The following is a 115343-nucleotide window of genomic DNA, read 5'->3' as shown; positions in this document are numbered from 1 at the left end:
CAATGTTTTAGGAAGTGATAACCAAATTAGCGCACAAAATTTTGCAACCGATAACACCCTTGCTGAAATAGGTTTAAAATTTTCACCCACTGACAGCCCTTGGTATGTCGATGCGGCTTTATTTAATCAACGTCGTAGCCTCAGAAATCGTGATGGAAGTAACACTGGTATTCGTACAAAAGGCTTTGAAACGCAGGTGTTTTATGATGCTGGGCAATACTGGTTTAATGCCGGTTACAGCTATATAGATGCCCGCTACGATAATTCAGCAAGTAGCCAAGACTCAAACCAAGTCGCTGATGCATTTGATAATTCTCGTCCTGATATTATTAATGGTACAGGTATAGGCGCACCAAACTTTGCATCTTTCCCGCCATCGACTAGGCGAGTGCAAGGTATTCCCGAACAATCATTTAGCTTTAACAGTGGTTTTTCTATCACTCCTCAATGGGATATTGGCTTAGGCGGTATTTACACCAAAAGCTATCCGCTTGATTTTTTAGCAACCGTGCATATTCGCGATCAATACACTTTGAATGTGAATACACGATATGCCTTCAGCGAGCAAACGTCTTTACGTTTAGATATCACAAATGTGACTAATCAAGATAACTGGCGTCCTGTTTTTGAAGGCGGTTACTTTGGCTCAACGTTAGTTTTTCCTGAGCTTCCTATTCATGCCAAATTGACCTTTCAACATACCTTTTAAGTAGGGCTACTCATGTTAAAGAAAATAATCTTACTCGTCGGCGTCTTGGTTGCCGTTACTGCATTTTTCTATTTCGATTTACATCAGTTATTAACACTGAATGGCTTAAAAGGTTCGATGGATCAATTTAGTCAGTGGCGTGAACAATCACCACTATTAGTGATAGGCGCGTTTTTTTTACTTTATGTTGTCGTTACTGCACTGTCACTGCCAGGTGCAACAATTTTAACGCTGGCAGCGGGCGCGTTATTCGGCCTCATTGAAGGTCTACTTATCGCTTCATTTGCTTCAACTGTGGGTGCAACAATCGCATTTTTGGTTTCTCGTTATTTACTGCGTGACGCAATAAAATTGCGTTTCCCAGAGCGCCTTACAGCCATAGATGCAGGTGTTAAAAAAGAAGGTAGCTTTTATTTATTTACGCTACGTCTTGTACCTATTTTCCCTTTCTTTCTCATTAACCTTTTAATGGGTGTAACGGCGATTAAAGCTTGGACTTTCTTTTGGGTAAGTCAGCTAGGCATGTTGGCAGGCACGTTTGTCTTTGTAAACGCGGGTACACAACTCGCGCAGATAGAAAGCTTATCTGGAATCTTATCGTTTAACTTAATTTTGTCTTTTACTCTATTAGGTGTTTTTCCTTTTATAGCCAAAGCGTTATTAAATACCATCAAAAAGCGCAGAATCTATAAGAACTTTTCAAAACCAAAGCAATTTGATCGCAACATGATTGTCATAGGTGCCGGTGCCGGCGGATTAGTAACCAGTTATATTGCAGCTGCCGTAAAAGCAAAGGTGACATTGATTGAAGCAGGTGAAATGGGTGGTGACTGCTTAAACTACGGATGTGTGCCCAGTAAAGCGATTATAAAAAGCGCTAAAATTGTTGAACAATTTCAACAAGCTGACAAGTATGGCTTAGAAAAAAGCAGTGCCACCTTTTCATTCAAAAAGGTGATGGCTCGAGTACACCAAGTTATTGCCGATATTGCTCCTCACGACAGTGTTGAAAGATACACTAAACTGGGCGTTAAAGTTATTAAAGGTTATGGCAAATTAATCGATCCATGGACGGTTGAAATTGCTTTAAGCACAGGTGGTACACAAACTCTTAGTGCACGAACAATTGTGATTGCTACGGGTGCTCGTCCGTTTGTTCCACCTTTACCAGGCTTGGAAGAGGCAGGTTATGTCACCAGTGATACGCTTTGGAGTAAATTTGCTCAGTTAGATGAGCCGCCCAAAAAGCTCGTTGTTTTAGGCGGTGGGCCAATTGGTTCAGAGCTTGCGCAGAGCTTCGCTCGACTTGGTTCGCAGGTCACACAAGTAGAAATGGCTGAGCGGATCATGATAAAAGAAGATTTAGAAGTCTCTGAATTTGCTACTCAAGCACTGAAAAGCAGTGGCGTTAATGTATTAACCAACCACCAAGCACTTCGTTGCGAAGTTCGTAACAACAAAAAATACTTGGTTGTTCAGCATCAAGAGAAAGAGTTCGACATTGAGTACGATGAGTTACTATGCGCTGTGGGTCGAAGTGCTCGCTTAACAGGTTACGGCCTTGAAGAGTTAGGCATTGAAACCAACCGCACTATTCAAACCAATGACTATCTCGAGACCCTTTACCCTAATATTTTTGCCGCGGGTGATATTGTTGGTCCATATCAGTTTACCCATGTTGCTGCGCATCAAGGTTGGTATGCCGCGGTTAATGGTTTATTTGGCCACTTTAAAAAGTTCAAGGTCGATTATCGTGTTATCCCTTGGACGACATTTATCGACCCTGAAGTCGCCCGTGTTGGGCTCAATGAACAAGATGCAATTTCACAAAATCTAGACTACGAAGTAACTCGTTTTGAGTTTGCAGAGTTAGACCGTGCCATCACAGAAAGCGCAACGAATGGTTTCATCAAAGTACTTACACCTAAAGGTAAAGATAAAATTCTAGGCGTCACTATTGTTTCTGCGCATGCGGGTGACTTAATTGCTGAATTTGTCCTCGCTATGAAACATGGTCTAGGTCTGAATAAGATACTTGGCACTATTCACAGCTACCCAACGTGGGCTGAAGGAAATAAATATATCGCAGGCGAATGGAAACGTGCCCACGCACCCGAAAAAGTACTCAACTTACTTGAAAAGTATCACACTTGGCGAAGAGGTTAATATGCTGAAATTTATACGCTTTATTGGTTTTTTAATTTTACTTACTATGATTAATAGTGCCACAGCGAAGGATAGCCCTGCCCAACAAGAAGCATCATTACACTCTCCTTGGCAAGCGCTCCTTATCAAGCATGTCGTTGCAATTAATGACGCAACGAGTACGCAAGTTGATTATGCGGGATTTAAGGCTGATCAATCTCAATTGCGCAGCTACTTAAGTGCGCTTTCTCAAGTAAGCCAAGCAGAATTTAATGCATGGCCAAAGTCCAAACAGCTGGCCTTTTTAATCAATGCTTATAATGCCTGGACCATTGAGCTTATTTTAACTCGGTATCCAAAAATTGATTCCATAAAAGAGCTTGGCAGCTTTTTTAGCTCTCCTTGGAGTAAAGAGTTTATCCCTTTGTTAGGTGAAACACGCAGCTTAGATAACATAGAGCATACTTTAATCAGGGGGAGTGATACGTTTAAAGAACCACGCATACACTTTGCTGTAAATTGTGCCAGCATCGGCTGCCCTGCTCTGCGTGGTGAAGCCTATATCGCTACTCACTTAGATGCACAACTAGAAGAGCAAACAACACGTTTTTTAGCAGACACAACGCGCAACTATATAAAAGAAGATAAACTTCACTTATCGTCTATTTTTAAATGGTACAAAGAAGACTTTGAGCAAGGGTTTAGGGGTGCCCACTCGCTGAGTGAATTTATATTGCTTTACTCAGACGCATTAAATTTAACAAATAATCAGATAGCTAAAATAAAAGCAAACAAGGTGGCTATTAATTTTTTAGATTACGATTGGGCACTTAATGATACTCAGTGATTTCCCTACATTAATTCGTTTTTTATTGTTTTTGGCAAGCATGGCTTATTCGGTTTTAAGCCATGCTCAAAGCTGGCAAAAAACAGTAAATGAAGGGGTAAATAACCCTGTTTACTTTCATGCTTGGGGTGGTGATGCACAGATTAATAGCTACATTCAGTGGCTTGGTGAGCAGGTTAAACAGCAGTACAACATTGACTTAGTTCACATTAAACTTGCAGACACCAGTGAAGCGGTAAGCCGAGTGCTTGCAGAAAAGTCAGCCGGTAACCACACACAAGGTAAAGTAGATCTTATATGGATTAATGGTGCTAATTTTGCTGCTATGAGTAAACACGGGTTATTAAAAGCAGATTGGGCAACTAAACTTCCCAATTTCTACTTAACAAATCCGGCAAAAAATCCTGCTGTGACTCACGATTTTGGATTACCTACGCAAGGTATGGAATCACCTTGGGGGCAAGCCTCACTAACGTTTTATTATGATAGTAAAACCGTTATTCACCCCCCTAAAAACCTAAAACAGCTTTTAGACTGGAGTACAAAAAATAAAGGTCGCTTTACGTATTCGAAACCACCGGACTTTATCGGGATGAGTTTTTTAAAATATGCGCTTATTAACTTAACAGCGACAGAGCAACGCAGCTTACTTTATCAACCTGCCACTGAAAAAAGTGCAGCACAGTTATTGCCCGCTTTATGGCAATACTTAGACGAATTACACCCAACCTTATGGCGAAAAGGTACTTTTTTTGTACAAAACAGCGCAGTATTAAAGCGTTTGGTAAGCGATATGGAGCTTAGCTTATCACTCACATTTTCAGCCGCAGAAATACCAGCCGCTGTTGAACGATATGATTTACCCCTCGCTACTAGAAGTTACGCAATGCATGACGGCAGCTTAAGTAACACACACTTTGTTGCTATTGCGTATAACGCAAGCCACAGCGAAAGCGCAAAATTAGTCGCCAATTTTATGTTAAGTGTGAAAGCACAAGCCCAAAAACAACAACCCGCTAACTGGGGAGACAACACGGTGCTTGATTTATCTTTGCTCTCGCAAGATCAAGTAGCACTTTTCAGTCAACAAGCCCTCCACCCAAGTAGCTTAGCTACAAACAATCAAAGTCCAGCATTAGCTGAGCCACATCCAAGTTGGAGCACATTAATAAACCAACAATGGCAATTGCGCTATGGCTCTTATAAACGCGGTACAGTAAGTAATGATTAAAACTCATGACACATTCACGCGCTTAATTAAGCTTAGCCCAACACTCTTGGTCGCCTTATTAGTTATACCTGTTATAGGGGGATTAATCGGTGTGTTATTACCTGCTTTTGGTTACCTTCCAGCTTTGGGCATGAAAGAATTCTCTTTGCAGGGTTTTAATGCCTTGATACAAACTGATGGTTTTAGTCATATGGTATTCCTCAGTGCCAGCAGCGCACTGATTAGTACGTTATTGGCACTTACAATGACCATACTGATTCTCGCTTGCTTTTTTAACAGCCCATGGTTGAAGCGCATTCAACGCTTATTAGGCCCTATTTTAGTTATACCTCATGCCGCAGCGGCTATTGCGATTAGCTTTTTAATCACCCCTTCGGGTTTTATTTCACGGCTATTTTCTCCTTGGTTAACTGGTTGGGAATTACCGCCAGACTGGCTACTCCCTCATGATATATTGGGGGTAAGCATGATTTTGGGGCTTACGCTAAAAGAGCTCCCCTTTTTATTGTTGATGGCCTTAGCTGCATTTGCTCAAGCTGATTTAGGTGCAAAGTTGCGCGCTCAACATAAAGTTGCCATGAGCTTTGGCTACTGCCCTATGACTGCATTTTTTAAAGTAGTACTGCCTAATTTATACACTTATATTCGCCTTCCTGTTTTGGCTGTGTTGGCCTATGCCAGTGCCAGTGTTGAGATCCCATTAATTTTAGGCCCTAATGCACCGCCAACTCTCTCTGTTGCTATCATTAACTGGTTTAACGACATTGATTTAACGCTACGTATTAAAGCCTCGGCTGGCGCAATTGCGCAACTTATGCTCACCGCCACTTTACTAATAACTTGGTGGCTGTTAGAAATAATAGTGAAGCGCGTGTTTTATTTTTATGTGGCTAACAGAAAGCGTGACTATGCAGGTAATGCGATTATGCACTTAACTCGCATAGTAACGGTTATGTTAGTCGCGAGTATTTTATTATCTTTACTTGGCTTAGTGCTTTGGTCATTTGCTGGGTTTTGGCGCTTCCCTGCATTTTTGCCTGATCAACTTGTATTAATCCACTGGCAAAATGCGCTAACAAATATACAGCCTGCACTGTTAAATTCGTTATACATTGGCTTTGCTGCCAGTGCGATTGCGATCATTCTTGTACTCGTAACATTAGAAGCTGAGCAACAACGTGCCTACGCACTATCTCACCTCAGCAGCTTTATAATTTATCTCCCTTTACTTGTTCCTAGCGTTGCATTTTTATTTGGTTTAGTTTGGTTGCAGGAGCAAATAAGCAGTCATCATGCCTATATAAACGTTATCTTTAGCCATCTACTATTTGTACTTCCTTATGTTTTTTTGTCACTGGCAAGTAGCTACAGATGCTTTGACTCCCGCTTTTCAATTTTGGCAGCAAGTCTGGGAAAACCTCCGGCTAAGGTATTCTGGCAAGTAAAATTACCCATGCTAGTTACCCCAATATGCATCGCCTTTGCATTAGGCTTAGCAATTAGTTTTAGTCAGTATTTACCAACGCTACTCAATGGCGCTGGGCAAATAAATACAATTACTACAGAAGCTGTGGTGCTTGCCAGTGGCGCAAGTCGGCGTACCAGCTCAGTGTACGCACTCATACAAATGTTACTACCAGCTCTAGCATTTGTTCTTGCTTGGCTTACTCCTAAGCTGGTCTATAAATATCAAAACAAGGCTTAATATGTATTCCTCATTAGATATTAAAGAACTCACAATTTGGCGTAATAAAACAGCACTGCTGTCACTTAATGAATCTATTCAAGGTGGTGAGATCCTAAGCATTATGGGGCCATCAGGGAGTGGAAAGTCCACCTTGCTTAATTGGCTAACAGGTATGCTACCACCAACGTTTACTGCCCACGGTAATCTCTACTTAAACCAACAAAATATTACCCATACTCCCTGTCATTTGCGTCACATTGGCTTACTCTATCAAGACCCATTACTCTTTCCTCATTTGTCTGTTGAGGGCAATATTGCATTTGCTATGCCTAAGTTAAGCAAAAAGAAAGACCTTGAAAACGTGAGTCTTGCCTTAGAAAAAGTTGGCTTAGGCGGGTTAGAAAAACGCTCTCCAGCAAGCTTATCTGGCGGACAACAAGCTCGTGTGGCACTCCTGCGTGTTTTATTAAGTAAACCAAAAGCCATCCTTCTTGATGAACCCTTCAGTAAACTAGATAGTGAGCTTCGCCAAGAAGTTCGTGACATTGTTTTTAAACAAATCAGAGCACATCAATTACCCGCTATCATGGTCACGCATGATCACAGTGATGCCATAGCTGCCAGAGGAAATATTATTAACTTAGCAACTTTGGAAAAACGCTATGCTTGATAGATACATTACACCCGTCATAAAACCGCTACTAATGCCGATTGTTACGCAATTGGATAAACGAGGCGTAACGGCTGATCAACTCACTTTAACTGGATTCATTCTAGGCCTACTTGCCGTTCCTTTTATTGCCTTTAAATTATGGAATTTGGCACTCGCTGCTATCATTTTAAACCGTATATTTGATGGTTTGGATGGCGCACTGGCCCGATATAGCAATACCAGCTCAAGTTCTGGTGGTTTTTTAGATATTACTCTCGACTTTTTATTTTACGCCGCGATCCCTTTCGGTTTTATCTTGGCTGACCCACAACAAAATGCGATTGCTGGCGCAATTTTACTAGTGAGTTTTATTGGCACAGGATCAAGCTTTCTTGCCTTTGCAGTTGCTGCTGAGAAGTTTCAGCTAGAGAAGCCTCAATTCAAAAATAAAAGCTTTTACTATCTGAATGGGTTAACCGAAGGGAGTGAAACCATCGCTTTGTTTATAGCATTGTGTTTATGGCCTAGCAGCTTTCCTGTGTTAGCGAGCCTATTTGCTGTTGCATGCACTATCACTATCATCACGCGCATCTATGGTGGTTACTTCACCCTAAAGCAACAAGAGCTAAACAATGACGAATGAACTATATTGGCGAGTCGGCTGCTTTCTCAGCATATTAATCATCATGATGTTACTTGAATGGAAAAAACCTGCAAGATTATCGCCTATTACAGCAAGGTATCGCTGGTTTGGTAATTTTTCATTGGTCATTGTATCTTCTATCATTGCACGTTTAGCGGTGCCGGTGAGTCTTACTACCCTCGCTGATTTTAATCACCAGCAAGCACTAGGGTTATTTAACTATTTAGAGCTGTCACTGTGGGTAAGTATTCCACTAAGTTTATTAATACTAGATATGCTGATTTACTGGCAGCATCGTTTATTTCATCGAGTCCCATTACTTTGGCGGCTCCATAAAGTGCATCATGCTGATTGCCACGTTGATGCCAGTACGGGATTACGCTTTCATCCAATAGAAATTGCCCTAAGTATTCTTGTTAAACTCATCGCTATAACAGTGCTTGGTGTTCCAGCGGTTGCCGTACTTATCTTTGAAGTTGCGCTCAATGGTTTTGCGCTATTCAATCATGCAAATATCTGTTTATCTGAAAAGCTAGAAAAAGCCCTGCGCCTATTTATTATTACCCAGAAACTGCATCGCATTCACCATAGTACACACATCCATGAAACCAACAGTAATTACGGATTTAGCCTAGTTTGGTGGGATAAGTTATTTTTAAGTTATCGAAACGTGGCAATAAAAGGCGATGATTTACAAGACATTGGCCTGAGCCAATATAAAGCCACTAAGCAGAATACATCTTTAGCCACACTCCTAAGCATGCCGTTCAAATAACTCATTAAAAACGCCACTACTGAGTGGCGTTTGGTTAGCTTCGACAACAATAAGCAAGGGATTTAAAAGAAGCCTAACGGGTTTTCGCTGTAACTAACTAATAGATTTTTCGTTTGTTGGTAATGATCAAGGGCAAGTTTATGTGTTTCGCGACCAATACCTGACTTTTTATAACCACCGAATGCAGCATGAGCTGGATACATGTGGTAGCAGTTTGTCCAAACACGACCGGCTTCAATCTTACGACCAAAATGATAAGCACGGTTCATGTTCCGGCTCCATACACCGGCGCCTAAACCAAACTCTGAGCTATTAGCCAGCGCTAAGGCTTCATCTTCATCTTTAAACGTCGACATTGAAATGACAGGACCAAAAATTTCTTCTTGGAATACACGCATATCGTTAGTGCCTTTTAATAGCGTTGGTTGAATGTAATAGCCACCATTAAACTCATCCGACAGTTGTTCTACTTCACCACCAGCTAGCACTTCGGCCCCTTCTTTTTTACCGATTTCAATGTAACTTAAAATTTTATCAAATTGAGCTTGCGATGCTTGTGCGCCCACCATGGTTTCGGTATCAAGTGGGTTACCACGCTTAATTTGTAAAGTACGGGCAAGTACGCGCTCTATAAACTGCTCATAAATATCCTCTTGAATAAATAAACGCGATGGACACGTACACACTTCACCTTGGTTAAAGTACGCAAGTACCGCTCCTTCAACCGCTTTACTTAAGAACTCATCATCTTTTTCCATCACATCGTTAAAGAAAATATTTGGCGATTTACCACCTAATTCTACAGTTGATGGAATAATATTATCAGCAGCACACTTTAAGATATGCGACCCCACAGGCGTTGAACCTGTAAAGGCAATTTTTGCAATACGTGGACTTGTTGCAAGTGCTTCACCTGCCTCTTTTCCATACCCGTTTACTATATTTAGTACACCCGCAGGTAATAAATCGCCGATCACTTCGAGCAACACTAAAATTGACGCGGGCGTTTGCTCAGCTGGTTTTAAAACCACACAATTCCCCGCTGCAAGGGCTGGAGCAAGCTTCCACGCAGCCATTAACAATGGAAAGTTCCAAGGAATAATTTGCCCCACTACACCCAGTGGTTCGTGAAAATGATACGCCACTGTGGTTTCATCTATTTCACCAATTGATCCCTCTTGTGCACGGATACAGCCTGCAAAATAACGAAAGTGATCAGCCGCTAATGGCACATCTGCGGCGAGTGTTTCACGTATTGCTTTACCGTTGTCCCAGGTTTCTGCCACTGCAAGCATCTCTAAATTTTGTTCAATTCGGTCGGCTATTTTTAATAAGATATTGCTACGTTCTGTGACGGATGTTGTTCCCCATGCGACTTTTGCATCATGGGCTTTATCAAGCGCCAAATCGATATCTTCTTTTGATGAACGAGGTATTTTACAAAATACCTTGCCGTTCACTGGGCTAATATTTTCAAAGTATTGACCCTTTACTGGAGCGACCCATTGGCCACCAATATAATTTTCGTACTGGGCTTTAAAATTGACTTTAGCGCCTTCGCTACCGGGATTTGTATAAATCATAATGTGTTCTCTCTTCAAATTGTTGTATTTTATTTAAGCGGTGAGTTATTGTTTGTATAACCGCTAACTATTTACGTTAGCCCAGTTACACAAAAGGCACTTGATTCTCAGTCCAGACTTTTTGACTATCTGTCCATAAATAAGGAATAGTGAGGCAACAATGAATACATCAATCACCCATAGTCACTTAGACAAAAAACGCCAACGTATTGATGTACTTATTGAAAATAAAATAAGCTTTGCTGGTAAGCATGCTGAATTAAGTATTTACGATACCTATTTAGATGCGCAGAAAGTGGCACTGCATTCCACTGAGTTATTATTCTGTGGCATGATCAGTGGTAAAAAAATCATGCATGTTGCCGACAGTGATTATCACAAAGAATTTCTACCTAACCAGTCGTTTGTACTTGCCCCAGAGCAAGGGGTATTAATTGATTTCCCCAATGCTTCACTCAATCAACCAACAACCTGTTTAGCAATTGAAATTAGTACAGATAAAATAAGCCAAGTCGTTGATAATCTAAATTTTAATCAGCAAATTACACAGGATGATTTTTTTCAGTACCAAGCTAAACTGGTGCATGCACAGCATAACCAACAAACCCAACAACTGCTTGAGCGAATGATCACCCTGTTTAGTGAAAATGAGCAGCACAGAGATTACTTAATTGATTTATCGCTTAATGAGCTAATAACCCGCCTTCTACAGCAACAAAGCCGAGATTTAATGATAGCAAGCTGCAAACAGGGTAAGCTTGCAACCCCTCTGAGCCATGTAATTAGCTACTTAGAACAGCACCTTGCTGAGAATATCGATATCGACGTGTTATGTAAGATTGCCTGCATGAGTCGCAGTAAGTTTTATCAGCAATTTAAATTGGCATTTGGTGTAACGCCAGCACTTTGGCAACAACAACTGCGCTTAAAAAAAGCCTATAAACTGCTGGAAAAAGGTGAGGCGATAAGCCAAGTATGTTATCAACTAGGCTTTAATAACCCCAGCCATTTTAGTCGTATTTTTAAACAAGCTTTTGGCGCAACACCAAAGAGTATCGCTAATCATTAAGTTGCGCTTCGATGGCTATAAACGCGATAGGTCAAGGCGAGTAAAATACAAATAGCACTTGGTACATAAAGTGCCGCAAAGCTCAATTTTGCAAATAACCATGCCCCTGCTAAGCCACCCAAAATAAAGCCTAATATAATAAGGCCGAAAAGTTTAGCCTTACGTTTATCAAGGGTTTCACCACGTAAAACCCGACCAAACATGATACCTAAATCAGTAAAGATACCTGTCACATGGGTGGTACGAACAATTGCGCCACTGTAAGTTGTTGCCAAGGCGTTTTGTAACCCACATGCCGCAGAGGCTAAAAAGTGCCCGTAGCCAGAGCCATTAAACAGTAACCAAAGTGCCCCCAATAAAAGCCCTGCCTCAATCAATAATGCCGTGTCGTAATGACGACCCAGTTTAAGTGCTGAGCTATGCAGTAAAAACCCAGCAATACCTGATCCGACTAAAAATGACAGTAATACGCCGAATAAATGAAAAGCATCAAGGCTGTTGCCTTGCATAAGATCTGCACCAAGCAAGGTGGCAGTCCCCGATAAATGCGATACAGCTTGATGCTCAAAACTAAGTAAACCAACTGCATTTACGCAACCTGCCACCAATGCCAAAATAAATGCGCCAATCTCAACCCATTTTGGTAACTTAGAAATCACTCGCTATTCGCCTTTTTCTCACACTCGAACTCATTCTCTTATGGTACGCCTAATTTAATGACTAAAAACACTTTTTTTCGACTCTTTATATGGTAATTTACCATTAAGTGAATCGATTAAGAACCGACAATGACAAAGCCAAAAAGTTGGACGCTGAAAAGTATTGCCAAAGAGTTAGGCGTTTCAAATGCCACCGTATCAAATGCGTTTAACCGCCCTGATCAATTATCGAAAGCACGCCGCGAAGAGATTTTGGCGGCCTGTAAAAAGCTCGGCTATTTTGGTCCTAACAAGGCGGCGCAATCATTACGCCGAGGCACCTTTAATATTGTTGCTTTAGTATTGCCAGACAGTGTTGAATATATGGTGTCAGATCCGGTTGCAAGCAGCTTTATGCGCGGTGTGTCGGCGGTACTCGAAAAAAATGGCATTAATCTTTTATTATTTTCAGGTAACAACGATAACCTCAATAGCGTGGTTGATTTTGTTGATGGCTTTATTTGCTATGGTCGACCACGTAATAAGCAACTTGTTGAACAATTAAAACAGGTTGCTAAACATGTGGTGACGGTTGATTTTAATATCGGTCGCGATGCCTCAGTAAACGTAAACAACCAACAAGCCAGTTTCGATATTGCCAAGCATGCACTACAAAAAAATGATGATCGGGTGGCTATTTTAGGCCTGCGTTTACTCGATAACGACGTATTATGCCGTGTATACGAGCATCATGAATTTGAAGCGGGTCAGTCTATTGCTCACCAGAGGCTGCGTGGTTATCTCCAAGCGATTAACGATGCAGGCATCACCCTTGGCGATGATAGAACATGGAACATTCCAGAAAGTAGCGAGCGCTTTGCCAGTATTGCCGCCAAAGAAGCGCTAAGCAGTACACCAAGACCAAACGTGTTGCTATGTATGAGTGATTTAATCGCCCTTGCCGCGATGCGCGAAGCATTAAAAATGGGCTTATCAATTCCTGAAGACATCAGAATTGTTGGCTTTGACGGTATAGATGAAGGACAACGATTTGTGCCAAAGCTCACGACAGTCCACCAAAACAGTGAAGAAAAAGGCCGCATTGCAGCGACCTTGTTTTTATCGAAAGAGCAGCAAACAGCCGAAATCGACTATCAACTGCAATTGGGTCAGAGCAGTTAAACTAAATAGTCAGCCAAATCGTTGATGCTTTGCTCGCCCTCTCGGTGATCGACAATGAGCACTTCACGGCTAGCAAAGTCAACTTTTAACTCGATTGAGCTGGTATCATCATGCCAGCTTAAACGACACACACTGCCTTCACCTTTCGCAATGAACTCACCGTTAAACGCTGGGTGCTCATTACGTAATTGAATCAACTTTATCAAACCTTTCACCACAGGTTTAGCAAGTGCAGCATCAATGTCTTGTGCATTTAAGTAAGGACGATTGATATCACGACCTACATTGGTGCGAGCCAGTAATTCCATATCGTTCTCACATGCAAACAGACCGCCATAATAAACTTGTGGGATACCTGGCGCGAAAAACTGAATCGCACGCGCTAATAGGTAATCAAAGTCATCTGCGCCCAAGGCATTGTAATATGTACAGTTTACTTGGTATAAATCAACATTACTTGCTGCTGCGCCGGTTGCTAGGCGGCTTTGCCCTTCACTCTTTTCATGAATAGTTTCGACCAAATTATCAATTTGCGCTGCATTTAATAAACCCGGTTTATCACCCATCGGGCCTGCGTCAATGATGCCAATACCATCATGAGTATCAAGTACCGTTAAACAGTTACGCGGCGAAATTGTTAGCCAGTTCAATAAAGCTTGCGCATCATTACTGAACAAACTATGCAAAACAAGTGGCGGTAAGGCAAAGTCATATACCATATTTACACGCTTTGCTACTTCAACCTGAGTTTGAAAATGGCTATGAATCTCCGCAATGGTTTCCATACCCGCTTCATTCGCTTGCGCGGAAAGCGTGTTCAAGTATTCAAAGGTTTCATCCAGCATAAAGCAGTTCGTGCCTGCTTCTTTAATCGCATAGCCCGCCGCATCTAAACGAATAATGTTGACATTATTATCAGCAAATTTTCCAAGCACCGTATTTAGATACTCGATACCCGCCGTTGATTTCACATTAATATCAATTTGGTTATCGGTAAATGTGGTCCAAAAATCATAGGTTTGGCCATCACCACACGCAATAGGTGTAAAACAACTACCTGGACGCGGACGATAAATTGCTTGTTGCTCAGCCTCAGACATGCCATTTGGGAATACATCGTCTTTGGTTAAAAATAAATCCCAAAATTCAGATTGCTTACCTTTTGCGAGTACATCTTTAAATTGGAAAGACTGTGCTGAAACATGGTTAACAATCAAGTCAGCCATTAAGTCATAGTTGGCACCAAGCACGTTAATATCGTTCCAGCTACCAAGGCGCGAGTCTACTTCACTATGATCAATAGGATCAAAGCCAGCATCACTGCCATCAATCGGATTATAAAATGGCAACAAATGTACACCTGCAAACACATTGTTAAGTGGGCCATTTAATAAATTACTTAATTCATCAATACCTTGACCAGTAATACGGTCTGCATAGGTGATTAATTGCACTTTATTGTTGATCATAATTGTTAATACCAAGTTGAAACTTAATCGATTAAGATATATCTTTAACCACGACAGCAAATTATTCAAGCAGTTTTTATCGTTTTTATACACTAATATACATAGTAAAGGTGCAGACCTTTCGGTGGGGATACAACAATGAATAGAACACACGATCCTTTGCAAACCATTAGATGGCTGACATACATGATGTTTTTTATGTTTGCTATGACCTCTGATGCGGTTGGTATGATCATTCCTGAGCTTATCAATGAATTTAACTTAAGCATGACCCAAGCTAGCGCTTTTCATTATGCACCTATGGCACTCATTGCGTTTAGCGGCCTATTTTTAGGCTTTTTGGCCGATAGTCTTGGCCGCAAACAAACCATAATGCTAGGACTAGGCTTATTTACGATTAGTTGTTTTCTGTTTGCCATTAGCAGCAGCTTTAGCATATTTGTGGTACTACTTAGCTGTATTGGTCTTGCTATCGGTTTGTTTAAAACAGGCGCCTTGGCATTACTAGGTGATATTTCTAAAAACAATTTAGAACATACAAAAACCATGAACTTGGTAGAAGGTTTCTTTGGTATTGGTGCCATTGTTGGCCCTGCACTGGTAAGCTTTTTAATCACCCAGCAAGTAAGCTGGACTTACCTCTACGTTATCGCCGGCGTTTTGTGCTTAATTTTGACCCTAATCGCTTGGCGTGCAGATTACCCGACACCTAAAAAACTTGAAGAACACGCTAAACCTGCGTCATTTGCAACCACAATGAGCATGATGAAAAACCCTTATGCACTAGGTTTTTCTTTAGCGATTGCCCTTTATGTTGCAACTGAAGTGGCTATTTATGTGTGGATGCCGACTTTACTTGGCGATTACAACGGTCCATGGCAATTACTAGCGACATATGCGCTAACACTGTTTTTTATTTTACGCGCGGCAGGGCGTTTCTTAGCGGTATGGCTTCTAAATCATTTAAGCTGGCAAGCGGCAATGCTGTATTTAAGCTTGGGAATTGCGCTATGTTATTTAGGGTTAATTTTTGGTGGTGTTGACTGGGCAGTATTCTTATTACCTCTATCTGGGCTATTCATGTCGATGATCTATCCAACTTTAAATTCAAAAGGTATTTCTTGCTTTGCAGTGCAGCAGCACGGTGCAGTAGCTGGGGTTATTTTGTTTTTTACCGCCCTCTCGGCCGCAGCAGGCCCCTTATTAATGGGTGTGATCAGTGATTACTTTGGCCATATTCGTTACGGTTTTTACCTCGCAACTGGCTTCGCATGTTTACTGTTTTTAGCCATGCTCTATAACTACTTACGTAACCCTGCTGAGCAAGCGTTAGCGCAGCACAGTGCGCTAAGCCACTAAATAAAAATCGTTAGAAATCAATTATCGGACATAAATCGTACAAGTTTTTTACTAAAAAAACTTGCACTATGTAAAATCATTGTTATCTTTACTTAATCGATTAAGATACAAATTTAGACAACAAACCATCTGGGATTGAAACGAGGCACATTATGACAACACACAAACATGCCCTTTACACTTTAAGCGCGCTTGCACTAGCAGTAAGTCAAAATTTACACGCCGAAGAGCAAGCACAACCGGAGGCCAAAAAAAGCGGCCTTGAAACGATTGTTGTAACAGGTGTACCGCGTCGTACAACTATTATGGCATCAAGTTCGTCGGTTAGTAGTGTTACGTTAGCTGAAATTGAAGTATCAACACCACGCTCTACCGCAGAAGCATTCAGAACTATTCCAGGTGTTCGTTCAGAATCAACAGGTGGTGAAGGTAACGCCAATATCGCAGTACGCGGTTTACCGGTCGCATCCGGTGGTGCTAAATTCCTGCAACTACAAGAAGACGGCCTACCAGTGATGCAGTTTGGCGATATTGCCTTTGGTAACGCTGATATCTTTATGCGGTTAGACTCAACTGTACAAAGTGTTGAATCAATCCGTGGTGGCTCAGCATCGACAGCAGCAAGCGATGCCCCTGGCGGTATCATCAACTTTATTTCGAAAACCGGTGAGAACGAATCAGGCAGTGTCTCAACCACTGTGGGTCTTGACTATGACTCGATTCGTACTGACTTTGAGTATGGTACTTATTTGAGTGACAGCGTGCGTTATCACATTGGTGGCTTTGTACGCCAAGGTGAAGGCCCGCGTGAAACCGGTTATACATCTAATAAAGGCGGCCAAATTAAGGCAAACCTGACGAAAGAATTTGATACAGGTTATGTGCGTGTTTACTTTAAACACCTCGATGATAAAAGTGTAGGTTATCTACCTATGCCTATGTATTCAAATGGTGACTCAATCCCAGGTTTTGATGCGCAATCAGATACGCCGCATTCAGCACTTTTCACACAAACTCTGCGTTTAAATGGTGATAACCAAATCAGCACGGGTGATATGACAGACGGTATGAACCCAGTGGTTACCTCAGTAGGTTTTGAAGCGGCCTTTGATTTAGACAACGACTGGCGCATCGAAAACCGCTTTAGAACATCATCAGTGAGCGGTAACTTTATTTCTCTTATTCCAGCTGAAGTTGCATCTGCAAGCTCTATTGCATCTAGTATTGCTGGAGATGGTGCATCACTTGTTTATGCAAATGGCGGCTCAGCAGGTCAAACTTATGGCAATGACGATTTAGCAATGCGCATTCACACATTCGATGTAACACTAAACGACATGGGTTCAATTGTTAATGACCTTAAGTTAACTAAGTCGTTTTCTGATGATACCAGTGTTACTTTTGGTTACTTTGCATCTAGCCAATCAATCGATATGTCGTGGCTTTGGAACTCGTATGTGATGGAGCTAAAAGGCGACAACGCAGCATTACTTGATGTTTTTGCAGCTAATGGTGATAGTTATTCTGATAATGGCTTGTATGCTTATGGTACTCCATACTGGGGTAATTGCTGTCAACGTAACTACGATACAGAGTACGAAACACGTGCACCTTACATTAACTTAGCCACTAAGTTTGGCGATTTAAGCATTGATGCAAGTGCTCGCTATGATTCAGGTGAAGCGCGTGGTACCTACGCAGGTGCCGTAACATCGACTATTGATATGAACGGCGACGGTACAATCTCAATTCCTGAGCAAAGTGTTGTTGGTATTGATAACGCAAATCCAAGCATTGTTAACTATGACTGGCACTACAGCTCGTACTCAATTGGTGCGAACTACCAAATTGACCCAAGTTTTGCGACATTCGCCCGCTTGAGTAAAGGTGGCCGTGCAAATGCAGACCGCTTACTATTCGGTAAAGTAGAAGCTGACGGTTCGGTTGCCAAAGCGGATGCAATTGATGAAGTAAATCAATACGAAATCGGTGTGAAAAAACGTTTTGATTCGCTATCAGTATTTGCTACAGCATTCTACGCAGAAACGGAAGAACAAAACTTCGAAGCCACATCGCAAAAGTTCTTTGACCGCGAGTATGAAGCAAAAGGTATCGAGGTTGAATCAACTTACTATGTAGGCGACTGGGATTTCCGTGGTAACTTTACTTGGACAGATGCTGAGATCGCCAAAGATGTGTTATCGCCAGAATTAGTCGGTAATACACCACGTCGTCAAGCTGACCTTATTTACTCTCTAATGGCCACTTACAACTTTGATAAAGGTGCAGCAGGCCTAAGCTTGATTGGTACAACAGATGCCTACGCACAAGATAATAACGACCTTAAGTTCGATGGCTATACACAAGTGAATGGCTTTATAAGTTACAACCTGTCTGAGAACTTAAGCCTATCGCTTAACGTGAACAACCTGTTTGACACTGTAGGTATCACAGAAGCGGAAGAAGGCTCGGTACCCAATAACGACATTATCCGTGCCCGTACTATTAACGGCCGTACAACGTCGCTTACTTTAAAATATTCTTTCTTTTAACTCTCCTCCCTCGTTTTAGCCCAGTATTTACTGGGCTTTTTCGCTTTAATAACCAGCTTTTTCACTTCTCTTAATCAAATACTCTTAATTACTCTCTTTCTAACAAAAACATTGATAATAAGTTAATACTTTGATCTATAATCAACTTGTGTAAGAAGTATCAACCATATGAATTAGGAACATACATGTTTGTCTCTAGCAAAAGCCACTCTTTACTCCAAGATCAATACAACGCGCTATTAGCTGAAGTTGAGGCACTTAAAGCCGACAATCACGTATTACGTGACGAAAACGAACGCTTAGAAGCAAAATTACATCATCAAGCTGATGATGCAGACCAATTGTTCCTAGCCAATTTATTAAATAGTTCGATTGAATGTATCACGCAAATTGAGGGTGTACGCCAAACTGTACTCGACTCATACCTTGTTATCGAAGAAGAAAGCCAAGTAACTTTACAAATAAGCCAACTCTTGAATGACTCAAATAATGCCCTGCAACATATTGTGAGTGAAATGGCGAATATGGCGAGCAAAATGGGTAGTATGACCAGTAACATTACCGGCCTATCTGATATGGCGGATAGCATCAATACCTTTGTATCAACCATTTCTAAGATTTCTGATCAAACCAACTTACTCGCGCTTAACGCTGCGATTGAAGCTGCCCGTGCGGGTGAGGCTGGTCGTGGGTTTAGCGTTGTTGCCGACGAAGTGCGTACGCTTGCAACCAACACCAATAAATCAGCACAAGAAGTGTCTGATCTAGTAAAGGAGATCATCAACAAAACCAGCGAAACAGTGACCTCGGTTGAAGATATCCAGCAAAACAACACTCAACTTTCAACAAGTTTTGATACGCTAAACAATGACTATGGTTCAATCATGAGCCACTGTGATTTAATGAAAGAAACGATTATTAATGCAGCCATACGCTCATTTGTGCAAACCGTAAAACTAGATCACATTGTTTGGAAAGGTGAAGTCTATGCGGTTGCTAATGGCACAAGTAACAAGTCGATTGATGACTTTTCAGACCATACTATGTGCCGATTAGGCAAATGGTATAATTCAGAGCAATCAAATGGCTTCAAACAACATAACGCATTTCGTCAATTAGAAGAGCCACATCGTGAAGTTCATCGCAATGGTGTTGAGGCATTAGTCATGCTGCAAACTGGCAATAAAGACGCAGCGATTAATCACATTAATAAGATGGAAGCAGCCAGTGAACATGTGATGAATTTACTTGATCAACTCGCTAATGGCTAATGGGTCGTTACTCATAATTAAACCCCCCAGTAATTGGAATGTCCAACTATTTGGGGTCACTTCACAGATACTCGGTCTTTTATCTATTTAAGCTAATTACTCAACTAGGCCTTCTTGTCGCACTGGGATAACAGCTCCGTGTTGTTCTTGTCGTTTTACATAGCTAAACAACAGCAAACACCCTAATGCCAAGCTTGCAGCAACCATAGAACCAAGGGTTGCAAATCTAAAACTATAAAACTGTGCAATAACCCCTGTTGCCCCTGTCCCACACATAACGCCGAGTTTAATTGCGTTCGTGTAAAACGCCGAAGTAAAACCTATTCGCTCTGGAAGCTGATCTTGTAATACGGTTAAGCCAATGCCCGCAAAAACACCGTAAAACAGCCCGTTTAAACTTTGCAGCGCGATTAAATGCCACACTTGAGTGGCAAAAAACACTCCTAAATAAAATACAATGGCACAACAAAATGCCACCGAAAGCATCGAAACCTTGCTGTATTTTTTAGCAAGCCTTGCCCCATACAGCATGATAGGAATTTCTAACAGTGCCACCACACCCATAAATAGCCCTGGCGTATGCTGTGCAAACCCTAGTTCAGTGATGCTATAAAGTGGCAAGGCAGATGAATACATAATATTGCCCGTTGAACCAAGCATAATGGCTAAGCCTAACAACCAAAATGATAAACTTGTTGCTTCTGCTGGCTCTAAAGCGTGTTGTGTTTTTTTAGTGCTGTAGTCAGGAATAAACTTAAATGCAAAGATAAGTGCAACCAAGGCACACACCGCAGCAAAATAAAACGAGCGGCTAAATTCGCCTCCCGCAGCTAACAAATAACCAAGCGGCGGGCCGCCCACCCAAGCAAAGGAAATAGCAGCACGTAAACGCGAATTAAAGCTGGTAATATCGATGTTCTGTTGACGCCCCGCCCATTGTCTTGCCACGGTCATCATTTGCGGAATTGCCGCATTGCCCATAGCGAGAAATAACACGCCTGCGAGCAGGACTTGCCAAAATGCACCGGCATTAGCAAAGATCACTAACGCACACACCATACCTGATACAGCCACCATAAATAACTTACGCGCACTGGTGCCTTTATCAGCCATGCCACCCAGCCACTGACTAATTACTAACCCCGTAATGGTGACCGCAACCATATAAACACCCAAATATACAGGCGGTGTTTGCAGCCCTTCGACAATGAATAAGCTCATCAACGGGTTAACGAATGCTCCCATTAGCCCAGTTAGCATACTTAGCAGAATAAAAATTACACCATGCTGTTTCAGCAATGCTTTCACTCACAACCCCACATTAATACGACACGTGAACAGATAATTTAAAGGGCGCAAATTATACACCGTTTTAGCGAAAACTTCATTTTGTAATACAAATTAAAAAGCCCAGCGTATAAGCTGGGCTTTTTCAAAGTAGAACTCTATTAGTCGAACGATACCGTTACTGGGTTAGAGCAAACGGTTTCAGTCACACATACCTTGTACTCATAACTTGGTAACTCAGCATTACGCTCTACATCACGGTAGAAGCCGCGATCAGCTACTGTTTCAAGTAGTTCTCCGTTACGGTAGATGCTTACTTGATCAGCGACTGTTTGCCAGCTTAAATCAACACGCATAGTGCCTAAACGCGTTTTACTTGAGCGTTTAAGCGATAACTCGATTTCAACATCAGATACGACGACTGTTTGCGTAAACGTATCTGTTTGGCCTTCGCTATCTGTTGCTGTTAGCGTCACTTCATAGCTACCCGCTTCGGCATAAGTATGTAGTGGATTTGCATCTGTCGATGATGCGCCGTCACCAAAGTCCCATGCCCAAGAGACAATATCATTATTGCTATCTGTGCTTGTATTGGTGAACGTTACATTTAAACCGGATGCTTCAAATGCAAAACCTGCTTGTGGTGGCTGCGGGCTTACCTCACCAATGGCGCTGAAAGTAAGTGACCAGCTGTTTAATGTACCTGTATCAGCAGCCAGTACATCTTTGACATTAAGTACCCAATCACCGGTTGCAACTTCGCCATTAAAGTTAGCCAGCGAATAGCTTTGTACTAAGTCATCTGCGCCACCTCCTGATTGGCTGTGAAGCGTGGCAGTTGTTCCTTGCGGCGAAGTTAACGTAACGATTAAATCACCAATGTAAGTATGAGCAATATCAATACTTGCATCCGTTGAGAATACTGTCAGCTCGTCAGCAACAGTTATTATTGAATCAATACCTGTGTCATCGTTATCTGGAATAGTCAAAGGTGTTTCATTTGAGTAAGTAAAATCATTTAAGCCAACAGGATTAACAAATAGTGACACAGTGCTTTGTTTTGCTAGTTCACCTGACGTTGCATCAACAACAAAACTATAGCTACCCCAAGCCGTTTCCTCTTGTGTGGGAACTGTTAATGTAACTACATCACCCGGCACAGCTTCAGTTTGCGATAGCGTTGCACCGTCTAAATCAGCTTGAAGCGCAAGGTTAACAATGCCTTCCCACTCGGCAATTGAGCCAATTTCAAAGGTATAGGTTGCAGTTTCACCTGCGGTGATTTGTTGCGAACCTGGCGAAACCGAAATTCTGAAGCTTGGTGTCGGATCAGCTTGTTCAAGCGCTTGATGCACATTTAAACGATTACCCGATACCGTTTTACCTTGCAATGCTTCATTTTGATCACCACTATTCATTAACAGTTGTTTTAGCTCGAGCGCTGTTAAATCGGGGTTGATTGATAACACCAGTGCCGCAGCACCTGCAACATGCGGTGTGGCCATTGAAGTACCAGAATAGCTTGCATAACCATTACCAGGTACCGTTGATAAAATTGCACTACCTGGTGCACCTAAATCAACACTGGTTAAACCCCATTGTGAAAAGCTCGACATATTGTCTCTGCTATCAGTACTGGCAACGGATAACACACTCTCGTGCTCGTAGTTTGACGGGTAATGCGGGTTTTGATCGTTATCTACTGCATCATTACCTGCGGCTGCAACAAATAAAATATCTGCTTGCTCACTTGCAGTGATCGCATCTGCCAATGCTTGGCTAAAGCCACCACCGCCCCAACTGTTATTTAAAACACGTACATTGACGCCTTGGTTTTTAAGATCAACCATATAGTCGATACATTTTATCGCATCAGACGTTGAGCCTGTACCATCTGCACTTAAAAATTTACAACCTACAATTGATGCTTCTTGGTTTACACCGACGACACCTGTACTATTATTACCCGATGCACCAATAGTACCTGATACATGCGTACCATGACCCTGATCATCCATAGGATCACCTGCATCAGTGATTGCATTAATACCATGTACGTCATCGATGTAACCATTACCATCGTTATCAATACCATCACCTGGAATTTCACCTGGGTTGATCCACATATTGTCCGCTAAATCTTCATGGCTGTAATCAACACCAGTATCGATTACACCAACAACAACATCACGGCTCCCTGTTGAAATATTCCACGCTTCAACAGCATCAATATCAGCATCTTCTATACCACCGGTTTGACCTTCATTATGCAAACCCCATAATTGAGAGAAATCAGGATCATTCGGCACATTAGCTATCGACACACGATAGTCAGGTTCGGCATATTCAATTGCAGCATGGCTTTGTAGACGCTTGATAGCTTCTTTGCTGCTCATACCAACAATTTTAAATTTAGCTAAACGACCAGATAAAATTGCAGAGTAATTATCATCAACACCATCTTTGTTAACATCACTAATCGTCGCTTTCACTAGGTTGCGAGCATTTTCTCGCACCGCGACAGACGTACCAGCTTTATACATGACCAAAACTGAGTCTTCACTTGCACCGACTACGGTCGCTTTTGCTGGAGTGCTAATTTGCGCAGCACCTAAACATGGTAATAAAGCTAGGCTGAGTACAGATAATTTAGTTTTCATATTTTCTATCCATAATTAGTTAGGCTGGCCGAGAGGTAGGCTCGACCAACAAAGCTCATTACTTCTGAATGAATATCACATGGCATATTTTATAAATGGCAAATCACAATCAACTGGCAAGAAAAATACCTATCGAAATAAAAGATCCATACTTTTAAATGGGAAAAATGATAGAAAAAAGTGAAATGCAGCACTTTTTAACCGGTTCCAAATTCAGGAACCTCAAACGCAATAACTAGCACTTTTTAACCAACCGATAAGCATAAATTAAACAATAAATTAACAAATCAGACTTAAGCCATTGAAAATAAATAATATTAAAAACAGCAAAAAATGATGATTTTTTATTCCTAAAAATCGGCCTAGAGTAATTACTTGTTAATCTAAAATTCAGATTATCAACGAGTAGTAAATACGTTTCATACACTTCTGAACGTCACAAACGGAATATCACGCACTTAATCCGGCAAGGCATGCCGGTACATAGTTCTAAGTCAAAAATTGATTAGAACTTTGATTAATAATAACTGAAAGGAAATAATCATGAAGTTAAAAAAATCTCTACTCACATGCGCAATCACCTTCGCTTTGGGCTCAAGCTTTACTGCATCCGCGAATATTGATGATAAAGCTCAATCCAGCTCAGAGCTTGCTACGCAAGTAGCTGTACAAAGCACGACCAGCTCAGTTTCGATTGATCAAACATCGACATCTGGAATAGGTAACTCACATGTTGTTATACAGCAAGGTACTGGTCAAACTACTGAAACAGTGAGTGTTGGTGATGGTAATTTACTTGAGGTTACTCAAACACAAACGAGTAACTTATCACTCGTAAGTGCAACGGGTAATTTTAATACTATAACCCACAATCAAAATGGCACACTCAATGGTGCGTTATCCGAAGTTACTGGTACAGACAATACAATTGATGTGGCACAGCAAGGTGCTGGCTTCTTTGGCATTAATAATGAAGCAATTAATATCATCGAAGGTGACGCAAATACTATTGAAGTCAATCAAGGTGATGGTGGTCATTGGTTATATAACTTCAATATGCAAGGTAACGACAACACAATTAGTGCATCGCAGGTAGGTTTATTAAATGAAGCGACATTCAATGTAGTGCAAGGTGATGATAATACACTTGAGGTAGCACAAGACGGTGTATTCAATGCATTTACTTCGGATGAAATCGTTGGAAACAGTAATGAAATTATTATTGATCAAACCGGTTCTTTCAACAGCGCTATACTCACCTCATTGCGTGGAGATGCCAATGAAGTAGAGTTTGAACAAGATGGCGATTCAAATAGTGTTGTTATTGCTGAAATCACTGGCAATGATAATGAAATTAACGCTGATCAAGAAGGCAATAGTAATAGCTTTGAGTCTGCTGTAATGATGGGTGATGGAAACGCTCTTTTAGTTAATCAAGCACAGGATAATAATACCGTCACACTTGATGCCATTGGCAATGATAATGAACTAACAGCATTTCAAAATGGTAACGGCAATGACGCTTACCTAGGTGCCGTTGGTGACGAAAATGAATTCACCAGCAATCAAATTGGTGATGCTAACAGCGCACATATCGCAAACTTTAATGGTAGTGATAATGACGTTGATATTAGCCAGGCTGGTAATGAAAACACTGTACTTGTGCAGTCGTCATACCCTGACACTTCTCTCACTTCAAATAACAACGAAATTACCGTTAACCAAGAAGGTAGCTTAAATGAAGCCGCTCTTACATTTGCAAGCGTTCTTGATAGTAACAGTAACCAAGTTTCATTTGCGCAAAGTGGTGAGTTGAATGCCATAGATCTCATTATGGAAGGTAGCGGCCATTCTGTTGATATTAGTCAGACTGGCTCTGAAAACTTTGTAGTAGGTGTTGATCAAGGTGCTTTTTTAATTGGTGGCGAGAATAACTCATTTGTTGTTGTGCAAGAAGGTAATGCGAACCTTGTCGAGGGCTCAATTATTGGTTCTAACAACGCAGTTATGATCACCCAAATTGGTGATGGCAATATCGCAACTGTCACTCAAGAATAAACTTTTAGGAGGGAGCTCTGCTCCCTCATTCAATTATGAAAACACAACTTTTAACCCGTATTTATTGCATTTTTTTAGCTTTCACTTGTTTTACAAGCCAAGCTAAAGAGCTAGAGATTGATGGCCTTGTGCTCGACAGGAGCATAAGCCGTTTTGGGCACCAATTTTATTTTGAATTTGCGAACCTCTGGCGCGATCTTCCTTCTACGGCTGGCTTTAATATCGAAATAAAAGAAACGGTATTACCACGAGCAGGCACACGACTCGTACTAAGAATGAATAATCAAATCGTGTATGTCACTTATCTAGGCCGTCGCCTTGAACCTTTGGATGAGCGTGTAAAACAAGCAATGTACAGTGTTATGGACGCGATGGCGCGCAGTCAGATGCAACAATCATCACCGGATATGGCAAAAAATGGATGGTAAAATGAAATATATCATTACCCTAATAATAATTTTCAACTTACAAACTAGCTGGGCGACCGAACTCGTTTATACCCCAATTAACCCCAGTTTTGGCGGAAGCCCGCTCAATGGCAATATGTTATTAAGTAAAGCACAATCACAGAATAAGCATAAAGCCCCCATTATTGAGCAAAATTATGCAGATAAATTTCAAGATTCACTTGAGCGTACTTATCTAAACCGTATGGTGAGAGAAATCACCGATATGGCATTTGGTGAAGAAGTAGATGACAGCATTTTCAATGGCGACTCGTCATTTATCACCGGAGACTATGAAATACAAATTATCACCAGTACCACCGATACCATCACTGTTAGAATAACAAGCATACTAGATGGCACTGTGACGGTTATTGAAGTACCGAGGTTTGAATGATGATTAAGGTAATTTTAAGTGCGATACTATTGATACTTACTGGCTGTTCATCAATTGGTAACCTTGTTCCACCAAGCAAGGAGTTAGCCGAGACATTAGAACCAACTGAAACATTTCAAGCCCTTCAAGCACTGCCTAATCCTATGGGCAGTATTCCTGTTTCTGTTTATTCATTTAGAGATCAAACGGGTCAATATAAACCGCAAGCCAATGTGAGTTCATTCTCAACCGCCGTCACGCAAGGTGCTAACTCAATTCTGGTACAAGCTTTACATGAATCTGATTGGTTTATTCCTGTGGAGCGTGAAGGTTTACAAAATATCTTAACTGAACGGAAGATAATCCGTGCTGCACAAGCAGAAAATAAGGATTTACCAGATCTCCCCCCTCTTACAACTGCAAAAATAATTCTTGAAGGAGGAATTATTAGCTACGATACCAATATTAAAACGGGCGGTATCGGTATGGAATATTTTGGTATTGGTGCATCAGAGCTATACAGAGAGGATGCGATTTCAATCTATTTGCGCGCTGTTGATGTACGAACAGGACAGGTATTACTCTCAGTCGCCACCAGCAAAAAAGTACTTAGCCAAGAAATGCGCGCAGGCTTTTTCCGCTATGTGAGTTATAAACGACTTGCCGAAGCAGAAGCAGGCTATACAGACAATGAACCCATGAGTATTTGTGTTACCCAGGCTATCGAGAAAGCCCTTAGTGACTTAATTCTAAAAGGCATCAATAAAGGTATTTGGTCAGCTAAAACGGTGTAAGCTAAATAATGGTGCTGATTATCAGCACCATTATTTATACAACGGCTTATAAAACCCAAGCGATGTCTTACTATCTTTGCAAAGATAAACTCACAGCCATATAGTTTTGTGCCCAATTAGCAAGTTCAACTCGATTACGCGACGCTGTTTTTTTGAATGCACTATAGAGATGGGTTTTTACAGTATGGTCACTAATATTCAAACTTTCAGCAATATCACGATTACTTGCTCCTTGTGCTAGCAAATGAATAACAGATTTTTCGCGTTTAGTAAGTGAGTTTAGCTCTATTGCTGTTCCAGCGGTCTCATTATTTGTATTAAATTGGTTTCGAGAAATAGCTGACCACATATAGTTAAACACAGTGGAAATGCTCTTTGAACTAAAAAGTAGCTCGCCATTAAGCACTTTCATCAGCCCAGCAAAAATATCTTCTGGCGATTGCTCAGCAAAAAAGACACCTTTAATACCATTAAGCAGTAAATTCTTTTCACACACAGAGTTAACTTCAGCATTGAAAATAACCACAGTGTGTTTTTTGGCAAGTTGAACTAACTCAGCTGGAAGCAAGTCGAGCCAATAAGACCCTGCACTATCAATAAGATAAAGATCAAACTCCTCTCGCATTGACTCTAATGGCAGCCGCGAATCAATTTTAACGCGCACGAAGAACGCATCTAACATTTTAATTAAATATTGATAATTATGACTGCGATTTTGTGACGTTGCTTGGGCTTTTAGGAATACAGAAGTTGGCTGAATCATTTTATTTCTTCCTTGAAATATTTTCTACACAATACCTAAATAAGACACAAGCATCAACATAAAAATAAACATCTGGCAACATAATTATTAAAAAAACTCATCCTTTAGGGTTTGTTAAAACCAACCAAATAAACGATGATTCATTAACCAGCAAAGACTCTCCCTTAGTAACATTAAAAGTTTCTTGTGCTAATTTGTTTAAATTTCTAAAAACAACTCTTTAATTAATACTCTATCGCTATTTTTAGCATGGGTTTGCAAAGCACGTATGAAATCCATAGAAGTTGCTGGCCGGTTAGGGTATGCATATTCTCTCCAAACAGACTTAAGTGCTTTAATAATGACTTCATCGCCCACTTTTTCTCTGAGTCTTGCAAAAACAATCGTTGCTTTAGAATATTGATCATAATTTTTTGTTGAGTTTACAAGTGCTTGTTTAGCTAAAGTGTCAACCCTTAAAGCTTGCTTATATCGCCTAGTTTCGTAGTCAACAAGTGCATTCATCGCCGCTTTTCCATAGCGTTTTTCTATCATGACTAACTCAATATACTTCGCCATTGACTCGACTAAAAAGGCGCTGTCATCAGGAACGCTGTTACCTATATCGTGACCAAACCACTGATGAGCCGTTTCATGAACAGCGCGCCGATAGCGCTGATCAAAACCAGCATCAAAACTAGGGAATGCCCTAAACCCCACATTATTTTCAATAAGTATAATCTCAGGTAAAGCATAACCCGCTCCACCAAACTTGGGCGCGGCAACCATGCTCAATGTCTTTGCTTTATAAGCAACAATATTATCTTTAAACCAAGTCAGTGTATCTTTCATCGCCTGTAAATTAACGGCTATTGAATCGGCTGGTTCCGTAAGCGTTTTTCGATTTGCATATATTTGTAGTTTTACCTCACCCAGTTGCTCGCTTATCGGTGAGCCTGGAAGCGTAAGCCATGCAGGTAGATTATTAAATGCCGAATCGGTTTTAAACTTAAAAACTTCGCGATTATCTTTGCGTTGATGGGCTATTCGAGTGCCCTGCGTCACAACATAGTAGCCTGATGCGGTTGATACCGTACTCGACATAGTTATGCGATCATACCTTGATGGTCGATTTTCCTTAACAGCAAGCAGCTCTGAAGGTAAGGAACTTGTCCTAGCGAACAAACCATGCTTTTCCCTAAGGTGCTTGTCTATTAGTTCGTAATTAACCTGATACCCAATCGTTGGCAACACAGGAACAGCACGAATATAACTAAACTCAGGAGTAAGAATTTGATGCCCCACTGCGGGCCAAAGCTTTGCTTGGTGAATTTCAAACTGCGTGGTGAGTATTTTTATTTCACCGGGTTTTATAGCATCCTCAAACTCATACACCGCTTGATTTAATGATGGGTAAAAAACAGCTTTCCTTGCACCTGCAATTTTTATGTCTGCCCATTTATAAAAGCCTGCGCGACCAACTAGGATACGCTTTATAGCAGTAGAATGAGGGTTGGTTAGAGTATATTTAAGTTCAAATTGTGCAAGCTGTTTGTCAGGATAAAAGTCTATATTAGCATCAATATGACTAATGATTGGTTGCTCTTTATATTTCCAATTCACAAATGTGCTTTCATAGTTGGCTTTAAATGCTTCACGTTTATGTGAGTTAGTTAACGGCTTTTCTGCCACTAAATTAAAATGCAACTGCGCAAATAAATAAACAGATAAAAAGACTGGCAGCGCTAACCATGTGTCTTTCACTTTTACGGCCCGTCTTCCAAGCCCAGCCCCACGATGATTATAAAGCTGGCTTATGACAACAAAACTCAGTACCGCGACAATCCACACGCTCATATATGGCCAATAACTGTTTAAACTAGCTCTGTATCCCCAAAACTCGCTAGGTGCTTGTAATGGTGTCCAAGCTAAGCTCCAAAAAGTATGTGTGAGACCAAAGGAAGTCATTACTGGCGTAAACTTGAGTATTAAGATAACAATAACAACTAAGCCAGCGACTAAAGGCGAACGGCAAATATTGAAAATGCACACGCTCACCCAAGCAACTAATGTAAGTGGTAACAGCATTAGAGCGAGTATATAAATATGCTGACTAGCATGGTACTCACTGCCAGCAAACCACTCAGCAAAAGAAGCTCCCAAAAAGCTCATCACAGAAAAAACAATTGCTAAAGTCGCCACCGTGAATAATTGGCTGTGTAAAAGCGTTGCCGTTTTTACTGGCGATGCAGCAATCAGTTCAGCCATATGAAACCGTTTTGCCGCACAACTAACCTGCCAACTCCAAAGCACAAGTAATAAACAGCCAATGAGCAAATGCATATCAAACGCATAATGATTAATTGCATCGATACTCGTAGGGCTAACCACACTCATTGCTTCTGCATATTCAAAAGAAGACGCAACGCTGTTAAATACAATGACTGACCACAATACTAAAGTCAGTTGTGTTATAGGGAGCTTGAGTACATTTAAAATTGAAACTTTATAAAGTGTTAAAAATATGAAGCAATTATGCCCTTTTGGGGCAATACCCTTGTATAGCACTTTTAAATTTAAGACTGGCTCTGAGGCCTTTGTACCTTGTTTAATATTTTTCTTAGTGGTGCGAACTGCCACAATATAGATAACAATTGTAAGTGTTACTACCATCAACCGATTTATTACAAGCGCCCAATATCGAGGCTCTACGAAGCCCGCAATAATCGTGGAGTAAGCAAAAGGATCAAGCCAAATAGATGCCTGATATAAAGACTCACTTATAATACCACTACCTGCCAAAATGGGATTGCCGGTAATACTTGCGAAAAACAAATAACCAACCCATATGGCACCCAGAATAGTGTAAGTTACCAATGCACTTTGAAACCGCTTACAAACCCAAAAAGCCAAAACCACCAAAAAGCTGCAATTTGGAATAAGTAGCAAAAAACTATTTAACAATAGAGAGTTAACAGCTTCCCAATCCAAGCCTTGCACTCTTAACTGCCAATGCCAAACTATCAAAGATCCAATAAAAGAAATCATGATAAGACATAGTAGTAAACTCACTACACGAAACAGCTCTCTGTATTTTGACGTAATCGGGGTGACACCTATAAGCTCATCCATGTTGTGTAGTTGATCCCGTAAAAAAATAGCGGGGGCAAGTATTCCCACTAGCACGGCAAGCTGCATCATGTGTATTGATATTAAGTGTAAAGAAAATTGCTTAAGGGTATCTCCCTCTGCAATAGCCAAACCGGAAGATAACGTAAATGCAAAAAGTGGCGCAAACACACAACATAACCAAACAATAGGTTGAGTAAAAAGGTACTTTAATTCATTACGAAGTCGCATTTTTAGCCCCTTGCGATTTCAACTCATAAAAATATTTATCTTGTAGCGTCGCCGTTGCAGCGACGGCCTCAGGTTCTGGGCATTGAGGGGCGTAAACACGAAATATTGGCTTACCATAACGATAACTTTTGCTCAACACTAGGGAGCCTGCGGGTAGCTCTGATGGTAAGCGTTTCAATAACCAAACATTACCTGCCAGTTGATGCACTAGTTCATCAACATTGCCACTTTGAATGAGTTTGCCTTGATTGATCATTGCGACAAAGCGGCACTGATTTTCTATATCTTCAACAATATGGGTAGATAATAAAACTAAACGCTCTTTGCTAATTGAAACTAATAAGTTATTAAGGCTCTCACGCTCAGCAGGATCAAGGCCTGCGGTTGGCTCATCTAAAATAATGAGTTTAGGATTACCTAGTAAGGCTTGTGCGATTCCGAAACGCTGCTTCATACCACCAGAAAATTTACTTACTTTTTTGTTTGCAAACCCTGTTAAATTTAAAAGTGACAGTAATTCATTAATTTGTCGCTTTCGTTGCTCTGAATTAAGGCCTTTCAATATGGCAATATGCTCTAACAAAGCATGACAACTCATTGCAGGATAAACACCAAACTGCTGTGGTAAATAGCCTAGCTGCTTACGCAATTCATCTGGGGACTCTAAAATATTTAAACCATCAAAATTAATATGACCTGTGTCTACATTTTGTAAGCAGGCTAATGTTCGCATTAAGCTTGATTTTCCTGCTCCATTTGGCCCAAGTAAACCCACCATTCCTTTGGGCAAATGGATTGTTATGTCATTTAATGCATGTGTGCCATCTGCATATTTCTTATTAATATTTGTGAGTGTAAGCATAGGTACATTCCTTAATTAACGAATCGTTACATTAAGTGACTGTAACCAAGTCGGTAAGGGAATTATGATCAAACTATAAAAGCACAGGATGAAAGTAAGTATTTAGCGTTCATCAGTAAAAATAGTACGTTCATCATTACATTCGTGCATCAACAACGAAAATCATTAATCTTACTTAGGTATATAAGGGCATGAAATAGAATGACTTTAACTATGCTCATAGGTCATCATGTATTAAGCTGGTGTGTTAGGTTGTAAAAATAAAATGGAGTGGCGTTTGCGGGCTATTTTTTCTCTTCTATCAGGCAATTCAAATAACAAATATTTGGTTGCTTTGCTGCCAGTATTTGCAGCCATTTTGCTTGAAGGTCATACACGCTACCTGTCGTTAAGGCTTGACTCCCCTGCTTTATATTTAAAAATAAATCTGCAACTGTTATTGGAATGCCTGCCCTTTTTAATTGCCCATCTTTTAACATTCAAGGGAACATATAAAAGCCCAACCTTGGTGTGGCTTACAGGCTTCACTCTGTATCCGCTCAGCATATATACACATGCTCTAGTTTCTTCAACTTACGCTCAATGGCAATACTTAAGCGTACAATGTTGGATTTTGTGCTCGTTAGCCAGCTTACTTTGGCTGGTTTCACAGCGTAATAAGACCAATAAAAACAGCTTAATTGCTAGGTGGTTTATCTCTTTTATATCATTAGATAACGTGGTGCTGATGATACTGATTTGCTGGGCTTTTTTGTTCGCAGGTATACTTAATAGTCATCAAGACCCTTTATTAAATCAACCATTCGAACTAATTTTTGATGTTGGCAAATTCTTTTCAGAGCTTAATCAGTTTTTATTTTACTTTCTTCAACTTGGCGTTTATGCCGTTATCATATACAGCTTATATTTAATAAATCGCTACGTGCTTATTCGTCATTTATTAGCAAACTACGGTGTCTTCACTTTTGTGGCCTCATGTCTCATTTTTATGGCTACACTAACCCCGTTACTTATCGCACTGGTGCTAACATTACCTATTAATGATTTACCACAAGATATTGCGAATCTAACACCCAGTGGTAACCAAAATATTTTTGCTAAATATAATTATCAGTTTATGTTTTTCTTTCTGATCATTACTACACCTATCATCCTTGCTTTTGAAAGACAGCAACAGCAAAGTAAATTAAATGAAATAGCAAAACAGCAAACCAAAACCGAATTAAAACTTCTTCAACAACAAGTTAACCCACATTTTTTATTTAACACCCTAAATAATTTATATGCACTCACGCTCACAAAATCAGAGCATGCGCCACAGTTGGTTATGCATTTAGCAGATTTATTAAGATACACTGTCTATGAAGGACAAAAGCCAGTGGTTTTATTAGAAAAAGAATTAGCATACCTAAAAAGCTTTATAGAGCTACAAAAAATTAGAAGCGCAAACAAATACTTATTTAACCTAACCTGGCCTGATAGAGTCGACGATCTTCATATAGCGCCTTTATTACTGATTATAATCGTCGAAAATGCCATTAAACACGGTGTAGAACCTGCATCGGACTCAACAAAAGTAACTCTCGCAATTACTATAAATGACACTGTGCTAACACTCTTTTGTGAAAACTCTATAAGTACCCAAACTGAAAAAAGCCACCCAGGCATGGGGCTCTGTAACCTGCAAAAAAGACTAGAATTGTTATACCCAAATAAACATACCTTAACGGCTAAAAAACACGCGACACATTGGCAGACAACCCTAACTTTGGAGTTATCAAAATGATAAGAGCAATCATCGTTGACGATGAACCCCTAGCCCATCAAGTGATTGAACATCACCTACAGGCACATTCTGATATTAAGATTATAGCTCAATATGTTAGCGCAAAAGATGCCCTTTATGGGTTAGCTAAATCCACTGTTGACTTAGTGTTTTTAGATATAAATATGCCAGAGCTAACAGGAATCGAATTATTAAGAACTTTGGCACACCCTCCCCAAGTCATCATTGTAAGCGCGTACCAAGAATACGCTATAACAGGGTTTGAATTGAATGTGACAGATTACTTACTCAAACCCGTGTCTGCGCCAAGGCTTGAACAGGCTCTCAATAAGGTGCGTGAGCATTTAGTTAAACCAAATATAATTGAGCCTAATAACATTACGCTTAAAGTAGATAGAGAAAAACGAAAGTTTAACTTAGATTCTATTGAGTATATTGAGGCATATGGCAACTATGTGAAGGTGCATCAAGCTGAGCAAGTAACACTTGCGAGCACAACACTAAAACAGCTTAGTGAACAGCTACTCCCTTCATTTACCCAAATTCATAAATCGTTTTTAGTAAACAAACAAAAGGTGATAGCTGTAAACAGTGAATTTGTTGAACTAAATACAGGTAAAACCCTGAAAATAGGTAAATCTTTTAAAGATCTTTCACAAACTCTACTTTAAAGATATTCAAATAAATAGTCGGCAAGTAACTTATGCTCTTGGGCCTGCCAATGTACGCCCTCTGTTTGGCAAGGAGCAAGAAGAGCATAACCGTTTATAAAGTGACACTCATGGCGTTCTGTGACTAATTTATACTCAACTGTTAATTGCTTCGCTTTTTTGGCAGCGCCAGCATAGATAGACTGATAAGCCCCAACCTCATAAACCGCAGATGGACTCAGCACCACTATTTTAGGCATTTCTCGATGCAGATAGTGAATCTCGATGTCGACTATTAACGTATCCAGTGCTTTGGCAATATCATCGGCTGCTAATCCAAAACGACGCTTTAAATCGTTCGTACCTAGCTGAATAATGATGACATCAATATGATACGCTCGAAGATATGGCTCTAAGTACTTAACCCCTAATTTATCACCACTAAATGGTGGTTCATCAGCTATCGTACGATTTGGTAGCCCTGCTTCAATAACCAAATGCCCAGCACCGAGCTTGTCTGCAAGCAAACATGGCCAACGTGTATGTTCGTCAAAGCGCTTACCATCTAGTGGTGAAATTCCATAGGTATTAGAATCACCAAAACAAAGAATATTCATTAAAATGGATTCAGGGTATAGCCCTGCTGCTGTAGTTGTGCGTGTGCTGTCATGGCAGATAATGCCATTTGCACACCTGGTATCAGTTGCTCTTGCTTAACTTGCATATGTGTTGCCGACTGACCACATACATAAACAACGGTGTTGTGCGCGAGTAATTGTGAAATCAATTGTTGGTTTTTATTATCGCTATTAAAACGTTGCTTATAAGCGCCCGTTTTGAGTACATCCACGCTTGCACTGCCATGCACAACCAAAGCAAGTTCAATGTTTTCTGGTTTCACCCCATGGGCAATGTGCATATTAATAAAACGTGCTAGCGAGTTAATACTGTTATTTTGCTTACCTTTTTCTGCAGCATCGGCCACATCAAAGGCAATTTTAAACCTTGTTTGCTCATCAATAGCCGTATGATTTGGCACAGTATAATAAAAACCAAATCCTTTAATCGCGGGCTCTTTTTGCTCTGCATGACTTAAACTTGCTACCAATGCGAGAGATAAACCCAACAATGTTAATTTCATAAATAACCCTGCTGTTTTTTATCTCTAGCCTAACCTTTTTTTCTGATTTTAACTAGCCTCAATATGCTGATGCGCTTTAAAGGTCATGCCTAAATAATTAAAGGTATTTTTAAACATATCTATAAACGCACTTGGCGCGTTAACCGAACCTGCATTTGATAGCAGTGAGAACTGTTTTTCACGAAGCGTTCTAAGCTTAGGTCTGAGAATTTCATCGTCCATATAATCAGTAATACGGTCTAAAAAAGCTTTAAATTGTGGTGTTGTGTTATACCAATAAACAGGAGAGGCTATCACCCAATGTTGATAGCTTAATAGAGCTTCAAAAACGGCATAAAAGTCATCATTTTTATACTGTTTATCGTATCGATAAGCTGAAATAATGTAATCATCAAGGCAGACGATATCTCCTCCATATTGCTTTTTATAATCATTAACTTGTAAGCTCGTATTTCCTTGTTTTCTTGCACTTGAATAAATGATTACTGTATTTTCAATCGGTTTTTGTTGCATTATTATTGCTCCTTTTTTTATGATGTGCGCAGCGTAAAACCTCAAGCTAACTTTAGGTCAACACTTTGGAGCAAATTATGTCAGGATCAGAAAAAAAACTCGTTGATGCAAACCTATCGGTTGGCTTTGTGGCAAAACGCAGTGGTGTAAAAGTCTCAACGCTGCATTTTTATGAAACAAAAGGCTTAATCCGTAGTTGGCGTAATAATGGCAATCAGCGTCGTTATAAGCCTGACGTACTGCGCCGTATCGCCGTGATAAAGGCAGCACAGGCCATGGGCATTACCCTAGAAGCTATAAAGCACACGCTAAGTACTCTACCTGAGCAACGCACACCAACGAAACAAGACTGGGCAGAACTTTCAAAACGCTGGCAAACTCAATTAGATGAAAAAATTCACTATATGCAACGACTCAGAGATCGAGTCAACGGCTGTATTGGCTGTGGCTGTTTATCTATGGCTAAGTGCCCTATTTATAATAAAGAAGATCATTTAGGTGAAGAACACTCGGGTGCCGTACTTTTAGAAAGAGATTAGCTTTGTTATCTAGTGACTAAACTTTCTTTATATATTACAATGTTTTAATAGCATAAATGAAAGGAATCTAATCATGGATAACAGTAATAAAAACCCACCGAAGATCAGCAATGCCCTTAAAACAGTGGATAACAAAGAGCTAAAAAGTACCGGCTTTTGGCTCAATCAAGTTTTTTTAGTGCTATCAACTGTTTTTGGTGTTTATCTCGCAGCGCAAAGTGGTTTAGAGCAAGCGCTAAAGTTTGATACTTTTAGCAAGATGGAAGATAACTATTATCTTCGTACTTCTTTGTACGACGAAGTGAAGGATAATGCAGATAATCTTAGTAAGTTTGCGGCCTTATTGGCTAAAAGCCCCCCCAAGTCTGAGCTTGAATATAATAAGCCAACAATCGAAAAGTATATTTGGCAAACAATGCAATATTCGCCCACAACATTAGAAACACCGAGCGAGTTTCTAACTCAAGTGCGTCGCTTTTACAGTAAGAGTCAATTTATTATAGATGCCGCAATAAACCGAAAAATGTCAGCCAAATATGCATCTGAAGAGCTGAAAAAAGCAGTAGCGATAATTGAAAATCAAACCTTGCCGAACCTACAAAGCAGTGCAGCATTACTTAAAACTGAGCTAAGTAAAAACGGGATCGATATCGGCACGTTAAAAGGGAATAACAACTAATAAAAAAGGGCATGCACTGCATGCCCTCAAATATTTTAGTCTAGGCCGTTTAAACCATCTCTTGCAGCTTGATATAAAGCGCCCAGCGTCGAGTCGAATGCCCATTTAATCACACTGTATGTTAGCTCCACTGCCTTACCAATCACTTTCCCAGCAAAAACCAGCATATGACCAATTAAGCCCAAAGTCTGAGATGCAAATGAAGCAGACGCTTTAGCAATCTTATCTAATGTGCGAGCCAACATATCGTAAAAAGTTAAACCCGTACCAATTGCCGCTTGTGCCGCCACAGCACTGTAATAACCCGCATCTTTTAATAAAGTGACTAACGCAGCTCCTAATTTATCGGCCCAATGGGCATTAAATGATGCTTGGTTTCTATCTTCAAAGTTGAGTCTTACCGGCGTGTTAAGGTAATGGTTTGCTTTAACGGTTAAGTTATTCCAATCACTACTATTGGCAGTATTTACGTAACCTGGGTTTCCGCTAAGCTTATGTGCCGCACCTTTAAGGCCTTGGCCGCTGTCTAGGCGTATTTCTTGACCGTTATAAGGCGCATGAGAAAATGGCCATAACGGTACTTTAGTTACCGGATCAGCACCATGCGTACATCGGTAAATGTGATCTATTCTTGAAGTAGCCGATCTTGAGAAGTCTTCTAAACCTACCCTTGGCGAACCAAATGTATAAAGTTTTACTGGTAACGAATATTCGGCTTTAATCCAATCGGCAGCCAGCGTTGCTAAAGCGCCCCCTAAGCTGTGGCCAACTAAATGAACACCCGCTGTAATTTTATCTCTTACATTCGCTGCCATAAACTCTTGAAGAGCTGGCTTCATTGTATAAAACGTTTTATTAAAACCAGCATGAACCATGCTGCCGTTAGCGCCACCACTTAAACCGAAATGTGCATCAGTTAGGCCGTCTCTCAGTGAAGCAGTTCCGCGAATGGTAATAACTGAATGCCCTTGGAATGCATTTTTACCATGTGCAACCAGACCAAAGCCTGTGCTTAAGCCAAATAGGTGAGAGAAAAAGCCGCCTGAAACGCCTTGTATAGACTTACTATTGATAGAGAAATCAAACTGGTCTCGCAAAGACGCATGCAACAGCCCATTTAAAAGTTTTGTATTTTTTAATTCTTTAGCATCATAGGCAAGTGACGCTAATTGAACTGCTTGAGTAGGTGTTAACGTATTCATTTTAAATCCCTTTATTGGTTTTAAACGTTAGAGCTTACAAGTGGTAAAAACAGCAAATGTATGCTGCTTATCTTCTTTAGCCGCTATATCATATGTTTGTGGTTCATGTGCGATATCACACACCAAATCATTCAAGTACTCGGTGAGTGTATCTTTGTGCTCATAAGGAAATACTCTAACAGCCCAAATAGTTACTTCCTCTGCATTTTCATCTAATGTGTAAATATGTTGAATAACAGATTCATTGTCGAACATGTTTGATGGCTTTGATGTTTTGATCACTTTTTCAGGAAAAGAAAAACGGCCATCAGTACCCGTTGTTACTTCATCAATATAATCATCGCCATAATTTAGTTTACGAAATACCTTTTTACCAGCAACAGGCTGCTCTTCGTATAGCAAACGACCTTCAACCGGCGCTGATAGTTCAAACTCTTCCTTACTAAAAAAACCAAACATATTTGCAAAAACCTGTGTTGTAGTAAATAAAATTAGCAAAGCCACTGCTGCAATAAGCATTGGCAATTTAAATCGCTCTATTAACAATATAATCTCCTTAAAATCACAACTCACAAGCGCCATAGATTGTAAAATAATGATCTAATGCTTCTTTAATAGGCACATCATAGGTGTGTGGTTTCTTAGCAACATCACACCGTAACCCATTAAGAAGCTCCCTTAGCGTTTCACTATTTTCATAAATTGAAATACCCGCATACCACAGTACAATGCCTTCGGGTGTGCCATTTTCAAGGTACACATGCTGAATTAGTGCATCATTATCAAACATATTTGATTTCTTCGAGGTGTGAATTCGCTTTTCATCAAAGGCGAAAAAGCCGTCATCATTTGTTATTGTTTCATCTATGTACTCGTCGCCATAGGTGAGTGAACGAATAACTTTTGTATTTACAACGGGCACCCCGTTATCTAATAAAACACCCTTAATAGGAGCCGATAACAAAAAATCATCTTTATTAAACAAACCAAAAATATTTGCAAAAGCGTGTGAGCCAGTGAATAAAGCCATAATAGCCACGATTATTCCCAACAATGAACACTTTAACCGCGGCAACAGCAAAACTCCTTTTTAGCACTCAGATAAAAATAGGCTCTGTAATTAAGCTACTTTAAACGTCAAATAAGAATCTATAATGACTTAAGTACGCTTTAAACGCTAAACACACTAATACAGCTAAAAAATATAATTATTTATTCTAATAAGGTACAAGTCGGATAACAAGCAAATTGCGCAAAAAAGATACTGAAAATTCACTTAAGCTTAATTAAAAAACAGCTCATAAATAACTTTGCATATCACACTAAAGCCTATTCCCATCATGAGTATATACCCAAAAAAAAGCCCAATAGCCCCTGCTGATGGATCCTTTTTTACATCAATTTTTAAACACAAGGAGCAAAAAACAATAAAGATAATAAAGTTAGCAATAATCCCAACAATATAAGCTTCTCCAAATAACGGGGCGACCCCCGCCAGCGCTGCACCCAGCGTAATAAGCAGGCCAGAAGGTGCTTTTTTAAATGAACTATGATGTTCAATAACCTTTATCACAAGCGTTATAATCATGAGGACTAAAAAGTACAATGTAGGCCACAATGCGTTATATAAATAATCTACACTGAATAGCTGACTCACTGAAAAAACGCTTTCATCGTTTGCGGGGTCATCCATAAAAAAGTACGCAATTGCCATAGCAATTAATTTTATAATCCCGAAAAAGATAAAGCCTGCAATCGTAAAGCTGATCGCATCATCCTTTGTGACAGGTTTTTTGGCTTTACTTGCCAAAATTACAGCGAGTAATAACCCCAATACCCAGACCCCACCTAGGTAAAGTAGCGCCTCAAAAAACTGGCTAAAATAGAAAACAGATACCCCAGGGGTGACAAACAAAAATAGAGCATCATCATTTTTGACCGGTGTATCTGTCATAGGGTGAAATTCTGGCTGTTTAAACAGAGCCAAATAAACAAACAACGGCTGTAAAACCAGCATTAACATACATGTATTAATTAATGTCACACATCATCCTTGAAACTAAGTTTTTGCTAGCAAAGGCCTGTCTAAATTCCTGTTAAAGATTAATCTTTTGAAAGTAGGTTTTTAATTTTAACAACCCAGATTCAAGCTCAAACTGTTGTATTTTAGGGTTTTTAAACTTAAACCCATTGGAAATATGCGTATTAATCATAGCAGCCATGCCTTCAAAGCCTAAAGGCGCACTCGCGACTAAATCAGTCAGCAAAGGCTCAATAAGCGGCTGATGCTCTTCAATTAAATCAGGCTTGTTGTAAACATCGTTTACAAGCTGTGTGAGAGTTTGTTGGTGTTGTTGTTCCATAATATTTCTATAACGCTTTGGAGTTCGCGTTTATAGCTCCTTTTTCAGTGACGAGGGTTACGGCACTTTGTTTATTTTTTAAGATTATCTTTTTATAGCGAGGAAGAGAATACCCCAGTTTAATTAAAAGTAACTGAGCTAGAATCACAAAAATCCTCTGTAGTTGTTCCTAAATACACCTGTAAAAGCTGATTTTTTAGTATCAAATACAAAATGTTGACTAGTGGCTCTGTTTACAGGGACCATCACTGAATATACCAGCCCAGTTACTAAACTATCATGTGCAAAATTCAAGTCACAACTAATTACCCACTTCCCTTTTAATAGCCATTCCTAAAAGTTCTCAATAGAAGGTAATTTGCTAACACTTGAATCATCACAAAGCCAATAGTCTTTTTTGTCATCATGTTCAATAGTGACTGATTTCTCTTTAGTAATCATACCCAACTCTTCACTATGGTAGTCACTCAGGGTTATTTTATTACCATTGTGTGTAAACGTCATACTGTGTTCATTAACTAAAGAACGATGATAACTAGATTTACTCGCATCACTGATAGAGGTCATTTCAGTAAGCTTGACCTGTGCGGTGTTAAATTGCATAAGCTTATAACTGCCATCATGTTCACTGACAACCACATCAATCGGTGTGGGTTTATCCGCATGGCATTTAAAAATAATCGCTGACTCATTTTGCGATGCGCTGCACGAAGCAATAAAGCATATTGGTAATGCAATAAAAATCGAAGAAAATTTACTTTTTATCATATTTATCAAAAGCCTTTTTTAATTTCACGTCATACTTATTTTGTGCGTATTGAGAACCATTGTAACCTTCAGCAAATGCAGCCCAATTCAGCGTTATTAAGTGTTTTTCTAATCCTTTACTTTTCACAAAGTTGACAAATGCATCTAACTGTTTTCTTTGTGATGTAAACATTGTCTGAACAAACGCCTCTACACTAGCAAATCCTGCTGCACTATAGTTAAACCCCATAATTTGAAAACGCCCCCAAGAAGTCGATTTTAAAGCTTCTGTTACATCTAATTCCATAGCCTTTTCAAGCCTTGCGTATTCCTGCGGACCTCCTACGTATAAACTACGATTCCAACTCCTGCTCGAAATAGACGGATGACTTGAATCATATTTATGATTCGTTAGACGAGAGAAAATATGTGCTTCATATAGAATCTTAGGTTTGCCGTTTGAGAAAAAAGCATCACCTGCGGATTCAACCTCAGCAACAGCTTTAATAGCGGCAACCTTACACCCAAGTTGATTCGCAACATCTTGAAAATCAGATTCTGACAATGCTTGTACATTCGAAGAGGCCACTGGTAATTTAAAATGAACCTGACCTATCGTTGTCAGCTTTTCATTTATTTTTCGGTGAGAACGACCATTTGGATCTATCCTGCCATCGGGACGTACCATACCTACAACTTTGCTTTGAAACTGTTTTATTGCGGCAACAGTTTTAGAGTTTTCTGGGCGAGAACCTAAACGTCCGTCTACTGCTAATGCTTTTGTTGGTGAGATAAGTTTTAGTAATTTATTTAAAGCGGTTTGTACTGTTTTTACATCGGCTGGGGTATTAACACCACCTAGCCCAACAGATTGGGGGATTCTTATTGCTGACATGTGAAAGTCCTTTTCATGTATTTATTTTCAAAGCCATTTCATATTAACGTTCAACGAAATGGCTTATTTAATTCACCGAAGTATACTCATTTTATTATTAATTAAAGTAGTTAACCGCCTGAAGCATTAATTCTTATGTAGTTCATTAGACATAGAGACAATATCTGCCATTATGCGTTTCTCGCCCAATTCAGCCAGAAAGTTCAAATGCTCAATCGCCTTTACTTTCTGCAAATTTTCAAGCTTATTTACACCACCAAGAGCCAACGCGGGAACAAACGCATACATTTCATCAGCTTCTAAGGGGCCAAGCTTCTTAAGTGCTTGTTCAAACAAAGGCTTCTCGTTAATGTCTTGTTGCTCTAATGCATCCTTTCTCATAATCGCAAAAAATAAATCTACAGTTAAATCTTCTCCATCCTCATTTAAATCCGAAGTGCCATCAGTAGGGAAAATCATACCAAAACTTGGATTAATGGTAATACTTTGACCAGATGTCTTTCCCCAAACAATGAGTTTTCCAAAAGAACTTCGACCTATTACATAGTAACTGTCTACTCCATCTTTTTCACGTTCAGCAAACTCTGTGCCTTCAAGCCAAGTTTGTAAAATATCATGGTAATCTTGTGGATTTACTAGCCAGAAAATGCCATCACCCCAGCCACAAAAACCGTATTCTTGCCAGTATTCCAACAAACGGTCAGGCAGTTTGCCTTTAAAGAAGTTAAGCGTCTCTTTGGTTGGCATTGTCGCTTTTATAGCAGGGCCAAATCCCTTGAAGTTGTAAAAGTTATCAAAAAATTTATTCATTTATTTACACCTATGTAAATCTACATTCATCTTAGCATCTGGCCCTATCTCTTCGAGTGCTTTTTGAGCCTGTGCATCCATCACCTCAACACGGCTTGCTGCTAACTTATTGCCTACATCATCTTTACCATTATTCTTCCACTGTGAACCTATTGATTTATTCACACTCGCATCGCCTAAATCTACAACGTTATCATAACCACCCGCTATCATATCAGGATTATGAAGAGCATTAAGAGTGTTCATTTCATTACTCGCAAGCTCTTGGGCTTTTTGAAGCGCTTCTTCACCAAAGTACTCTCCACGTCTTGTTAGCTCTTTTTCATATTTATCGATCAATTTACTTCTAAATTGCTCTCTCGCTTCTTGTTGCGCAGCCCCTGTTCCTTTACGGCCAATTTTTTTATAGGCCTCACGGTTATCTAAGTACTCTTTAACCGTCATATCATTAATGCCATCTTGCTGGCCTTTCAATTGACGATCATACTCAGCATCTGTGCCTTTTTTATTCTTTTTGAAACAAGCAACTTTATGTAAGTCCATTTCTCTAGCTGCTTTTTTAGCTGCCTGAGTCACCGTTGTTTGTGCCGCATCTGCAATGTCGTCTAACTTTTTAACAGCAGGCTCGAGCGCTCTGTCAGCTACTCTCCCAGGTATAAGTGCAATACCCGCTGTCGCAACCCCTGCGGCTGTTACGCCTGTTTCTACCATTTGGGTTATTGCCTCAGCAGCATCTGCAAGCCCTTCTACGAACCACTCTACGGGCACAATTGCAACTGGGGTTATTGAATCAGCCATAGGGTCGTTATGATCATACGCAGGCACTTCAATTGTTTTAGTTTCCTTACAACTCAACCCAAACGGATCCACCCAATTAACCGGATTAGGCGCATACTGATAATGATTAATACCACCTACTAAGCCAATTGGGTCTTGGTTTATAAAACGTTGTTGTTTGGGGCTGTAATAGCGATAGCGGTTGTAATGTAGGCCGCTTTCTTCATCAAAATATTGCCCTTGAAAACGTATTGGCTGAGTGAATGTGTTTTCTTTATTAAAGTCAGCATTGGCCTCAGGTTCTTCATAGCCATACACATCCGCGTGGTTTTGCCATACAACTTCTGCGTTTTTATTTGTTACAAAACGTGGGGTGTTGAGCTGGTCTAGGTGGTAGTAATACACCTCTCCCTGTTTAATCAGTGCGACTGGGTGAAATTGATTTGGTAGGTTGATGTACCAGGTATATTCGCCGTGTTGGTATTCGCCAATTAGCTGGTCGTTATCCCAAATGTAATCAATCTTGCCATGCTCGGTATGCTTGGCAATGCGTCGACCCAATGGGTCGTAGTCGTAATGAGTGAGCGTACCACTGTTATTAAAGCTGCTTAATTGGTTGAACGCATTGTATTCACGGTGTGTTTTAATACCTTTACCGGTTTCACGTATTTGGTTACCACATTCATCGTAATGAAAATCGCTGTCGCCAAAGTGTGTTAGGCGGTCAGCCTCGGTTGCGGTTTGGATAACAGTATCATCAGTTAAGTTACTATCTGATGCTGAAATCGAATCGCTGTATTCGCTGTGAATAACATTAGTTGTATAGGCTGAATCGTTATTTTCAACGTGATTCATTGCATCGCTGGTATCAGCTTGCTGCTCGGTTAATTCGCCATTTTTTAGTTTTGACTGGCTAACAGGGTTACCAAAGCTGTCCCACTGGTATTGGGTAGTAGTATCAACCTCAGAGCTTGCTAGGTTTTGCTTAATTAACTGGCCAAGGTTGTTGTATTCAAAATTAATGTTATGACTACTAACCCCTTCTTCTTTACGCGCAATCAACTGGTTAACACTGTCGTAATTGTATGTACAGGTATCGAATAGTGCTTGCGCAGAATGGGTTAACTGCTGCTGTGTTAAGCGGTTGAATACATCAAACTGTTGAGTAAGGGTGACCTCATTACCAAAGTGCTGTGTTTGAATGTTATTTTGGCTGTCGTAACCAAGTTCAACCAGTTTTGTTAAATCGCCATTCGCCTGCTTTACTTGAATTGCACTAAGCTGACCAAATTCATTGTAGTGATAATCAAGCGTTGTTGAGTCAGGCAGAGTGAGAGACTGCCTTCTACCATAGTCATCATAGGTGTATGCAAGTTTATGTGTTTGATGTTGATTATGAATTTGCTCAACACTAATTAATCGCCCACCTTTATCAAACGCTTGTTTTATCGTCGACTGCGCATTATGAGCTCGCGCTATTTTGCCTTCTGCCGTGTAGGTATAATGGTTAGCGTTATTAATGATTTGTTTGCCTGTGGCAAGGCTTGCGTGCTGCGAAATTATGCGGCCTAGTTTGTCACGCTTAATTTTTACATGGCGTTTATCGCTTTGTGTAACTGACACTAAGCGATTACAAGCATCATACTTGTATTGTTGTATCGTGCCATCAAACCCCGTTACCTGAGTCGGGTTTTCATTTGCATCGTAGTTTATACGGTATACATGGCCGTCACTGCGCTCAATTGCCGTTAAGTTGCGCTCTTTATCATAAGTTAAATGCAGTGCGCTGCCGTCGGGTTGAATAACACAATGCGGCTGGCTTAGCCCTTCAAAATGTTGTTCTGTGGTATCGCCGTTGCTGTTTTGTGAGCTAACTAACCTACCCGCTTCATCGTATGTGAAGTATTGCTGTTGTTTATTTTCTGGATCATTTTGAGCAAACGCGGTGGTTTGCACAAGTTGCCCCTGCTCATTGTATTTATACTGAGTAAGCAGCCCTGCTTGGTTTATTGTTGCATTAATGCGGCCTAAGTTATCGTAGCTATAACGAATAAGCTCATTATTATGCTGCTTAGCAAGTAGCTCACCATGCTCGTTCCACGTATATTTTAAAACATGGCCGTTAGGCGTGATATATTGCGTTAAATTACCGTGTTGATCGTAGCTATAAAGCGCAATTCGACCATCTGCTAGGGTTTCGCTTTGCAGTAATCCAGAGGCACTGTACTTACGTTGGATCTTGTCGCCATTTGGCAAGATAGTTAACACTTGTTGGCCGAGTTGGTTATAGCCAAACTGAGTACGAGTACCATCAGGTTGAGTGACAGAGGCAAGCTGACCATACTCTGTATAGGCATACTGAGTTTGATTGCCCAAGGGGTCTGTTTGTGTCAGCTTTTGTCCAAGCGCATTGTATCCGTAGGTTGTGGTGTGACCGTTGGCATCCGTATGCTCAATCAATTTACCTTGTTCGTTATGAACAAAATGCTCTTGATTACCGCGAGAGTCGATACTGGTTGTCTTATTCCCTTGATACTCAAACTCATAGCAATAGGTATTGTCATCACCCCATTGTTTTATACATTTGGCATCATAACCGTATGAATCCCATTCAAAATGATGACTAAAACCGCTTGCTCTGGTCCGCTTTATTAATAAATGCGCAGCATTGTACTCATAGCGCTCTTGCTCACCATGTTGGTTTGTTGCAGCAACTAAATTTTGCTGTTCATCGTATTCATAACGTGCCAGAGGCTGATCAATCAGAACAAGCTTATTTTGTTCATTTGTTCTATAAGCGTGAACTGTTTTTAGCAGTCCTTGTTTATTATATTTTAAAACGCAACCACGTGCTTTATTCACCTCTATGCGCTCTAAGCGCTCTTGAGAGTCATAATAAAAACGTGTGCTCTGGCCTTTTTCGTTAATGATTTTTTCAAGTAACCACGCAGATTCACTAGGCATAAACGTTAAGTGATGGTCATTCGGTGTTACCAACACTTGTTTGCCATTTGTTTTGTAATGCAAGGCAAGGTTACTGCTCAGCTGGTAGCTAGACTGGCCTGGTTTTACTTTTTCAAATCGATGAGTCGCACCATGTTCATCATGGTACTCTAACCAATAAGTGCCTTTTTTCTTCGGGCCTACTTTTGGGGGTGGTAAGTAATGCTCAGTTAATTTCACCATGTAATCATGGCGCCAACCATTACCAAGCAATGAGCGTTGATTACACTTTGATGAGCGATACAAACGTCGCCAATTAAGTGGCTTATTCGCAGCGAGCGTAAAATCCACTAACGGCAGTATTTCCTCGCCCGTCAACATTGAAACAGGGTCTGAACGACACTCTTGCTCTGTAATTGGAGTTTCACTGGCAGTGGCATTGCTTGCCCCTCCGCTATTACTTGCAGGTGCTTGCGTTGCTTTTTTACCGCTACTTGAGCTGCTTTGTGATTGTGATTTTTTGGCTTGCGATGAGCGAGTATTATCGCTCACTTGAATAACTGTTTTAGCTTTTTGTCGGTAACAGCTCACTGCGCCAGAGGTAAGCGCACTCACTAAGGCTGTGGCGGTTTCACGCGCCGATGCTTGCCTTGGACAATGAATACCCGCAGCTTGTAGTAGTTGAATGAGATCTAAACGTTTCGATGCATCACCACTTAATGCCGTGCCTAACTCAGCAACGTACTTGTACGCACTATCCGGCGTGCTCGTCGAAACAGGCTCAAAGCCACTGGGGGCTTTTTGCTTAGCTAACACCACACAAATTGGGTAGCTTATTCCTTGTAAAACAACTGCTCTGCTATCCATTAGTTGCACACTTCCTTACTTGTCCATAAGTATGACGCGACGGCTTGGTACTTGTTACTTTCTTGAGTTATCACTAACGCCTGAGACAAACTGTCATTGTAAAATGGGCTATTTGTCAGCGTTGCAAGGTTGATAATCCCTTCTAATGCACCTAGTTTTCCTAATTTATAATTAGGTAATTGAAAAATCGTCTGTTCATTAATTTTGTTACTTAACACTGGTAAATAATTTAACCAGTCATCACTTTCTACGCCATTTCCTGGGGCGAAAATTATATCTATTGGCTGCTCATTAAGCGATAAAACACGCTTTAGCTCCCCTTGAATAGGGTTATGCTTAGCAAGGTCTATCGAAGCAACCATCTCTGCTGATTGTAACATCCAACCAGTATTTATAAACTCGATATTAGCCGTGCTTGCAGCAACACCTAAATAATCAAACTGTTCGCGCTTATTTGCCTTAAAAACACCATCAATGGCAATCACTGTTACATTTTCAAGGCTGTTGGCTTGAGCCAACATTAGTGCTGAATGTATGCCATGGCAACCTTCAAAAAACAGATGCTCTAAGGGCGTGCCAAAGCATTGCTGTAAGCTCGTTGCAAAAAGTGTTTTTAGTTCACCTTGAAACGGCAACGCAGGTAAAAGCCACATTACAGTACCATTTTGCGCGAAATCCGTTTTATAAACAGACTTAGCTTTCATGATGCAGTCATACACAAACGCATCAGTTGAATGCCAAGGAACTACACAGCCTTCACTAGAGCCACCCTCTAATAGTAATTCTTCAGGACTGAGCTTATACGGCGTTTCAAACTGGTCGATGTTAATTTTAAATGCACTCAATGAACACTCTCTTGATAGTTTTTACTATCCAACTTAAGTGCATTTAAAATTGCTAATACTTGCCAGCTTTGTTGATCAACACCTTGCTGTTTTACTTTATCAATCGGTTGATTTAATGCATAGCCATATACTAAAGTTTTGCCAGCATAATATGACTCGTGCTCAGGCCAATGCTGGTTAAACTGCTGTTGAAAATCAACGATTGCTTGTGCATCTGTTAGTGCTTGCACCTGAGTTTCATAGGCCACTAAATTATCTAATTCAGCCCCCAAACAACGCTTTATACCATTAATAAGTGGCTCTGCATCTTCAATATCCGACAATAACGACACAACTAACGGAACATATTTAGGCATGCCTGTATGCAGCATCACTTGTAGCGCCTCTTCTCGAGACAGTGCTTGGCTTGCAAAGTTGCACACATGATTCACGCGTTGTTGATCCAGCAATAATAAATAAGCAGACATTAACGGTGAATTAATTAAATTTAGCTCAGCAAAATCGTTCGTGGTTTTAAACAACGCCTTTGTTGTTGGTAATTCTATAGCGGCTTGTTTAAATGCTTTAAATAACTCAGCATGCTGAGCAGACTGACTAAAGTAAATCGGCTTAAGTGCATCAAATGTCTGCGCATAAGCCGTTTGTGTACGACCACGATAAATTGCTAACTTTTCAACGAGTAGCTGTTTAACTGGCAACTCTTTTTCGTCATTTTCATTTAACTGCGCTACGCACTCATGAGTTAACTTTTTAGGCGACGTTAATAACGTGACCAAGCATGCTTCAGCCAATGTGCTTGTTAATACTTCGCCAGTATTCAAGTCTCGAAGAGCTTGCAGTAACTGGGTGGCTGACAATGTAACTTGCAGAATCTCAGAATCGTAAGCATGGAGTTTTAATATGAGTTGCTGACGAGCTTGCATCAAATAGTCAACAGAATAGAAAGGATTCTGTTGTGCACTGTGTAGTTGATTTAAAGTATTTGAATGCGCTTTTAGCAACATAGCAAGCATGATTAACCACCGATCAACACGGTGGGATTACCAACGATAATTTTGCCGCCATGAGACGTTCCGTCTCCCATTCTAGCTGCTGGCTTTCCGTTTATTTTAACGGTAGATGATCCACTATTAATGCTATCAGGAGGGCCAACACAAATCAGCATATCGCCTTTTCTTGCTGCTGGCATACTACCAATTAATACATTTGATGAACCCGCCACAATTGGGCCACCAACGTGAGGAACTTGTGCAGTTACTTTAGGACAAAGGTGCATATGACCAATTGTTGAAGCGGGTTTACCCATAACCTATTCCTTGTTTTCACATCCATTAATCGTACAGAGGGATAACTTGTAACTTATTAACACTCACAAGCTTCGCTAGCTCTTCTACGATATCATCATAAGATAAGTCGTTTATGATTGAGCTGGTCTGTGTCGCATATTGATATACATAAGAAAGCACATTACTACTGTTCAAATTAGGATGAAGGTTATAAAAAAATTGCTCAGCAAAATAACCATCATGGCCTTTAAAGTAATCAATTGGCAGACTCAAAAAAGGATCATCCGGACGGTTTACCGATAAACACACTAAATGCGGTAAACCATAGCGACAATACACGGTAAAGCCGCTGCTAGCAGCTCCATGAACAGCACCTGTTTGAAAAGTTGTAATCAGTTCCATAGCTTAATTCAGCTTAATCATGCCGGCAGAGAGTGTAATTGCACTGCCATCTACTTTTACATTACTGCCTTTGATATCAATATTTGTGCCTTCAATGGCAATATTACCACTGCTGCTCATCGTTATTTTTGCTGAGCCCGTTTTAATAACAATTTCTTTTCCAGCTTCAATGTTAAGTGTTTTACCCACTTTTAAAGTGTCATTATCGCCAATATCAACCGTACGATTTACTTTTATTTTAGCGTCATCGTTGTTGCCAACTTCTAGAAAACGATCGTTATCAATTTTTTCTTTTTGATCGTTCTTTACATACAATTGTTTGTCTTTTTCTGCTTGCATGTAAACTAATTCGCTGCCTTTTTTATCTTCAAAACGCAGCTCATTAAAGTTATCGGCCCCACCTTCTTTTGTAGAGCGAGTTTTTATACCACTTTGTGTTTTTTCAGCAGGTAAAGCATACGGAGGCATTAGATCGGCGTTATAAACCGCGCCGCTAATAATCGGTTGGTCAGGGTCACCATTTATAAAGTCGACCAACACCTCTTGTCCAACGCGAGGGAAAAAGAATGCGCCCCATTTTTTACCGGCCCAATTTTGAGCAACCCTAATCCAACACGAGCTTTGAGAATCTTTTTTACCTTCACGGTCCCAATCAAATTGCACTTTTACACGACCATACTGGTCGATCATAATTTCATCGGCACTGTCACCCGTCACGATGGCCGTTTGTACACCGTTTATAACAGGTTTATTTTTAATATGGGCTGCACGGTAAGGCACATCTTTTGGAACACACTCAAAGTGATTAGAAAAAACCTCTTCAGTTTGAGATTGTTGTCCGCCAGATTGGTTTGGCACCGTGATCGCGGTTAGCAATGAGGTAATTGCAAATGTTTTGCCCTCTAGGCGCGGATCTTCGTGCTTTTTAAAACTGAACAGTTTACCAACAGAAAAAGATCGGCAGTCACTTCGACCACTACTTAATTTCATATTTCGCTGGAGTGACTCTAGCTGCAGTGCCGCTAAATTTGCAGCACGAGGATGCGTTTCTGCTTCGCCTGTGTATTCAAATACTTCGGCAACCGACTGAGTGGGTAAATCAGCTTTAGCGTGATCACCATCTGGGTATCTTGGCGGTTGCTTAAAATCATAACCAATTCGTTTGTAGCTGCCTGGTGCTAAACTTAAGCCACCTTGCCATTTATTGACATGAGACTCGCTTAAATGGCCAGAGCTAAACACAACTTTAGCCTCTGCGCACTCTTCATAGGCAGTGATATCATCCGCAAGAACCAAAGTATGATTACTTTTACTGTGTTCGAAGAAGTAAAAAATCCCTTCTTGTTGTAGTAATCGCTGAATAAAGTCAAAGTCAGATTCTTGATATTGAACACAATATTCATACTTAGGGTACGTTTTAGTGGTGTTATCTTTGAATGCAACATTATGCTGACCAAATAAATCAGCAAAAATATCTTGAATGGTTTTCTTTTGAAAAATACGACTGTTCTTTCTGTTACGCATTGACGCTGCGTAAGGAACAATCGTTGCGTGATAATCAATATAATTCTTTTGTTCGTCAACATCAGCCGTGCGGCTTCCGTTAGATACCAACTGGCTAACAATACCATGAAAGTATCGCTCACCTGCACCGTCGGCATTTCGAACTTTTATGGAAACAGGCTTACCAACAAGATCTTCATGTGCGATTTGCGTCCCAATAGTGAACATATTCACTGACATCACAAACAAATCTGACATCGATTCTTGTGCGACAAGTCGAGTCAAATACAGTGCGTCTTTGCCTGCTGGGGTGTTTATCTGAATTACATTTTTATCTTGTGTTGCTTTTTGCATTCCTTGCTTCCTATTCCTACAGATCAAAAAAGCTCTGAGTAAAACTCAGAGCTAGTCGGTTTTGCAAAAAATTACATTTGCTGACCTTTAACGCCACTGTAACCATAAACAAGTGGTGCAGTGATGTTGTTTTTATCATCAGTAGGCGTCACTGTCATCATCATTTCAGTGTAGCTGATAGTGATAGTTTCAATTGGGCGATCGTTTTGAACTGATACAGAGTAGCTAGAAATCATTGCATCTGTTAATTCGATTTTCATGATTTCTTCAACTTTATCACCTTGTTTAGTGATATGGAAAACAGCCGGTAAGCCTTTACCAATAGTTGCTTCTTTGAATAAGTCCGGAGACGCTTTATCTTGAAGTTTAGTGATAGTTACATCGCCTAAACGAGTTGAGCTAGACTCACGGTCCATTGCTGTACCAGTGTGAGCTGAAATTTCACGACTTACATTCCAATCTAGTGATAAAACCGTGATTAAGTCTTTGAAAGACTCAGCTGTAGTTTCACCTTTAATTGAACCGTATTTTAAATATGTATTTGCTTGCATATGATAATGCTCCTTTTTAATTTATAAATTTTATCCATTAAACTGGATTATTTACTTTTGGTTACCCAAAATTCCTTTGAAATCACTATCTTTAACTGCGCAACGAAAGGGTCTTCTCAATCCTTTCCCTAGACGAAGACAATGTCTCAATGTTCCATCAATTAATGAAGACGGAGAAATTATAATCCGACTCAAAAAAAGAAACAAGAAAACTTATGATTAATAATTAACTTACTTTAAAATCAAAGTGACCATCATTAATAAATAATGATATCTCATTTAACTGCTCACCTGAAACTATGTTATCAAGTAGTCTCTTCGATAAAAGTGGCAATACATTATTTTGCAACAATGTATGTATATTCCTAGCACCCGAACCAGAGTCATTGCAATTACTAACTATATAATCAATAACGCAATCAGAGTATACAAGCTCAGAATTATAATTATTCTTAACTCGCTTACATATTTTATTCAACTGTAGTCTTGCTATATCTGCAAGAGTACTCTTACTTAATGGAATGTAAGGAATAACATTTATGCGGCCAAGAAACGCTGCTTTAAACACATCTAACAAATCATTTTGTAATGCTTTTTGCAGACCGGCAATGCTTGGTGCAGTCTCCTCATCCTCAAATAAGCTCATTGTGGTGTCGGTACCCACGTTAGAAGTCATGATGATGATGGTATTTTTGAAGTCGATATCTCTACCTTCACCATCCTTTATCGTACCTTTATCAAATACTTGATAGAAAATATCGTGAACACCTGGGTGTGCTTTTTCTATTTCATCTAACAAAATTACGCTATAAGGTTTACGACGAATAGCTTCTGTTAGTACACCGCCCTCACCGTAACCAACATAACCAGGAGGAGAGCCAAGTAACAGCGACACTTTATGCTCTTCTTTATACTCAGACATATTAATGATGGTGATATTTTCTTCACTACCATACACTTCGTTCGCTAAAGAAAGCGCAGTTTCTGTTTTACCTACCCCGCTTGGGCCTGCCAACATAAAGATACCATTAGGACGGCTTTCATCGGCTAAATGTGCTTTCGATGTTTGCACAACTTTCGCAATCAGATCGAGTGCATGGTCTTGGCCTACAACACGTTGTTTCATAGTATCAGCAAGTTTTAAAACACTGATAACTTCATCTTCATGCATTTTACCTACAGGAATACCAGTCCAATCAGAAATAACTTGGGCAATTAATTCATCATCGACTTGCCAATGCACCATATTCGAATCAAATTGTGCAAGGTTCTCTTTATACTGCTGCAGTTTCTGAATTTCCTCAGCGTTGTCATTGTCATCATCGTTAAGCGCAGTAAGTACTTCTTTTACGTCTTTAATTAATGACATTTCACTCTCAAATTGCGCTTTTAGAGGTTCAAGCTGCTGAGAGATTTGTTCACTTTTTTCGTTAAGTGTTGCAAGTATCTCGCTGTGATCAAGGCCTGTACGCTGTTCACGGCTTAACATAGCAATTTGAGATTTAATTTCTGACTGCTCGTTTTCTAGCTTTTCAATCGAGTTAGGTTTAGATGCTTGGCTCATAGCAACGCGCGCGCATGCAGTATCAAGTAATCCAACCGCTTTATCTGGCAGTTGTCTGCCAATGATATAGCGATGAGATAAGTTAACAGCGCTTTCTAATGCTTGCTCAGAAATAAATACATTATGGTGTTTTTCCATCACTGGCACTAAGCCGCGTAACATAGCAATGGCTTTTTCTGGTGTTGGTTCTTCCACTTTAACGACTTGGAAACGTCTTGCTAATGCAGCATCTTTTTCGAAAAACTTCTTATACTCAGCCCATGTTGTTGCAGCAATCGTTCTTAACTCACCACGCGCTAATGCAGGCTTTAATAAATTTGCCGCATCATTTTGACCCGCTTGGCCACCGCTGCCGATCATGGTGTGTGCTTCATCGATGAAAAGGATGACTGGGTAAGGGGCATTTTTAATTTCTGAAATAAGTGACTTTAAGCGATTTTCAAACTCACCTTTCATACCTGCGCCAGCTTGTAATAGTGCAAGATCTAAAGTATGGATTTTTACATTTTTTAATACTTCAGGAACACTTCCTTGCGCTATACGCAGTGCTAAACCTTCAACTACCGCAGTTTTACCTACCCCTGCTTCGCCCGTTAAAATTGGGTTGTTTTGTCTGCGGCGGGTAAGAATATCGACCATTTGGCGGATTTCAAAATCGCGGCCTAAGATAGGATCAATTTTGCCAGCTTTAGCTTGCGCCGTTAAATCAACTGTAAACTGATCGAGATTAGGTGTTTTCGATGACACATTTACCGGCGCATCTTGTTGTGTCTGTGAAGCAGGGTTTACCTCATTCGACTTAGTAACAAGTTCTGGCCAAGCATGTAAAAGTTGCCCTGCATCAATTTTATTGAACTCTTTACTACAACGGCTGACAACGCTTGCTAACGTATCGTCTTTCACTAGCGTATAAATAATGTAGGCACTGCGTATTTGTGTGTCTGTAAACTCAATGCTTGTACTTAGCCAAGTTTGTTTCAATAAGCTTGTTACATGAATTGATAAACTAGGTGATGAGTTACACCCTGTTTTATGCGATTCAAGTGACTTATTTAAGTCGTGCTTAAGTTTGTCTTCATCAATATCGTAAGCACTTAAAATGAGTCTAAGGTCATCAACTTGCTGTTCAAGCAATGCTAAAATCCAATGCTCTAGTTCAACAGTAAAATGGCTGCGGCTATTACAAATAGCAACAGCTAGCTCAAGACTTTTTTTACATTCAGGACTTAGCTTTTCAACTAGTTTATTTAGTGTCATGGTAGACATAATATTTCCTTGTATTTATTTATCCTTTAAACGACAACTCAGTGACGTTTCCCTTACGAACACCACTTTGCGGTAAAAGAAAGCTATTACAGCCTAATTGAAAACGCTCTTCTTTTAGTTGTGTTGCATCTAATTCATAAAAATTCGACTTAATAACCAGCTCATGTTGAACTTGATTACCGAGAAAATCTTTCGTTATTTTGTGTGCCAGATCGTATAAATCTCTGCGCGGCAAAAGACGCGTTGTTTGCTTTGCATCTTTTGGTTTAACAATCACTTTTACTTTTGTAGAAATATCCCATACTTGCTTTCCTGCCATCGCATCAACACCTAAACGCGCATGCTTTGCATTAAAACCCGTACTGGTTATTTGTGTTTGTTCGCTTTGTTTTAATGGTTGCCACTGGCCAACAAACTGCGCAATCTCAACATCACAATCGAGATAGAAAGCGAGAATATTTCGCAAATCAGCAGCATTACGTGCTCTTCGGCTAAATAAGCCACCAAAATACAACTGGTGCGGGGCACGACCGCCGCTTAGCAAAGATAAGATCTTTGTATGTTGATCATGCTCTTTATTGGCAAAGTTAAGTGTGGGCTTATACTTCTTCCAAGCACGATAATATAAAGAGACTAAGCGATGATTAAACATGTCATAGAAATCACGCATGGTTGTATCTTTAAAGCGCAACCTTTGCATCACCAGCTCACTATAAAAATGAGGCAACGCACCAGAGCATCCCGTCATTCCCATAAATGAGACTTCCATATTAAATTTTGTGGCGCCTTCGTATGTTCCTGATGATTTTAGGTTTGTGATCGCATTGCCGGCAAAACCAAATTTTTGAGTGGCCGAAAAACGAATAAGTTCTAGTTTGGGGTGACTGTCATAGCCAACCTTACGATACTGCTGCGCAGATTCTTGTAACTGTGATTCAATAATGAATACGGCTTTATAAAAATCAGTTTGAGTTGCACTGTGCAGTAACTTATCAATCATAGTAAAACCCCAGAACCAACCCGAGCAGGCCATTGATGGTAAACTCGATCTTGCTCTTTGAGTTTTAAACTCAAACGGGTGAAGCTATTAATTGAAGCAAATTGTGAGAAAAAACAATCTAAAACAGATGCAAAAAAGAATACACCACTGCCCGAAAAGTCATCATTTGCAAAGGTAATTTCGATATCTGTGCCAGATGCAAACGCCACTCGACCATTTTGCACTACACGCGCCGTTGCTGGCTCAATCTTTACATTGTAGATATTATCGATCATGCCTTTTGATTGTGGCGTTGCTTTGAAATCATATAATCGAAGTGTTTCTTTCAACTTATCGACTGCGTTTTCACCGCTAAATGAATCAATGGTAAGGTGATTAATTAACTGCCAACGCGTGCTACTTCCTAATACCGGTCTGACTGCGTGAGTAGGTGCCACTAAACACCTAATTTTTTTAATTACATCGCCCCGTTTTGGCATAGACAAACCAAGTTCATCATCACCAAACGGTAAGCTTGCTGGCAGATTTCGGTTACTGCATTGAGCGCGCACGGTTAACACGCTATTGCCTTCACTCAGCTCTTGGGCGCTATTTTCAAAGCCACCATTAACTAAAGATAAATAGGTTTCTGTCCCCGCCTCTGCATAGCCGCCAGCCCATAAAGCGGTTTCACGGCGTGTATGCCAAAATAGATCTTTATGTTCTTGATATTTAGGGTGTGTTTGCCCATAAAAAGGCGTAACGATTTGTTTATTACCTTTATGGTCAAATGCCACGACTTCTTCAATGCTTATGATTTCAGATATTTCAGAATCGATATAACGTGGTGCAAGCTTGTACTCGTACTCACTTAGCTCAGGTCTGATCGGCTCAATTTCCTGCTCAAACATATTAATAATGGGTGTGCATCCCAATAAGAACATGTCTTTATCAACTTGTTTTTCTAACTCTGTAGATTCTGTATCTAAATAGAAATACAAGGTCGTTGTGTTTGAATCACGCGGCAACACATGGCGAATATTTTGTAATTCGAAAAATTTAAACTTTTCAGGAAAGATAAAGTGTTCAACCAATAACCTAAAGCCAGATGAAGAGCGTAATGAATAAGGTACTACAGCCTCATCGTGCTCGAAACCAACAGGCTTTAAATGCTCATTTGACAGATAGTGAACACCTTCATCGCCATTATCAACGGCAATACCAATACAGTGTTTAAATAATAATTCGTACACTTTTAACGAAAAATGCCACTGCCCGTGTATAAATACTTTTAGATTATTAAGCTCAGTCTCATGCAGCGGTACTCCTTCGTACTCACCTGTGAGCTGTACTTTGAAAATGGCTTTTGCAGGCTCATTCCAAGTTGGTTTTGGTGCAATAAACGGACTATTATCAAATTGAGCCGCCGTGATTTCAACTGGCCAAAGGTTGGTGTCAAAACAGCTTTTAAACTTACACTGCTTCATGTTTTCAACATTAGTCTCGACTTCACTTCCTCTCGGTATGACGATACCGGTTGTCGATAAGTTTTCTGACTCAAGCTTAATAACAGACAATGAAGGGATAGGTGCTTGGTAATCGGGATAGAGCTGACCTAATAGTGCATCTGTAAGTTCAGGAAAACTATCATCAAGCTTTTGTCTGATGTTGGCTGTCAAAAACGCAAATGATTCAATCAACCTTGAAACATGAGGATCTTCAATCGTTTCATCACTGAGCTTTAGTCTTCCAGCAACCTTTGGGTACTTCTCAGCAAAGTCTTTACCTAAGTGGCGAACATACGCCAACTCACGGTTGTAATATTTTAATAATTCATCATTCATAGTGAAGACTCGAAAATTTTCATGCCAAGGCTAACCGGCTCAACCTCAGAGTTAAAACTAATAAACTCAGGCTCAGGATCGGCATATAACAATGCATTTATTCTTAGGTTTAAAACACGATTAATTGGCAACTCTTCGTCAACTAACACTTCAACTTCAATGAAACGCGGCTCAAATCGTAAAATGGCATCGCGTACTTTTTCGCACAACACGAGTCGCCCTTCATGAGAGCTCACAGACATACTCGAAAAGTCGGGGAGCCCATAAGATAAGCAAGATGTCGCAAGCTCAGTATACTGACTAGGCCATGTATGCCATTGAATACGAGCATTAAGCAAAGCTTCCATATCTCGTCGCACTGAATTTTTTAACTGAGATAAACTAATTCCATCCGTTCTTTGTGGCGACTCCTGAATTTCAGGTTCATCGTCAATTAAACGGTCTAGAATCGAAGCTTTAAGTGACTGTTTGCTTTCAATCATGATTATGCGAACACTGCTTAAGCGATGAAACGACCAAGGTCAGAAATAAGAATGGCTTCATCATTTGCATAAAACATTTTCATTCCTTTACCTTGAATCAAGTTTTCGCTTAATTCTTGCCATTCAGTGACTTGCCCTAGCTTCTCAAGCTCCGTTTCAGAATACGGATAAACGAGAGGGATATGAGCTGTACCACTTGGGCCATTTTTGATGATAACTTCAGCGCGCAACCAAATTTGTTCAACAATTGAATCAACAGGTTCGAACTCAAGCTTTTCTATTTCATCAAAGCGAGCTAAATAAAACTCACCGTTCGTTCCAAGTATCTCTAAGTACGGATTAATCGAATCATCTAGGTCACGGATGGCAGCTTGTTGATCTTCAACTGTGTTAGTACGAAGCTGCTCAACTTGCGCTGCAATTTCAGTTGCTTTATCAATATCGTTAGCTAGTAAGTTGATATGCATTTCAAGAAAAGCTTCATCTAGCTCATTCGCATCATGAAATAACTTGGGTGCAGCTTTACCCGCGTAAAAGTCTTGTCTTGCTTGCTCTGCTCTAATTAAATGTCTTAAATTAACAGCGCCTACAGCAAATTCTGGTGACTTGGTGACCATAAAATCAAGCTGTTTATCTGCCTTTTCTAATTCACCATTGACACATAACAATTCCGTGTAGGCACTTCTGATGTCAAAATTAAGCGGATCATCTTTTAATTTTTCAGCACAATACTCAAGTGCTTCTGTTAATTTTCCGTTTCTGATGAGTGCATGGATCTCTCTCATTTTTATTCCTTTATTTGGTGGTGAGGACTGAGCTCAGTCACTAATTTGATACTCGATATCATTTGATCAAGTTGAAAATGCGGCTGTAGTTGCAAAACTGAAAAATAATGCCCCGGCCTCGATTTATTTTCGGTCACTCTCACTTTTGCATTCGCAAGTGGGTATTTACTACGAATATGCTCCGACGCGGAGTCAGACGCCGTAGTGTAATTATTCACCCACGATTGCAACCCTTGCTCACATGCTTGTGCTGTGCTGTACGAGCCAACACGGTCACGGGCAAGTAATTTTAAATAATGAGCAAACCGTGACACACATAAAATATATTGCAGCATGGATGACAGGCGCGCATTGACAGTTGAAACTTCACTGTCGTAGTACTTAGCCTGTTGTACCGAAGCATTACTATAAAAAACTAAGTGTTCAGTATTTGTCACAGATGATGCAGGGATAAAACCTAACTCAGAGAATTGTTTTTCTAATTTACTCGTTACAATTAAATCCAGCGGTGGTTTCGCTTCTTTTCTGTAAACATCTGTCGAATAATAGTTTTTCGTAAGGCCGGTGACGATGCCTTTGGAAACCTTACCAGGCTCAATACCACGAATTTGACCAAACCAACCACTTTCAGAGTAAGCACGCACAAGCGTTAATACAAACTGATAAGCTGCATTGCCCCAAAGCATTTCGGTTTCTGGGCTGGTTATTCGTTCTTGATAAGCAAAATCTTGGTTGCGAGTGCCATCATTTTTATAAGGGGCACGCGCCAGCACATGGGGTAAAACAAGCCCTACAAAGCGTGAATCTTCCATCTGCCGAAAGCTTCGCCATTTAACATATTCAACTTGCTCGAATTGATTATACAAATCGAAGTAATAGCCAAGATCAGCAAAACTATCGGCACCGAATAAGTTTGCCGAAGCTGAACTTATAAACGGTGAAAAAGAGGCAGCGGCTACTTTAGATATTTCTTTTAACGTATCTATGTCGTTATAAATCGTCCCTTTTGTATACCCATTGGTAATTTCATAATCACCAATAAGCACACCAAATGGCTCTCCACCTGGACGGTCAAATTCATTTTGATAAATAAGTTGAAAGAAACTACTTTGATCAAAGTCGATTGCTTTATTTACATCACGAGATAGCGTAATCCAATCGCAATTAAGTACACGCAACTTCACTTTTTTTTCTTTGTCGTGAAGTTCGGTTTGTCCTACTAACCACCACAAATTACGCCAACTTGCTTCTAAGCGTTGTAATTGTGGGTGATGTAAAATGTGATCTAATTGCTTAGATATAAGTGCGTCTATTTTGACAATGGTATGTTGTAAATACGAACCAACTGATTCTTTGTTCCATATTAATGGTGCATCCGATGAGCCTTCAAGCCATAGCAACAGTGCCTTATAGGTGTCTTTCTCGTTGAGAAAACGTTCCAATAAAGCACTGTTATCACATATATTAGATGCTGTATTGTGATTCAATACAGCATCTGATTCTATGAATGAAAACTCTTCAGAGTTCATTTTGCATCATCCTTAATGCACATAGGTATTAGCCAATCTCAGGGATCTTCGCTACTAATCTTAGTGACGACGTTAGCTCTTCCATTTGCAACCATGGACGTAACCACGCAACAGCGTTGTACGCACCAGGTTGACCTGGTATTTCTTTTACAGACACTTTTGCATCCGCTAATGGGTAACGTGCACGGATATCTTGACCACCACCCTCAGTCGCATTCACGTATGACAGGATCCAACGGTTTAACCAAGACTCAACGTCTTCTGCTTCCATGAAGCTACCAATTTTATCGCGTGCCATTACTTTTAAGTAATGAGCAAAACGAGATGTTGCCATCAAGTATGGTAGACGTGCTGAAATTGCAGCATTTGCTGTTGCATCTGGCGTTGAGTAAACTTGTGGCTTCTGACAAGACTGGCCACCAAAGAATACCGCATAATCAGTATTCTTATAATGACAAAGCGGTAAGAAACCAAGTTTGCTTAGCTCTGCTTCACGACGGTCAGTAATACCGATTTCAGTTGGACATTTAAGATCCGGATCACCATCATCGCTTGTGAAAATATGGGTTGGTAAGCCTTCAACTTTACCACCACCTTCCGCTCCGCGGATAGCTGTACAGAAGCCATACTGAGAGAAAGCTTTTGTCATGTTAGTCGCCATTGCGTATGCCGCATTACTCCAACAGTAATCACCATTATCAGTATTCACAGAACGGCCATCAATCGGATCAACAGTGAACTCTTCAAAGTTAAACTCTTCTACTGGCTTAGACGCCGCACCGTAAGGTAAACGAGATAAGAAGCGTGGCATAGTAAGCGATACAAAGCGAGAATCATCGCTGTCTCTGAACGAGCGCCATTTAGTGTATTCAAGTGACTCAAATACCTTTTCTAGATCTCTAGGTTTTGTTAGCTCTTCCCAGCTGTCAAAACCGAATAAAGAAGGTGATGACGCAGAAATAAACGGACAGAAACCTGCTGCTGCAACATTAGACATTAAGCTTAATGTTTCTACATCCTCTGGGTGATTTGTGAATTCAAAGTCACCAACAATCGTGCCGTAAGGTTCACCACCTGGTGTACCAAACTCTGATTCATAAATCTTTTTAAATGTCTGGCTTTGGTCAAACTCAACCGCTTTACTTAAATCTTTATGAAGTTCTTTTTTCTTCATGTTAAGCACGCGTATTTTAAGCGTTGAGCTGGTCTCTGAGTTCATCACTAAGTGACTTAGACCACGCCATGAACCTTCAAGCTTTTGGAAGTCTTCGTGGTGCATAATGACGCTGAGCTGTTTTGATATTTTTTGATCAATCAGCTGAATGGCTTCATTAAACGTCACTGTCATGTTTTTATTCCATTGCACAGTGCCCTTCAATGCTTCTTCAGTTAGCGTACGTAATAACTCTTCAGCTCTGCTTGCATCAGTTTGTTTTGTTGCGCCAATCGCTTGCGTTAATAACGACGCCGACTCAGTTGTTGCTGTATTTTCTACATCTTGTGCTAACGTTTCGGTGCTCATTTTTCAGACTCCTCAACTTTTAATTCCTTCGCAATAGAGTCAAGACTCGCCGTGTTGCTCAGTACTTCTTCTAACACATTCTCTAACTCTTCAGAGCGGTCAATCTTTGTCATTAAGTCACGTAACTTGTTGCGTGTTTCCATTAGGTTACGTAATGGTTCAACTTGGTTAACAACAGCCGCAGGCTCAAAGTCATCAATCGTTTTAAAGTTCAGATCAACACTGAATTGTGAGCCATCATCCGTTAAAGTGTTGTCTACATTTAACTGCAGCGAAGGGCTCATTTTCTTTAAAACATCATTGAAATTGTCACGGTCAATTTGAATAAATCGTCTGTCTTTTAATGGCTTTAATACTTCTTTATTGTGGCCAGAAAAATCACCCATTACACCAACAACAAAAGGGAGTTCTTTTTTTACAACTGCGCCTTCAGTTTCTACATCATAGGTAATGTGGACTCGTGGTTTACGAACACGTTTTAATTTGTCGTGGATACTCATTCAAAACTCCTTTTACTCGGTTTCTGTTTCGCTAACTTTGATGCCAGACAGCTTAAAGTATCCAGTCCTAGCATCACTATCGGTTATTAATTCATTTAATAGCTCTGGTAACGACAATTCGCTCCATCGAATAACTTGCTCAATGGTATAAGACATAGGTGAATGTGGTTCTGTCTTTCTAAAATAGAGAGCTATTTCTTGTAATTTTTTAATTGCGCCTTCGCGGCTGGTGATTGCACCATTATCACTTTTGCTAGTGCTCACTGAAGACGACTCTTGAGACTCATCTTCCTCAGCAATATCTTGTTGTTCTTCTAAAACTTGCTGTTCAAGCGCAGACAGTTTATCTGCACCAAGATGAAGTACAGCATTTAAACATTGTTCAAGCGCTTGTTTAATATAAGAAGTTGGCTGTGATTGGTTTGTTGCTTTATCAAGTGATGCACTCAGTTGTAAAAACTCTGTCAGCGCATTTTCAATGCCATTCTTTAAATCAACAAAATACTCAACGGGCGTTTCTTGGGCGCCTTTTTCGATGACATCAAAATCAATAGCACCTTGCGCTATTTTCTTTTCACGTTTTTCATCACTTAACCTAGAGGTGTCATAAGCTTGTTGATATTCCCAGAAAGTAAAAGGTTCATAGTTATGGCTTTCTGTCAGAGGAATACTTTTAATAGGGATAATTAGCGCACCTTCACTGGCAACACCATTTAAACCTATTAATGCAGAGACTTTATCTGATATCTCGTCGTCTTCATCCAGTAATGGGTATAATTCGTCGAAATGATTTTCGATAAGCTCATGCGCGGCACGAAAAGCAAAGGCTAAGCCTTTGAAACCGTGCACTCTACACATTGCTTCAATAAACCAAGCTAAGTATTCAATATCTTTACTTTCGGTTTTTAACGCATTGCTACATTGGTCAAGTAATGGCAACCAATCACGTGCTATAGATGCAATTCCTTCATCATCAACAAGCGCTAAGCGCTCAGCCGCACGCAACTGATTTCTTAAATCTTTCAGAGAATAATACGTTGATGTTGGAGACACATCTGAGCGAGGTTCAATACCCGCAAAATGATCTTCTGAGATGGGGGCTATATATTCTTCAAGTGTGAACATTCCATTGCCTTTATTACCTTCCATTTTACACCTAAAAAAGAAACGATATGGTATATTACATTTCTTATTTAAGATTACAAGAGAACATCGCTCTTATAAATACACAATTTCAATTATAACAACCAAAATAAATAATAAAACCATATTTATGATGGAGTTAATAAAAATAACAAAACTTACTTTCTTGACAACATCGGGATAGTCAAATCATCAAGCGTTAACTTTTGATTAGCACAAGAGTTAACCCCTTCATTCTTCACTAAAATAAATGTCACATTATCTTTTGCGCCACGCACAAGCGAAGAGTGAATTAGTGCCATGCCAGAATCAATAATATTTTTTGGTTCTAACGCCAGACTTATCTCTGAGTCGTTCAGTTCTCCAGTTAAGCCATCCGAACAGAGCAAAAAGATGTCTTCGCTGCGCAAATCACCTTCTTTAAAATCAACATCAACTTCGTCTTGCACACCTACAGCACGCGTTATCACATTCGCTAGAGGGTGATGCCTTGCTTCTGCTTCAGATAAAACACCTTCATCGATAAGGTCATTGACTTGACTGTGGTCCCGAGAGACTTGTGATAAGCCACCGTTACGGTATAGATAAATGCGACTATCCCCCACCCACAGTACATAGTATTTGTCATCCTTCAACAGCAAAACGGTGACCGTGCTCCCTGCGGTTTTATTCGATAGGTAGTCAGTGCTGTACTCAAACAACTTTTGGTTTGCTTTTTTTATCGCGTTAATAAGGATGACTGTTGATATGGAAGAAGCAGGTAATGACTCTACTTCATTTTTAATCACATCAACAACCATTTGGCTTGCAAAATCACCAGCCTCATGGCCGCCCATACCATCAGCGACAACCCAAATATTAAACTTATTTAGCTCAACATAAGCATCTTCGTTTAACTGCCTTACTGCACCTCGATGAGACACCGCATAACTTGTATAATTTTTATTCACGCTCTCTTACCTGAGTATAATTCCACTCCCAATGCTGCCATCGGCCATCTAGCATTGCTGCAACCTGATTAACAGGCGGTAATCCAGCAGTAATAAATACCACTGGTTTGATGTTTATCGAACCATGTGTCCACCAAACACTGTAATCGCCATACTTACTTGAGAGTAAGCTATGTAAAACGTCCTCTAATGATTCGTCGCCAAGCTCAACCCCTTGAAACTCAAAAGCTATCGCTGATTTGTTTTCATCTGGTGAAGTATGCTTACTAAAACGTTTTTTAGTCACAGGCGTATTTTGCAATGTACCCAGCACTTTTTTACGCCACACGCTTAAGTCAACGCTCTCTTCAAGAACAGATAGCACTGCATCCTCGTACTCCAATGAAAGCAAGTTTGAATGTAAAGCCTTCATTGGTAACTGCTGCGTGTCTATCACGACGGTAAACGGGTAATGCCTGCCAACGGCATCAACACTTGGCAGTAATGTGCCTACTTTTCTATCCTCAGTGACGACATTTTCACATAATGCAAAATGCCACACAGGGCTGGTCAAGTATCGCTCCTGCCACTGTGAACCGAGCTGCTCTTTGCTTACAGCAATAGCAGCTTGTAACCAATGTTCCCAATGCTCACTAAATTGCTGACAAATGCCATCTTGGACAAAATCACCTAGAAAAGGGACCTTACCCAAGTAGCCTAACTTTAAAGCCTGGTCGGACATGAAAAACTCTCTATACTTGCGTTCCAGAATGGATGTCTAATCGATTTTGGCAGTAACTCAACTGTCGCATTATTTCCTTGCAATGAAAATTGCAGCTGTAAATCCTTTTCTGTCTGTGCTCTTTTCGCCTGTAAGTCATCTAACATGCGATACAAAGACCATTCACCCTCGTAGCTGGCATTGATAGTGCGTCCTCCATATGGTGGAGTAAACACAATACGCGTTTTATTTTGAGCGACATCACCAGGCCAAACGATGCTTTTAACTTTAGGTGGACCATGACGATAAATCATTGATTGACCATCTATCTCAAGCATGAAACTGGAAACTGTTTGATCTAACTTTAATGGTTTTAAACCAAACTCAATGCGCGGTGTTTTGCTGTTACCATCAAAAAATACTTCGCGAATTTTGGCGGCTTTTTCAAACATTTCTAATGCTGACTTGCTTACACCGATATTCTTTTCGAATCGCCAAGGGCTCTTACTGGTGTCGACACTTGGTGCGATATAAGTATTAAAAAAGCTATCGATTGTGCCATCTGGACCAAAAAAGTCTGAGAAATCTTTAAGATTTACCTCTTTAGATGAAGTCGAAACAAACGGATAACGACCCACAATTGCATCGTTGTACTCACGTAAAACAGTACTTTTCCATATTTCATTCAAATGACGATTTGCACTGCTTCTGGTGATATTTGATGTATCTTGACTGATATTCAATAACCAATTGTTCGCAGGATAAGGTAACCCTTTACTCTGGAACTCTAATTGACTAAGGAACTCAGGCTTACTCTTACCACTTAATTGATTTTTTACAGATGATTTTAGTAACCCGCCTCTATCAAGTTGATTTAAGTAAATATTTAACTCTCTTAAACTTGCTTGAATTTGCTCAAGTTGCTGCTCATCAATTTCTAAAATATCACTAAAGGCTTCTTCAACCTGATAACCCGGAAGCTTTATATCAAACTGTGGTGCTTCATTTGGCAAATAACGCTTAAGTCTATTAGCCTTAGTATGCATTGCAACTTCAGCGGCATTCGCCGCAACCTTACCGGCTGCCTTTTGATTTTCTGAAATAGGTAGCTTAGTTAAACGCACATTCTTTTGTACGGTGGTAATAATATTTTTTATTGGAGTTTCTGGACCCGCCAACACATCAGTAACTCTGACGCCTTCATTAGGTGAGTTAAACTCATTTAGCGAAAGTTCATTAATAAACGAGCGCCAATAATAGATGTAATCTTGGAAATATTTCTGTTCAAGCTTTTTCTCTATATCTGCTTTCGAAATATCATAGGTCCCTGACGCTTCTTCACCATACACCCAGCTACTTGCCATCAAGTTACCCAACATCTTACTTTTCTCAACATTGAAGATGCCATGATAGCCATTATAAGTATAAAGACCTGGGATACTTTTCATGATTGAGTCTGAGTTTTGGAAGCTAAACTGTTTCGCACTTTCATAGCTGATAATGTCAGTTAATTTGAAAGGCGGAATGCTGCTGTCGATAAAGTCAGCTTGCAACCTTTGATAAGCACGCTCTGCAATAGGTAACTTAGTTAGCTCCGCTCGTGCTAATCGCACAGCTTGATGATCAATTTCTGATTCAGAGAAACCATGCTCTAACAATGCTTTTGTATGCTCAAATAATTCAGCACGTGTTTGGAAATTAACATCGCCTGGTAAGTTTCTCTCGTAATATGCACTAAACCAAGCAAGCACATCTTCATTATTGTAATGCTCAGGTTCAAAGAACATTAAATAACAACGTAAGGTTTCGTAGAGATAACTTAAATAATCAGCCTGCTCTGTCATCTCAGAGGTCAGCGCATTTAATAAGTAAGGCTCTAAGTATGTTTTTAATGAACGTATATATGCTTTTTGCGAAGCCTCCGTGAGAGGTTCTACTTTGCTAAAGCCATAAGCTTCAAAATCATCGGCTTCTAACTGATTAACCGGGAAATTTTTAAGCATATTAAAGCGCTGATTTAGCACAATTAAGTTCGCTTTATCGACCGTATTTTGATCAAGAGCTTGATACTCACTGAGCGCATTATCGGTTTTGCTGATAAGCTCATTGTTCCACGAAAAGCTCACATACCAAGAAATACTCAAGCCTAATAAAACAACACTCGTTACGGCTAAGCAAGATATACGTAGCCACTTGTTCTGCTTTTCATGGTGTTTGTTAGTGCTTGCTAAGTTTTGCTCAGGAAAAATGACTTTTTCTAATAAGCGTTTAATAAAGAAGCTTCTTGTCTGATTAATATAATCTTTCTTTACCGTACTTTGCTCGTTTAACAGGTTTGAAGGCACGCCTTCTTGAGTCGAACTTGTTAAATAAACACCGCGGAATATTGGCAGGCTCTCGTATGCATTAGGTGTGAAAATTTCTTTTAAGAATGAATAACCGACATTTTGTAAAACACGAAGCTGTTTAGGAAACTCAAAGATCTTCGATCTATTCGTTAGATCATGTTCATTGATCAAACGTCGATTAAGTAATGTTGTTAAATTAGAGATAAGCGCGTGAAACTCTTTATTAAATGCATCCATTTGATTGTCAGAGTTAGCATCAAGCTCGAAAGTAACACCCCAAACTTGCTCACACTCTTCATCGCTGAGTTCACAAAAGAACTCTCTAAACCCTTCAATTAAGTCAACTTTTGATAAAATAACATACACGGGGAATGTCATTCCAAGTTGACTTTGTAGCTCTTGTAAGCGCTGTTTAATGGCGCGTGCGTGTAAGTTTCTCTCTGTTTTTGTTTGGTTCATTAATTCAGAGATGCCCATACTAATCACCACACCATTAATAGGTCTTTTCGGGCGGTACTTTCTTAATAAGCCTAAAAATCCTTGCCATGCTTTCGCATCATGTAGAGCATGACTATTTTGTGTTGTATAGCGCCCTGCAGTGTCAATAATCACGGCTTTATTGGTGAACCACCAGTCACAGTTTCGCGTTCCGCCCACACCATGCACTAAATCAGTGCCAAGCTTATCTTTTAACGGAAAATCAAGACCTGAGTTATTGATGATATTTGTTTTACCAGCACCAGGAGGGCCAATCATGATATACCAAGGCAATTGGTAGATGTTTCGCCCGTTGAATAACTTAGCATTCTTAAGTAATTCAATTGCCTCAACCATACGTGCTTTTAATGTTTTGATCTCCTCTTGGATTTCATCGCCAGCACCTTCATCAACCTCAATTAGTTCTTCGGCCATGCTTTCGTTGCGTTTATTTTGCTTTCTTAGATGCAATAGCTTGGTTAAGGTATAAATTAATAAAATAGCAAGTATCAGAATCGCGCGTGCCGCAACACTTGCCAAAGGAGTGTAATCAGCAATAGAGATCAATGGACCGCCAAACCAGATCAACAAGAAGAGCGCTATAAAGCCAATTACAATCATAACTTTACGAGAGGTAAGCGCGTACATAGCACGCTTGCACTTTTGAATAAAACTCATTGCAACTCCATTAAAAAAGTAAGTCGATTTCAATTCTGCGATTCAATGCTTTCTGATTTGAATCGGCATTACTCACCAAGGGCTCCGCAGAACCTCTTCCTTCTGGCCATAACCTACCCATTAAGCCTGTATTTTTGGCCATAGAGTTTGCAACTTGCGTTGCTCTTGCTAATGACAGGTGCCAATTTGAGGGGTACTGGTTGGTACTTATTGGACTGTCATCAGTGTGACCTGTTATTAAAATTTTACCTTTTGTGCCCTCAAGGCTCAGCGCAAGCTTTTCTAATATTGGTTGGAATGAAGGACGTAACGACGCTTCACCAACATTAAAGAGGCTTTCGTTATTAATGGTAATTCTAATTCGATCCGATTGACGCTCAATACTAACTACACCACGTTGTATTTCGGTGTGCATTAACTGTGTTAGTAGATCAAGCTGTGTATTTTTAGTGTCTTCGGTTTGTGAAGATGAAATAGGGTGTACTAAATTTAAATTATCCGTAGTCGTTGCCACTTTTTCATTTAAACGCATATTAAAAAATAAATACACGGCCAATGTGAGTAGGGTTAAAACAGATACAACGACCCAAAGTGGGATCTGGTTTCTTAACTCCATACCGGCTGCAACACGGCTCTTCCAAGACGGTGTTAGGTATTTACTTTGAGGTCCATCTAGTTGATTTAAAATGTGATATACGCGATTTCGATAATCATCTATCTTACTATCGCCGCCAGTATCAACCCGATACTTACCTTTAAAGCCTAAATTTAGACAGTGGTACTGTAATTCTAAAAATTCTTTGTTTGCTTCAGGGTGTAGCAAGGCATCATCTAGCAGAGTGAAAAAGTATTCTCCGCCAAACGTCTCTTTATGGAATGTTGATAGTAAGCTTTCTTCCGCCCACTCCAGTGAGCTCCACTTAGCATTTAACGCAGCTTCATCCAATGCAGCACACAAACAATAGCGGGCATTATTTATCACTGACAAATCGATAGATTTGGCACGCAAAGTACTTTCAAAACGTTTAATCGACTCAATGGCTCGGTGCTTCAAGGCCGCTAAATTTTCAACTTCCGAAGATTGGTTGATGAAAATCACTAAAGAAAAGCAGTCATTAGCGGCTTCAAGTAAACCATTTTTGAATATTGAAATATTATTTAAAGGCGCACTTCCACTTTCAGATTGACTCAGTGATACGACTGTTTTATCTGAATGCGATTTTGAAGTATTTGCATCCTCCATGCCTCGACTCAAACGGCCTGGACGTGGTTTAATTATTGTTTCATCCATTGAAACTTCCCTCTGTTAGCTTCTAATAGCCCATAAAACCAAGTTAAGATCCGGATAGTTACCGGACAAGTGAATTGCAATCCCACCGCTTGATTTTAGCTTATTCCAGTGTTCACTTTGTTTGTTAAGCTCAAAGTAATGATAACCCGCATGATATGGAACCTGACGCGGTGCTGTTGGCAGACTGTTAATCGATATCCCTGGTATTTGGTTATTAACCAAGTCACGAATTGTCTCCACACTACCTATCTTAATTTGTGAAGGTAGTAATTTACGTAATTCTTCATGCGGCACGCTGGCTTTAACTGCAAGCACAAACTGAGACGAATCAAGAATACTTTTATCTTTTAAGGCACCAAAAGAAATACCAAACTTGCTTTGTTCAAGCTTAATTTCGGTTGCAGTTTGTTCAATAACTTGACTCAGAGATTGATACAAGAAGCTTACAACCTCTGAAAAGACGAACTGTAAATTTGCATGATCATACTTAGGTAAGACGGGCACACGCTTATTGGCTGCACTGAATGTTGCAAGTTCGCCAGCCATCTCAATTAAGCGCGTGTAAAATGCTCTTGGATGAACGTGAGAATGATTTAATAAGCTTTCAAAAACAGCGTCGTATTTGTTAAGTGTTTGAAGCATGATGAAGTCAGCCACAGACGCACTGCCAGCATACCCTTGACATAATCTTCCAGAGATACTTTCAGCGCGCTGTTTTATCAAACTGCCAATCTCTCTTACAAGACCAATTAACGGTTTACAATGAGTAATTTGCAAGCAGGGTGGAACGTATTTAGGGTCAAGCTTAATCGCCCCCTCGTTCGTTACTTCACTAATACGCGCAACGGGCAATGTTACGTAACCTGCTGTATCATCAGACATTAACATTAGTTTGCTATGAAGCTGTGCCACCTGAATAACTTCTTGCGCTTGAGAACCTAAGTTATCATCACTAATCGATAAATCGGCAATTCGATATCGCGTAACTAGCTCATCTTCTTCAGTCGCTAAATTTATACCACTGCTTTTCAACGCTGGAACAGCTAAACATACAATTTCATTGTAGGTATTTTTTGGTACAACAAGCGGAGCAGGCAACTGCTCATTACTTGGCATGTTAATTGGACACAAATCAGAGGTAACAGCCGTTAGACTGTCAATAGCAAACTGCCCTGTTACCAATAAACCGGTATCAATATCGATATCAACAACGCCCCACGAGTCAGCAACATTCGCTTCTATAATTTTCCTAATCGTGCTGAAGGTATGCTTGTCTGCTTGCTGGAAATGTTGGGGCCTTAAAAACATGCCCTCAGTCCATGCGACCCGCGTGTAATCACTCATTTTAATTCCTTTTAATCATCTCATGTAAGTCGCTAGCGACTCTACATTCACATCGATATCGTCGTAACCTGTTGGATCTACTTCAATAACTGAACGCCAGCGTGCTTTTTCAATATCTCTATACGCCAACACAACGCCAATGAATCGCGTGTTCCTATTTAAGCTCATTTTATACTCAAGCTTAGATCCTGGCTGTAACTCTAACTCATCTTTCTTTAGGAGATCTGGTCCTAAAATTTCTTCTGGTGTATCGTAAAGACTGAAAAAGTCTTGCGTATCAAAAATAGTTCGCGAACTAAGTTCAAACACTTTTAAAACTACAGGAGAAGGACGTCCTGAAATATCAGGGTTAACGTCAGCGGCAACATTAATATTTAGATCAGTTGACGGTGGCACAAATTTATTAACCGTTGAGCAGCCAACTAAAAAAACTAATAGAGCTCCAGCAAAAGTAAGTTTGGACTTTAACATGCTTTTATTCCCTTATATCACGCTTTACTGTGATTATTGTACGCTCGCAAAAATTCTTCAGATAATGCTAATACACCTTTTGTTTCAACATCTTCAATAATTTCAGCGTGTAATTTTTGATATATATCCCAACTCGATGAGTCAGAATAAGTTGGTAAGTAATTTAAAATACTCTCTTTGTTACGCACTTGCTGCTTGATGCCATCAGGAGATAATTGCTCTAATGCACCAGAAAGCGCGCCGGTGGCACCTGCTAACAGCCCTTTTTCATGGGCTTTGGTGTCGATAAAACTCTCTTGAACCGCTTTATTTGCCTGTAAGTAGCTTGAACTTTTACGAATAAATAAGTTTTGAATAGCATCATCAAGCGTGGCAGAGAACTTCAAAGGGTTATTTTGTTCAACCTGAAATGTCGTGTGGTTCAACTTGAGTTGATTTTTTAGTAAAGAACGTTGGCGAATTAAATCCATAGAGCCGACTAAAAAATGTCTCAAGCTCTCGCCCATTTGTGCCCAAACACGTTCATCGTTTAATTCATTCGCAAGTTCATCATTCACTCCCAAGCCTTCTAAAAAAGCAGCAACTAAAGGCGAATCACCATTGCCCGTAACCGGTTTAGGTGCTTTAGCAGGTTGAGTAGCGCTATGCTGAGCTGGCTTTTGTTGAACTTGCACAGGCGGTTCAGCAACAGGTGGACTAGCCAAATGTTGGCTACTTTCACTTACTACTTCGTTACTTGAACCCATAAACGCTATTTCATCCCAGTCTTCAGGGATTGGTTGGCTTAATGAGCTACTGTTAACTGGCTCTGAAATAGGTGCTTGCGGTTGCTGGAAAGAAGGCGCTATCATCGCTTCGTCCATGCCACCAGCAAATTCATTGCTTAGCGAAGAATTCGCCATGTCATTATTCTGGTTATAGTTCTCTACTGACGGACTGGGCTGACTAAAAGCAGCAGCAGATTGATGTGAGCTTTGCTTTTGAAGCTGATTAGACAACTTAGCTTCAATTTGAAAATCACCAATGGATAGTACATCACCATCCGATAGCAAATGTTTATTTTCCTTACCCAGCGGTGAAACAGAATAGTTAATAAATAAACCATTCGTAGAGTAATCATAAACGTAGAAGCCATCTGCTTCTTTGACAACTTTACCGTGTTGACCAGAGATGACCTTTTCAGGGTCAGGTAAATGCCAATCACATTGATCAGAGCGGCCAAAAGTTAATTCCTGTTCTACTGTTTTTGTAGCCTCAATCTCAGGTGAAAGTCTATGATAGCTGGTAACATTTAAAACCACTTCCATTTGATTGTTAGTCCCATAAATCTAAACATTCTAATAGAATAAAATACTTCGTTAACCAAAGTCAACGCTGTCTAATATACAAAAAACCAATTTAATTATTTCATAAAACTAAACAATAGGCGTTCTATCTAATAAAAATAACTCAAAAATAGTTAAACAACATAGTTCCTTGTTTATTTATACTAGCTGAATGATTGCTTATTATTTTGTTTTTTGTAAAATACACACCAATCAAACAGGAATGTTGATTTCAAAAAAGGAATTTAAATGACGACCGATAACGATAAAACACGCATTGCTTCAATTGAAACTAAAGGCAAAAGCCACAATTCAAATAAACTTCATCTTATTGGTAAGAAGTTAGCCCAGCGATACCTAATTGAAGAGTTAATAGGCGAAGGCGGTATGGGCCACATATATCGTGCCCGCGACATTCACCTAGAAACAAGCACCCATCAAGATAACTTTGTAGCAATTAAAGTTTTACATGAGGAGCTGTGTGATTCTGAGGAAGCCATTTCGCTTCTAAAAGATGAAACAGTCAAAACTCGTTCTTTATCTCATCCAAATATTGTAAAAGTATTCTCTGCATCTTCAGATGAATCGCATCACTTTGTTGTTATGGAGTGGGTTGAAGGTGAAACATTAGAACAGCTTATAAAAAGAAATAAACCTAATGGCCTCACTCAAAAGCGTGCCAAACCTATTCTAAAACAGCTTATTGATGCATTGTCATACGCACATGCAAAAGGGATCATTCACAATGATCTTAAACCGTCTAACGTCATGTTTGATTCTCAAGGCAATCTAAAAATTTTAGATTTTGGTATTGCAAAAACACATAGCCATGAAGATCTATATGCAGCACCTAGCCTAAATGATGACAAACCAACCAGTACTGGTTATACCCCGACCTATGCAAGTCCTGCACAGCTAAATGGTAAAGAAGCTACCAAGAAAGACGATATTTTCTCTTTGGGCTGTATTGCGTACGAACTTTTAACCAGCAAACATCCTTATAACAGAAAAGCCGCTAACACGGTTAGCAAAGACACCACGGTTAAAAAACCAAGCAACTGCTCAGTCTTTCTCTGGTCAAAATTAAAAAGATGCTTACAGCTTGATGAAGCTAAAAGAGCTGAAGCTTTAACTGAACTTAATAATGAGCTAACTAACAGCAGAGTTCCTTTACTTGCGCATGTTGCATGTTATTTCATTATTATTGCGGGTAGCTTTTTCTACATCAACTCGGTTCAAGAGCAGCAAACAACATTGGATGCTAATTTCAAGAACTCAGTTGCTAAAGTTGAACAGCTAGAAGCATGGATGACTTGGGGCGGCGATGAGTTGCCTCAACGATTAGATGAAATACCTCCACAATATAATGTTTTAAAAGAAGGTCTTTTAAAAGTTCATCAACACAAAATAGTTGGTAGGTTTGAGCAACGAGTCGACAACTTAGCTCGCACGTCACTTAATACAAAAGACTATGACAAAGCGATAGACATTTATAATGAGGCACGGGTGTATTACCCAGATTCACAATTATTAGCTAGCAAGCTTGATAGCCTACTAACAGAAAGACAGTCTATTATCTCAGATTTAAGCTACCGCTTAGATGTGCTGCTTGCCCAAGCTAGATATGATGAAGGTGGCGAAAACAGTATTGAAAACTTGATGAAGCAGCTTTCAATTATTGACCAAAGTTACCAGTATAAGCCAAGCGAAGAGTACGAGAATGTTTATAAATTAGCGGTAATGGATGCGATTGAAAACGATGACTTCGCAATGCAAAAAACACTGTTAAATGTTGGTGAGCTCGCATTTAAAAATGCTGACAATCTTCAACCTCTGCTGATTGCACTTAGGAAGAAAGAGTCAGCAATGACTGCACTTATTAGCTACAACAATAAAGTAAGCAACGGTCAATCAGCAAGTTACCCTTCTGAAGATGCGCTTATTTTTTATCATGAAAAACTAGAAGGCTTCAAAACTCGTTTAGCTGAAATAGAAGACTATAAAGAGCTAATGGAGTTCGATGAAGCATTTTCTAAACAAGCTGAGATTTTCCCAGACACATTTGAGCCTATTTTATTAATTAAAGATGAAATTGCGAGCAAGTATATTTCTATGGCAAGTCAACTAATGAAGCGCAAAATGTATAGAACCGCGGAAAAATTAGTCGAACGAAGTGAAGTAATAAGAAAAAGTTTAGAAAATACAATTTAGTGCTATTTATAAATTAGCCAAACGTCAAGGAAGACTCAATTTGCACATCTCACGTGCTGGTTTTCCTTGTTGTTACATTTAATTTTAGTCTATGCAGTCAACGTCAATACAACAGAATATGGAGTAGTTATGAAAAAGTTAAGTACGTTATGTGTCATGTTATTTTTAACAGGTTGTTCGACAACCTCTACCGAAGTTGCTCCTAAACCCGAGCCTGTAGTAGAGCCAGCGGCGACAGCCATTGTAGCAGAAGAGACAGCAACCTCTTTAACTGTTATCACAACACCTGACGATGCGCGTGTGCGTATTATGAATATTAAGCCTGTTTACCAAGACGGTATTGAGCTTGATGAAGGTAAATATGATATTGAGGTAAGCAAACCTGGCTTCTTAACTTATCGTAAATGGGTCGAAGTAAATAAAAAGACTGTATTAACTGTTGAGCTTGATAGCGTCCCAGCAACTGAATCAGCACAATAACGTATCGTTACTTTTTAACAACCACAAAGGAAAGCTTAGCTTTCCTTTTTTATGCTCCACTACATATATTGCAAATAACACAACAATGATAAAGCACATCCATTTGCAATAATTGTAAGCCAAAGCACAAAGATAAAACGGCGCTTTTTAGATTTATGCCTTAACCATTGCTGAGCAACTAATGAGCCTGGCCAACCGCCGAAAACACCTAAAATATGTAAGGTACGTTCAGGGACTCTAATCACATTCTCACCATGTTCAGCTGCTAAACGTTTATCCCAGCCATACACCAAAAAGGTTATCAGACTTACTACCGAGTAAATACCAGCAATCAAGTAAGATAGATTTAGCTGCCAAGATGCAACCCATAAAAATAGTAAAAAACAAACAGCAAAAAATGTTAGAGCTTTCTTAATCAAAGAATTATCACCTATACTAGACAAAATTATAACTAAACGAGGCATTATTATGGCACATCTAAAATCGCTTTTACTATCAATGTGCTTGTGTACTTTTTCGGTATTGTCGGCAGAGCCGCAGCTATCAGAACATTTGCAAGTTTTTAAACCTTATTTAGGCACATGGCAAGCTGACTTTGATGTTGCACAAGGTAAGCCAGCTGTTCAGGATGTAAGTACTTGGCAACGCGCACTCAACGGCATGGCAATAAAAACCATTCATTCAATAAATGAAGGTGAATATGGCGGCGAGTCGATGATTTTTTGGGATAATAACAAGCAGTCTCTGGTATTTTATTATTTCACGACCGCAGGGTTTTACACAAAAGGAACGATGAACGTCCTCAGTCCTACTCAATTTGTTGCTTACGAGAATGTGACTGGCAGTCAAGAAGGTATCACGAAAGTAAAATCGACCAGTGAGTATAAAGATAACAGCTTTATTGTTTCAACGTCATACTTAAAGAAAGGGCAATGGACAAAACCTGAAAAGCGTATCTATACCCGAAGTAATAAAGAGGTGAAGTTTAAATAATCACTCAGTTTGAGCACGGTCTAAGCGAGTAAACCTAAACCGTGCTCAGTAAACGCTATTTTGCAAACTTTTTAAAAGGTTCATCAATCTCAGTGTTAGCAAGATGATTAGTATAGTTACTCATCACTTTTTGCGATAAGCCTAATACAATTTCTAATAACTGCTGATTCGAATAACCTGCATCAAAAAAAGCGTCTAGTTGCTGTTTATCAATAACCCCTCGATTCCGCGTCATCGCTAATGTAGTACCACGAAGGATCTCGAGCTTAGCACTCGCTAAAGGGGTTTTATTAACAAGCGCATCCACAATTGCTTGATCAACTTTCATACTTGCCGCTATTGCACTATGTGCTGGCACACAATAGTGACAATCATGTTCTACATTAATCGTCTGCCATACAACCGTTAGTTCCTCAGCCGTGAATGATGTTTTTTGGAATAGCTCATGCAACACTTGATATCCCTCAAGTAATGTTGGTGCTTCAGCCATTACAGCATGCAAGTTAGGGATCATCCCAAACGCAGACACTGAATTATCTAGAAGTGATTTTGCCGCTTCTGGAGCCGTATCTTTAGTATGTAACGTAAAGTTTGACATGTGTTCTCCTAAGTCTTTTTTAAGTGATGGATGCATAGCCTAGTTGTTTTTGAGCACTCGCTCAAGTTAAAATTGAACAAGTGCTCAAATTGGTGTTAAAAATGGTAAATAAAGTTAAGTTCGACCGAGAAAAGGTAATAAAAAAGGCGGGGATTCTATTTTGGCAAAAAGGCTTTTCGGCCACCTCAACGCGGGATTTACAAACGACCGTTGATATGCGCCCTGGGAGTATTTATGCCGCCTTTGGCTCAAAAGAAGGTCTATATAGTGAAGCGCTTAAAAACTACGCTGAACAACTTAAGACATTACTCGCCACACACTTATCAAGTAGTGCTAGCATACTTGAAGGGTTGCACTCTTTTGTTCAAGCTGTATTGGAAGATTCAGAACCCGGTTGTGAAATATGTATGTTAATTAAAGCGAATGCTGAATTTGACTACTCACAGCCACTACTGAAAAACTTAACGAATGATCTACTGCAACAGTTTGAATGTTACCTAACAGATATTTTTGACACTGCACAAAAACAAAATGAACTAGCAACTAACCATGCACCGCTAGAATATGCGCGTTTGTTTCAAATCCAATTTACAGGTCTAAGAAGCTACATGCATAGGTCCCAATCAAACACTATAAGCAATGAGCTAGTAGAGATGATGTTTAAACTAATTAAAGATTTTTAACTAAGCAAGTTAGGGCAAGACACTCAGCTTGCCCTTAAAAATTAATGTCTAAAGTCAGCCATTAACGCTGGAATACCAGGTAGCATACCCACAATAGCCATCACACCAGTTAAAATAACGAACATCACCAGTGGAATAATCCAACGGCTCATTGGGGTTAACTCAGAGCTACGTTCTTTACAGCCAATCAAACCCAAGTTATCTAATAACATAGTCAGTGACCAACCAAACGCAGGATTCACTAAGGCAGAAGAAAACACCACAATTGCTGCTGACTGGGTAGTTTTGCCTTCTCGCGTCATTTCCATACCTGCTTCAAGTAATGGAATAAACACCCCGACAATCAGTGCCACACATAATACCGGTTGCCAAATGGCTAAATCCATTGGGTAGCCCCAAATACCTGCAATGATACAAAATAAAGCCGTCAACACCGCACCGGCTGGTATCGGTCGCTTCGCGATGGCTGCTGGCACAATGTAAGTTCCCCATGACGAGGTAAAGTTTGAACCACCTAACAACGAACCAAAGGTCTGACGAATTGAGGCGCTAAACATTGTATCATCTATGTTCATTTGAACCTTTTCAGTGCGCTCAGGGTAACTAATTTTTTGAAACACTTGATGCCCCAAAAAGTCAGGAGACCACATCGCAACCGCAAGCACCGCGAATGGCAATACCACTACAAAGCTCTCAAGTGTTGGTAAGCCAAGCATCCAGCCGGTGTTTTCACCCCACCAATACATCGGGTTCATATTAGGCAATCCAGGAGCTGTTTTAAACTCAAACGGCGCGCCCAGTAAAAAGGCGATTAAACCACCCAACAAACAACTTAACGGTACGGCTAACCAACGCTTTTTGTAATGCTCAAGCAGTGCATACAAAACAATAGTCGATAAGATCACAATAAAGGCAATGTGAGTCATATCGATGCCCTCAGCCCATGCAAACAGCTTTTTAACCTGTGAAATTGTACCGATAAAGCCAAGGTAAAGCAGTAATCCCCCACACACACCACGGCTTGTTAAGCCCGCCAGTAAACTGCCTCCTTTACTGAGTGCGAGCAATAAACCAAATGCCCCGATCAGTAATCCAAACGCCATAGGATGACCACCCGCAGCAACCACTATAGGTATTAAAGGGATCAGCGGCCCATGCGTACCAGCCAAGTTTGCTGTAGGTAAAAAGAATCCTGAAAACAATAAGATAAATATAGAAACAATTAATAGCTCATAACGAACATTTTCTAAAATAAATGCTTCGCCAAGGCCAAGCGGGGCTGCAAATGTGGCAGCAATTGCACCCACCATCACCACTTTACCAATCGTGCCTGCCATCGCGGGGATTGAATCTTCTAACTCAAAACGATAATCCCGAAAGGGTAAGTTTGGTCGCCAACGCTTAGGTTGCATGATTTGCAGTTCATTCTCGAGGTATTCATCGCGGCTTGAAAATTCGCTGCTAGGTTTGTGGAGTGCTTTATAGCTTTGCTGGTCTAGCTCAGCAGGCGCAGTTGATGCTTGATGCTGCGTCTTATTCATGACTTCTCCTACTACTTAATCTTGAAAATTGTGTGAGTCTTTATTCTGCATTTAGGGTAAAGCAGCGAGGTACAAAACACGATTAAGCAAAAGGTAGGGTATGAATTTGTAAAAAAGGCAGTTTTAAAATATAGAACATCAAGAAAGAAAAGTTAAACTCATGAAATCAAAAAACTTTTTAATATCTAGTTTATAAAAAGGCAGGCAAACAATAAGTAACTGCTTACTTTTTAAGCATATTAACTATTAGTCTAATAAATTGTATGAATAGCAAACAAGATAGATAACAGTCGAGAAATGGGGTGCAAGATACGAACATCTAGCAGCGATTTCACATCGCGTTTGTCCCATATTTCACTCATTGCATCTTGTTGTTGTTCACTTATGACGCGGTATAAAACCGCTGCTACATGCAGGCGTAAGACAAGTTTCACGCCTGCATTTAATACCTAATTTAACACCTATTTGGTTTTCAACTTATTCAATTCATCATCTTGCTGTGCAACGAGTGCATTAAGCGTTTGACTACCATCTCCAGCTTGTGTTGATAGCTCGGCTAATTGCGATGCGGCATCTGAAATTAAGGTAAGATTACGATTTATCTCTTCCGTAACTGAGCTTTGCTCTTCTGCTGCCGTTGCTATATGGGTAATTTGTTGTGTAATTTCATCAACTTTTACCACAACTTCATGCAGCGCATCAAAAGCGACCGAGGTTTCATCCACCGCAGTTTGAGCTCTCACAACCCCTTGCTCAATAACTTTAGAGGCATTGCCCACTTCAAGCTGCAAGCTGTCGATAAGACCACTGATATCATCCGTTGAAGCGCGTGTTTTAGACGCAAGCGCCCTCACTTCATCGGCAACCACAGCAAAACCACGGCCTTGCTCCCCTGCCCTTGCCGCTTCAATTGCTGCATTAAGCGCAAGCAAGTTAGTTTGCTCTGCAATTGTTCTGATCACGTCTAGAATTTGTGTAATATCGTTACTTCGCGCCGCTACTTTCTCAACGGCTTGATTAGCTTCTTTTATCTCGCTCGACATTGTTTTAACTTGTGTCACCGCAGACGATAAGCTTGACTCACTGCTGACCACTAACCCGTTAATTTCATCAGCTTGTTGAGCTGACTGCTCTGAAGCTCTCGCTACTTCCAGTGCAGTCGCACTCATCTCATTCATTGCAGTTACTACGCTCTCAATTTCTTGGAACTGAGCTTGAACATTGTGTTTGGTATCAACGGCAACACTGGTGGCAAGCTCTGCCTGTTGCTTTGTTTGAGTTGATACGTTTTTTAGCTCGCTAATCAGTGTTCGTAGTTTGGCAAGAAACGCATTAAAACCTGTAGCCAAAGCAATAAGCTCTTCGTGGGTCTCAACATGCAAAGTCTGCGTTAAGTCACCTTCAGCACTGGCAAGATTATCGACCCGTTGCTGAATTTGTTGCAATGGTGCAACAATCGTTCGTATTACTAGCAGCATAATCAAAAATGCGGCACCAGCAATGATTAGTCCTGTAACCAGTATTAAACCGCCTAACGTATTTGCATTTTCACTCATCGTATTAGCAAGAGCTTGCGGACCTTCAAGAGCAAGCTCTGCCGGCACCTCTATTAATAAATTCCACTGTGTGTTTGCAAGCTTAATGGTGATTGGATAATTAACTAAATACTCTGCGCCCACCTTAAAAATACCACTTTGCTTTTTTAACTTATTGTAGTTTTCAAGCATATTTTTTGGCACCGCTTCTTTAAGAGGTCTGCCAAGTTTATCTTTGTAATGACTACTGCCAACGACTAAATCAAGCGAGCTTAATAAAGTAACCCGGGCTTTGCCGCTATAAAGCTCTTTTGACAACTTTTCTGTCATTTTTTGGAAAACAGGAAGGGTTAAATCAACACCTGCAACGCCTATAAACTTTTCACCTCTAAGAATTGGAACTGTCAGAGAGGTCATCATTTCTGAATACCCAGGCGAAATTTCATAAAGATACGGCTCCATAATGCAAGGGACTTTCGTGTCTTTCACACACAGGTACCATTCAGCTTCTCGTTGACCAAATTCATTGAGTGTGTCTACGTATTTTTCTTTAACATCTTCAACAACTTGCTGTTCAATAGTACCATCACGATTACGGGTAAAATAAATTTCAAGCGTCCCCGCCCCTGCAACTGAGTGATCATAACCGCTGATAAAATTTGCATCGCGGTTATCAAACCCATTGCGCTCAAATTGAGTATAAATAGACGACAGTAAGGTGTTTTTTTCAAGCAATGAGCGGTTTAACTCCACAACAGCTTCACGCGTTAGCGTACTCGCGGCTTTTTCATCACCCAACATCGCAGCATAAGAGTATGGCACACGATACGCTTCATTAATAAACCCAGCAACTTGCTCACCATAGGCTGCTGCATTAGAGGCAAGTTTATCTTCAACCTCAGCAACAATCAGCTTTTCAGATTGCGCAGATAGCTGTTGGTTACTGCTTGATAACTGCCACCATAAAACACTCGATAGAACAAACACAGTAATAAAAATACTGCCAACGGTAAGCCATAATAATTTCTTTGCTAATGCTAACTGCCGCATTGATTTTTCCCATTTTTATTGTTGGTTTGCTAATAGTTTAGACCATTTGCATGACAACAGAGAGACGAATAGAAAAAAAGTGTGAATTTAAGGCTCATAACCCCATCTAAACGAATTAACTGTAACTGCTTTGCTATGTTGGCTGCCAACACTCCTTATAACAATTAATCAGCTGTATTTAGATGGTTATTTAACTTTTTCAAATTACGTTCTATCTTTATCCAGAAATCTTTTTAAATAAGCTCATAATAATAAACACCTACAGGTGACAATAATGCAGCAACACACATTTGATTTTGATCAAATTATCATAGGCTCTGGATTTGGCGGTTCTGTCAGTGCGCTACGTCTAAACGAGAAAGGTAACCGAGTTTTAGTACTCGAAAAAGGCCTGCGCCGCGAAGATAAAGCGTTTCCAAAGACCAACCTAGATATAAAAAACTATATGTGGCAGCCTGAAATTGGTCTAAGAGGCTGCATTCAACTTTCACTTACCAGCAAAGTGACTGTGCTGCATGGCGTAGGTGTCGGCGGTGGCTCACAAATTTATGCTAATGTGCACCTTATTCCTGATGATGAGGTCTTTCAATCTCCAGCGTGGACGCGGATAAAGCCAGACTGGAAAGAAAGCCTAATGCCCTACTATGGTCTTGCACAGCGAATGTTAGGCAGCGCCAAAAATACCTACACTAATGTTGCGGATGACACGCTTAAAGATATTGCTGAGCAGATGGGTCAAGGTGACTCATTCAAAACCGTGAACACTGGGGTGCTTTTTGCAAAACCTGGCGAAGCCTATAACAAAGAGCTACCAGACCCTTACTTTAATGGCGATGGTCCAAGGCGAAATACCTGTCATTACTGTGGTAGCTGTATGACAGGTTGTCGCCATAATGCCAAAAATACCCTCATGAAAAACTATCTTTACTTTGCCGAGCGCAATGGCGTAGAGATAAGAGCTAGCTCTGAAGTAATAAAAATCACCCCGCTCAATGCAGATGGCAGCGCCGGATACAAAATTAAGATTAAAGATACCAGCCATCGCAATAGCCATATTTATACGCTAACAACACGAGGCGTTGTGCTAAGTGCTGGGGTGATGGGCACTGTTCCTTTGCTTTTAAAAATGCGCGATAAAGATAAAACACTACCCAACATTTCGCCATGGCTTGGTCAGCAAATTCGCACTAATTCTGAAACACTTACCACAGTGAACAACACCACTAAAAAAGTTGATGACGGTGTTGCGATCAGCTCATTTATTTCGGCCGATAAAGACACCAACATCGAAATTTGTCGGTTTCGAGAAGGTGCTGATGGCACGTGGCTTTATTTACCTTACGTTCCCATGGTCACGGGAAAAGGCCTCAAGCGTATTACTAAGTTTTTAGTTAATACACTTCGCCATCCAATAAAAACGGCCAAAGTATTACGCTCAAAAGGCAAAGCCCGCAGCTCAATTGTATTTTTAGTGATGCAAAAATCAGAGGCGTTTATTCACCTTGAATGGCGACGTAAATGGTATCGCTTATTTAAAAATGGCATTACTGCCGTGCAAAAAGAAAATGACACGCCGCTTAGCGTTAGCTTTCCAAAAGCAGAAGAAGCAACCAAACTTTACGCCGAAAAACTCGGTGGTGTACCAGGTTCAGCCTTAACTGAAGTGCTCTTTGGTGTCCCGATGACGGCGCATATAATGAGTGGAGTTGCCATGGGTACTGATGCTTCTAACGGCGTCGTTGATAGCTCTGGTGAAGTCTTTGGGTATCAAAACCTACGTGTTATCGACGGCTCAATCATACCAGGTAATTTAGGGGTAAACCCATCATTAACCATTACCGCATTGTCTGAGTACGCGATGAGCCAAATACCCGTATTCGATGAAACAAGAGCAAGTAAGATTAAGCCAATAGAATTTAGTAAACCACGTGAAGGCCTAGTATCAGCGCTTACTGGTTCAGGTGATTTAGCAAAATCGATTGCTGAAAAACAAAAAAGCCGTGCATAAAGCACGGCCTATTTTGATAAATAGCAATTAGATCACTGATAATTCTACAGCAATGTTACCACGCGTTGCGTTTGAGTATGGGCATACTTCGTGCGCTTTATTAACAAGTGTAAGAGCGGTGTCTTTATCAAGATCACCCACTGATACCGCAAGCTTAACAGCAATACCAAAACCACCTTCGATAGGACCAATTGATACTTCAGAGTTAATGTGAGTATCTGCTGGTAATTTAATTTTTGCTTGGCCAGCCACTAATTTTAATGCGCCGATAAAACACGCTGCGTAACCTGCTGCAAATAACTGCTCAGGGTTAGTACCTTGACCATCATCACCACCTAGCCCTTTTGGTGTTGATAGTGCCACATCTAAACGACCATCATCTGATTTTGCTATGCCTTCACGGCCACCTGTTGCTGTTGCTTTAGCTGTGTATGCGATGCTTTGTAGTTCTTTCATGATTACTCTCCTAATTGAGTGAAAATATATTTTGTATGCAAAATATATTAGATCAGCTTTTCCGGGATTGCAAATACTTTGCATGCAAATTAAAATACTCGTATTGAATTTTGAGGATCGAGTATGAAATACCCACAACTAAAATTAGATAACCAGCTATGCCACCGCTTATATATGGCATCGAATGGGATTGCCCGTGCGTATCGAGATTCTCTCAATCAATTAGATTTGACCTACCCGCAGTACGTAGTAATGATGGCGCTGTGGGAAAAAGATCAGATCAGCATTGCTGAATTACTTGAAAAAACCGCTATTGATGGCGGTGCGATGACGCAAATTTTGAAAAAAATGAGCGATAAAGCATTGTTATCGATCACCAAAGATAGCCAAGATAAACGCAAACGACTCGTGCAGCTCGAAGCCAAAGGCAAGGCGATGCAAGATCAAGCTGCCGATATACCGTCGCAAATTCGTTGTCGCTTCCCAAGCGTGAGCGAACCACAAGCGTTGCAACTGATTGAGTTACTCGATTTAGTAAATAGTGACCTTAATTAACAAAAATTATTTGAAAGTGAATTTGGATTACACCGCTTTTTAATAAAACTAGATGCGCTATAGTGTTCAAAACTCATCAATACGGACACCATCATGAAAGCATTTGGATACACTACAGCAACCCCAACGTTATCAGACTCTTCATTACAAGCGATTGAATTACCTGATCCTGTTGCCACAGGTCACGACATTCTTGTAGCCGTAGAAGCAATTTCAGTAAACCCTGTTGATACTAAAATTCGCGCTAACGTGTCACCAGATTGTGGCTACAAGGTTATTGGCTGGGATGCCGTGGGGACGGTTAAAGCTGTTGGCGACAAAGTTTCGTTATTTAATGTCGGTGACCGTGTGTTTTATGCTGGCGACTTAACGCGCCAAGGTAGCAATGCTGAGCTGCAACTTGTTGATGAGCGCATTGTCGGTCTTGCACCAACAAGCCTTAGTAATAGTGAAGCAGCCGCCCTGCCATTAACCAGTATTACAGCGTGGGAGTTACTGTTTGACCGCTTACAGATTGAAAAGTGTAAGAATAATAAGCCAGCTTCAGTATTAGTGATAGGTGCCGCCGGTGGCGTGGGCTCAATTTTAGTGCAACTTGCCAAACAGCTTACCAATTTAACCGTTGTTGGTACCGCCGCACGAGAAGAAAGCGCCAACTGGCTTAAAGATTTAGGCGTTGATCATGTGCTTGATCATAGCAAAAACCTTAATCAGCAACGCCTTGCAGCCGACCTGAATGAATTTGATTACGTAGTGAGCTTAACGCACACCGACCAACACCTTGATAGCATTATGGAAGTGATCAAGCCACAAGGTAAATTGGCACTGATCGACGACCCTGCAAGCTTTGATATTTTAAAGTTAAAGCGTAAAAGTATTTCCCTGCATTGGGAGTTTATGTATACCCGCTCAATGTTCCAAACCGATGATATGATTGCCCAGCATCAGCTTCTTTCAGAGCTCGCGACCTTAGTGGATAACGGTACAATCAAAACAACATTGGGTGAGCATTTAGGTAAGATAAACGTAGCAAACCTTATTAAAGCCCATGGGATATTAGAGTCTCACAAGGCTCGTGGAAAGCTTGTATTAGAAGGGTTTGAGTAACAAGCATGTAGGTGGCGCAAGCATCTAGCGGCGATTTCACATCGCGTTTTGCCCTCGTTTCTTCCCTACCGCACCCAGGACGACCTCTAGGCGTCACGCTTGCTTGGCGCGCGAAACAAGTTTCACGCCTACGTCCAGGGGTTTTACCTTTGTGTGGTAGTTAATAATTCATGACTAAAGTCATTCCTAGGAGGCGCGAGTATGTAGCAGCGATTTCACATCGCGTTTTATTCTCATTCATTAACGATAACAGGATAGGTCTTTCATACACGCATCATTAAAGTGCACAGAATAAAACTTATTTCCCTATTTTAGTGCTTGGAAAAATTACTTATAACAACAAAAATCACAACATATTGATTTAAAACAAATTTAAATCATAAAACAGTTTGGCACAGATCTTCCAATAGTGAGTATGAACAGGCACTAACAAGGAGACTAACGTGACTCACTTCTTTCACACTCTTTATCTACTTTGGCGATTAGACATCAGCACATGGCATATTCATGAGGCTCACGATCCGCATAATGTTGCTGATTTGGAGCGTCGCTATGTTAAATAATGATCCGACTTTTATCGAAGCATTACAAAAGGTTTCTGTACATCAACTTACAATCACCGAGGCAGCAGAACAATACGACATCCCTAAAAGAGCTATTTACAAAGCAGTAAGGCAGCAACAGACCAAGCTAAACAAGCAAAAGGCATATTTAATTGCCACTCAGAAGCGTCTTAAGCAAAACCTACGTAATGTAGAAATGGAGTTAGCTAGCTTCAGCTAAATAACTTCTGTATGGTTAAAATACACGCACAACAATGACGGATTAAGTATGCACGCAGTAGAAGTAAACTTTGATGGCTTAGTGGGGCCTACCCATAATTACGCGGGATTATCGTATGGCAATGTTGCTTCGCTAAGTCACGCCTCTTCGCATTCAAACCCAAAAGAGGCAGTGCTACAAGGCCTTGAAAAAATGAAGGCGATGCACGAATTAGGGCTAGAACAAGGTATTTTTGCACCTCATGCTCGCCCCGACATTAACGTGCTAAAACGCTTAGGTTTTACAGGCACTGATAGCCAAATTATTGAAAAAGCATTTAAAGCCGACCCAGTTTTGCTACGCGCTTGTTACAGTGCATCGGCCATGTGGACAGCCAATGCTGGCACTATCTCGCCTTCAGTCGATACCCTTGATGGCAAAGTGCATTTTACGGCTGCAAACTTAAATAATAAGTTTCATCGTTCGTTAGAGCCAGTAACAACATCCGCGTTGTTAAAAGCCATGTTTAACGATGAGCGTTACTTTAGCCATCACACACACTTGCCTGATCAGGGCTTTTTTGGTGATGAAGGTGCTGCAAACCATAATCGATTATGCGACAGCCATGCAGATACAGGGCTTGAGATTTTTGTGTATGGGGCCAGTAGCTTTAATAGCGCCCTACCAAAACCCGTTAAATTTCCTGCAAGACAGTCACTTGAAGCATCACAAGCCATTGCCCGCTTACATCAACTAAAGCCTGAAAATCAGTTATTTATTCAACAAAACTCTGATGTGATAGACCAAGGCGTGTTTCATAACGACGTGATTGCAGTAGCCAATGGCAATGTACTTTTATGCCATGAACAAGCCTTTTTGAATCAGGCTGAAACGCTAAAACAAATTAAACAGGCCTACCTTGGTAACAAGCCGCTGCATATTATTGAAGTGCCGACCAATAAAGTAAGCATTACAGATGCCGTAGGTAGCTATTTATTTAATAGCCAGTTAATTACCTTAAGTGATAACAGCATGATGCTGGTTGCACCTAAAGAGTGTGAGCGCAATCAAGCCGTTCACGATTACATTCAAGAAATGATTGTGGCAAATAACCCAGTTCAACAAGTGCGCTTTTTTGACTTGCGCCAAAGTATGCAAAATGGCGGTGGCCCTGCTTGTTTGCGCCTACGTGTTGCACTCAATACTGATGAATTGGCAGCAGTCAATCCGGGAGTAAGATTCAGTGAAGAAAAATATAACCAATTAGTAAGTTGGGCAAATAAGCATTACCGTGACTCTTTAAGTAGTGACGACTTTGCCGATCCATTGCTTTTAACCGAAAGCTATCAGGCACTTGATGAGCTAACCAGCTTACTTAACTTAGGCTCTGTTTATCCATTCCAACAAGAATAAATAATGAAAATTAAAGCAGTACATTCTATTAAAGGTGTGTCTAAATCACTTAACGCATTGCTGATTGATAGCGTCACCAATGGCGCATCAATTGGCTTTATAGCCCCGTTATCATTACAGTCGGCACATGACTATTGGCAAGCAGTCGATGCCGATTTAGCCACTCCCTATCGTCGTTTATACCTTGCTTTCGATGGTGAAGATGTAATTGGCTCTGTGCAACTTTCTTTATGCGCTAAGGCGAATGGCAGCCATCGAGGTGAGGTTGAAAAGCTGATGGTACATAGTGATTACCAAGGCAAAGGAATTGCAAAAAAACTTATGAATAGCCTTGAAACAGATGCACAGGTGTTAGGTCTAGCTTTGCTTGTTCTAGACACACGACTTGGCGATACTGCATCACATCTATATCGAAAACTAAGCTACATAGAAGCAGGCACAATTCCTGGGTTTGCTAAAAGTTCAACAGGGGAGTTTGATGCGACTGTGTATTTTTACAAACAGGTCGTTTAATTTAGCCAATTCAGGTGAATATAGCCATAAAGTCGACTTATAAAATTTTATAAACCCACTACACTAGTAGTAAGAATTATATAAGGAGAAATTAATGGCGCTATCAATTCAGCAAAGGGTACTGCTTCTTGCCCTTCTTCCACCTTTACTCATTGCGATTATGCTCACTATTTATAACTATGTGCAGTCAAAAAATAGTGGTGCTCAAACAGTGGAAAGCTTTGCTTCACAAATGAAAAATGATCGCAAAGCAGAAGTGAGTAATTACCAAAAAATTGCCATGAGCTCTATCTCTCACTTAGTAGCGCAGGATAACGGTACAAATACTCAACAATTACAAGCTCAGGCTAAAGATATTCTTAGAAACTTACGCTTTGATGACGCAGGCGATACTGGGTATGTGTTTGTGTATGATCTGCAAGGTGTCAGCGTTGCCCATGGTGTAAACGCATCATTAGAAGGCAAAAACTTATATGACTTTAAAGATCCCAATGGGGTTTATTTAATTCGAGAGCTCATTTCATCAGCCAAAGAAGGGGGTGGCTTTGTCGAGTATGCATGGAAAAATACCCAAGGTGTTGTTAGTCCTAAACTTGGCTACGCCGCACTCATCCCAAAATGGAACTGGGTGCTAGGTACCGGATTTTGGATAAGCGGCCTTGAGCAACAAGTTGCCAGCACAGAAACAAGAGTTAATGACGCGATTGATAATGCATTTGTAAATACCATTATCGCCTCTATTCTTGCTGTTGCTGTAACAGCCGCAATTGCCGTTGTAGTATCTCGCAGTATCACAAGTCCGTTACATACAACTGTACTTGCCATGAATGATATATCTCAGGGTGATGGTGACCTCACTCGACGACTCATGGAAAAAAGAACTGATGAGCTTGGCCAGCTTGGGAGTTCATTCAATCGCTTTGCCGATGATGTTGGCAAAATGGTCATCGATATCCGCCAATCATCACAATCAATGAATCACGCCTCACTCAAGCTCAATGAGCTACTTGCTAATATGCATACAGGTATTAATCGTCAACATGAAGAAAGTGAGCAAGTTGCAACCGCTATAAACGAAATGTCAGCGGCGTCAATGGAAGTTGCACGGAGCGCACAAGAAGCATCGACCGCGGCTGAACATGCCGACCATCTGGTAAAACAAGCTAATAATCAGCTTCTTATTGCCATAAAAGTGATCAACGGGCTTGCTAAACAAGTCGACGAAGGGGCGAATGCGGTTGACCAGCTCAATCAACAATCAAGTCAAATAGGCAGTGTGCTTGATGTAATCAGAAATATTGCTGAGCAAACAAATCTATTAGCACTCAATGCAGCAATTGAATCAGCACGCGCAGGCGAAGCTGGTCGTGGCTTTGCAGTAGTAGCTGATGAAGTTCGTACGCTCGCAAAACGCACCCAAGACAGTACCCATGAAATTGAAAGCATGATTGAACAAGTTCAGCAAGGTACAACAACGGTTACAAGTATAATGCAGGCAATTAAGAGTGGTAGCGCAACCAGTGTTTCTGAAGCAAGTGAAGTAGAAAAAGCTTTAAATGAAGTGTTGCACTCGGTTAACACGATTACATCACAAAATGCACAGATAGCCACCGCAGCTGAAGAGCAAACATCGGTCTCTGAAGCGATAAACCAAAACATGACAACTATTGTTGAAATTGCAAATAAGACGGCCAGTGATACTGATGTAGCAACCTCTTATATGCACGAGCTTACTGATACAGCTACGCAATTGGAGCAGAACGTTAGCCGTTATAAGGCTTAGGTTAGGTCACACTTTTCAGCTAAAAAGTTATTTTTCTGAAGTTCAAGTTGCATTAAGTTTAATTCATTACACTTAATGCAACATTTAGAACACAAAAAGGGATCAATCATGAACTTCAAAACAACTTTATTAAGCAGCGCCATTTTATTTGCACTTGTAGGTTGTGGCTCAGATAGCGACGATAACGACACGCCAGATCCAACACCACAAACAGCTCAGTTCACACTAGGTGTATCGGATGCGCCTGTAACAGGTTTAAAAGCGGTTAACGTTGTCTTTGATTCAATCACACTGAGAAGCCAAGGCGGTGAAGAGTTTACATTTGAGACTCGTGAAGACAGTGATGACACACTACCAGAGATGGTTAACTTACTCGATTACACTGGCGATGATGTTTTCTCACTACTTGATGATGAAGAAGTACCCGCTGGCGACTATCAATGGATCCGTGCTGATGTAATCAATGGTGACAGCAATAACCTAACGATGACTTCACATGTTGTATATGAAGATGACAGCATCGCGCCACTGGTTGTAAAACGCAAAGGCAACGATGGTGTAGGCGAAATCCAGCTAGATGGTTTTACACTTAACCAAGCTGGTAACGATTTTGTAATGGAATTTGATCTTAAAAAGTCATTGGTTGATCCACAAAATAGTGACGAGATTTTCTTGAAACCTCGTGGCGTACGCTTAGAAAACCTTGCTGAATCTGAAGATATTGAAGGTACAGTAAGCGACGTATTAATCGCTAACTGCGAAACAGATAATATCGATATCGCTCTTGAAGATGGCTCGTTTGGCCATGCTGTTTACCTATACAGCAGTGACGTAGAAGTCCCAATGGATAACTACGAAGTCAATGAAGATGAGACCCCTGCTGATGCCCCGCTTGCAACAGCTGATGTGGTATTCGATAGTGATGACAATCAATTTGAGTTTGAGCTTGCATTCGTACAACCTGGTGATTATCAATTAGCATACACATGTGCAGCACATATTGATGATGCAGAAGCGCAAGACGAGGCTTTCACTCTTTATCAGGTTAAACCTGTAACAGTCACTTCTGGCGACGACTTAGAGGTTTCATTCACTGTATCTGAATAATATTACAGCTTGCAAATTAAGCCCGCTATGCGGGCTTAATTACTTGCTATCCACTTAGCTACACCCAATGCTTCCATTACAAATTCAACAGACAAAGCGGCCAAAATCAACCCCATAATACGTGTTAGAATTGACGCACCGCCAGTGCCTATTAATTTTAAAATGCGACCACTGAGTAATAACAACACAAGTGTTATTAACAACACCCCTAGCATATTTAGAGCCGTTATAACTTGCTCTTTTATGGTGTATATATGGTTATCCGTTATTAAGATAACTGCCAATATTGCTCCAGGTGAAGCCGTTGCTGGGATAGCTAAAGGAAAAACGGAAATATCATGTTGCGGTTCAATATCCCCCTGTGAAGAATCATCAGCAAATATCATTTGCAGGCCAAATAAAAATAAAATGATGCCACCAGCAACCTGAAATGATAACAAGCTAATGCCCATTGCACTCAATAGTAACTGACCAATAACTATGGCGCCTATAAGTACAATAGCTGCATATCCCACCGTTTTAAAGGCTGTTTTGCGCCGCTTTTTAGCAGGTAATTTTGCCGTTAGAGCAGCAAACAGTGCCATCGTGCCTATTGGGTCAATTGTGGCCCAAATAACTAAAAAATCATGCAGTACTTTATCTAACATACACACCTTAACATTAAAAAGCGGTGCTCTTAGATTAGCAATAAAGCATGGGAATAAATATCAAAAGTGACTCTTTTTCATACTTTCGCAATGGTTGCTTGCTTCTTTGTAATGATTCAATGAAGCGATAACATGAGCAATAGTGCCATTATTATTCGCAATAGGTTGAACATCACTCGTGTTAAAAGATGCCTCTATTTGCTTGTAAACCTGCTGCCACTCAGGGATTGATTCAATAACCTTTTGCTGGTCGGTTATAAATTCTCTCCAACGACTGACTTGTGACTGCAACGTTTCTTTTAGCTCTGTGGCGCATTGCTGTCGAAAGTCTTCAACTTGATAATTAAACGCACGTAGCTGCAAACTTTCAACTGGGAGTACATCAACAAGCTTATCAAGTGGCGCATCATGGTGATATTCATTTCTCAAATAGGCTAAATGGTGCAAAGTATAATAATGTGCAGGCTCAATAAACGTGCTAAATGTTAGTAGTGCATTGATATTAGCCTGATTGGCATTATCAGCTAACACGTTTTCAAGACGAGAAATAAATTGCGCCTTATGTTTACTACCATGTTGTATAGCAAATTCATCCATAATCGCTAAACGGCGATACATATCTCGCTCATCGGTCATACTCTTGGGTGACCAAAAACGCTCAGCAATAGCATAAACGCGTGGCCAAAGGCGTGTATCTATGGTATCTGTCGTGACTAGCTCCGCCCATATTGTCGCCTCACCGCCCAATACTTCGCCTGACTTTTTCACCTGCTGCGTATCGTGTAATGTTTGATTAAGCACTTGAATACTGGGTTTCTCATCAGGTTTAGTCTGTAAGTCATACGGGGTATTGCCAACAAATGCTGGTAAGTTACTCACTTTGTTAGTCGCAACAACCAGCATCGTAGGCCCCATCCATGTATCAATTAATACTTCGAACCCTGCTGCTCGTTGTTTCACATTTTTTGTTATAAACGCCCCTTTGCCTGTTATCGTAACTAAAGCGGCAAGCTCTGAATTGGCAGTTGTAAATACACTTATGTCGCCGGTAACAGCACTGCCCTTAAGGCGTGTTAGAGTGAACTGTGCGCTGCTTAAAATGTTGCTTGCGGTTAATGAGTCACGCTTTATAGGCTCAGGGTGATTACGATAATGGTAATTTGTCCATTGTGGCTGATCGATGTAAAAACCACTGGATAATAAACCATCAAATCCTGCCTTTTGAATGGCAGCAAGAGAATGATGACCACGCCAAGACTGCACTAATGTTTGCTTAGGTAGTGTTGGATGTAATACTTCATCCCAACCAATCATTTTGCGATTATATTTAGCTAAGATTTTAGCAACACGTTGATTAAAATAAGCATGTAATGCGTGGCTATCTGGTAAGTCATGCTCAGCCATAAACGCTTGTATTTTTTTATTTTCTTGCCAGTCACGCGCATCCACTTCGTCACCACCGATATGTAAATAAGCGTCGGGAAATAGCTCCGTTAGCTCTTTTACAACGTCCTCTACAAATGTATACACTTTTGGATTACTAGGGTCTAATAAGGGTCTAAATACCCCCCAATGGCGCTCTATCGACGTAGGAGTTGTCCCACTACCGAGCTCAGGGTAAGCAAGCACAATACTGCTCGCGTGCCCTGGCACATCAAACTCCGGCACCACTCGAATACCTAACTGTGCGGCATAGCTAACCACGTCTTTAATCTGCTGCTGTGTGTAATAAAGCCCATCCGAAGCGTGTTGATGTAATTTGGGGTAACTTTTAAGCGCTATACGCCAGCCCTGATCATCTGTAAGGTGCCAATGAAATACATTCATTTTTGCTAAAGCAAGCCCTTTAAGGGTACGCTTTACATCTGCAATTGGTAAAAAATGTCTAACACTATCAAACAGTAGTCCTCGCCACGGGTACGCTGGCGTATCATCAATTTTGATCGCACTCAGTAAGTAAGGCTGCTTTGTTAAAAACACTAACTGCGACAAGGTGCTAAATCCTCGGAGCATACCAAACTGAGTCGCGCTCTTGAGTAAAATACCTTGCGAACTAATACTCAACTGGTAACTTTCATCCACACCTAAAGTAGGGACTGCGGGTAGCCAGTTATCAACGTCGATAACCAACTGTGCTTTATTTTTTTCTACCCAATTGACCTTTGCAAACTGCTGAATAAACGCAGCGTGCTCAAATAACCCTTCACTAGGGTCTCGGTATTTCTCAGCTAAATAGACAGTTAAGTTTTTTTGATCTAATTGAAACTTGCCTTCAAGCTCTGTGATATTTGCAGGCATCGGCATTAAAGGTAATGATTTAGCATGCGCAACACTTAGTATCCAAAGACTACAAAATACAACGCGTAAAATAAATGACATGGTTTAACCCTCACTATGCTCTAATTGAATGTTGGTTGCGACTATCGCCCCTTTAGCAACGATAACTTGACTCGCCAATTGCTGAGCAATCTCTACGGCGTATGTAATGGATCCCGTCGGTAAAAATGCAGCTAAAAAGCCAGCACTAAAAGCATCTCCAGCTGATGTTGTATCTATAACCTGTGTTACAGGCGTCACAGGAAAGCGTTGCAATGTTCCATGCTCAAGCACCAGTGTATCTGCCAGTCCTTGCTTTATCACAACAAGGTCAGATGAACATTGTTGATAAAACGCGACTAACTGCTGCTCTGTGCATTCACCAAACACCCCATAATGATCATCATCGGTAACAAACAAATAATCAGCAAGCTGGAATGCTTTTTTAAAGTACCCAGCAGCATCGTCTGATTGCCAAAGTACAGACCGATAATTACTATCGAAAATCACTTTGCCGCCTGCCGTTTTAAAGGAATGCAATGCATCTAATAATAATTGTCGGCTTGGTGTATCTAAAATAGCTATACTAATCGCTGAGAAATAACAATGACTCATATTTCCTTCGCGCAAGGCATTAACGAACCTGTGCTGTGTATCTAAATAAAAATACTGCTTGGCAGCGCTGTCATCACGTTCATAACTAAAATTACGCTCTCCTTTTGCATCGGTTGTTATACCGTAGCTACCAAGGGTTTTATTCGCTGCTATTTGCAAGTAGTCCAGCGACAAGCCCTGCTTCTGCCAAAGGCAACGTGCAACGTCACTTACTTCATCACTACCCAGCGCCGTTACAAAGTTTACCTTCGTATTTTTTAATTGTAAGCGCTTAAAATACACCGCAGTATTATAAACATCGCCACCAAATCGAATGCTGTTATCACCGTCAAGCTCTTGCATTGCTTCGCCAAAAAAGGCCACATTAATCATGATGCATCGCCTCTCTTTGCTTATTTAAAATTGCTAATGCTTGTTCGCTACTGCAGCGCTGTTTTGGGGTAAGTAAGGTCACAATAATACAAAGCAGCATTGATGCAGATGTTGCTGGAATAATGGGGTTACTCCAATAAGCTTGCCAACTTGGCGTTAAAATTACCGCCATTGACACAATAAATGACACTAATAATGCCGTCATAGCGCCCTGCCAATTAAATCGGGGCCAAAAATGCCCAAGCAGTACACAAACACACAACCCCGACATCAATGTCGCAATCATATTGGTGATGTAACCAATGACATCGTTAGTAAGTAACGCCAAAAGTAAAGCCGTGCCAATTGTTAGCACTAAACCTATGCGTGATAGCAAAACGACCTCACTGGCATGTGGCATCCGTTTAAATACCAGCATATAGATATCACGAATCAATACACTTACCGCCGCAATGGCATCGGAACTGGCACTTGAAATAGTGGCTGAGAGTCCAGCAATTATTACCAACGCCGCCAAGCCAAAAGGAAGAAGCTCAAAGGCCATATAAGGAAATGAAAAGGCACTATTTTCAAGGGTTGGGTTGAGCTTGTATGCAGCCATACCTATTATGGCAGGTACAATTGCAAACAGCAGATATAAACCGCCAGATAAATAAAATGACTGACGAATACTGCGAACATGCTTGCCAGAATATATCCGTTGGCGAAATGACGGTGCAACGAGTACGCCAACCAAGACTGCAAAAAACAACGAAATACCATGTACAACACCTATTTTATCGAGTGATAAAAAGCTTTGATTCAGTACAGGTTGTGCTTCGTTGATCATCATCAAACCATCCGCTTGATAGAGCGCAACACCCGCCATCAAGAAAAACCCTATAAACAATACTAGAGCTTGAATAGAGTCTGTCCACACAACGGCAACATAGCCACCTATTACCACATAAATACTAAAACCAAGAGCAATGAACAATTTAGCACTCAGTGGTGATAACCCCGTTAACCAAGCCAAATACATTCCGCCGCCTAGAATATGAGCGCCAAGCCAGCCAATACTGGCTACAAAAATGAATATAGCGATAGTATTTTTAACAAGCGGATCAGCCCCAACATAAAAAGAAACCTCTTCGCTCATGGTCATAAATTCATGCTTTCTGACAGGTGCAAATAGCTTTGCTAGCAGCAATATGCCGCATGCTCCACCAAGCCCATAAATCATCCCCGCCCAGCCATTGTTATAAGCAAAGCCAACTGCCCCCATTGAGGAGCCCGTGCCAACCATAGTCGCAACGGTTGTACCCAAGGTTAAAATAAAAGGAAGATTTCGTCCGCCTAGTAAAAAGTCGTCACCGGTTTTGCTATTACGACTTACCCACCAGCCAAACCAGATCATAAAAATCAGGTAGCCTAAAAAGGCCATTAGTAATTGCCACTTCATACAACATCCTGCTTCACCTCAGCCAAATTATTATCATTGCTTTATGCTTATTACATGGCTTTGGTGCTTATAATTATTTTTATGTATGAGTTCAACAGCCTAAGCTGTCGAACTTTTTTAATTTATGGGGCTTTATAACACGTCACATCGACTTCAACTTTGCAGTCAACAACAAGGTCTGCGACGGCACAAATTCGAGCAGGCGGGTGCTCACCAAAAAACTCTTTAAACACCTTATTAAATGATTGAAAGTAACGCGCATCCGTTAAAATCACTTTGACATGCGCAACATGTTCAAGGCCATAACCCGCTTCATCCATAATATCGATGCAGTTTTGAATCGCTAAACGAGACTGATCGATAATACCACCTTCAACCACTTCACCGTCTTTCATTGGCGTTTGCCCAGACACCATCAACCAGCCCCCAGCTTCGATGGCTCGTGCAAAAGGTAAATGCTGACCACCGGTGCCTGTACCGCCCTCTGTTCCTATACGTTTAATCATATTACTCTCCAGTTGAAGTTAAAAACTTGCCCGAATATGCAGGCACTACTTGGTCATCAATAAAGGTTGGTTGACCATTGGTCCACACTCTGTGAATACCTGATGCTGGTAATTCAGAGTCAATAAATGTGGCGTTATCGCAAATGGCATCGCTGTCAAAAAGCACCAAATCAGCAAACTTTCCTACGCTAATCTCACCACGGTCAGTTAAACCGTAATTACGAGCACTGAGTCCTGTCATCTTATGTATTGCTGTTGCGAGTGAGAAAATGCCCTCATCACGTGCGTACTTACCTAATACACGAGGAAACGATCCCCATAAACGAGGATGCGGGTGAGGATCACACGGCAGACCATCGGAGCCAATCATGGTTTTTTCAAAGGCTAGAATCATTGCCACATCTTGCTCATCGAGCCCATGATAAACAGCACCAGCCGGTTGCAGCTTCTTAGCACTTTCAAGTAACGACAACTGCCACGTATCTGCAATATCTTGCAGCGAACGCTCCGCCATTTCGGGGTGAGGCTCTGACCACGTTATAAAAATTTCGAAGTCGCTGGTCACTTGTTTTAAGTCCAAAGTGCTTGAACTGGCTGCATAAGGGTAAGCATCGCAACTGCAACGAGAGTGCGAACCTTGGTTTGAAAACCGATTAATCAGCTCTGGCGCACGTCCCCAGTTATTTTTACCAGCGCATTTCAAATGCGAAATAATAACTTTTATATCAAAAGCTTGCTCCATCGCAAACGCTTCATCCATCGCCTCAATGACAGCGTCAAACTCAGTACGCAAATGAGTTGTATAGATAGCGTCATGGGCTTTTAAAACAGGGCCAAAGGCTTGAACTTCATCACTGGGTGCCTGATTCGCATTTTTATAAGCAAGCCCCGTACTCAAGCCAATCGCGCCAGCTGCAAGAGCAGCATCAAGCTCTTTACACATATGCTTAATCTCTGCATCATTTGCACCTCGCAAAAGATCATCCATGACATTATTACGCAATGTAGTATGGCCTACTAAAGCCGCTACATTCACATTTGCAGGTCTTGCTTGCAAAGCGTGAATATAATCAGCCATGGTGGCAAATTTAAATTCACTGAGTGCCCCCAATAAGTTCATCGGATCTGGGGCTGCTTCATTTAGCACAGCAGGGGCTGCACTGATCCCACAATTTCCAGTAATGACTGTTGTGACACCTTGGCTGATCTTCGCAGCCATACTAGGATTGCGCAGTACTTCCAAGTCATCATGGGTATGCACGTCAATAAAACCAGGCGCTAAGCATAACCCTTTTGCATCTATAACTTGTTTAGCAGGCAATTCGTTGAGCTTGCCAATTGCTATTATGCGATCATCGCTTATCGCTACATCAGTGATTGAGGCTTCATTACCTTGGCCATCAAATACCTTCGCGCCTAGAATCAATGTATCCACAGGCGGTGAGTCTTTGCTGTGCATCATTAATCTCCTAGTGGGGCGCGATCAGGTCCTTGGCGATATTCATCTAACTCGTGTTTAATACGACGTAGTTTTTCGCGTGATTTTTTCTGCGTTAAAATGGCCACTTCACTTGCTAGTACATCGACTGCGGCTAACATGGCATAACGCGCTGTACTCGGTGTGAAAATATAGTCAGATTCATTTGTTTTTATTGGTAAATGAATGGAGGCAGTGTTAGCAAGTTCACTCTCTGGGCAAATAGCAATCACTTTTGCTCCATAATCTTTCGCGATATTCGCTGCATCAATTAAGTCTTTGGTATAGCCTGTTAGTGATAACACCACCACAACATCACTCACATCGACACTTGCTGCTGTCATGCGCATCATTACAGGGTCACTGTAAGCATTGCTTAAAATATCAAGCCTGAATAATCGGTTGTGGCACTCTTGAGCAACCACTGAGCTTCCTCCACCCACACCAAAAATTAAACTATGGCGACTATTTGCAATGTAATGAGCTGCTTGCTCAACATCCGTTTGATTAATTAGCCCTGCATTGACATCCAAAATGTCATGAATGGCCTGATAAATTGCCGGTATATCTTCACGCTGAGTGTTATTTTCAGTGATAAAACGCTCACCAACCGCTAAAGATTGCGCTAACTGCAACTTCATATCACGGACATTATTACAACCAAGCGCTTTCGCTAGACGCGTAATTGATGCATGACTCACGTTTGCTTTGTCAGCCAAATCACTAATGCTTGCCGAGGCTGCAAATTGCAAATCAGCTAAAATTAACTGAGCAACAGCTTGTTCTGATTGGCGTAGATGACCCAAGCGCTCTTTTATTCTTGAAACTATATCCAAACGTCTTTCTCCTAAAAATAAGTCTCGACGACATCAACCACATTGTAGTTATCGTCTATTACGTTGATGTAGCGCCACTTATCGAATGTTAAGCACGGATGAGAGGTAGCAAAGGCTACAATGTCGCCAACACGAAGTGTGGTATCATTGGGTACTTTCATCATGGCATGCTGGTCCATCATTTTTTCTATTTTCCAATTGCTATTTGCAGCGCTTATTTGCCCTTGTTGATCAACATGAAGTGTTGGGATTGGAAACCCTGCATCAAACGCTGCATCTCGTTTACCAAAACCTATTATGGCCCTTCCTGGCTCGGGCATTGACTGCACATACGCCCAAATTTCTAAGCAAGATGTCAGCTCACTCCCCAAAGAGCATGCCAATTCATTGCGCGCTAATATTTGCTGTTGAGCTTGCTCATAAATTCCCTGATCATGAGTGACATAACAACCAGGTCGCAACACGGCTAGCATATTCTCGGTTAAATTATCTGGATGAAATGCCTCACACACTAAATCGTAGTAAGCCGACCCACCAGCGGTGATCATCACTTGCTTAGTATCAAACGCATTATCGGCGATAAGCTGTTTGCAGGTCGCAACCGCATACTCAAGAAATTGACTCACGGTAAGGGGATCGCCCAGCACACCTTCATAAACCTCTATACCCGCTAGAGCTAATGAATCGAATTTTGCTATTTCTGCGATCAACTCTGCCAATAATTGACTGTTAACCACACCACAGCGGCCATCAGGAACGCCAAGCTCAATCAGTACATGAATGGTGTGCTGAGTATTAGCAAAGTACTCACCAAGCATGCGTACGTTATCAAGGTTATCGACCAAGCAATAAAATACAATCTCATTGCTACTGAGCAAATCATCAAGCTGTTGATAGTTTGCCCGACCAATTAATTGATTTGCCATCAAAACTCGCTCAGCGCCACTCGTTACTGCTGCAACAGCTTGAGCTGTGGTTGCCACAGTAATTGCATATGCTCCAGCCGCTAATTGTTTTTTAAAGATGGCAGGTGTCATGGTTGTTTTACCATGCGGAGCAAATAACACATGGCTTTGGTTGGTATAGTCAGCCATCCAGCTAATGTTATTCAATAGGCGTGATTCATACAGACACAAACATGGCAAACTGACATCTTGCTGTGCAATGTTCCACCCTGATTTGTGAAGCTGCTGAACATTACCGAGTCCTTTATTGGCTCGGCTTACGGTTTCCAAGTTTGCAACGCTTAATTTTTTCATTCAAAAACTCTTCATATAAATCAGCTGGTTAATTACTTTTTATTAAAAACCATACAAAAAATGTGACTTATTTAATGTAATGGGTATTGCAATTTTGTTAAATCTAATGTTAATTAATAACACATCAACAGTCAATACGTGTTACAAATTAACAGAAGATAATAATTAACTTTAAAAATACAGGATGAGGAACGTTTAAAATGAAAACTAAAACCCGTCACCAACATACACTCTCGCCAAGCATAACGGCTAAGGCTGTGGCAGCTGTCATTTGTGGGCTAAGTGGCCTAAATACAGTAGCCGCACAGCAAAGTGATTTGACAAACGATGAAATAGAAACCATCGAGGTACGTGGTATTGCAGCCAGTAACAAGCAAGATATTAATAACAAACGCTTTAGTACTGGTGTGATGGATTCAATCACCGCAGAAGATATTGGTAAATTACCCGATGTGACCATTGCAGATACTCTACAACGTATACCCGGTATTCAAATTCGTCGCTCAGCAGGCGAAGGATCAACGATTAATGTTCGTGGTATGCCGCAAGTGACAACGCTGTTAAATGGCGAACAATTTTTAAGTGCAGGCTCAATTACAACACTTCAACCTGACTTCACTGACGTACCTGCTGCGCTTTTATCGGGTATTGATGTACTCAAGTCTCCGCAAGCCGATATTCTCGCTGGTGGTATTTCAGGCACATTAGATCTAAAAACTCGCCGCCCATTCGACTTAGAACAAGGCACGACTTTTTCATTTACAGGCGAAGCGACACGCGGCAGCTTATCAGAAGAAACCGATCCTAAATTAGTGGCATTTGCGGGCTATAACAATGACAAATTTGGTATTATTTTCACTGCCGCTTATGATGAAAGTACACTTGCTAACTACCGTAATGGCACGATTTTAACCTCCAACGAGATTCAAAATGAAACCTCACGAGATTTCAATGGTGATGGAGACTTAAACGACAGTTACTACAGCCAACGTTTTTATGGCGTAATGCACCGAGAAACCGAACGAGATCGCCTCGGCTTAAACACCACAGTGCAATATCAGTTGTCTGATTCACTGACTTTTACTGGTGATATATTCTATACCGACATGGATGATGCGGATCGCAAGCAAGGGATGATGGTCGATAATGCTCGCGGCGAAATTTGGGCTTATTCAGATAACTTTATACCACGCCTCGACAACGACCGTGGTGGGCAAATTTACACTGTTAACGACGCCACATTAGAAGCACGACGTGTCAGTGCTTATTCAGAAAGCTTAACCAATGATCGTGAATCAACTAACGCAAGCTTACTCTTTGAATACCAAGGAGATGGCCCTCTTTCAGGTGAGTTCAGATACATACATGGTAGTGCCGAGCGCGGTCATACCGAAAATGTAGCGCATGGTTATTTAACCTCTGGCGCACAACATGGCCTACTTAGGAACGACGGCACAGGTGCAACACCGGTTAACCCAAATGGTGTTGGCCCAGATCCTGTCATGGTTGATTTCTCTCGTACTGGCGAGTACATCACCCTAGGTTTTGAGGAAGGCTTTGGCAGCGATATCAATCAATATAACCTAGTATCAACTTACTCAGAAAATAACTTCGAAGAAGAAGCAACGCTTGATGTTGCTAGACTTGATGGCCGTTATGAATTTTCAACAGACCACCTCACTAACGTCGATTTTGGATTACGGGCATCAAAACGCGATGTCGAGCGGGAAACGTATATTTTAGTGGCACCATTTACATCTGGTGATATTACCGCTGATGTCATGTGGAAAGACTCTGGGGCCTCTTTAGGCGATACCAATGGCGATGGTGAAAACAGCGTTGCGGGTGGTGATTTAACGATTGGTCATCCCAACTATTTTAGTGATTTACCAGACGGCTGGGTAAACCAAATAAATGACTTTGGACCAGGTGGTGTAGGACAAGGGTTTTATCTTATCGATCCGAAGGTAATGGATGACCCTATGGCATTCCAAAATGCTATTTACCCAGGCAATAAACGACTGGCTAACCCATCACGCACTTACAAAGTAAAAGAGCAAACCCAATCAGCTTACTTTAAATTTAATTTTGCAGGTGAGTTGGCTGAGATGAGTTACACCGCAAATATTGGTGCGCAATACATCAAAACAGAACTCGACATGTTACAAAACCAACTCGGTTCAGCACGTCCATGTTCATTATGTACCGCGAGTGAAAAAACAGGTGAAAAATGGTTAAGTCGTGATTATTCAGACTTCTTACCATCAATGAACTTTAATTTAAACCTCACTGAAGATTTCATTCTACGTGCTGGTTACGGCAAAACAATGACAACGCTGGACATTGGTAAACTTGCAGGCGGCATCAGTGTTGGTCGTACTCGTGCTGGTGATATCCTCGCAGCTGAACTCGGTGTGAGCCCAGACTTACTCGTTGCGGTACAAGGCACGCAAAATGGTAATCCAGACTTAGAGCCTTGGCGCGCAACTAACTATAACTTATCTGCCGAGTGGTATTTTAATGAAAGTGGCTTATTAAGTATTTCTGCTTTCTTAATGGATATAGAATCATTTGTCGAAAGTGGCACTGTAATGCTAGGTCTGCCAGACATTGACGGCGTAATTCGTCGCGAAGTACCTGTAACGACCGAAATTAATGGCGAAGGTGGTGAAATCAAAGGCTTTGAAGTTACCTATCAACAAGCATTCGACTTCTTACCAGAACCTTTTGATGGTTTAGGTACATCTCTAAACTTTACCTATGCCCCAAGTGACAGCGCTAACGTCGATGTTTACGGTAAGAGCTTACCAATTCAAGACAACTCTGAAAAATCAGCTAATGCTGTTTTATGGTATGAAAAAGGCCCATTACAACTTCGCTTAGCTGCAAACTATCGTAGTGATCGTCTCGATAGCTTAAGCTCCGCTATGGGCGAAGGCGTGGTGCCATTTTGGACTAAAAGTACACTGTATTATGACATGTATGCTGGTTATGAATTTGCAGAAGACACGAGCATTTATACGTCAATCAGCAATTTAACCGAAGAAAAAGAAGATATATACGCCCAGTGGTCAGATAATGTGATCACTCAAAATATCTTTGAGCGTCGTATTACGCTAGGTATTCGTACACGCTTTTAAGCGTTAACTAAATTTGGCTCACTTCTGCCCAAGTGATAAAAGACTAACTTAGTCTTTTTAATGAACAACGCGCCGCGTGGTTTAGCCAAATACAAAACCAGTACAGACTCCCCCTTGGTGCTGTACTGGTTTTCTCGTTGTTACTGTATGAATATGTTAATATTATAAGCCTAACCAGTTCTACCTAGGCTATGTGATGACATCTCGTTTTTTTAACTCTATGCTGTGTGCTTCTGTATTACTAAGCTCAGCTCTTTTTTTACAAGGCTGCCAAGAGCAACCTAAAAGTAACAATATCAAAGTCGATGGTGGATTAATCCAAGGACAGCAACAAGGTCGCGTAATAACTTATAAAGGCATTCCTTATGCAGCTCCCCCTGTCGGTGATTTACGCTGGCGAGCACCGCAGCCTGTGCCAAAATGGCAAGATGTGAAAGTGCTTAGCAATTACGCCCCTGACTGTATGCAAAAACCATTTGCTGGCGATGCTGCACCGCTTACAACAACGCCATCGGAAGACTGCCTTTATTTAAATGTATTTAAACCCACTAAACACAGCGATACTCCTTACCCTGTTGTAGTATGGATACACGGTGGTGGCTTTGTAAATGGTGGCGCATCTCCCGCTGTTTACTCAGGCGAAAGCTTTGCTAAACAAGGCGTTATTTTTGTTAGCTTTAATTATCGATTAGGCCGATTTGGCTTTTTTGCCCACCCTGCTCTTACTCGTTTTGAAAACGATGCACTGGGCAACTACGCATTAATGGATCAAATTGCCGCCCTTGAGTGGGTAAAACAAAATATCGCTCAATTTGGTGGTGATGCTTCTAAAGTGACACTTATGGGTGAATCTGCTGGTGGCGCATCGGTGCATGCAATGATGCAAACCCCTGCTGCCAATGGCTTATTCCAACAAGCGATTATTATGTCAGCCGGCGGACGAGAGCTATTTAAGCAGTTGCCGCTTAAGAGTGATGACAACACTGTATTAAGTGCCGAAAAAATTGGCGAAAACTTTGCCAAGCAACACACCATTTTAGGCAGTGATGAAAATGCCCTTGCGGCGCTACGTGAGTTACCTGCACAAGACGTGGTTGATAACCTCAATCTGAGCACATTAAACCGACAAAATAATGATCAGTCTACTTACGTTGGCGGGCCAATTATTGATGGCACAATCATCAATTCGGCCACTGAAGCGCGCTTGAGTAAAGGCACATTTAGCCATGTTGCAACCATGGTTGGCACCACAGATATGGATTTAGGCTTTGCTAATTTTGCTTCAAAAGAGGCGCTATTCGCAAGTTTTGCTCCGCACAGTACACAAGCAAAAATGACTTACGATGCAAATGGCAAAACACCATTACCTTTACTCAATTACCAAGTAGGTCAAGATGCTTTAATGCAAGAGCCAGCAAGGTTCGTTGCAAAACGTGTGACAGATATGGGTAATGATGCCTTTTTATATCGTTTTGGTTATGTTGCACAAACCTTAGATAAACCTGGTGCAGAGCACGCCAGCGAAATCCCGTACTTTTTTAATACTGTGGCAGCTAAATATGGGCATGTCACCACCGAGCAAGATAAGCAAGCCGCTAAAATAATGCACCGTTATGTGACTAATTTTATTAAATTAGGCACACCAAATGGCCCAGGTTTACCAACATGGCAAGCATATAAAAATGATGAATCTTTTATACTGCAAATGAGCAAGTCTGGGACTGCAGAATTTTTACCTGATCCCTTACAAGCGCGCTTAAACATCACAGCAACAAAAGCTGAACAGCAGTAATATAAAATAAATAAGGCGCTTAATATAAGCGCCTTATTTTTTACCCTTGCTGCTGCACATACTCAAGCGCAGTCATCTTGTGGTAGGTTACATTAGGATGAAATACGTGAGTAGGATCGGGATCAACCACGTCAATTGGTGTGCCTTGGCTGCGTGCAATATCAAGTGCCATTTGCGTAATATTGACGCTAAACGAGGTGCCGATAAACACGATTTTATCGGCATCGAGCATACGTTGTTGCGCCTCAGAAATTCGATAAAGTTCAGTGTAGTATTCATCAAATAACAATACGTAAGGCTTAAACGATTCGTTAAGCTTGGGGCTTTCATTACTGATATTGAACACCTCAAGCAATGAGTTGTGTAGATTGTCTTCGTTGACCTTATCCCACGGTGCGTTAAACGCCATTACATCGTCACCTTGGTGGTGAAACAGTGTCATTTGATCTAAGCGACCATGAATAGCAATAAAATCGGTGTTACCTGCTTTGCCATCAAGACCATCTATATTTTGCGTAATGAGATTTTTATCACTCAACCAATGATGTACCTCATTGGGACCGTGATGCCGATACGTTGCAAAACGATGATAGTACCAAGCTAGAAACTCGCGGGGATTGTTTTCGTACATAGCACGGGTTGCCATTTCCATCGGCGTGTAATTTTTGCTACCAATGGTCCAAAAGCCATCTTCGCCACGAAAGGTCGGTATACCGCTAGCGGCACTCACTCCCGCCCCAGTAATATAGAGTGTATTCATAAAGAAAGGGCCACCTTGTAACCAAGTACATCGGCTGTCACTTGTTGATTATTGTCCATACCACCAAGACGATACAAACTTCCTTGGTGCTCTAATAAACCTCGATGATCCATGCTCGCAGTATCGGCTTTTGGCATCACTTGCCACGTGTTTTTATTAACATCAAAGCGCCAAACATGATCACTCGCTGGCGCGGGTTTACCGTCGTATCCCATGCCATTGTAGTTATATGGGTTATCGGAGCCGCCGATCATATAAATGTCGCCATTAAAACTGGTTGCAGCCATACGGTAATGGGCCACACCTGTTGGATGTGGCACGGTACGCCAATCTATTTTTAATGGGTTATTTGCATCAATCGTGCCTTTTAAACACTGTGCAGCCGCAGCAAAAGAACGACGCTTATCTGCGTTCGCCCGTGTTTTTACACCATCACACACCAAAATTGTGCTACCACTAATTGCCGCCGCTTGGCCAAACACCGGTTGACCTAAAAAGGGCGAAGCCTGTTGCCAAGTATCTGTTTGCGTATCATACACTTGTACAAGGTTAACATTGCCATCGTTATGCCAACCACTGACTAAATAGATATAACGCTGCTTATATGAAAGCGCCACACTGTCATCCACCGGCACAGGCATACTGGCAAGTTGCGTATATGAATTAGAGCGCACATCATAGCGATATACATCGGGTGTAGAGATTTCTTGATGATCGGCGCTAACGGTATAGCCACCAAATACATAGGCATGTTGACCAACACCCACTGCGGTACTCGCTAAACGACCAGTAAGGGGCAATGTACTTGGCACCGCTTTAGCCGCTTGCCACGCGTTATCGCCCACTTTGAGTACCCATACTTTATTGTGAACATCATTGTGTGCTTTGCCTGCCCCCAAGCCCATAAAGCTTAAAAAGTAGGCGTGTTCATCAATAACAACTTTGGCTACAGCGTTGTTGGCAACGGGCTCAGGTAAGGCGGGTATGGTTGCAAGTGCAACAGAAAATAGCAGGCTCATAAAATAAATAGATAACTTAACACATCGCTTAAGAATACCACTTTATGAGCCTGAAGAAAGACTCGTTATTAGTAAGCAATACTAATGCGTTGATTTAAATGTGCTGCCGACTGTGCTTCATCAAGCATTGCTTTTGCATAATCGGTGACTGATATTTTGCTTTCGCCGTTTGCATCAGTAAAAAAGCTATCGCCACCGACACGGTATGGACCTTCTGACTCACCAGGGTAAATAACCGCAGCGGGTGACACAAATGTCCATGGTGTGTCTGTTGTTGATGCTCTAAATACATCAAGTGCATCACCTTGAGCAATGGCTTCTGCTTTGTATTCAGCAGGAAAATCAGGGCTTGATACCAGTGTTACACCGGGTGCCACTTCTAAGCTACCAGCACCGCCCACCCATAAAATACGTGTGCCAGTACCTGCAAGCGCGTTTAGTAATTGCTTTGCTGTGTTTGCCACAATTTCATGGTTACCTAAAGCACGCCCCCCAATTGCAGCAATAACAACATCGCTCCCCGCTGCTGCGCTTGCGATATCATCGTTTGTTAAATCAAATTCAGTCACAGTAACGTTATCTTGGGTTACTTTACCTGCGTCTCTAACTAATGCATTTACTTGATGACCACGTGCGATTGCTTCTGAAGTAATGTGACTGCCAATCCAACCAGTTGCGCCAATAACTGCTAATTTCATGAGGAATGCTCCGTTGTTTGTTTCAATGATTGCAGTTTACTTGTTCACTAATTACTGATAAACACACTATATAGATACACATTGTTTCAGTTTAAGATACCAATGGACAAACTCAATTCAATTACTAGCTTTGTCGAAGTTGCCCGTACAGGCAGCTTTACTCAGGCCGCTGAACATTTAGGCTTAAGCCGGTTACAAGTTTCTAGGCATATTCAAGATATTGAAAAGTGGCTAAATTTAAGGTTATTTCATCGCACAACACGAAAAGTAAGTTTAACAATTCAAGGAGAAGAAGCCCTTAGCTACTGCCAGCAAATACTAACTCAAGTGTCTGATTTACAAAGCCGTGCACACAGCCATAACAATGAATTGGTGGGGACTATTCGCGTTGCCTCCCCTATTGGGCTTGGCCAACATAAACTGTTTGATGCCATTGAAGTGTTTACCAAACGCCATCCACAGACGCGATTTGAGCTGTTACTTTCAGATAGTTTATCGCAGCTTGTTGATGACCGCGTTGATATCGCTTTGCGTTACATTCATCAGCCAGATGAAGGGCTCATTGCCCGCAAGCTCATGTATATCGCAACCGCTGTGTGTGCATCACACGATTATTTAGCTGCAAACCCACCAATTAATGAACCGAGTGACTTAACTGCACACAATTGCCTTATTCATAACAAACACAACATTTGGCAATTTCAACGCGGTGACAACACACAAAAAGTCACTGTTAAAGGCAACATTGTTGCCAACGATATGGGCGTACTTCTAAAAGCAGCAAAACAAGGCATGGGGGTTGCTCACCTACCTTGTGACCTTGCTAATGACTATTTGGCATCGGGAGAGCTTGTTAAAGTACTGCCAGAGCATACAACTATAGGCTCTCACTTATGGGCAGTGTATTTATCACGTAACTTCCAACAAAATGTGGTCAGAGCGTTCATCGACTTTTTAGCAGAGCACTGGCAACAGGATATCTTATAATCTAAATCTGCTGCAAATACGTATAGGCTATAAAAAGGAGCCGTAATGCAGCATTTAGATCATGAAATATCTCGTATTATAGAAATGGCGTGGGAAGACAGAACCCCATTCGAAGCGATAAACCGACAGTTTGGCTTAAATGAAAAAAGCGTTATCGCGTTAATGCGTGAGCAATTAACAAACTCAAGTTTTAAACTTTGGCGAAAACGCGTATCTGGGAGGCAAAGTAAACATATAAAACTTCGCCACCCTGATATTCTACGTGGTTATTGCAAAACTCAATATAAGCACAGGTAACATTATTTAAGTTGGTCAGCAAACTGACCAACAGCATCCACCACTTTTTGCGCGCCGTTTTGAATGTCACTCATCACTTTTCCAGATTCAGTTGCAAGGCTGTAACCTTGCTCAGCTTTACTTTTTCCTTGCTCAATTACCTCTACCGTATTTTGCGTCAGCGCTCTGTTTTGCTGTACAACATCAACTATCTCAACAGTCGCTTTCGAGGTACGCGAAGCTAACTGTCTTACTTCGTCGGCAACAACTGCAAAGCCCCTGCCTTGCTCACCCGCCCTTGCAGCCTCTATTGCTGCATTAAGCGCAAGTAAATTAGTTTGATCTGCGATACTGCTAATGCTTTGTACAATATTAGCTATATGCTGAGATTGCTTATCAAGTGCTGCTATTTCCGTTGCTGCTTGCTCCATTTTTTTTGCAAGTTCATCCATAACATTCACCATATCGCCTAACACCTCAGCCCCCTGATGAGCAATTTGGTCAGTTTCTGTCGAGGTACTATAGGCAATCTCAGCAGCTTGAGAGACTGCCATTTCACGATTAACTTGCTCTGTAATGACTGTTGCAAATTTTACGATTTTATAAAGCTCCCCTTGCTCACAAAAAACGGGGTTATAGCTTGCCTCAAGCCACACAGGTTCACCATATTTATTAATTCGTTTAAAGCGAGACGCAATAAACTCGCCCTTTTGAAGCTTTTTCCAAAAATCGGCGTAGTCTGCTGAGTTTGCCTCCTCGGGCTCGCAAAATATACTGTGATGCTTTCCCACTATTTCTTGTTTTGCGTAGCCCACACCTTGTAAAAACTGTTCATTCGCAGTAATTACATGGCCAGATAAATCAAACTCAATCACTGCCATTGAGCGATGAATCGCTTTTACTAAATCTTGGTTTTCTCTTGATGTTTCTATAGTTCGGGTAAGTGCACTGGCATGCAAAGTGAACTGCTGGAACTGCTGCTGTCTATTGATAACCGGATGCAAAATAACCCGTAACCACGCCTGTTCATTGTGGGCATTTACAAGCTGTACAGCACCGACCCATGCCTCTTTATCATCAAGCGCTTTTTTAAAGCTCTGGTAATGACGGGTCGTTCTTGCCAGTTCAGGCACTAAACTAAGAAGTGATTTGCCTACCAGTTGATTTTTCTCATAACCTAGTTCAACTGTTGCTTGCTCATTCAGTGACAAGATATGTGCATTTTTATCTAGTTCTAAAGTAAGCATTTTACTATCGAGCGTATTTTTTACTTGTGAAACAGTAAACAACTCATCGTCTAATTCAGTAACTTTATTCTTTAATGATTGACTAAAAAACATGGGACTCTTCACGTTAAGGTAAGAAAAAAATACACCTTGGTCTGATGTATAGGCGCGCACATAGCAAAATAGTATATGCATGCTTACTTTAACGTATTCGTTACAGTAAAGTCCCTATTTTTGCGATAATAGGAAAATTCTTAAGACGAAATAAGAATTAACTTAACAATTTGAATATAAATGAGAAAAACACATCTTTAACTTGTTAGTTGATTAGCAAACTGCCCAACGGCATCGACAACCTCCTGCGCTCCTTGCTGAATATCTTCCATGACTTTTCCTGATTCATTCGCTAATACTTGCCCCTGTTCAGCCTTAACTTTACCTTGCTCTATCACTCGCACGGTATTTTGCGTAAGAGACTGATTGTCTTTTACGACATCAACAATTTCTTCTGTTGCTTTAGACGTACGAGACGCCAATTGCCTGACTTCATCAGCTACAACAGCAAAGCCACGCCCTTGCTCTCCGGCACGAGCAGCTTCAATCGCGGCATTTAAAGCCAATAAATTGGTTTGTTCAGCAATACTACTAATACTTTGCACAATATTGGCTATTTGTTGTGATTGCTTATCAAGCGCTGCGATTTCCTGTGCGGCCTGCTCCATTTGCTGCGCAAGCTCATCCATCACAGCCATAGTGCTTTGTAAAACGTGTGCACCTTGTTTGGCGAGCTTGTCTGTTTCTGTTGAGGTGCCATAAGCAATTTCTGCTGCTTGAGAAATAGCATGCTCACGGTTCACTTGATCAGTAATGACAGTGGCAAACTTCATTACCTTATACAACTCACCAAAATCATTCGTAATAGGGTTATAAGACGCTTCAAGCCATACGTCATTGCCATAGCGGTCCACTCGTTTAAAACGCTCAGCAATAAATTCCCCCCGTCTGAGGCGCTGCCAAAATGCTTCATATTCTGCGGAGTTAGCGACCTCGGGCTCACAAAACATACTGTGATGTTTACCTACAATATCGTCTTTTTTATAACCCATAGCCGCTAAGAAAGGCTCATTTGCATTAAGCACAACCCCTTCTAGATCAAACTCAATAACGGCCATTGAACGGTAGATAGCATTAATAACATCCCGTTGCTCGCGAGAGCTGGCAATGGCATCAGTTAACACAGTGCCATAAATCGCAAAATAATCCAGCTCACCTCCTGCGGTATGAACTGGGTGAGCAATTAAACGTAACCATTCGAGCTTGCCATCGAATCGAGCTATTTGTAGATGACCGACGCCATGCTCTTGACAGTCAATTGCGCGTTTTAACGCTATAAATTGATCACTACTTTTAGATTGAGGTGTAACTATGTTTTCAAAAGGAGAGTTGATTAGCTGCTCAAGAGAGAAACCTAATTCATCTAGAAAGTTTTGGTTAATATAAGCCATATCCCCATCAGCATTAAGCCTAAGAACCAACATTTCTTCATCAATGCCTGCTGTTAGATCTTTAAGCGGGTAGAGCTCTGCTTTTAATGCTGCAATTTCAGCTTCTAAAGACTTACCAAACCACATAACACACCTTAATTAATAACGTATTGTTGTTCCTAGAATTGTAGAACAATTAACGCAAGGTGCTACTTTAAAACCATTAAAAAGAATGAGTGTACAATGACTAAGACGTTTGAGAAGTGAGTTTGACGTACTTATCAGCAAGTTCATCGAGTGATTCTCGATGATTTGGATCAGGTTTAATGCAATCAATAGGGCAAACACTCACGCAAGTCGGATTATCGTAATGGCCAACACACTCAGTGCATTTATTAGGATCGATTTGATAAATCTTCGCGCCCATATAAATAGCCTCATTCGGACACTCAGGATCGCACATATCACAGTTAATACATTTGTTATTGATGAGTAATGCCATGACACACCTTTAAGCACGATAATGAGTATTGCCATTAAAATCCACATTATGGATTTCGGACGCGACGAAATTGCAGCCGCGTAATATAGATTGCAGCGAATGAAATTTCCTTGATCTAGATCAACCTTAGAAGTACCAAGGGTTTTCTTCGGCCGATGTTCTAGAGTTACTGCATCAGCGATTATTTACCGAGCTAAATTGTTTGAAGAGGAAGTAAGATGCTTTTTATGGAAGCTAAACAGATTTTTAGTGGCTGCAACAGTTATTAGGAGGTAACTCGTTTCTGCCCAAAAATGAGTTAACGTAATTACTCTATAGGTCACCTTTGAGCTATCAGATACAGTGATTCACCTATTGATATTGGCTCTACTCCATAATCTGATATTGCACTAACTTTTATGTTGGTGATGACATAAATAACAGTATTAATATACAGTTTTGTTGTTGTGCTCCCATATTCAAGAAAATGAGAGATTAGCGCATTTTCTTTTTCTGAATACATTTAGTGTCAATAAAAATATTATAGTTGGCAATGCATTACGTTATTTGTTAAAAATAGATTTATTAATACATGCGCGTAACATCGGCAGAAAGATGCGCGACGAGCGCACTATAAAATTGTTAGGCGTAAAGAATGAATCGAGGACAATTTTCAAATAGTGTTTATGAATTCCACAATAGGTTGGCTTGTGCACAGCACGCCGATTTTGACTTATTTGAAAATGTTATAACGAGTTTAGAATTATA

At 40.7% G+C, this 115343-nt stretch carries 100 protein-coding genes (1 of these 100 running past the window's edge); 37 read left to right on the top strand and 63 right to left on the bottom strand.

Annotated elements, in window-relative coordinates:
- The 8 genes in view from L3V41_RS05785 to L3V41_RS05750 are tightly spaced (at most 46 nt apart) and all read left to right on the top strand, a layout consistent with a single transcriptional unit that may run on beyond the window.
- Nucleotides 1-709, top strand: partial view of a TonB-dependent receptor gene (locus L3V41_RS05785; protein WP_237127589.1) — the 3' end only. The gene continues 1601 nt to the left of window position 1, outside the view; 709 of the gene's 2310 nt are visible here — the last part of the coding sequence; the start codon falls outside the window, past its left edge; it ends in the stop codon at nt 707-709.
- A 12-nt stretch (nt 710-721) separates the two neighbouring features.
- Nucleotides 722-2875: a bifunctional TVP38/TMEM64 family protein/FAD-dependent oxidoreductase gene (locus L3V41_RS05780; RefSeq protein ID WP_237127309.1), complete on the top strand. Its 2154-nt coding sequence runs from the start codon at nt 722-724 to the stop codon at nt 2873-2875.
- A 46-nt stretch (nt 2876-2921) separates the two neighbouring features.
- On the top strand, nt 2922-3701 hold the full coding sequence (locus L3V41_RS05775) for a DUF547 domain-containing protein (protein WP_237127588.1): 780 nt from the start codon (nt 2922-2924) through the stop codon (nt 3699-3701).
- Nucleotides 3688-4932, top strand: coding sequence for an ABC transporter substrate-binding protein (locus L3V41_RS05770; RefSeq protein WP_237127308.1), 1245 nt, complete (start codon nt 3688-3690; stop codon nt 4930-4932). The genes L3V41_RS05775 and L3V41_RS05770 overlap by 14 nt, the downstream gene beginning before the upstream one ends.
- Nucleotides 4925-6637 (top strand): ABC transporter permease subunit, encoded by a 1713-nt coding sequence (locus L3V41_RS05765; RefSeq protein WP_237127307.1) that lies wholly within the window; start codon nt 4925-4927, stop codon nt 6635-6637. Before L3V41_RS05770 ends, L3V41_RS05765 begins: the two co-directional genes overlap by 8 nt.
- Nucleotide 6638: 1 nt before the next feature.
- Entirely contained in the window at nt 6639-7289 is a 651-nt protein-coding gene (locus L3V41_RS05760; RefSeq protein WP_062567610.1) for an ATP-binding cassette domain-containing protein, read from the top strand.
- Complete coding sequence (locus L3V41_RS05755; protein WP_062567611.1) at nt 7282-7914, top strand: CDP-alcohol phosphatidyltransferase family protein; 633 nt, start codon at nt 7282-7284, stop codon at nt 7912-7914. The genes L3V41_RS05760 and L3V41_RS05755 overlap by 8 nt, the downstream gene beginning before the upstream one ends.
- Nucleotides 7904-8689: a sterol desaturase family protein gene (locus tag L3V41_RS05750; protein WP_062567612.1), complete on the top strand. Its 786-nt coding sequence runs from the start codon at nt 7904-7906 to the stop codon at nt 8687-8689. The genes L3V41_RS05755 and L3V41_RS05750 overlap by 11 nt, the downstream gene beginning before the upstream one ends.
- Nucleotides 8690-8751: 62 nt before the next feature.
- Here L3V41_RS05750 and L3V41_RS05745 read toward each other — a convergent pair whose 3' ends face one another.
- A complete protein-coding gene (locus tag L3V41_RS05745) occupies nt 8752-10272 on the bottom strand; it encodes an aldehyde dehydrogenase family protein (protein WP_062567613.1) in 1521 nt (506 codons plus the stop codon).
- A gap of 172 nt (nt 10273-10444) precedes the next feature.
- On the opposite strand from L3V41_RS05745, the gene L3V41_RS05740 reads away from it, so the two are divergent.
- The gene (locus tag L3V41_RS05740; RefSeq protein WP_157066171.1) at nt 10445-11341 is read left to right on the top strand and encodes an AraC family transcriptional regulator; all 897 of its coding nucleotides are present in this window, start codon (nt 10445-10447) and stop codon (nt 11339-11341) included.
- Here the strand turns inward: L3V41_RS05740 and L3V41_RS05735 are convergent.
- Entirely contained in the window at nt 11338-12000 is a 663-nt protein-coding gene (locus tag L3V41_RS05735; RefSeq protein ID WP_062567615.1) for a YoaK family protein, read from the bottom strand. The genes L3V41_RS05740 and L3V41_RS05735 overlap by 4 nt on opposite strands.
- A gap of 129 nt (nt 12001-12129) precedes the next feature.
- Here L3V41_RS05735 and L3V41_RS05730 point away from each other — a divergent pair, with 129 nt between their 5' ends.
- The gene (locus L3V41_RS05730; protein ID WP_237115400.1) at nt 12130-13161 is read left to right on the top strand and encodes a LacI family DNA-binding transcriptional regulator; all 1032 of its coding nucleotides are present in this window, start codon (nt 12130-12132) and stop codon (nt 13159-13161) included.
- On the opposite strand, the gene gtfA is transcribed toward L3V41_RS05730, so the two are convergent.
- Entirely contained in the window at nt 13158-14630 is a 1473-nt protein-coding gene (gene gtfA, locus L3V41_RS05725) for a sucrose phosphorylase (protein ID WP_062567617.1), read from the bottom strand. The genes L3V41_RS05730 and gtfA overlap by 4 nt on opposite strands.
- A 138-nt stretch (nt 14631-14768) precedes the next feature.
- Between gtfA and L3V41_RS05720 the strand changes: the two genes are divergently transcribed.
- From L3V41_RS05720 to L3V41_RS19975, 3 genes are all read left to right on the top strand, one after another.
- Nucleotides 14769-15989, top strand: coding sequence for an MFS transporter (locus L3V41_RS05720; protein ID WP_062567618.1), 1221 nt, complete (start codon nt 14769-14771; stop codon nt 15987-15989).
- A gap of 152 nt (nt 15990-16141) precedes the next feature.
- The gene (locus L3V41_RS05715; protein WP_237115402.1) at nt 16142-18541 is read left to right on the top strand and encodes a TonB-dependent receptor; all 2400 of its coding nucleotides are present in this window, start codon (nt 16142-16144) and stop codon (nt 18539-18541) included.
- Nucleotides 18542-18726: 185 nt separating this feature from the next.
- Nucleotides 18727-19812 carry a methyl-accepting chemotaxis protein gene (locus L3V41_RS19975; RefSeq protein WP_276574692.1) on the top strand — a complete coding sequence of 362 codons (1086 nt, stop codon included), beginning with the start codon at nt 18727-18729 and terminating at the stop codon, nt 19810-19812.
- Between the two features lie 96 nt (nt 19813-19908).
- On the opposite strand, the gene L3V41_RS05700 is transcribed toward L3V41_RS19975, so the two are convergent.
- Both L3V41_RS05700 and L3V41_RS05695 read right to left on the bottom strand, forming a co-directional pair.
- A complete protein-coding gene (locus L3V41_RS05700; RefSeq protein WP_237127306.1) occupies nt 19909-21120 on the bottom strand; it encodes a sugar efflux transporter in 1212 nt (403 codons plus the stop codon).
- A 140-nt stretch (nt 21121-21260) separates the two neighbouring features.
- Nucleotides 21261-23759 carry a S8 family serine peptidase gene (locus L3V41_RS05695; RefSeq protein ID WP_237127305.1) on the bottom strand — a complete coding sequence of 833 codons (2499 nt, stop codon included), beginning with the start codon at nt 23757-23759 and terminating at the stop codon, nt 21261-21263.
- A 543-nt stretch (nt 23760-24302) separates the two neighbouring features.
- Between L3V41_RS05695 and L3V41_RS05690 the strand changes: the two genes are divergently transcribed.
- Genes L3V41_RS05690 through L3V41_RS05675 form a run of 4 tightly spaced genes read left to right on the top strand, consistent with a single transcriptional unit; the run spans nt 24303 to nt 27433 of the window.
- Entirely contained in the window at nt 24303-25817 is a 1515-nt protein-coding gene (locus L3V41_RS05690) for a curlin (RefSeq protein ID WP_237127304.1), read from the top strand.
- A 35-nt stretch (nt 25818-25852) separates the two neighbouring features.
- Nucleotides 25853-26245 (top strand): curli production assembly/transport protein CsgE, encoded by a 393-nt coding sequence (locus tag L3V41_RS05685; RefSeq protein ID WP_062567623.1) that lies wholly within the window; start codon nt 25853-25855, stop codon nt 26243-26245.
- 1 nt (nt 26246) lies between these two features.
- A complete protein-coding gene (locus L3V41_RS05680) occupies nt 26247-26660 on the top strand; it encodes a curli assembly protein CsgF (RefSeq protein WP_237115406.1) in 414 nt (137 codons plus the stop codon).
- Nucleotides 26660-27433, top strand: a complete 774-nt coding sequence (locus L3V41_RS05675) for a CsgG/HfaB family protein (RefSeq protein ID WP_062567625.1) — start codon at nt 26660-26662, stop codon at nt 27431-27433. Before L3V41_RS05680 ends, L3V41_RS05675 begins: the two co-directional genes overlap by 1 nt.
- A 70-nt stretch (nt 27434-27503) precedes the next feature.
- On the opposite strand, the gene L3V41_RS05670 is transcribed toward L3V41_RS05675, so the two are convergent.
- The 4 genes from L3V41_RS05670 to L3V41_RS05655 form a co-directional block, all read right to left on the bottom strand.
- Nucleotides 27504-28196 carry a response regulator transcription factor gene (locus L3V41_RS05670; protein ID WP_062567626.1) on the bottom strand — a complete coding sequence of 231 codons (693 nt, stop codon included), beginning with the start codon at nt 28194-28196 and terminating at the stop codon, nt 27504-27506.
- A 198-nt stretch (nt 28197-28394) separates the two neighbouring features.
- Nucleotides 28395-31535, bottom strand: coding sequence for a M1 family aminopeptidase (locus L3V41_RS05665; RefSeq protein ID WP_237127303.1), 3141 nt, complete (start codon nt 31533-31535; stop codon nt 28395-28397).
- Complete coding sequence (locus L3V41_RS05660; protein WP_237127302.1) at nt 31522-32397, bottom strand: ABC transporter ATP-binding protein; 876 nt, start codon at nt 32395-32397, stop codon at nt 31522-31524. The genes L3V41_RS05665 and L3V41_RS05660 overlap by 14 nt, the downstream gene beginning before the upstream one ends.
- 284 nt (nt 32398-32681) lie before the next feature.
- Nucleotides 32682-32876, bottom strand: coding sequence for a hypothetical protein (locus L3V41_RS05655; protein ID WP_237115409.1), 195 nt, complete (start codon nt 32874-32876; stop codon nt 32682-32684).
- Nucleotides 32877-33124: 248 nt separating this feature from the next.
- Here L3V41_RS05655 and L3V41_RS05650 point away from each other — a divergent pair, with 248 nt between their 5' ends.
- Together L3V41_RS05650 and L3V41_RS05645 are read left to right on the top strand one after the other, a co-directional pair.
- Complete coding sequence (locus tag L3V41_RS05650; protein ID WP_237127301.1) at nt 33125-34183, top strand: histidine kinase; 1059 nt, start codon at nt 33125-33127, stop codon at nt 34181-34183.
- A complete protein-coding gene (locus L3V41_RS05645; protein ID WP_237127300.1) occupies nt 34180-34854 on the top strand; it encodes a response regulator transcription factor in 675 nt (224 codons plus the stop codon). The genes L3V41_RS05650 and L3V41_RS05645 overlap by 4 nt, the downstream gene beginning before the upstream one ends.
- Here L3V41_RS05645 and L3V41_RS05640 read toward each other — a convergent pair.
- Genes L3V41_RS05640 through L3V41_RS05630 form a run of 3 tightly spaced genes read right to left on the bottom strand, consistent with a single transcriptional unit; the run spans nt 34851 to nt 36487 of the window.
- Nucleotides 34851-35450 carry a GDSL-type esterase/lipase family protein gene (locus L3V41_RS05640; RefSeq protein WP_062567631.1) on the bottom strand — a complete coding sequence of 200 codons (600 nt, stop codon included), beginning with the start codon at nt 35448-35450 and terminating at the stop codon, nt 34851-34853. The genes L3V41_RS05645 and L3V41_RS05640 overlap by 4 nt on opposite strands.
- Nucleotides 35450-35974: a DsrE family protein gene (locus L3V41_RS05635; protein ID WP_237127299.1), complete on the bottom strand. Its 525-nt coding sequence runs from the start codon at nt 35972-35974 to the stop codon at nt 35450-35452. The genes L3V41_RS05640 and L3V41_RS05635 overlap by 1 nt, the downstream gene beginning before the upstream one ends.
- Before the next feature lie 48 nt (nt 35975-36022).
- Nucleotides 36023-36487 (bottom strand): NAD(P)H-dependent oxidoreductase, encoded by a 465-nt coding sequence (locus L3V41_RS05630; protein ID WP_237115414.1) that lies wholly within the window; start codon nt 36485-36487, stop codon nt 36023-36025.
- A gap of 77 nt (nt 36488-36564) precedes the next feature.
- On the opposite strand from L3V41_RS05630, the gene soxR reads away from it, so the two are divergent.
- The gene (gene soxR / locus L3V41_RS05625; RefSeq protein ID WP_237115415.1) at nt 36565-37026 is read left to right on the top strand and encodes a redox-sensitive transcriptional activator SoxR; all 462 of its coding nucleotides are present in this window, start codon (nt 36565-36567) and stop codon (nt 37024-37026) included.
- Nucleotides 37027-37099: 73 nt separating this feature from the next.
- A complete protein-coding gene (locus tag L3V41_RS05620; RefSeq protein WP_062567635.1) occupies nt 37100-37705 on the top strand; it encodes a hypothetical protein in 606 nt (201 codons plus the stop codon).
- A gap of 35 nt (nt 37706-37740) precedes the next feature.
- Here L3V41_RS05620 and L3V41_RS05615 read toward each other — a convergent pair whose 3' ends face one another.
- The 31 genes from L3V41_RS05615 to tagH form a co-directional block, all read right to left on the bottom strand.
- Nucleotides 37741-38907 carry a lipase family protein gene (locus L3V41_RS05615; protein WP_062567636.1) on the bottom strand — a complete coding sequence of 389 codons (1167 nt, stop codon included), beginning with the start codon at nt 38905-38907 and terminating at the stop codon, nt 37741-37743.
- A gap of 27 nt (nt 38908-38934) precedes the next feature.
- Nucleotides 38935-39453 carry a DUF6795 domain-containing protein gene (locus L3V41_RS05610; protein ID WP_062567637.1) on the bottom strand — a complete coding sequence of 173 codons (519 nt, stop codon included), beginning with the start codon at nt 39451-39453 and terminating at the stop codon, nt 38935-38937.
- A gap of 16 nt (nt 39454-39469) precedes the next feature.
- Entirely contained in the window at nt 39470-39937 is a 468-nt protein-coding gene (locus L3V41_RS05605) for a DUF6795 domain-containing protein (RefSeq protein ID WP_237127586.1), read from the bottom strand.
- A 252-nt stretch (nt 39938-40189) separates the two neighbouring features.
- Nucleotides 40190-40951, bottom strand: coding sequence for a hypothetical protein (locus L3V41_RS05600; protein WP_237127298.1), 762 nt, complete (start codon nt 40949-40951; stop codon nt 40190-40192).
- Between the two features lie 52 nt (nt 40952-41003).
- Nucleotides 41004-41270 (bottom strand): hypothetical protein, encoded by a 267-nt coding sequence (locus L3V41_RS05595; RefSeq protein WP_062567639.1) that lies wholly within the window; start codon nt 41268-41270, stop codon nt 41004-41006.
- A 333-nt stretch (nt 41271-41603) separates the two neighbouring features.
- A complete protein-coding gene (locus L3V41_RS05590; RefSeq protein WP_237127297.1) occupies nt 41604-42038 on the bottom strand; it encodes a hypothetical protein in 435 nt (144 codons plus the stop codon).
- The gene (locus L3V41_RS05585; RefSeq protein ID WP_237127296.1) at nt 42025-42912 is read right to left on the bottom strand and encodes an N-acetylmuramidase domain-containing protein; all 888 of its coding nucleotides are present in this window, start codon (nt 42910-42912) and stop codon (nt 42025-42027) included. The genes L3V41_RS05590 and L3V41_RS05585 overlap by 14 nt, the downstream gene beginning before the upstream one ends.
- 126 nt (nt 42913-43038) lie before the next feature.
- Entirely contained in the window at nt 43039-43722 is a 684-nt protein-coding gene (locus tag L3V41_RS05580) for a GAD-like domain-containing protein (RefSeq protein ID WP_237127295.1), read from the bottom strand.
- A complete protein-coding gene (locus tag L3V41_RS05575; RefSeq protein WP_237127294.1) occupies nt 43723-48309 on the bottom strand; it encodes a polymorphic toxin type 15 domain-containing protein in 4587 nt (1528 codons plus the stop codon).
- The gene (locus tag L3V41_RS05570; RefSeq protein WP_062567646.1) at nt 48309-49154 is read right to left on the bottom strand and encodes a hypothetical protein; all 846 of its coding nucleotides are present in this window, start codon (nt 49152-49154) and stop codon (nt 48309-48311) included. Before L3V41_RS05570 ends, L3V41_RS05575 begins: the two co-directional genes overlap by 1 nt.
- A complete protein-coding gene (locus L3V41_RS05565) occupies nt 49151-50167 on the bottom strand; it encodes a hypothetical protein (RefSeq protein ID WP_062567647.1) in 1017 nt (338 codons plus the stop codon). The genes L3V41_RS05570 and L3V41_RS05565 overlap by 4 nt, the downstream gene beginning before the upstream one ends.
- Nucleotides 50168-50169: 2 nt before the next feature.
- Nucleotides 50170-50460, bottom strand: coding sequence for a PAAR domain-containing protein (locus L3V41_RS05560; RefSeq protein ID WP_062567648.1), 291 nt, complete (start codon nt 50458-50460; stop codon nt 50170-50172).
- A gap of 25 nt (nt 50461-50485) precedes the next feature.
- Nucleotides 50486-50842 (bottom strand): hypothetical protein, encoded by a 357-nt coding sequence (locus L3V41_RS05555; protein WP_062567649.1) that lies wholly within the window; start codon nt 50840-50842, stop codon nt 50486-50488.
- Nucleotides 50843-50845: 3 nt separating this feature from the next.
- Complete coding sequence (gene tssI, locus L3V41_RS05550; protein ID WP_130151803.1) at nt 50846-52699, bottom strand: type VI secretion system tip protein TssI/VgrG; 1854 nt, start codon at nt 52697-52699, stop codon at nt 50846-50848.
- A gap of 71 nt (nt 52700-52770) precedes the next feature.
- Complete coding sequence (locus L3V41_RS05545; RefSeq protein ID WP_062567651.1) at nt 52771-53250, bottom strand: type VI secretion system tube protein Hcp; 480 nt, start codon at nt 53248-53250, stop codon at nt 52771-52773.
- Nucleotides 53251-53476: 226 nt separating this feature from the next.
- A complete protein-coding gene (gene tssH / locus L3V41_RS05540) occupies nt 53477-56080 on the bottom strand; it encodes a type VI secretion system ATPase TssH (RefSeq protein WP_062567652.1) in 2604 nt (867 codons plus the stop codon).
- A gap of 19 nt (nt 56081-56099) precedes the next feature.
- Complete coding sequence (gene tssG, locus L3V41_RS05535) at nt 56100-57080, bottom strand: type VI secretion system baseplate subunit TssG (RefSeq protein ID WP_062567653.1); 981 nt, start codon at nt 57078-57080, stop codon at nt 56100-56102.
- The gene (tssF, locus tag L3V41_RS05530) at nt 57077-58903 is read right to left on the bottom strand and encodes a type VI secretion system baseplate subunit TssF (RefSeq protein WP_062567654.1); all 1827 of its coding nucleotides are present in this window, start codon (nt 58901-58903) and stop codon (nt 57077-57079) included. The genes tssG and tssF overlap by 4 nt, the downstream gene beginning before the upstream one ends.
- Nucleotides 58900-59385, bottom strand: coding sequence for a type VI secretion system baseplate subunit TssE (gene tssE / locus L3V41_RS05525; protein WP_062567655.1), 486 nt, complete (start codon nt 59383-59385; stop codon nt 58900-58902). The genes tssF and tssE overlap by 4 nt, the downstream gene beginning before the upstream one ends.
- Nucleotides 59386-59402: 17 nt before the next feature.
- Nucleotides 59403-60170: a type VI secretion system accessory protein TagJ gene (locus L3V41_RS05520; protein ID WP_062567656.1), complete on the bottom strand. Its 768-nt coding sequence runs from the start codon at nt 60168-60170 to the stop codon at nt 59403-59405.
- Between the two features lie 2 nt (nt 60171-60172).
- A complete protein-coding gene (gene tssC / locus L3V41_RS05515; RefSeq protein ID WP_237127293.1) occupies nt 60173-61699 on the bottom strand; it encodes a type VI secretion system contractile sheath large subunit in 1527 nt (508 codons plus the stop codon).
- A gap of 28 nt (nt 61700-61727) precedes the next feature.
- Nucleotides 61728-63221 carry a type VI secretion system contractile sheath large subunit gene (tssC, locus tag L3V41_RS05510; protein ID WP_062567658.1) on the bottom strand — a complete coding sequence of 498 codons (1494 nt, stop codon included), beginning with the start codon at nt 63219-63221 and terminating at the stop codon, nt 61728-61730.
- Nucleotides 63218-63721: a type VI secretion system contractile sheath small subunit gene (gene tssB / locus L3V41_RS05505; protein ID WP_062567659.1), complete on the bottom strand. Its 504-nt coding sequence runs from the start codon at nt 63719-63721 to the stop codon at nt 63218-63220. The genes tssC (L3V41_RS05510) and tssB overlap by 4 nt, the downstream gene beginning before the upstream one ends.
- Before the next feature lie 12 nt (nt 63722-63733).
- Nucleotides 63734-64870 carry a type VI secretion system protein TssA gene (tssA, locus tag L3V41_RS05500; RefSeq protein ID WP_237115427.1) on the bottom strand — a complete coding sequence of 379 codons (1137 nt, stop codon included), beginning with the start codon at nt 64868-64870 and terminating at the stop codon, nt 63734-63736.
- 152 nt (nt 64871-65022) lie between these two features.
- Complete coding sequence (locus L3V41_RS05495) at nt 65023-65814, bottom strand: Stp1/IreP family PP2C-type Ser/Thr phosphatase (RefSeq protein ID WP_062567660.1); 792 nt, start codon at nt 65812-65814, stop codon at nt 65023-65025.
- On the bottom strand, nt 65807-66535 hold the full coding sequence (tagF, locus tag L3V41_RS05490) for a type VI secretion system-associated protein TagF (protein ID WP_237115429.1): 729 nt from the start codon (nt 66533-66535) through the stop codon (nt 65807-65809). The genes L3V41_RS05495 and tagF overlap by 8 nt, the downstream gene beginning before the upstream one ends.
- Entirely contained in the window at nt 66517-70017 is a 3501-nt protein-coding gene (gene tssM, locus L3V41_RS05485; protein WP_062567662.1) for a type VI secretion system membrane subunit TssM, read from the bottom strand. Before tssM ends, tagF begins: the two co-directional genes overlap by 19 nt.
- A 10-nt stretch (nt 70018-70027) precedes the next feature.
- Nucleotides 70028-71308 carry a type VI secretion system protein TssL, long form gene (tssL, locus tag L3V41_RS05480; protein WP_062567663.1) on the bottom strand — a complete coding sequence of 427 codons (1281 nt, stop codon included), beginning with the start codon at nt 71306-71308 and terminating at the stop codon, nt 70028-70030.
- A gap of 15 nt (nt 71309-71323) precedes the next feature.
- Entirely contained in the window at nt 71324-72652 is a 1329-nt protein-coding gene (tssK, locus tag L3V41_RS05475) for a type VI secretion system baseplate subunit TssK (protein ID WP_062567664.1), read from the bottom strand.
- Between the two features lie 15 nt (nt 72653-72667).
- Nucleotides 72668-73123 carry a type VI secretion system lipoprotein TssJ gene (tssJ, locus tag L3V41_RS05470; protein WP_062567665.1) on the bottom strand — a complete coding sequence of 152 codons (456 nt, stop codon included), beginning with the start codon at nt 73121-73123 and terminating at the stop codon, nt 72668-72670.
- Nucleotides 73124-73140: 17 nt separating this feature from the next.
- Complete coding sequence (gene tagH, locus L3V41_RS05465; RefSeq protein WP_237115430.1) at nt 73141-74430, bottom strand: type VI secretion system-associated FHA domain protein TagH; 1290 nt, start codon at nt 74428-74430, stop codon at nt 73141-73143.
- Nucleotides 74431-74697: 267 nt separating this feature from the next.
- Here tagH and L3V41_RS05460 point away from each other — a divergent pair, with 267 nt between their 5' ends.
- Nucleotides 74698-76659 (top strand): serine/threonine-protein kinase, encoded by a 1962-nt coding sequence (locus L3V41_RS05460; RefSeq protein ID WP_237127292.1) that lies wholly within the window; start codon nt 74698-74700, stop codon nt 76657-76659.
- Between the two features lie 129 nt (nt 76660-76788).
- Nucleotides 76789-77139, top strand: coding sequence for a PEGA domain-containing protein (locus L3V41_RS05455; RefSeq protein ID WP_237115431.1), 351 nt, complete (start codon nt 76789-76791; stop codon nt 77137-77139).
- 59 nt (nt 77140-77198) lie between these two features.
- On the opposite strand, the gene L3V41_RS05450 is transcribed toward L3V41_RS05455, so the two are convergent.
- Nucleotides 77199-77558, bottom strand: coding sequence for a DUF1294 domain-containing protein (locus L3V41_RS05450; RefSeq protein WP_237115432.1), 360 nt, complete (start codon nt 77556-77558; stop codon nt 77199-77201).
- A gap of 49 nt (nt 77559-77607) precedes the next feature.
- Between L3V41_RS05450 and L3V41_RS05445 the strand changes: the two genes are divergently transcribed.
- Nucleotides 77608-78132 (top strand): hypothetical protein, encoded by a 525-nt coding sequence (locus L3V41_RS05445; RefSeq protein WP_062567669.1) that lies wholly within the window; start codon nt 77608-77610, stop codon nt 78130-78132.
- A 55-nt stretch (nt 78133-78187) separates the two neighbouring features.
- Here the strand turns inward: L3V41_RS05445 and L3V41_RS05440 are convergent, their stop codons facing one another.
- Entirely contained in the window at nt 78188-78730 is a 543-nt protein-coding gene (locus L3V41_RS05440; protein ID WP_237115433.1) for a carboxymuconolactone decarboxylase family protein, read from the bottom strand.
- Between the two features lie 101 nt (nt 78731-78831).
- Here L3V41_RS05440 and L3V41_RS05435 point away from each other — a divergent pair, with 101 nt between their 5' ends.
- Nucleotides 78832-79413 carry a TetR/AcrR family transcriptional regulator gene (locus tag L3V41_RS05435; protein WP_237115434.1) on the top strand — a complete coding sequence of 194 codons (582 nt, stop codon included), beginning with the start codon at nt 78832-78834 and terminating at the stop codon, nt 79411-79413.
- A 41-nt stretch (nt 79414-79454) separates the two neighbouring features.
- Here the strand turns inward: L3V41_RS05435 and L3V41_RS05430 are convergent, their stop codons facing one another.
- From L3V41_RS05430 to L3V41_RS05420, 3 genes are all read right to left on the bottom strand, one after another.
- Nucleotides 79455-80954: a DUF3360 family protein gene (locus L3V41_RS05430; RefSeq protein ID WP_130151820.1), complete on the bottom strand. Its 1500-nt coding sequence runs from the start codon at nt 80952-80954 to the stop codon at nt 79455-79457.
- A gap of 251 nt (nt 80955-81205) precedes the next feature.
- A complete protein-coding gene (locus L3V41_RS05425) occupies nt 81206-81388 on the bottom strand; it encodes a hypothetical protein (protein WP_237115435.1) in 183 nt (60 codons plus the stop codon).
- A gap of 27 nt (nt 81389-81415) precedes the next feature.
- A complete protein-coding gene (locus L3V41_RS05420; protein ID WP_237127291.1) occupies nt 81416-83539 on the bottom strand; it encodes a methyl-accepting chemotaxis protein in 2124 nt (707 codons plus the stop codon).
- Nucleotides 83540-83813: 274 nt separating this feature from the next.
- On the opposite strand from L3V41_RS05420, the gene L3V41_RS05415 reads away from it, so the two are divergent.
- On the top strand, nt 83814-85547 hold the full coding sequence (locus L3V41_RS05415; RefSeq protein ID WP_237127290.1) for a GMC family oxidoreductase: 1734 nt from the start codon (nt 83814-83816) through the stop codon (nt 85545-85547).
- A gap of 27 nt (nt 85548-85574) precedes the next feature.
- Here the strand turns inward: L3V41_RS05415 and L3V41_RS05410 are convergent, their stop codons facing one another.
- A complete protein-coding gene (locus L3V41_RS05410; RefSeq protein WP_237127289.1) occupies nt 85575-86003 on the bottom strand; it encodes an organic hydroperoxide resistance protein in 429 nt (142 codons plus the stop codon).
- A gap of 123 nt (nt 86004-86126) precedes the next feature.
- On the opposite strand from L3V41_RS05410, the gene L3V41_RS05405 reads away from it, so the two are divergent.
- From L3V41_RS05405 to L3V41_RS05375, 7 genes are all read left to right on the top strand, one after another.
- Nucleotides 86127-86558, top strand: a complete 432-nt coding sequence (locus L3V41_RS05405; protein ID WP_062567676.1) for a MarR family transcriptional regulator — start codon at nt 86127-86129, stop codon at nt 86556-86558.
- Nucleotides 86559-86651: 93 nt separating this feature from the next.
- Nucleotides 86652-87665, top strand: a complete 1014-nt coding sequence (locus L3V41_RS05400) for a zinc-binding alcohol dehydrogenase family protein (RefSeq protein ID WP_237115439.1) — start codon at nt 86652-86654, stop codon at nt 87663-87665.
- 552 nt (nt 87666-88217) lie between these two features.
- Nucleotides 88218-88448, top strand: a complete 231-nt coding sequence (locus L3V41_RS05395; protein ID WP_062567678.1) for a helix-turn-helix domain-containing protein — start codon at nt 88218-88220, stop codon at nt 88446-88448.
- 48 nt (nt 88449-88496) lie between these two features.
- Nucleotides 88497-89840 carry an N-succinylarginine dihydrolase gene (astB, locus tag L3V41_RS05390; protein WP_237127288.1) on the top strand — a complete coding sequence of 448 codons (1344 nt, stop codon included), beginning with the start codon at nt 88497-88499 and terminating at the stop codon, nt 89838-89840.
- 3 nt (nt 89841-89843) lie between these two features.
- Nucleotides 89844-90353 (top strand): GNAT family N-acetyltransferase, encoded by a 510-nt coding sequence (locus L3V41_RS05385; protein ID WP_237127287.1) that lies wholly within the window; start codon nt 89844-89846, stop codon nt 90351-90353.
- Between the two features lie 94 nt (nt 90354-90447).
- Nucleotides 90448-92136 carry a methyl-accepting chemotaxis protein gene (locus tag L3V41_RS05380; protein ID WP_062567681.1) on the top strand — a complete coding sequence of 563 codons (1689 nt, stop codon included), beginning with the start codon at nt 90448-90450 and terminating at the stop codon, nt 92134-92136.
- 108 nt (nt 92137-92244) lie between these two features.
- On the top strand, nt 92245-93243 hold the full coding sequence (locus tag L3V41_RS05375; RefSeq protein ID WP_062567682.1) for a DUF4382 domain-containing protein: 999 nt from the start codon (nt 92245-92247) through the stop codon (nt 93241-93243).
- 35 nt (nt 93244-93278) lie between these two features.
- On the opposite strand, the gene L3V41_RS05370 is transcribed toward L3V41_RS05375, so the two are convergent.
- The 8 genes from L3V41_RS05370 to L3V41_RS05335 all read right to left on the bottom strand — a co-directional run bounded on the left by L3V41_RS05370 (nt 93279) and on the right by L3V41_RS05335 (nt 102712).
- Nucleotides 93279-93890: a MarC family protein gene (locus tag L3V41_RS05370; protein ID WP_062567683.1), complete on the bottom strand. Its 612-nt coding sequence runs from the start codon at nt 93888-93890 to the stop codon at nt 93279-93281.
- A gap of 60 nt (nt 93891-93950) precedes the next feature.
- Nucleotides 93951-96269 (bottom strand): family 20 glycosylhydrolase, encoded by a 2319-nt coding sequence (locus L3V41_RS05365; RefSeq protein ID WP_237127286.1) that lies wholly within the window; start codon nt 96267-96269, stop codon nt 93951-93953.
- Nucleotides 96270-96272: 3 nt separating this feature from the next.
- Entirely contained in the window at nt 96273-97193 is a 921-nt protein-coding gene (locus L3V41_RS05360) for a sugar kinase (RefSeq protein WP_062567685.1), read from the bottom strand.
- The gene (locus tag L3V41_RS05355; protein WP_237115442.1) at nt 97186-98634 is read right to left on the bottom strand and encodes a sodium:solute symporter family protein; all 1449 of its coding nucleotides are present in this window, start codon (nt 98632-98634) and stop codon (nt 97186-97188) included. Before L3V41_RS05355 ends, L3V41_RS05360 begins: the two co-directional genes overlap by 8 nt.
- A 122-nt stretch (nt 98635-98756) precedes the next feature.
- Complete coding sequence (locus tag L3V41_RS05350; protein WP_062567687.1) at nt 98757-99140, bottom strand: RidA family protein; 384 nt, start codon at nt 99138-99140, stop codon at nt 98757-98759.
- Nucleotide 99141: 1 nt separating this feature from the next.
- Entirely contained in the window at nt 99142-100602 is a 1461-nt protein-coding gene (locus tag L3V41_RS05345) for a D-aminoacylase (RefSeq protein WP_237127285.1), read from the bottom strand.
- Nucleotides 100602-101453 carry a MurR/RpiR family transcriptional regulator gene (locus L3V41_RS05340; RefSeq protein ID WP_062567688.1) on the bottom strand — a complete coding sequence of 284 codons (852 nt, stop codon included), beginning with the start codon at nt 101451-101453 and terminating at the stop codon, nt 100602-100604. The genes L3V41_RS05345 and L3V41_RS05340 overlap by 1 nt, the downstream gene beginning before the upstream one ends.
- Nucleotides 101454-101464: 11 nt before the next feature.
- Nucleotides 101465-102712: an amino acid deaminase gene (locus L3V41_RS05335; protein ID WP_237127284.1), complete on the bottom strand. Its 1248-nt coding sequence runs from the start codon at nt 102710-102712 to the stop codon at nt 101465-101467.
- 200 nt (nt 102713-102912) lie between these two features.
- Between L3V41_RS05335 and L3V41_RS05330 the strand changes: the two genes are divergently transcribed.
- Together L3V41_RS05330 and L3V41_RS05325 are read left to right on the top strand one after the other, a co-directional pair.
- A complete protein-coding gene (locus tag L3V41_RS05330; protein WP_237127283.1) occupies nt 102913-105852 on the top strand; it encodes a TonB-dependent receptor in 2940 nt (979 codons plus the stop codon).
- A 196-nt stretch (nt 105853-106048) separates the two neighbouring features.
- A complete protein-coding gene (locus L3V41_RS05325; protein ID WP_237127282.1) occupies nt 106049-107644 on the top strand; it encodes a carboxylesterase family protein in 1596 nt (531 codons plus the stop codon).
- 40 nt (nt 107645-107684) lie between these two features.
- On the opposite strand, the gene L3V41_RS05320 is transcribed toward L3V41_RS05325, so the two are convergent.
- From L3V41_RS05320 to L3V41_RS05310, 3 genes are all read right to left on the bottom strand, one after another.
- The gene (locus tag L3V41_RS05320; RefSeq protein WP_237127281.1) at nt 107685-108404 is read right to left on the bottom strand and encodes a Sir2 family NAD-dependent protein deacetylase; all 720 of its coding nucleotides are present in this window, start codon (nt 108402-108404) and stop codon (nt 107685-107687) included.
- Nucleotides 108401-109423 carry a kelch repeat-containing protein gene (locus L3V41_RS05315; protein ID WP_237127279.1) on the bottom strand — a complete coding sequence of 341 codons (1023 nt, stop codon included), beginning with the start codon at nt 109421-109423 and terminating at the stop codon, nt 108401-108403. The genes L3V41_RS05320 and L3V41_RS05315 overlap by 4 nt, the downstream gene beginning before the upstream one ends.
- A 68-nt stretch (nt 109424-109491) precedes the next feature.
- Complete coding sequence (locus tag L3V41_RS05310; protein ID WP_237127278.1) at nt 109492-110121, bottom strand: NAD(P)-dependent oxidoreductase; 630 nt, start codon at nt 110119-110121, stop codon at nt 109492-109494.
- A 102-nt stretch (nt 110122-110223) separates the two neighbouring features.
- Between L3V41_RS05310 and L3V41_RS05305 the strand changes: the two genes are divergently transcribed.
- A complete protein-coding gene (locus L3V41_RS05305) occupies nt 110224-111108 on the top strand; it encodes a LysR family transcriptional regulator (protein ID WP_237127277.1) in 885 nt (294 codons plus the stop codon).
- 45 nt (nt 111109-111153) lie between these two features.
- Entirely contained in the window at nt 111154-111405 is a 252-nt protein-coding gene (locus tag L3V41_RS05300; protein WP_062567696.1) for a TIGR03643 family protein, read from the top strand.
- Nucleotides 111406-111407: 2 nt separating this feature from the next.
- Here the strand turns inward: L3V41_RS05300 and L3V41_RS05295 are convergent, their stop codons facing one another.
- The 3 genes from L3V41_RS05295 to L3V41_RS05285 all read right to left on the bottom strand — a co-directional run bounded on the left by L3V41_RS05295 (nt 111408) and on the right by L3V41_RS05285 (nt 114596).
- Complete coding sequence (locus tag L3V41_RS05295) at nt 111408-112724, bottom strand: PAS domain-containing methyl-accepting chemotaxis protein (RefSeq protein ID WP_237127276.1); 1317 nt, start codon at nt 112722-112724, stop codon at nt 111408-111410.
- A 197-nt stretch (nt 112725-112921) separates the two neighbouring features.
- Entirely contained in the window at nt 112922-114241 is a 1320-nt protein-coding gene (locus L3V41_RS05290) for a PAS domain-containing methyl-accepting chemotaxis protein (protein ID WP_237127275.1), read from the bottom strand.
- Nucleotides 114242-114341: 100 nt separating this feature from the next.
- On the bottom strand, nt 114342-114596 hold the full coding sequence (locus tag L3V41_RS05285; protein WP_062567699.1) for a YfhL family 4Fe-4S dicluster ferredoxin: 255 nt from the start codon (nt 114594-114596) through the stop codon (nt 114342-114344).
- Nucleotides 114597-115343: the final 747 nt, after the last annotated feature.

It is taken from the genome of Pseudoalteromonas sp. L21 (assembly GCF_021728035.1).
GTDB lineage: Bacteria > Pseudomonadota > Gammaproteobacteria > Enterobacterales > Alteromonadaceae > Pseudoalteromonas > Pseudoalteromonas arabiensis.
This window is presented reverse-complemented; position numbering and strand designations above follow the sequence as displayed.

What these genes read in the sequence shown, in the direction of transcription:
- L3V41_RS05750 (WP_062567612.1), top strand. Translation starts at nt 7,904, where the DNA reads ATGACGAATGAACTATATTGGCGAGTCGGCTGCTTTCTCAGCATATTA.
- L3V41_RS05545 (WP_062567651.1), bottom strand. Translation starts at nt 53,250, where the DNA reads ATGCAAGCAAATACATATTTAAAATACGGTTCAATTAAAGGTGAAACT.
- L3V41_RS05365 (WP_237127286.1), bottom strand. Translation starts at nt 96,269, where the DNA reads ATGTCATTTATTTTACGCGTTGTATTTTGTAGTCTTTGGATACTAAGT.
- tssF (WP_062567654.1), bottom strand. Translation starts at nt 58,903, where the DNA reads ATGAATGATGAATTATTAAAATATTACAACCGTGAGTTGGCGTATGTT.
- L3V41_RS05440 (WP_237115433.1), bottom strand. Translation starts at nt 78,730, where the DNA reads ATGTCAAACTTTACGTTACATACTAAAGATACGGCTCCAGAAGCGGCA.
- L3V41_RS05675 (WP_062567625.1), top strand. Translation starts at nt 26,660, where the DNA reads ATGATTAAGGTAATTTTAAGTGCGATACTATTGATACTTACTGGCTGT.
- L3V41_RS05400 (WP_237115439.1), top strand. Translation starts at nt 86,652, where the DNA reads ATGAAAGCATTTGGATACACTACAGCAACCCCAACGTTATCAGACTCT.
- L3V41_RS05780 (WP_237127309.1), top strand. Translation starts at nt 722, where the DNA reads ATGTTAAAGAAAATAATCTTACTCGTCGGCGTCTTGGTTGCCGTTACT.
- L3V41_RS05640 (WP_062567631.1), bottom strand. Translation starts at nt 35,450, where the DNA reads ATGAATATTCTTTGTTTTGGTGATTCTAATACCTATGGAATTTCACCA.
- tssL (WP_062567663.1), bottom strand. Translation starts at nt 71,308, where the DNA reads ATGGATGAAACAATAATTAAACCACGTCCAGGCCGTTTGAGTCGAGGC.
- L3V41_RS05415 (WP_237127290.1), top strand. Translation starts at nt 83,814, where the DNA reads ATGCAGCAACACACATTTGATTTTGATCAAATTATCATAGGCTCTGGA.
- tssH (WP_062567652.1), bottom strand. Translation starts at nt 56,080, where the DNA reads ATGTCTACCATGACACTAAATAAACTAGTTGAAAAGCTAAGTCCTGAA.
- L3V41_RS05565 (WP_062567647.1), bottom strand. Translation starts at nt 50,167, where the DNA reads ATGCTTGCTATGTTGCTAAAAGCGCATTCAAATACTTTAAATCAACTA.
- tssG (WP_062567653.1), bottom strand. Translation starts at nt 57,080, where the DNA reads ATGATTGATAAGTTACTGCACAGTGCAACTCAAACTGATTTTTATAAA.
- L3V41_RS05730 (WP_237115400.1), top strand. Translation starts at nt 12,130, where the DNA reads ATGACAAAGCCAAAAAGTTGGACGCTGAAAAGTATTGCCAAAGAGTTA.
- astB (WP_237127288.1), top strand. Translation starts at nt 88,497, where the DNA reads ATGCACGCAGTAGAAGTAAACTTTGATGGCTTAGTGGGGCCTACCCAT.
- L3V41_RS05455 (WP_237115431.1), top strand. Translation starts at nt 76,789, where the DNA reads ATGAAAAAGTTAAGTACGTTATGTGTCATGTTATTTTTAACAGGTTGT.
- L3V41_RS05345 (WP_237127285.1), bottom strand. Translation starts at nt 100,602, where the DNA reads ATGATGCACAGCAAAGACTCACCGCCTGTGGATACATTGATTCTAGGC.
- tssC (WP_237127293.1), bottom strand. Translation starts at nt 61,699, where the DNA reads ATGAACTCTGAAGAGTTTTCATTCATAGAATCAGATGCTGTATTGAAT.
- L3V41_RS05460 (WP_237127292.1), top strand. Translation starts at nt 74,698, where the DNA reads ATGACGACCGATAACGATAAAACACGCATTGCTTCAATTGAAACTAAA.
- L3V41_RS05630 (WP_237115414.1), bottom strand. Translation starts at nt 36,487, where the DNA reads ATGCAACAAAAACCGATTGAAAATACAGTAATCATTTATTCAAGTGCA.
- L3V41_RS05620 (WP_062567635.1), top strand. Translation starts at nt 37,100, where the DNA reads ATGGATAACAGTAATAAAAACCCACCGAAGATCAGCAATGCCCTTAAA.
- L3V41_RS05585 (WP_237127296.1), bottom strand. Translation starts at nt 42,912, where the DNA reads ATGTCAGCAATAAGAATCCCCCAATCTGTTGGGCTAGGTGGTGTTAAT.
- L3V41_RS05575 (WP_237127294.1), bottom strand. Translation starts at nt 48,309, where the DNA reads ATGGATAGCAGAGCAGTTGTTTTACAAGGAATAAGCTACCCAATTTGT.
- tssM (WP_062567662.1), bottom strand. Translation starts at nt 70,017, where the DNA reads ATGAGTTTTATTCAAAAGTGCAAGCGTGCTATGTACGCGCTTACCTCT.
- L3V41_RS05775 (WP_237127588.1), top strand. Translation starts at nt 2,922, where the DNA reads ATGATTAATAGTGCCACAGCGAAGGATAGCCCTGCCCAACAAGAAGCA.
- L3V41_RS05305 (WP_237127277.1), top strand. Translation starts at nt 110,224, where the DNA reads ATGGACAAACTCAATTCAATTACTAGCTTTGTCGAAGTTGCCCGTACA.
- L3V41_RS05435 (WP_237115434.1), top strand. Translation starts at nt 78,832, where the DNA reads ATGGTAAATAAAGTTAAGTTCGACCGAGAAAAGGTAATAAAAAAGGCG.
- L3V41_RS05300 (WP_062567696.1), top strand. Translation starts at nt 111,154, where the DNA reads ATGCAGCATTTAGATCATGAAATATCTCGTATTATAGAAATGGCGTGG.
- L3V41_RS05290 (WP_237127275.1), bottom strand. Translation starts at nt 114,241, where the DNA reads ATGTGGTTTGGTAAGTCTTTAGAAGCTGAAATTGCAGCATTAAAAGCA.
- L3V41_RS05755 (WP_062567611.1), top strand. Translation starts at nt 7,282, where the DNA reads ATGCTTGATAGATACATTACACCCGTCATAAAACCGCTACTAATGCCG.
- tssC (WP_062567658.1), bottom strand. Translation starts at nt 63,221, where the DNA reads ATGAGCACCGAAACGTTAGCACAAGATGTAGAAAATACAGCAACAACT.
- L3V41_RS05350 (WP_062567687.1), bottom strand. Translation starts at nt 99,140, where the DNA reads ATGATTAAACGTATAGGAACAGAGGGCGGTACAGGCACCGGTGGTCAG.
- L3V41_RS05375 (WP_062567682.1), top strand. Translation starts at nt 92,245, where the DNA reads ATGAACTTCAAAACAACTTTATTAAGCAGCGCCATTTTATTTGCACTT.
- L3V41_RS05770 (WP_237127308.1), top strand. Translation starts at nt 3,688, where the DNA reads ATGATACTCAGTGATTTCCCTACATTAATTCGTTTTTTATTGTTTTTG.
- L3V41_RS05315 (WP_237127279.1), bottom strand. Translation starts at nt 109,423, where the DNA reads ATGAGCCTGCTATTTTCTGTTGCACTTGCAACCATACCCGCCTTACCT.
- L3V41_RS05690 (WP_237127304.1), top strand. Translation starts at nt 24,303, where the DNA reads ATGAAGTTAAAAAAATCTCTACTCACATGCGCAATCACCTTCGCTTTG.
- L3V41_RS05385 (WP_237127287.1), top strand. Translation starts at nt 89,844, where the DNA reads ATGAAAATTAAAGCAGTACATTCTATTAAAGGTGTGTCTAAATCACTT.
- L3V41_RS05295 (WP_237127276.1), bottom strand. Translation starts at nt 112,724, where the DNA reads ATGTTTTTTAGTCAATCATTAAAGAATAAAGTTACTGAATTAGACGAT.
- tssI (WP_130151803.1), bottom strand. Translation starts at nt 52,699, where the DNA reads ATGCAAAAAGCAACACAAGATAAAAATGTAATTCAGATAAACACCCCA.
- L3V41_RS05685 (WP_062567623.1), top strand. Translation starts at nt 25,853, where the DNA reads ATGAAAACACAACTTTTAACCCGTATTTATTGCATTTTTTTAGCTTTC.
- L3V41_RS05605 (WP_237127586.1), bottom strand. Translation starts at nt 39,937, where the DNA reads ATGGCTTTATTCACTGGCTCACACGCTTTTGCAAATATTTTTGGTTTG.
- L3V41_RS05325 (WP_237127282.1), top strand. Translation starts at nt 106,049, where the DNA reads ATGACATCTCGTTTTTTTAACTCTATGCTGTGTGCTTCTGTATTACTA.
- L3V41_RS05380 (WP_062567681.1), top strand. Translation starts at nt 90,448, where the DNA reads ATGGCGCTATCAATTCAGCAAAGGGTACTGCTTCTTGCCCTTCTTCCA.
- L3V41_RS05405 (WP_062567676.1), top strand. Translation starts at nt 86,127, where the DNA reads ATGAAATACCCACAACTAAAATTAGATAACCAGCTATGCCACCGCTTA.
- L3V41_RS05615 (WP_062567636.1), bottom strand. Translation starts at nt 38,907, where the DNA reads ATGAATACGTTAACACCTACTCAAGCAGTTCAATTAGCGTCACTTGCC.
- tssA (WP_237115427.1), bottom strand. Translation starts at nt 64,870, where the DNA reads ATGGAAGGTAATAAAGGCAATGGAATGTTCACACTTGAAGAATATATA.
- L3V41_RS05370 (WP_062567683.1), bottom strand. Translation starts at nt 93,890, where the DNA reads ATGTTAGATAAAGTACTGCATGATTTTTTAGTTATTTGGGCCACAATT.
- L3V41_RS05420 (WP_237127291.1), bottom strand. Translation starts at nt 83,539, where the DNA reads ATGCGGCAGTTAGCATTAGCAAAGAAATTATTATGGCTTACCGTTGGC.
- soxR (WP_237115415.1), top strand. Translation starts at nt 36,565, where the DNA reads ATGTCAGGATCAGAAAAAAAACTCGTTGATGCAAACCTATCGGTTGGC.
- L3V41_RS05410 (WP_237127289.1), bottom strand. Translation starts at nt 86,003, where the DNA reads ATGAAAGAACTACAAAGCATCGCATACACAGCTAAAGCAACAGCAACA.
- L3V41_RS05560 (WP_062567648.1), bottom strand. Translation starts at nt 50,460, where the DNA reads ATGGGTAAACCCGCTTCAACAATTGGTCATATGCACCTTTGTCCTAAA.
- L3V41_RS05590 (WP_237127297.1), bottom strand. Translation starts at nt 42,038, where the DNA reads ATGATAAAAAGTAAATTTTCTTCGATTTTTATTGCATTACCAATATGC.
- L3V41_RS05555 (WP_062567649.1), bottom strand. Translation starts at nt 50,842, where the DNA reads ATGGAACTGATTACAACTTTTCAAACAGGTGCTGTTCATGGAGCTGCT.
- L3V41_RS05650 (WP_237127301.1), top strand. Translation starts at nt 33,125, where the DNA reads ATGATACTGATTTGCTGGGCTTTTTTGTTCGCAGGTATACTTAATAGT.
- tssE (WP_062567655.1), bottom strand. Translation starts at nt 59,385, where the DNA reads ATGATTGAAAGCAAACAGTCACTTAAAGCTTCGATTCTAGACCGTTTA.
- tssJ (WP_062567665.1), bottom strand. Translation starts at nt 73,123, where the DNA reads ATGTTAAAGTCCAAACTTACTTTTGCTGGAGCTCTATTAGTTTTTTTA.
- L3V41_RS05360 (WP_062567685.1), bottom strand. Translation starts at nt 97,193, where the DNA reads ATGATTAATGTGGCCTTTTTTGGCGAAGCAATGCAAGAGCTTGACGGT.
- L3V41_RS05760 (WP_062567610.1), top strand. Translation starts at nt 6,639, where the DNA reads ATGTATTCCTCATTAGATATTAAAGAACTCACAATTTGGCGTAATAAA.
- L3V41_RS05660 (WP_237127302.1), bottom strand. Translation starts at nt 32,397, where the DNA reads ATGCTTACACTCACAAATATTAATAAGAAATATGCAGATGGCACACAT.
- L3V41_RS05720 (WP_062567618.1), top strand. Translation starts at nt 14,769, where the DNA reads ATGAATAGAACACACGATCCTTTGCAAACCATTAGATGGCTGACATAC.
- L3V41_RS05695 (WP_237127305.1), bottom strand. Translation starts at nt 23,759, where the DNA reads ATGAAAACTAAATTATCTGTACTCAGCCTAGCTTTATTACCATGTTTA.
- L3V41_RS05635 (WP_237127299.1), bottom strand. Translation starts at nt 35,974, where the DNA reads ATGAAATTAACATTGTTGGGTTTATCTCTCGCATTGGTAGCAAGTTTA.
- L3V41_RS05595 (WP_062567639.1), bottom strand. Translation starts at nt 41,270, where the DNA reads ATGGAACAACAACACCAACAAACTCTCACACAGCTTGTAAACGATGTT.
- L3V41_RS05395 (WP_062567678.1), top strand. Translation starts at nt 88,218, where the DNA reads ATGTTAAATAATGATCCGACTTTTATCGAAGCATTACAAAAGGTTTCT.
- tssB (WP_062567659.1), bottom strand. Translation starts at nt 63,721, where the DNA reads ATGAGTATCCACGACAAATTAAAACGTGTTCGTAAACCACGAGTCCAC.
- L3V41_RS05285 (WP_062567699.1), bottom strand. Translation starts at nt 114,596, where the DNA reads ATGGCATTACTCATCAATAACAAATGTATTAACTGTGATATGTGCGAT.
- tagF (WP_237115429.1), bottom strand. Translation starts at nt 66,535, where the DNA reads ATGTCCGACCAGGCTTTAAAGTTAGGCTACTTGGGTAAGGTCCCTTTT.
- L3V41_RS05310 (WP_237127278.1), bottom strand. Translation starts at nt 110,121, where the DNA reads ATGAAATTAGCAGTTATTGGCGCAACTGGTTGGATTGGCAGTCACATT.
- tagH (WP_237115430.1), bottom strand. Translation starts at nt 74,430, where the DNA reads ATGGAAGTGGTTTTAAATGTTACCAGCTATCATAGACTTTCACCTGAG.
- L3V41_RS05430 (WP_130151820.1), bottom strand. Translation starts at nt 80,954, where the DNA reads ATGAATAAGACGCAGCATCAAGCATCAACTGCGCCTGCTGAGCTAGAC.
- L3V41_RS05745 (WP_062567613.1), bottom strand. Translation starts at nt 10,272, where the DNA reads ATGATTTATACAAATCCCGGTAGCGAAGGCGCTAAAGTCAATTTTAAA.
- L3V41_RS05665 (WP_237127303.1), bottom strand. Translation starts at nt 31,535, where the DNA reads ATGCGACTTCGTAATGAATTAAAGTACCTTTTTACTCAACCTATTGTT.
- L3V41_RS05680 (WP_237115406.1), top strand. Translation starts at nt 26,247, where the DNA reads ATGAAATATATCATTACCCTAATAATAATTTTCAACTTACAAACTAGC.
- L3V41_RS05520 (WP_062567656.1), bottom strand. Translation starts at nt 60,170, where the DNA reads ATGAGAGAGATCCATGCACTCATCAGAAACGGAAAATTAACAGAAGCA.
- L3V41_RS05335 (WP_237127284.1), bottom strand. Translation starts at nt 102,712, where the DNA reads ATGAAAAAATTAAGCGTTGCAAACTTGGAAACCGTAAGCCGAGCCAAT.
- L3V41_RS05330 (WP_237127283.1), top strand. Translation starts at nt 102,913, where the DNA reads ATGAAAACTAAAACCCGTCACCAACATACACTCTCGCCAAGCATAACG.
- L3V41_RS05445 (WP_062567669.1), top strand. Translation starts at nt 77,608, where the DNA reads ATGGCACATCTAAAATCGCTTTTACTATCAATGTGCTTGTGTACTTTT.
- L3V41_RS05765 (WP_237127307.1), top strand. Translation starts at nt 4,925, where the DNA reads ATGATTAAAACTCATGACACATTCACGCGCTTAATTAAGCTTAGCCCA.
- L3V41_RS05645 (WP_237127300.1), top strand. Translation starts at nt 34,180, where the DNA reads ATGATAAGAGCAATCATCGTTGACGATGAACCCCTAGCCCATCAAGTG.
- L3V41_RS05320 (WP_237127281.1), bottom strand. Translation starts at nt 108,404, where the DNA reads ATGAATACACTCTATATTACTGGGGCGGGAGTGAGTGCCGCTAGCGGT.
- gtfA (WP_062567617.1), bottom strand. Translation starts at nt 14,630, where the DNA reads ATGATCAACAATAAAGTGCAATTAATCACCTATGCAGACCGTATTACT.
- L3V41_RS05580 (WP_237127295.1), bottom strand. Translation starts at nt 43,722, where the DNA reads ATGAATAAATTTTTTGATAACTTTTACAACTTCAAGGGATTTGGCCCT.
- L3V41_RS05355 (WP_237115442.1), bottom strand. Translation starts at nt 98,634, where the DNA reads ATGAAGTGGCAATTACTAATGGCCTTTTTAGGCTACCTGATTTTTATG.
- L3V41_RS05670 (WP_062567626.1), bottom strand. Translation starts at nt 28,196, where the DNA reads ATGATTCAGCCAACTTCTGTATTCCTAAAAGCCCAAGCAACGTCACAA.
- L3V41_RS05655 (WP_237115409.1), bottom strand. Translation starts at nt 32,876, where the DNA reads ATGTTAAAAGATGGGCAATTAAAAAGGGCAGGCATTCCAATAACAGTT.
- L3V41_RS19975 (WP_276574692.1), top strand. Translation starts at nt 18,727, where the DNA reads ATGTTTGTCTCTAGCAAAAGCCACTCTTTACTCCAAGATCAATACAAC.
- tssK (WP_062567664.1), bottom strand. Translation starts at nt 72,652, where the DNA reads ATGAGTGATTACACGCGGGTCGCATGGACTGAGGGCATGTTTTTAAGG.
- L3V41_RS05715 (WP_237115402.1), top strand. Translation starts at nt 16,142, where the DNA reads ATGACAACACACAAACATGCCCTTTACACTTTAAGCGCGCTTGCACTA.